Here is a 111866-nt window from a genome sequence, read left to right on the forward strand (position 1 = left end):
TCACCCCGCCGTTTCCGTTTCGCCCTTTCAGGCTGTCCGGATCAGCGGCGCGAGATAAAACTCTACACGGGTTCAGCCACGACGCAAAATCGGCCAGTTTCCATGCTTTCCTGCGCAGAATCCCCGGAATCATGCGGATTCCCTGCGGTCCAAGGTGAATATCGGCTAAAAACAACGGAAAATTGTTGTTATGAAGCAGGTCACCCCAATGAAAAGGGGCCATAACTTGCCTTGGCAAAGTTATGACCCCTTCACGGTGCTTGGAGACTACTTGGACTGTCCAGCGCGCAAACGCGATACCTCGTAGAGCGAGATGCCAACAGCCATCGAAGCATTCAGCGATTCCATTGCCGAGTCGATTGGAATCGAAACGATGGCGTCGCAGTTTTCGCGGACCAGCCGGGACAGGCCCTTGCCTTCGGAACCAACCACGATGCACAGCGGGCCGGTAGCCAATTCGAAGTTCGGAAGCTCCATGTCGCCACCGGCGTCGAGGCCGATCACGAAAATGCCAGCAGCCTTGATTTCTTTCAGTGCGCTGGTCAGGTTGCTGCACTTGGCTACTGGTACGCGTACAGCTGCACCGGCGCTGGTCTTCCATGCCGAAGCGGTCATGCCGACGCTGCGGCGCTCTGGAATGATCACGCCGTCTGCGCCGAAGGCCGAGGCCGAACGGACAATCGCACCCAGGTTACGCGGGTCGGTGATGCCATCCAGTGCCAGGAACAGCGGCTGGGTCCGGGTGTATCCCTTGTCGAAGTCCTTGATGGCCTTGGTAGCCAGCTGGACTGCATCCTTGTATTCGTATGGCGGGATCTGCAGGGCCATGCCCTGGTGGATCGCGTCATCGGTCATGCGGTCGAGCTCGGGCTTGGATGCTTCCATCAGCGGGATGCCCAGCTCGGCAGCCAGCTTCAGGGATTCGCGGACGCGGTCATCGACGTCGATGCGGATGGCAACGTGCAGCGCCTTGGCAGGGATGCCGGCGCGCAGCGCCTCAACGACGGAGTTGCGGCCGGTGACGAACTCGGCGTTGACCTTGATGCGGTCGGTTCGACGGCCGGTGCTGCGCTTGGCGGCCGAGCGCTCAGAGAGCTGCTTGGCACGGTAAGCCTTGTGGTACGGGCGGTCCTCCGCTTTGGGGGTCGGGCCCTTGCCCTCGAGGGAACGACGTCCCTTGCCACCACTACCCTTGGTTGGGCCCTTTTTGTTCATTGGTTCATGTCCTTTAGTTTTGAGTTCGTTGGTGCCGCGCGTGTTCGCGACTAGTTGTCCAGAGTCCAGCGAGCGCCATCGGCCGAGTCCGCCACGGTAATGCCAGCGGATGCCAGCGCATCGCGGATGGCGTCGGAGCGTGCCCAGTCCTTGGCAGCGCGTGCTTCGGCGCGTTCAGCCAACTGGGCCTGGATCAGCTGATCCAGGGCTGCGTGCTCTGCAGAAGATTTCGAGCTTTCATTGCTGCCGGCATCATCCAGGCCCAATACCTGGGTCATGGCCAAGACCTGGCCCAAGGCCTTGGCAGTGGCAGCGTCGTCACGGCTATCCAAGGATGCATTGCCCAGCCGCACGGTTTCATGCAGCGCGGCCAGCGCCATTGGAACGTTCAGGTCATCATCCATCGCGGTGCCGAAAGCTTCCGGAACCCCGGTGGCCACGATCGACTCGGCGACGGCACCCAGGCGGTAGCGCGCGTTGGAGATGAAGGTGTCGATGCGTTCGACCGCTGCCCCCGCTTCGGTCAGCGAGTCCGGGCGGTAGTCGAGCATCGAACGGTACTGCGCCTGGCCCAGGAAGTAGCGCACCACGCGGGCGTCGGCCAGCGCGAGCATTTCTTCCGGGGAAATGGTGTTCCCAATGGACTTGGACATCTTCTCACCCTCATAGGTGACCATGCCGTTGTGCATCCAGAAGTTTGCAAAGCCGTGGCCAGCCGCGTTGGACTGGGCCATTTCGTTCTCGTGGTGCGGGAAGCGCAGATCCAGTCCGCCGCCATGGATGTCGAATTCGCTGCCCAGGTACTTGCCAGCCATCGCCGAGCATTCCAGGTGCCAGCCTGGGCGGCCGCGTCCCCAGGGGCTTGGCCAGGAAGCGGTCAGCGGATCGGTTCCCTTGTAGCCCTTCCACAGCGCGAAGTCGCGTGGATCCTTCTTGCCGCGCGGATCCGAATCCGGCGCGTCCTGCATATCGTCGATCTTCTGGCGGGTCAGTGCGCCGTACTGCTCATAGGAGCGCACGTCGAAATAGACATCTCCGGAGCTGTCGGCCGCCGGGTAGGCATGGCCGCGTTCGATCAGCTGTGCAATCAGGTCATGCATTTCGGTGATGTGGCCGGTCGCGCGGGGCTCGTAAGTCGGGCGTTGGACACCCAGAGCCTCGTAGGCCCGTGCGAATTCCTGCTCGAAGCGGTACGCCAGGGCGAACCATTCTTCGCGCGGCTTGTAATGGGCATCCGCCTCGAAGTCCTCGGCGAAGGATTTCGCCGACTTCTCCAGGATCTTGTCATCGATGTCGGTCACGTTGCGGACGGTGGTGACGGTAAAGCCGCGGTATTCGAGCCAGCGCACCAACAGGTCGAAGACAATGGCGCTGCGGACGTGGCCCACGTGCGGCATGCCCTGCACGGTGGCGCCACAGTAGTACAGCTTGACTTCGCCTTCCGCCAATGGCTGGAAGTCGCGTACGGATGCTGTTTTGGTGTCATAGAATCGCAGGCTCACGCCTTTAAGGTTATCCGATGGATGCACCCTTTGTACTTCACTTGTGACACTCTCGATGATCGAAGCCCCGCGGTTGCGCCAAGGGGCCTAGCCCGATACCGGGTAGACCAGTGCGGTGGCATAGGCTGTCACGCCCTTGCCTTCCCCCTCGTAGCCCAGCCCGTCGCTGGTGGTCGCAATGACGCTGACTGGGGCGCCGATAGCCTCGCTCAGCACTTTGCTGGCTTCTTCGCGGCGCGCGGCAAAGCGCGGGCGGCGGCCAACGAACTGCACCGCGACATTGCCGATTTCGAATCCCGCCTCCCGCACCAGGCGGGCGGCTTCTGCAATCAGGCTCACACCGCTGGCCCCGGCGAATTCCGGTCGGTCCACCCCGAAGTGCGTGCCCAGATCGCCAATGCCCGCCGCGGAGAACAGCGCATCGCAGGCCGCGTGCGCTACCGCGTCGCCATCGGAGTGGCCCGAAAGCCCGGTGTCTTCCGGGAAGTGCAGTCCTGCCAGCCACATTTCGCGAGTCGGGTCTTCGCTGACCGCGTGAACATCGATGCCGTTGCCGACTCGTGGCAGGATCATGGTTTCTTCCTTTGCGCTTGGGGTGGCCGCGGGCTGGTTCGCCGCGAGCTTGCCTGCCGCGTCGAGATCTCCGGAATAGGTGACCTTCATGGCTTGCTGCGATCCCGGCACCACATGGACTTCGGCTCCGAAAGCCCGCACGATCGACGCGTCGTCGGTAACCTTCTCCAGTTCTGCCTCGGTGCAGCCATCCAGTTGGGCGTGGGCATCGCGCAACAGCTGCGCGTCAAAGCCCTGCGGGGTTTGCACCGCGCGCAGGATGGAACGTGCCGGGGTTTCCTTGATGATTTCGTGCTCGCCGGCGGCATCGAGCTCCACCACGCAGATGGTGTCGGTGACGTTCAGCGCCGGGATGACGGCGTTGCACTGCTCGTCGGCCAGAGCTCCAAGCACTTGTTCATGCAGCTTCGCCGGGGCAAAAGCACGGGCGGCGTCATGGACCAGAATGTTGGTGGCGGCGGAACTGGCTACAGCCAAGCCGGCACGGACCGACGCGGCGCGGCTGGCGCCACCGGGCACGGTGTGCACCTTGTCCCCGTACTGCGCCATGGCCGCGGCCAGGCGTTCGTCCTGCGGCGGGGTAACCACGATGATTTCGGTGATCTGCGGAATTCCCAGCGCCCGGTCCACGGCATGTTCAGCCAGGGATTTTCCGGCCACCTGGACCATCGCCTTGGGAAGGCCAGCGCCGAGGCGGGTTCCCATTCCAGCAGCCACGAGGATCAGGCTTGAGTTATGCACTTCGCTTTGCTTCACAGCGCCCAGCTTATCGTGCCGCGCGGTTCAGCCTTGGCCGCTTTAACGCCAAAAGCCGTGAAACGCTTGGGAGCGTTTCACGGCGATGCGTTACCGGAACGGGGCTAGGCCGAAGCCAGAACCTCGTCCAAGAGGCCTTCTGCCTTGGCCTCGTCCAGATCCTTGGCCAAGGCCAATTCACTGATCAATACCTGGCGAGCTTTTGCCAGCATGCGCTTTTCGCCTGCCGACAGACCACGGTCATTTTCTCGGCGCCACAAGTCGCGGACTACTTCTGCAACCTTGATGACATCGCCGGAAGCGAGCTTCTCGACATTTGCCTTGTAGCGGCGCGACCAGTTGGTCGGCTCTTCGGTAAATTCAGCACGAAGGACATCGAACACATGGTCCAAGCCTTCCTGACCTACCACGTCACGTACGCCAACAAGATCAACGTTCTCAGCAGGAACCTCGATGGTCAGGTCGCCCTGAGCCACCTTGAGCTTGAGATACATTTTCTCTTCGCCCTTGATCTTGCGCATCTTGATCTCTTCGATCATCGCGGCACCGTGGTGCGGGTAGACAACAGTCTCGCCAACCTCAAAAACCATGTGGATAAACCCCTTTCCCACGCCCTAGTCTACCATGTTTGCTATTCCGGATCCTGCGCCTGTGCCCCATATAACCGCGAATTCACGCGGAAATGCCTCTTCCACTTGCAAGAGAAACATGCTATGAAGAAGGTAGGGCAGTCGACTGCGCACCAACCCCCTTCCCCGCATCGGTTGTCTACAACTTGTCGAAATGCGTGTGTTGCACGTCGCTAAATCGCGTCTTTGCGTGAAAAACAGCTAGGCTTAGAGGTAATCGTGGTCCAATTTTCGATTGCGCCTGCCCTAGGTGCATTCGATTAAGCAGACCACGAACCGAAGCAACTCATTTTTCTCACCGAGGAGTTAGTGTCGTGATCACCGCACGCATGACCGCTGGACGTCGCATTGCCGCGTCCCTCGCTGTGGCTGCCCTGGCATTCGGTGTCACCAGCTGTGGCGCCATCAACGAGCAGGCCACCAACACCGACTACGCCGCCAGCGATGGCGTCAACGTCGATGTCGCAGACGCAAAGGTCCGCAACCTGATGTTCGTCACCAACAGCGACGACACTGAAGCCCGCCTGATCGGCTCCGTAGTCAACGCCGGCGATTCCGCGCTGACCCTGTCGGTCAAGGCTGACAACGCAGCACCTGTCTCCATCCAGGTTCCTGCAGACGGCACCATCAAGCTTGAAGAAGACAAGAACCAGCAGATCATCAAGAACATGGGCATTGCAGCTGGCGAACACGCCGACTCGGTCTTCACCGTTGCCGGTGAGAACGTGGAATTCAGCGTTCCAGTTGTCGATGGCACCCTGGCTGAATACCGCGACTTCGTACCAGGCGGTGCTGATCAGTCGGTTACCGAGCACCTGATTCCAGAAGAGACCCACTCCACTTCGGGCCACTAAGCTTCGCGCAAGACAAAACAAGAGCCTCTGGCAGAATCGAAAGATTCTGCCCGAGGCTCTTGCCGTATCCGGGCTCTTTGGCTTTAGACCACGAACTTGTAGCCCAGCCCGCGCACGGTCACCAGGCGTTCGGGCACCGCCGGGTCGACCTCGATCTTGGAGCGCAGGCGCTTGACGTGCACATCCAAAGTCTTGGTGTCCCCCACGTAGTCGCTGCCCCAGACGCGGTCAATCAGCTGGCCCCGGGTGAGCACTCGACCGGCGTTGCGCAACAGCATTTCCAGCAGCTCGAATTCCTTCAGCGGCATGGATACCTCGGTGTTGTCGACCGAGACCACGTGGCGTTCCACGTCCATTCGCACCGGACCGGCGGTGACCACATTGCTGATCAGTTCTTCGCCTTCGCCCTGGCGGCGCAGCACAGCACGGATGCGGGCCAGCAATTCGCGGGAGGAGTACGGCTTGGTGACGTAGTCGTCGGCGCCGAGCTCCAGGCCGACGACCTTATCGATCTCCGAGTCCTTTGCGGTGAGCATGATGACCGGGACCTGGCTGTTCAGGCGGATCTGGCGGATCACCTCGGTTCCGGGCTGGCCCGGGAGCATCAGATCCAGCAGCACCAGGTCTGCGCCATGGCGTTCGAACTCGGTCACGGCCTTCAGGCCGTCGTCGGCGATCCGGACTTCGAAACCTTCGCGTTCCAGCAGGTAGGACAGCGGGTCAGAGAGCGATTCCTCGTCCTCAACGATCAATATGCGGGTCATCGGCGTCCTCCTTCACGATCGGACGCATTCGTCTCGATCGTTCGTTCCTTCATCGTCTGGCCGGCAAGCACATTGCTGGTCGCCGGTTCTTCGTCCGCTAGGGGAAGTCTTAGGGTAAATGTGGATCCGTGGCCCGGCTGCGACCACAGCGACACTTCGCCGCCGTGGTTGGCCAGCACGTGCTTGACGATGCTCAGCCCCAGGCCGGTGCCCCCGGTCTGCCTCGAACGTGCGGAGTCCACGCGGTAGAAGCGCTCGAAAACGCGTTCCTGCTCTTCGGCCGAAATCCCGGGTCCCTGGTCGGTGACCGAGATCTGCGCATAGCCATCACGCTGCCGGATGCCCACGCCTACCGTGGTGTTCTCCGGGGAGTAGCGGATGGCATTATCGATCAGGTTGCGGATCGCAGTCATCAGCAGGTCCGCATCGCCCAGGATCGGCTCCTCGAGATGTCCGCCTACGGTGATGGCGATGCCCTTTTCCTCGGCAATCAGGTGGCTGCGGTCAACTGCCTCGGCCACGACGCTGTCGATATTCACTTCTTGGCCCTGCACGATGGCATCGGATGCCTGCAGGCGGGAGAGCTCGATAATGTCCTGGACCAGGGCGGCCAGGCGCCGCGATTCCTTGTCCATCCGGGTGGAGAAGCGGCGTACCGCCTTGGGGTCATCGGCAGCCTCGGTAATGGCCTCGGCCAGCAGGCCGATCGCGCCGACCGGAGTCTTCAGCTCGTGGGAAACGTTGGCCACGAAGTCGTTGCGCATCGCTTCGGTACGGGTGATTTCGGTACGGTCGTCGGCCAGCAGGAGAATGTACTCGTCGCCCAGCGGTGCCACGCGCACATGGACAATTAGCTGCCCGGCACCCAGCGTGGAGCGTTGCAGCTCGTACTGGCTTTCGGCAATCACGCCGTCGGCGCGAACCTGCCGCACCAGCGAGAGCAGTTCGTTGTGGACGAGCGTGTGTCCTCGCACCAGTCCGTAGGCATAGGAAGCGGGGTTGGCCCGGACCACCCCGTCGACGTCATCAAGGATCACGAAGGCGCGTCCAATGACCGACAGGACGGCGGCGGCTCCCTCGGGGAGCACGGGTTCGTCGACCTGCGGCAGCTTCGAGGAGCGGTTCTGGGAAAGCCGGAAGGCGATGACGCCAACGATCCCCAGAGCCAGGCCGAGGACGCCGGCTATAAGAGTCGAGATCACTTCGTTCACATCTTTAGACTAGCTTCACCTTTGGGTGGCACCGGCCCTAAATGACGTGATTTAGTCGATTTCGGCGCGCTGTTCACCAAACGTTCACCTTTCGTGGCATATTCGTTAATCACCCGCTGACAAGCTGGAGCAAGACCCTCCACCATGCCACAAAACTGTTTCGGGGCGGTTGGCTGCCACGGCAGTCCACCATCCGGCATGGATACCGACACTCGAAAGGAACTGCTGTGCGTAAGGTATTTCAAGCAGACCTGCAGCAAATTGGCGAAGAACTCATTGAGATGGCCAACCAGGTCGCAACCGCAATGGATCGAGCTTGGGATTCGCTAGCCAACGTCGACGTCGACCTGGCCCAGGAAGTCATCGCAGCGGACGCGAAGATCGACTTCCTGCAGAACCAGCTCGATGAGCGCGCTATCGATACTTTGGCTTTGCAGGGACCGGTAGCCAGCGATCTGCGCATGATCGTCGGTTCGCTGCGCATGAGTGCTTCGCTGGAGCGCATGGGCGACTTGGCACGCCACTTGGCGCAGCTGGCCCGCCTGCGCTTCCCCAACCCGGCAATCCCAGCCAGGATTTCCGACACCTTTGCCCAGATGGCAAAGATCGATATTGACATCGCCAAGGCCGTTGCGCGTTTGCTCGACACCCGCGATCTGCAGATCGCTACCGAAATTATCGAGCTGAACCACCAGCTGGATCGCTTGCACTCCAGCGTCTTCACCCTGGTCGCGGCCGACGACTGGGATGCCAATGCACCCACCACCGTGGACGTATCGCTGACCAGCCGCTACCTTGAGCGCTTCGGCGATCATGGTGTGTCCGTAGCTCGCAAGGTCACCTATCTGGTGACCGGCGAATGGGACCCCACCGAGATCTAGGTCCGCGGACCTAAGCTATAAGGCTGCGCCTTGGCGCCTGCCATCCGGTACCACCGGATGGCAGACGCCATTTTTGCTCTCCAGCTCATTCAGCACTGAAACTGGGTGTCCGGGGTCCGGGAAGCCTTCGCATCGCGGCGCGAACTGGGTACCGTGCCGTGGCCCGCGGCCCCGTTGGCATGGCAGTGCTGCGCCTCGTCCGGCCATGCAGCTCCACGCGCTCCCGGTGAGCGCACATCCAGCCATTGCCCCGGCAGGATGCCAGCGGACGCACGACGCAGCGCTGGGCACCCCAGGGACCGCCGTTGGAGTCCGGTCCCATCCGGGGAATCCAGCCCGTTAAACCAGCAGAGGGCAGTCCACCGATCGGTGGACTGCCCTCGCAGGTTGTTGGCGCGCAAGTGGCGCCAGCGTCTAGCGGGCTTCTAGCCTTCGCACTCGACGCAGAAGCCTACATTGCCCTCTTCGCGCACCAGCTGCGAACGGTGGCGAATCAAGAAGCACGAGCCGCAAATGAACTCGTCGTCTTTCTGCGGAATGACCGTAACGGTCAATTCCTCGTTGGATAGATCCGCACCTGGCAGATCCATGCCATCGGTGTGGTCGGTCTCGTCGAGCTCGCGCACCACCGACTTGGCGTCCGGTGCGTTTGCGGACTTCACCGCATCCAGAGAAGCCTTACGTGCCTCAGCAACGTCTGGGCGGACTTCATCGTAATCAGTTGCCACGAATTGCATTCCTAACGTGAGCCATTGAGCCTATTCGAAATAGGAGATTACAGCATACTAATGCCAAAAATACAATCGTGCGCAGTTGTTTCGCTCACAGCCGGATGCTTGGCGTTACCTCGGCGTTAACAAGCGGACGGCGGCATCGCGAACTACTGGCGAGTAGCCAGCAGCCCCGATGCCGCCGAAAAGCGTGTCCTACTTGCGGCCTTGGTTGGCAACGGCCTTGATGGCGTCCGCAGCGGCTGCTGGATCCAGGTAGGTTCCGCCCTTGGTGATTGGCTGGAAGTTGTCATCCAGCTCATAGACCAGCGGGATGCCGGTTGGGATGTTCAGGCCAGCAATGTCTTCATCGCTGATGCCATCCAGGTGCTTGACCAGCGCACGCAGCGAGTTGCCGTGGGCGGTGACCATGACGGTCTTGCCTGCCGACAGGTCGGCCTTGATGTTGTTCTCCCAGTAGGGAAGCATGCGATCCAGCACGTCCTTGAGGCACTCGGTGCGTGGGGCGGAGTCGCCCAATGCCGCATAGCGCTCGTCGTTGATCTGGCTGAACTCCGAGGAATCATCCAGTGCTGGTGGCGGGGTGTCGTAGCTGCGACGCCATTCCATGAACTGCTCTTCGCCGAACTCGGCCAAGGTCTGCGCCTTGTCCTTGCCCTGCAGCGCACCGTAGTGGCGCTCGTTCAGGCGCCAGTCGCGGTTCACCGGGATCCACGAACGGCCAGCGGCTTCCAGGGCCAGGTTCGCGGTAACAATGGCGCGGGTCAGCAAGGAGGTGTGAAGCACCTCCGGCTTGTAGCCAGCTTCGGTCAGCAGCTGGCCGCCGCGGGCAGCTTCAGCACGGCCCTTCTCGGTCAGCGATACGTCGTACCAACCGGTGAACAGGTTCTTTTCGTTCCATTCGCTCTGTCCGTGGCGAAGCAAAATCAAAGTGTGGCTCATGTAATCCATCCTAACCAATGCGCAAGCCTGCTCGTGCGAAAGTTAAGGCCCGTGATTAAAGTGCGAAGACCTGCAGTCCGCCAAGATGCGGATGCAGGTCTTCGGGAAAACTTGGTGCCTTGGCACGCCTAGTAGTTGTACCAGCCGCCGCCCTTGCCGCTGACGGCAGGCTTGACATCCGCGAGGTACACGCAGGCGATGCAGGCGCCGATCAGCTGCAGGAAGCCGATTCCGCCCTGGCTGAAGATGCCAAGCAGTGCCACGGCGGTGCTGGCGACGGTCAGTCCAAGCCAGAACCCCTTGGTGCGCTTGCCTTCCTGGGCGAAGCGATCTGCGCCATGACGCAGGCAATCAACCAAAGCCCAGACGGCGAGCGCAACGATGACAATGCTCAAAGCGATCATCATGTAGTACTCGATTATTTGGGCCATGCGCAACATGTTCATGCTTGTACTCTACCTTTTTCGCGCAAATGATGGGCGCTGTGCCACGCGCGGAAATCAGCGCCCGCGGGCATCAAAGCCGGTCCAGCGCTTGCTGCAGATCGGCCCAGAGGTCTTCCACCTCTTCAATGCCTACTGACAGTCGGATCAGGCTGGCCGGGACGCTGGCCGGCTCCGAAGCGTGGCGGGCCCGGCGCTCAGCCAGGGACTCCACGCCTCCAAGCGAGGTGGCGCCGGTGATGAGCTGGAAGGCTTCCAGTACCCGGTCCGCTTCTTCGGCGGTGCTTCCCGCTTCAAAGGCGATCACCGACCCGAACCCGCCCATGAGGTCCGCGGCGCGCGCGTGGCCCGGGTCGTTGGGCAGTCCCGGGTAGCGTACGGCCTGCACCTTGGGATGTGCCGCGAGGCGTTCTGCCAGCACCTGGCTGTTTGACTGCGAACGCTGAAGGCGCACGGCCATGGTGCGCACCCCGCGTAATGCGAGGAAGGTATCCATCGGGCCGGCGATCGCGCCATGCAAGGTCCGGTACCCATGCAGGCGGCTGTGGAGCTGCTCGTCGCTGGTGACCAGCGCGCCCATGATCACGTCCGAGTGGCCCGACAGGTACTTGGTCACCGAGTGAACTACAAGGTCGGCACCGTGGACCAGCGGCTGCTGGAGCAGTGGGGTGGCAAAGGTGTTATCCACGATGCTCACGACGTTCTTCGCTTTGGCGGCAGCCAGCAGGGTCGGCAGGTCGGCGACTTCCAGCATCGGGTTGGTTGGCGATTCCACCCAGAGCACATCGGCCCCCTCCAAGGCAGCGAGCACTTCTTCGGTGTTGGCAATATCCACCGGGCGAATGCGCAGCCGTCCCGCCTCTTGCAGCTCTGCGCTCAACGCCAGCGAACCGTTATAGGAATGCTGCGGCATCACCAGCACGCCGGCCTCTGGCACGATGCTCAGTGCGGCGGCAATAGCTGCCATGCCCGAGGAGAACACCAGGGCAGGCAGCGTTGCCGCTTCGAGCTGGCCCAGTACTTCTTCAAACGGATCCCAGGTCGGATTGGAGAAGCGCGCATATACGCGTTCACCCGGCACCGCCTGGCCTCTGGAGTGGTAGGTCGAGGTGAAGGTCACCGGGTGGTTGACTGGAGCATCGTAGCCATGGGCCGGACGCCCACCGGCAACGAGCAAAGTTTTCGGATCCCAGGCCGGATTGGCGCCTGATTCTGCGGTGCGGGGGTTCATGGAAAAAACTCTACGCTTCCTTTGACGCTGCCAGCCGGTGGATTTCACTACATTTCATCTGACTGATCCACCACACTGGGTGCATTTTCGTTGCACATCCTGCCGTTGCAACGCACATCTTTAAATGTCCTTGGATAGGCTAGTGGGGTGAGTATCGAATCGAGTACCCCAACCCGTGGCTTGTTCATCGTTTTTGAAGGCGGTGACGGCGCTGGGAAGTCCACGCAGGTCGCCCTGGCCCAGCAGTGGCTGGAGTCCCGTGGCGCCAAGGTCACCACTACCCGTGAGCCAGGCGGAACCCAGGTCAGCGAAGAGCTGCGTTCCTTGGTGCTCGAACACGGCCACGGCGAGATCGATGCCCGTACCGAGGCCCTGATTTACTCGGCGGCGCGTGCCGCCCATGTCCAGCAGGTCATCTCCCCCGCGCTGGATGCCGGAACCCACATCATCTGCGACCGATTCGTTGATTCCTCGCTGGCTTACCAGGGCATGGGCCGCGCCCTCGGCTTTGATGCCGTCGCATCGATCAATGACTTCGCGACCGGCGGACTGAAGCCGGATGCCACCATCATTCTTGATATCTCCGCCGCACAGGGACGTGCCCGGCGCATTGCGGCCAGCGGCGGCGTGGAGGATTCGGATCGCTTGGAATCCGAGCCGGATGATTTCCATGAACGCATCCGCAACGCCTTCCTCGACTTGGCGGCCCGTGATCCGCAGCGCTATCTGGTCCTGGATGCCACCGCCAGCGTGGAGCAGCTGCACCAGTCGGTTGCGCAGCATTTGGCAGGCTTGCTGTGACCCGGCCGGTCTTCGCAGAACTTGCCGGGCAGGAACGTGTCATTGCCACGTTGACCGCTGAGGTTGATCGCGGCAACCCGACCCATGCCTGGCTGGTGACCGGTCCCCCGGGATCGGGCCGTACCACCGCGGCGCGGGCTTTCGCGGCAGCTTTGCAGTGCACCCAGGCCCCGGCCGGCTGCGGGCAGTGCGCCAACTGCAAAATGGTCATGAATTCGGAGCACCCGGATGTGTCCTTCGTATCCACCGACAAATTCGAGTACCAGATCGCTGACGTCCGCCATCTGATTACCCGTGCACAGGAAAGTGCTGGCACCGGCCGCTGGCGCATCATCATCATCGAAGATGCCGACCGCATGTCCGAGCGCAGCACCAACGTGCTGCTCAAGGCCATTGAAGAACCGCCCGCCAAGATGATCTGGATCCTGAGCGCCCCGTCTCCTGCAGATGTCCTGGTGACCATTCGATCACGGTGCCGCGCGATAAATCTCTCCGTGCCGTCCACCCAGGATGTTGCGGATCTTCTGGTGCGCCGTGACGGGCTGGAACCGGAACAGGCGCTGTTCGCTGCCCGTGTCTCGCAGTCCCACATTGGCGTAGCCCGTTTGCTGGCCCGTGACGAGCAAGCACGCATCCAGCGTGAAAAAGTCGTTACCCTGCCGTTGCGCACCACCACCTTGCCGCAGGCGATGGCCGCTGCCGCAGAAATTTCCAAACTGGCCAGCGAGCGTGCCGAGAACATTACCGGCACCGATCTGCAGAACAAGATTGCCCAGCTGCGCCACGCCAACGGCTTGGGCCCAGAGGAGAACATCCCCGCTGGATTGCGTGGACAGTTCAAGGCGCTGGAGGATGATGCCAAGCGATTCGCTCGGCGTGCGGCTTTCGATGCCTTGGACCGTACCCTGACAGACCTGACCACATTCTTCCGCGATGTTTTGAGCATCCAGCTGAATACCGGAATTGAGCTGATCAACGAGCACCTGCGCGAGAAGCTCGAACGTTTCGCAGCGGAACAGTCCAGCGAGAAGTCCTTGGCCCAGCTTGATGCCATCAATGAAACGCGCAGCCGCTTGGCTGCCAACGTCAACCAGCTCATGGCCCTGGAAGCACTCATGACCCGTTTGCTGCCGCAGCCGGGACGCCGTTAACCCATCACAAGGAGACACTAAAAGTGCCTGCACGCTCACCGATGATGCGCTTGGCCGCAGTGGGGACCGCTCTGGCTTTGACCCTGGCCGGCTGCTCTTCCACTACAGCGGATTCGCAGTCCGGCGCATCGGATGCGTCGCAGTCCGCGCCCAACGCCAGTACGCCGCAAGGATTGGAATCCTTCTACAGCCAAGACCTCGATTGGGAAGAATGCGGCAGCATCATCGAATGCGCCACCATAGAGGTTCCGCTGGACTATGCCGATCCCGAAGGCGAGAGCATTGATCTGGCGTTGAACCGCCGCGCAGTGGACGGAGCGACAGGCAATCTGCTGGTAAACCCCGGCGGCCCAGGCGGATCCGGCCTGGATCTGGTGGCGTCCTCGGTACCAGGCATGTTCAGCGCTGACCTGCAGCGCGCCTACAACGTCATCGGATTCGATCCGCGAGGCGTGGGAGAAAGCTCCCCGGTCACCTGCCAAAGCGGTGCCGAGACCGATGAGGGACGCCAGGAAAACCTGCGGGCTTGGGTTCCTGAAGACCAGGACGAAATTGTCGAGGATACCGAGGACTACGCAGCTGACTGCGCGTCCAATACCGGCAATCTCCTAGGCCACGTCGATACCGTTTCGGCAGCGAAGGACATGGACGTGATCCGTGCTGTGCTCGGTGATGCACAGCTGGACTACCTCGGTTTCTCCTATGGAACCTTCCTCGGAGCAACCTACGCTGATTTGTTCCCTCGGAATGTGGGTCGCTTCGTACTCGATGGCGCCATGGATCCAACCAGCACAGCTTCGGACCTCACCTTGGCCCAGGCCGTTGGCTTCGAGAAGGAGATCGACGCGTGGCTCGCCAATTGCCTTGAAAGCGGTGAGTGCCCGTTCACTGGAACCGTTGAAGAGGCCAAGGTGCAGCTGCAGCAGTTCTTTGCGCAGGTGGAGAACGAACCAATGACTGCCAGCGACGGGCGTGCAGTGCCGATCATCGACTTCATCAACGGCTTCATCTTGCCGCTGTATGACGATTCCAGCTGGCCCATTTTGACCGATGCGACGAACGCTGCCGTCAACGACGCGGATGTGGATATGATCCTCGGCTTCGCGGATCTCTCGGCGGACCGCGAGGGCGACGGCACGTATGCATCGAATTCCACCGATGCTTTCACCGCCATCAATTGCCTGGACCGTCCAATGGACGCCAGTCCAGAAGCGATGCAGGCCGAAGCAACAGAGTTGATGCGTGCGGCCCCGACCTTGGGCAAGTATCTCGCCTACGGCGGCATCACCTGCGAGGCCTGGGACCACGACGCCACTGGCAAGCCTGAGGTCCTCGACGCGGAAGGCTCGAATGAGATCCTCGTCATTGGCACCGTCGGCGATCCAGCTACCCCCTACGCATGGTCTGAGGCATTGGCGCAGCAGCTGGATAACGCGACCCTGCTGACCTATGAAGGCCATGGCCACACCGCATATGGACGCTCCAATGAATGCATTACCAAAGCGGTGGATGAGTACCTGATTGACGGCAAAGTCCCCGAAGCCGGCACCCGGTGCTGATTGGGCTTGATGATGTCGTCGCCGTTTTGACGTTCAGACAATTCCTCGGATAAAGTGACGTGGTGCCTGTTTGCAGGTACAGGCCTCCTTAGCTCAGGGGTAGAGCAGCTCCCTCGTAAAGAGCAGGTCGCCGGTTCAAATCCGGCAGGGGGCTCGTTGTGAAGAAAACCCCGGAATCGCGCTTGCCGCATGATTCCGGGGTTTTCGCAATTTTCAATGGATTTTCATGACTGGTCCCGGGGTCTTCGATTCCCACGCAGTCCATTCTTATCCCGCATCTTGCCCAACGGCGCTTTTGGATATTCAATTAGGCCAGAGCCGGCAAACGATTCTTCACTCCGCGATCAGCAGATCATCGATCCTGGTTCGCGACCGGCAATAGCGGTATAAGCCTTCGACAGCAATTTCCAAGGAATTCCAAACTGATGCAATCCTTGCAGTACTCCCCTGAACCGCCATCGCTAGGCGGCAACGCGATCATGCGCCAACGGTGGAGCGAAGTAGCGTTCCTGCATTGGCGGGTTAGCCCGGATGAGGTGGCGCCGTACATGCCCGAAGGATGCCGGCCAGATATTGTCGCCGGCAGCGCTTGGGTGGGCCTCGTCGCTTTCCAGATGTCGCGCAGTGCGTTCTTCTCCGGTCCTGCGATTCCGTGGTTGGGTGACTTCCCGGAGATCAATGTGCGCCTCTATTCCGTTGACAATCAAGGACGCCGCGCAGTGGTATTCCTGAGCCTTGAAGCATCACGCCTGCTACCTGTGCTCATGGCGCGGGCAGTCTTCGGGTTGAAGTACCAGTGGTCGTCCATGAAAATCCTGAAGAAGGCCGGCACGATCAGCTATGCAACACGGCGCATCGGAAATCCGAGCGCACGTTCCCGCATCGTCGTGCGTCCGGTAGAAGCTTCTGCCAGTGCCGATCCAATTACCCCGGGTTCGCAGACCGCCATCGCGCTATCGGCACAGTGGGCGTTCCACCAGCGGCATCTTGGGCGCACCTTGCACTGCCGGAACCACCATGAACCGTGGCCGCTGCAACCTGCACAACTCGTTGAATTCGACGATGGCCTTCTGCGTGCCGCCGGTTTCGCCACTCTCGCTGATCGAGCTCCCGACTCGGTTCTGTACGCCGAAGGCGTCGATACGCTGTTCGCTGCACCAACCGTACTGGACTGCTAGAGGCCAGGCACAAGGCAGTTGCGGCAGAAGGCTCCCGGTTTCGGAAGAAACCGGGAGCCTTCTGTTCTGCCTAGCTTTTTTACTCGAAGTCGGCGGTTGCCGGGTCAGCCGAGATACGGCCTTCCGCTCCGCGGTCCAGGGTAGCGATGGCAGCCAGATCTTCCTCGTCCAGCTGCACGTTCAGCGATTCGAAGTTCTCGACGATGCGCGATTCGGTGGTCGACTTCGGGATGACCACGTTGCCTACCGCCAGGTGCCACGCGATGACTACCTGCGCCACCGATGCTTCATGCTTCTTGGCGATCTCCACCAGCACTGGGTCGCTGAGCAGTTCGCCGCCGTGGCCCAGCGGGGACCAGGACTGGTGCAGGATGCCGTGCTCGGCCTCGTAGGCGCGCAGCTCGCCCTGCGGGAAGTACGGATGGGTTTCGACCTGGTTGATCACCGGGCGGACGCCGGTTTCGGTGTAGAGCTCTTCCAGTGCTTCCTTGGTGAAGTTGCAAACGCCGATGGACTTGGCCTTGCCGTCCTTCTGCAGCTGGATCAGTGCCTTCCACGTATCCACGTAGGTGCCGCGCTTGGGCTGCAGCCAGTGGATCAGGTACAGGTCGACGTATTCCAGTCCGAGCCGTTCCAGCGAGGCATCCGCTGCGGCGAGGGTCTTCTCGAAACCCTGGTCCGAGTTCCAGACCTTGGTGGTGATGAAGAGGTCTTCGCGCGGCACGGTGCTGGCTGCAACTGCGCGGCCGACACCAGCTTCGTTGCCATAGATGCGTGCGGTGTCGATGTGGCGGTAGCCGGCGTCGATGGCCTGGCCAACGACTGCTTCCGCGTCCTCGTCGGCGACCTTCCAGACGCCGTAGCCAAGCTGGTCGATGGTGTTTCCGTCAAGGAACTTCAGTTCAGGAATTGTATGGGTCATGCAACTAATTTAGTCCACTGATGCGCCCTGTGCGGTGGAACACCACGCGAGCGATCGGGAAAACCCAATTATTCGCTGGAAGCGAGCAATTGCACGGCCCGGCTGACGTCTTCTTTCACCAGCATGGCACGATGGCGCACGGCTTCGATATCGATCGGCTTGCCGGCTTCGGCCTGCATGCGCATCATCGCTACGACCTGTGCGGTCGTCGCCAAATCGTTGGCGGCCTTAGTCAGCGAACGATGCGCCGCAGAGGTCAGCTGCGGGATCGTGTCGTCATTGCTCGGGGTGATCCGATGCGCCGCACAGCAAAGCTGGCGCACGGTCGGCAACAGCACAGCCATCTCATTGGCTTCTCGGACCAGCTGGTTGTAAACCTGGTCATCGTTGATGCCCTCTACCACCTGGAAGACCCGGTCCAATGACCGCTGGAAACGGTCATGGGCGCGACGCCAGACGCCCTCGCCAAGTTCGCGAGCAGCAGCACGCTCAGCGCGCAGTCGTGAAAAGAACGCCATTACACTTCTCTGCCGGTGGTTTCCGATGAATTACTGGTTCTAGCCTACCGGGATCACCGCAGTGTTCCCGGCAGCGGGGTCGACATAAAACGAAACCGGCCGCGAGCCCCATCCGCTTTCGCCAATGGTTCTCACGGCCGGTACCAGTCGCGTTCAGCAGCAACGCCCTTCAGGATTCTTTTCCTGCCAGTCGGTGTAGTCCTTCCAGAATTCGCGCTCGGTCATTGGCTTGGAGCCAGGATGATTGCGTTCATGGTGTTCCAGGTAGTGCTGGTACTTGTCGGCCCCGAGCACCCCGTCGACAAACTTCTTGGCTTGCCCCAGGCGTTCCAACAGCGTCGCCATGGCTAGTGGCCGCCTCGCTGGACTTGGGCTTCGGCAGGGATTTGCTTCCAAGCCTTCTCAAGTTCCTTTTCGGCAGGCGACGAGATCAAGCCGGCGGGCGCGTACATCTTCGATGGCACGGCAGGATCCTCGGTGCTGTTGCCACCACCGCTCTGCTTGGCCTTGGCGGTTGCGACAACAGCCGATACCAGCACGATGGCGGTCAGCACCAGGAAGACCACGGACAGCCAGCCCTGGACACCGGTGTTGCGGACCACGGCCTCCATGGCTTCGACGCTGCCCGCCGAGCCGAGGGAAGTCTCGCCATTGGCCAGAGCTTCCTTGTAGGCGTTGTGGTTGGCGAAGTAGCCCACTTTGGTGTCTGCGGAGAAGATCTTCTGCCAGCTCGCGACGAAGGTGATCACCACGGTGAAGGCCAGCGGCAGAGCCACGACCCACAGGTACTTGAAGTTGTTCTGCTTGGCTATGATGGTCATCACCACGGCCAGCGCTATCGCAGCCAGCAGCTGATTGGCGATGCCGAACAGCGGGAAGAAGGTGTTGATGCCGCCCAGGGGATCTGTCACGCCGAGGATCAGGATGTAGCCCCAGCCGGCAACCATGATCAACGTGCACAGCCACACGCCCGGACGCCACGAGGTGTCCTTGAACTTCGGGAAGAAGTTGCCGATGGTGTCCTGCAGCATGAAGCGCGCAACACGGGTACCGGCGTCAACCGCGGTCAGGATGAACAGTGCCTCGAACATGATCGCGAAGTGGTACCAGAAGCCCATCATCGCGGTGCCGCCGAACCACTGGTGCATGATGTGCGCAATGCCCACAGCCAGGGTCGGAGCGCCACCGGTACGCGAGACAACCGAGCTCTCGCCCACGTTATTGGCAAGTTCGGTCAGCTGGTTTGGATCCAGGCTAACGCCGGCCAAACCCAGCGAGTTCACGAATGCCGCCGCGGTTTCCACCGTGCCACCGGTAGCGGCAGCCGAGGAGTTCATCGCGAAGTAGATGCCGCGGTCGATGGAAATCGCTGCAACCAGCGCCATGATGGCCACCATGGATTCCATGAGCATGCCGCCGTAGCCCAGGAAGCGGGTTTGCTTTTCCTTCTCGACCAGCTTCGGGGTGGTGCCCGAGGCGATCAGTGCGTGGAAGCCCGACAGCGCACCGCAGGCAATGGTCACGAACAGGAATGGGAAGATGTGCCCGGCAACGACCGGGCCATCGGCACGGCCAGCGAACTCGGAGAAGGCCGGAACATCGATTTCCGGGCGGACGACGATGATCGCCACGGCCAGCAGGCCGATGACGCCGATCTTCATGAAAGTCGACAGGTAGTCGCGAGGAGCCAGCAGCAGCCATACCGGGAGCACCGCGGCGATGATGCCGTAGATGATGATGGCCCAGGCGATGGTGGTGCGATCCAGGTGGAAGAACTCGGCACCCCACGCAGACTCGGCAATCCAGCGGCCGGAGATGATCGCGAACATCAGCAGCACGAAGCCGATGATGGAGATTTCCAGGACCTTGCCCGGGCGGATGAACCGCAGGTAGATGCCCATGAACAAGGCGATAGGGATGGTCAGGCCCACCGAGTAGACACCCCACGCGGACTCGCCCAGTGCATTGACGACCACCAGCGCCAAGATGGCGGTAATGATGATCATGATAGCAAGGGTGGCGATCAGGGCAGCGGTGCCGCCGATCAGGCCCAGCTCTTCGCGGGCCATCTGGCCCAGCGAGCGTCCGCCACGGCGCATGGAGAAGAACATGACGAGATAGTCCTGGACCGCTCCGGCCAGCACCACGCCCACGATAATCCAGATGGTGCCAGGCAAATAGCCCATCTGCGCTGCGAGGATCGGTCCAACCAGCGGACCGGCGCCTGCGATGGCGGCGAAGTGGTGGCCGAAGAGCACGCGGCGATCGGTGGGAACGAAGTCACGGCCGTTATTGACCGATTCGGCCGGGGTGGCCCGGAAATCATCGGGTTTGGCGATCTTGCGCTCGATGAACTTCGAATAGAAGCGGTAGGCAATCAGGTAGGTCGCAACAGCGGCGAAGACGAACCAGATGGCATTGATGGTTTCCCCGCGCGAGAAGGCGAGAATCGACCATGCGATTCCGCCAACCAGCGCGATGGCAACCCAGATGGCGATCTTGGCGGGGGTCCAACGCTTTTCTTCGCGTTCGGCAACCTCAGGATCGACACCCGCTGGTGGCAAGGTATTTTGGGTACTCAAATCGAGCAACCTCCTAGGAACAGTGCAAGTGATGTGCGCGACCAGCGGTTATTAGGCTAGTCACGCATTAATGACTACTGAGTCACCTTACAACTGGTTTCCCGCTGCTTTAAACCTCTATGACAACTTTTCCCGTATGTTCACCGGAATCGAAGTATTCGTGGGCAGCGGCCAGCTCCGGGAATCCAAAGGCCTTGGTGACGTTCAGTGCCAGTTTCCCCTGTTCCAGCAGCGGCATCACGCGGGTAATGGTCTGGCGAACGATCTCCGCCTTCTCATGCAGCGGGCGGGAACGCAAAGTTGTGCCGATGATCCGCGCCCGCTTGCTCATCAGCAGCCCCAAGTTCAGTTCTCCCTTGGCTCCGCCTTGCAGTCCGATGACTACCATCCGTCCGCCGACGGCGAGCGCCTTGACGTTCTCCCCCAGGTATTTGGCGCCCACGACATCCAGGATCAGATCCACGCCCCTGGCGTCGGTCAGTTCCTTGACGCGTGCAGAAAAGTCCTCTTCCCGGTAGTTGATCCCCTCGTCGGCGCCGAGGGTACGGCAGTAGTCCAATTTCTCTGCCGAGGAAGCGGTGACGATGACGCGGGCGCCAGCGGCTTTGGCGAGCTGTATGGCCATGGAGCCGATGCCGCCGGCTCCGCCATGGATCAACAACGCCTGGTCTTGGCCCAGTCCGCCTTCGATGAAGAGGTTGGAGACCACGGTGGCGGCGACTTCCGGCAACCCGGCGGCTTCGATGCTCGAAACTGTTTCAGGGATTTCGATGAGCAGTTCTGCCGGAACATTGACGTACTGCGCATACCCGCCAGCAGCGAGCAGGGCGGCAACTCGCGCTCCCGGTTTCCATCCGCTGACGCCATCGCCGATCTCCACGATGCTGCCCGAGACTTCCAGCCCGGGGATATCGCTGGCTCCGGGAGGTGGCGGATACACTCCCTTGCGCTGCTGCACATCCGCGCGGTTCAGTCCGAAGGCCTCGACCTTGACCAGCACTTCCCCAGCTGCGGGGACCGGCATTGGCCGTTGGACCAGTTCAAGGACTTCTGGCCCACCGGCACCGTTGTAGATATAGGCGTTCATAACGTCGTTCATGGCCTTCAGTTCCTTTCAACAGGGGTTCATGCCGTATACTTTTTCGGGTTGGATGGTTGTCCGAGCGGCCGAAGGAGCTGGTCTTGAAAACCAGTAGGCGGCAACCCCGTCTCATGGGTTCAAATCCCATACCATCCGCGCTTTTCGAGTTTGGCGGGCTGATCCTTGGATCAGCCCGCCAAACTGCTTAATACTGCTCCGCGCTTAATCTTTCGTTGGCGATCAGCCCCGCCAGGCGAGCCACTTCGTTCACTACGTTGGCTGCGTCTTGCAAGGTTCGGGCCGCGGGGTGGCGCAGGTCGCCCGCTTGCGCGGCAATAGCGGTCCCCCACTGCGCTGATGACAATTGCAATCCCAGCACGAATAGCCCGCGGTGCGCCAGCCCATCGCTGTTGACCAGGCGGTATGGTTCACCGACCACGTCGAAACCGGATCCAGGCAGGCTTTCGCCTTCCGTGTTCTTCCAAGTGTGCACGCGCGCTACGTGATCTCCCAAGAGCTGCTTTATCAGTGCCGCGTTATTTTGCAGCACGCGGTTACTCGGCATCATCGCTTCGCACATGGTCTTCGCAGTGTGCACCTCCGCATCTACCCAGGGCGAGGAGGCGGTGAACTGCTCGGAAGCCTCGTCGAAGCCGAACTCCGGGTCCGGGCCAAGGAAGGTTACGATCCCGGCGCGCGAAAGCGCCAGCAGCTGTTCAATGCGTTCCAGCGGCGGGCCTGAGGACAGTCCTTCGACCAGTGGCTCGAAGTGCGCTTGGATTTCTTCAATGCGCGACTGCTCGTCGATCACGCCGGAAGCAATCAGCTCCTTGACCAGCATGCGTCCGGCATTCATCGTCATGATGGCGCATGACAACGGGTCTTCTAGCCCGCCGGTGCTGTGCCGGGCGTTGCCCACGAGGTAGTCGCGTACTGCCTGCTGGTATTGCTCATCGGAGCTGAACCCGAGTTCTTCAAATGGCCTTGCCAGCTTTGGCACATCGAGCCACTGCAACTGCGGGAACTGCCCGACGAACTTGCGCAGTTCGCTAAGCCACACTTGGCTTCCTTCATGGTGCTCCGCAGAGAGGATCGCTTCGAGCTGATCAACGAATTCTCGCTCATCGAGGCCTTCCGGGGCACCATGCGCGCGAGCGCAGGTGCTGTAGTAGGCGAACAAGATGTCCCGGTGCAGTTTGGGCCAAATATGGCGTGAGAACACCAAGGAGGAGGCAGGGTTGGTGGCGCGTGCTTCGGCAAGGCGCCCGATGAGTTCCGGAGCGTCGAAGTAGCGTAGTTCAATTTCATCAGGAATGAACTGCTCCACTACTGGCTTGCCCCAGTAGGGGGTACCTCGGCGCGAAGCTACGATCAGTGCCGGCTCCCGGCCTGAGCCGATGTACTGCAGGCGATGCCCCGGCTCGGTGCCGGCTTCACGGAAAATCCCGCCGCGGCCTGCCGTCAGCTCGGCCATGCCGTCAAAGAAATTCAAGCCCAACCCGCGGATCAACGCAGGCTGGCCCTCCTTGAACTGGGAGTAGTCGAGGTCCGCTGGAACATTCGGTGGCAGGTAGGTGGCCCCGGCTTGGGAGGCAGCTTCCTTGAGCTGCTTCTGCCATGGGTTCAGTTCTGCCGGCTGGTGGCCCAAGGCCAGCACCACAGCGTCAGCGGCCAGCTGACGGGTTTCGGCACCCTCCAGGTTACTGCGGAAATCGATCTGATAGGCGTTGCCGACGGGGCGGACCGCAACGACTTCTGCGGCTACATGTTCGATGCTGAAATTCTCGTGGGTGGCAAGTATCGCTGCGCTGCGCTCATACACGTGCTCGAGGTACTCGCCATAGATTGCGCGTGACGGATAGGAGCCGGGTTCAATTTGCCCGATCAGCTTGGCATGCTCATCGGTGAGCTTGCGTCCATCGCCGCGCAGTGCGACGAACTGGCGAAAGCTCAACCCCGGTTCATCGCCCAACCGTTCGGGGGCCACTGTCGGAAATGATGACGGGGTGTTCATCAGGAAATGCTCCGACTGTTCCGGGTTCCACACGTGGCCGGAGCCCGGAGGGAACGGATCAAAGACCGTAACTTTCAGAACGGTGCCTTGGGCCGGGAGTTTCAACGCCAAGTTAGCGAGTCTTTCAACCACGCTCGTGCCGCGTGGGCCTGCCCCGACAAGGGCCAGGCTGAACTCGTTCTTAGGTGTTGCTATCTCGCTGTTCACTCCTCTAGGTTATTACCTTTGGAACAGGGCATGGGCCAGACGCATAGACTATGGCCATGACTGAGCATGATTCTGAGGTTGCAAGCGCTGATCCGTATTCCTGGCTTGAAGGAATTCACGACGAAACGGCACTCGAATGGGTGCGGGATCAGACCCAGCGTACCGAGTCCGAGCTGTACGACGACTCGTTCCATGCCACTGCGGAGCGGATCAAAACGGTCTTGGATGCCCAAGACCGCATTCCCATGGTGACCAAGCGTGGCGATCATTACTACAACTTCTGGCGCGATTCAGCCCATCGTCTTGGACTTTGGCGTCGCACCACTTGGAATTCCTACCTCAGCGACGACCCGCAGTGGGAAATCCTATTGGATCTTGACCTGCATGCGCAGCTGGAAGGCCGCGAATGGCATTTCGCTGGTTCAGCACTTCTGCGTCCAGCGGCCGGCGGCGCCTACCAGCGGGCGCTGCTTCGCTTGAGTCCTGACGGCGGCGACCAGGTGCGCATTCGCGAATTCGATCTGGCCTCCAAGAGCTTCGTTGCCGGCGGTTTCGACCTTCCCGTTGCGAAGACCCAAGCCTCGTGGATTGACCACGATACGTTGCTTGTCGGTTCCGCCAGCAGCGAGCAGTTCACGACCCGTTCGACCTACGCGAATACGTTGCGAAGGCTCAGCCGCGGCATGGAGATCGAAGAAGCGCCAATTCTCTTCCAAGTCGATAGAGAACATGTCGCAGCCTTCGGCTACTTCGATTCGTCTCCGGGATTCGAACGCGTGGTCACCACTGATGCCATCGACTTCTACAATTCCAATGCCGGTGTCCTCATCGACGGGGAACACCATCTGATCGATGTTCCAACCGATGTGCAGGTCAGCCTGCACCGGCAGTGGGTCCTCTTTGCTCCCCAAACCAATTGGGAACACCAGGGCCAGAAGATCGCTGCGGGTTCATTGGCTATCGCCCGGCTGGATAGATTCCTCGAGTCCGGCAGCATCGAGAAGGTTCTCTTCGTCCCGGATGCGCACACTGCGCTGGAATCACTGAGCTTTACCGCCAATTATCTGCTGCTCACCGTATTGCATGATGTGGCTTCGCAAGTGCGCATTATTGATCTCGCAGATCATTTCAGCCAGTCGGACATGCCGCTGATGGATCCAATGCTCAGCGTCTCGGTGGGAGCCGTTGATGATGAGGACCCGGAGCATGGCGATGACTATTGGATGACCATCACCGGATTCATTACCCCTACTACCTTGTTGCGCGGCACAGTTGGTTCGGCAGCAAAGGTCGTGAAGAAATCGCCGGATCGCTTTGAGGCCGGTGGTTTTGAAGTCACCCAGCATTTTGCGTCCACTGCGGACGGCACCAGGGTTCCATATTTCCAGGTCGCGGCATCCGACCTGGTCCACGATGGGAAGAACCCGGTGCTGATGGACGGCTACGGCGGTTTCCAGCACAGCATGACTCCTGGCTATGCAGCCGCCATGGGCACCGGTTGGTTATCGCGGCGTACCGTTGAGGGCCGCAAACCGGTATACGTCATGGCCAACATTCGCGGTGGTGGCGAGTACGGGCCAGATTGGCATCGTGCTGCCCTGCGTGAAAAGCGCCATCGTGCCTACGAGGATTTCGCGGCCATCCCCCAGGACCTGGTGGCTCGCCGGGTGACGTCCCGCGCGCATTTGGCCGCAACAGGGCGTTCTAACGGCGGGTTGCTCATGGGCAATATGATCTCTGGCTATCCGCACTTGTTCGGAGCAATTTCCTGCGGCGTCCCGCTATTGGACATGCAGCGCTACACGCAGCTAGCTGCCGGCCATTCCTGGATTGCCGAGTACGGCGACCCGCAGGTTCCCGGGGACTGGGACTTCCTGCGGACTTTCTCCCCCGTGCATCGACTCACCGACCAGCCTCATCCAGCCAATGACTATCCGGCCTCGTTGATTTGGACCACGACTTCTGATGACCGTGTCGGCCCTTCGCAGGCACGCATCATGGCAGCCAAAATGATGGATCTGGGCATTGCCAATGTGCGGTACCACGAGCCACAGGGCGGTGGCCATGCCGGGTCAACGGATAACGAGTCAACCGCCAAAATGCTGGCGACCAGCTACGAATTCCTGTGGCGACAGGTGCGTTAGCTCTCTCGTTTTGGAACACGCGCCCATCTTCGGGTAGGCTAGATTCTGCTGGAAACAGCGGATGGACACGTGCCAGAGCGGCCGAATGGACTTCACTGCTAATGAAGGGTCGGGCTAAAACTCGACCGGGGGTTCAAATCCCCCCGTGTCCGCCAAGAACCCCCTACTCAGGTAGGGGGTTTTTCGTTCATATGGCACTTTTTCGACGAGAACGTTCCGAATACGGAAAATCCCCCGGATTCACCGATTTTTCGGTGAATCCGGGGGATTTTCAAAACTCCAGGACAGCAGTTTCTCCGCTACTGGTCGTCGCGCTTCACGAAGGTCCGCAGCATGTTCTGCACGATATCCTCTGGCAACGAGGTGTGGCGAACAATGATTTCCGACATCCGGTCCAGATCGGTATCGGCGATTGCGCCGAAGAGCGCTTCGCGGTCAGCTTCTGGAAGTTCGGCAGCATCGAAATGCACTGGACCATCCGGGCCCTGGCCTTCAAAGCGGAAGTCTGCAATATTGCCGTTGGCGCTCGCGCCAGACATGGGAGACGTCGCGATCATGCGTTCCAGGTCTTCGACCGGCAGATCCGTATAGCCGTGCAGGATCTTTGCCGCTTCTTCAAAATTGGAATCCCGCAGCATGGAGAATAGCTGGTCGTATTCATTTGCCGGCAGTTGTTCGCTGGAAAATTCGCGGTTCTCGCCATCAAGTTCGAACGCCATCTTGAAGTGCGTAGCACTTGGTTCCTGAAGGGAACTGAACTGCTCGCTCCATTCCTGGGGTACAACCCAAGTGTCATCGGCAGGTGCTGGTGTGGCATCCTCTGCGGCAGTGGCGGCCGCTTCACGATCTTCGCGCTCAACTTGAGCTTCGAGTTTGTCGCTCAAAGCCTTGATCTCGGCATCATCATTCGGCAATTCCTTGGCAGGGGCTGTCTGCGGGTACTTGTCGAGGCTGCGTACTGCAATCACGCAATCCTTGACCGAGTCGCCAGTAGCAGCGCGGAAATCCTTGACCGCGCCCATGACGTCGCCCTTGGCCAGATTGCGGTACACCGAATTGCGTGAAGCATCATCCAGCCTCGCGTTTGCCGCCTGCGCTGCTTCACGGGAAATCGCCTGCGCGATTTGCGCAGTGTTCTTCTTGCGCAGCGCTTGCAGACCGAAGTAGCCCAGGGCAATCACTGCGATGAGGACAACGAGCCAGATGAGAAATTCCATACTTCCAGACTACTTTGTTTAACTGTGCGATTACCCGGCTACGCCCAAAGTGAAAGGCATGACACCCGGTGCGCCGGCGATGCGCAGGGCCCGCCCAGCCATCGCCATGGACCACCGGGAATCAACCAGATCATCAACTAGCAGCACCGGCCCTGGAGCGTCGGCAATGAGCTGTTCGAGCTGCGTTGGAAGTTCAAAAGCATCGGCAACCGCAGCCACACGGAAAGCGGAATTCCCGCCCGGGCCATTCTGTGGTCCAGCACCGCGATATTCGAGCTGCCCCAGGTAGCGCAACCGTCCCACCTCAGCTAGGCCCTGAGCAAGGGAGGTGATCAGCTGGGGACGCTTATTCGATGGCATGGCTACAACGCCCACTGGACGTTCCTCCCAATTCCATTCGGCAAGCACCTTGATGCACGCATCGAACATCGCCTTGTCGATAGGGGAATCGGTGGGGTCGGCAAAGAGCTGGCGCAATCGGTTGCCCCACCCCAGGTCGGTCAGGCGAGCCAGCGCCCGGCCCGTGGCCACCTGCTCGTCAATAGCGATTTTGCCCTTGAGCGTGTACCCCAGCCGGTCCAGTCCCGAAGGGTACAGCTTGCGCGGTTCAATTGGAACTCCCACCCGTCCAAGTGCCGCCTGCGCGCTGTCCTTCGAATCGTCAGGAATATGGTCGTCAAACCAAACGCCAGCGCAGTTGTCGCACCGGCCGCAGGGAGCAGACTGGGGATCATCCAAGGCGTCGGTCAGAAACTGCATGCGGCATCCGCGAGTGTTCTCGTAACTGACCATGAGGTTTTGTTCATGGATTCGGCTCTGCGCCACTCGCTTGTACCGATCGGCATCATAGGTCCATGGCATGTCGGTGCGCATCCAGCCGCCGGCAACACGCTCCACCGCACCATCCACGGCCAGCACCTTCAGCAACAGCTCAAGTGGCGACCGGCGAAGGTTCACGGCGCTTTCCAGCGCCGGGACGCTCATCGCACCGTCGGTCTTGGCCAAGGCCTCGAGCACCTGGGTGGCGCGCACCTGGTCCGGCATGGAGCTGGTGGCGAAGTATTCCCAAATTTCCGAGTCGTCAGGCCCGGGCAACAGCAGGACATCTGCGTTGATGCTCCCACGCCCGGCACGGCCCACCTGCTGGTAGTAAGCCACGGGCGAGCTGGGGGCACCGACGTGCAACACGAAACCGAGGTCCGGCTTGTCAAAGCCCATGCCCAAGGCGCTCGTGGCGATCAGCGCTTTAACTTCGTTATTCTTCAACGCTTGTTCAAGGCGTTCGCGTTCTTCCAAATCGGTGCGCCCGGTGTAGGCAGCAACTTCGTGCCCGGCATCCTTGAGCAGGCGAGCAATATCCTCGGCCGCAGACACCGTCAGGGTATAGATAATGCCCGAGCCCTTGAAGTCCTCGATGTGGCTGAGCAACCAGGCCAACTGCATGCGCGGCGAAGCCAGACGCAGGACACCTAGGCGCAGCGAGTCGCGAGCCAGGGTGCCGCGTAGCGTGAAGACCTCCTCGGTGCCGCCGGCCAGCTGTTCGGCAACGTCCTGGACTACTCGGCTGTTCGCTGTTGCAGTGGTCGCCAAAACCGGGAGGCCCTGAGGCAATCGGGCGATCAGGTCCCGGATGCGGCGGTAATCCGGGCGGAAATCGTGGCCCCAGTCCGAAATGCAGTGCGCCTCGTCGATGACCAGCAGGCCCAAGCGCTGCATCAGCATCGGCAGCTGCTGCTCGCGGAAGGATGGATTGTTCAAACGCTCCGGGGACACCAGCAGCACATCGAGCTCATTGCGTTGCAGCTTTTCGAGGATTTCACGCCATTCGAGCACATTGGCCGAATTGATGGCCGCAGCGCGGACTCCAGCACGCTCCGCGGCCGCAACCTGGTCGCGCATCAATGCCAGCAGCGGGGAAACGATCAGTGTTGGCCCGTAGCCCTGTTCTCGCAGCAGCAGGGAAGCGATGAAGTACACGGCGGACTTGCCCCAGCCGGTACGCTGGACGACCAGTGCGCGGCGCCGCTCGGCCACCAGTGCGCTGATCGCTTCATACTGGCCATCATGGAACTGCGCGTCCGGGTTTTGCACCAGTGCGCGCAGTTTCTGCAGTGCCAGCGTTTTCAGATCCACTTGCGTTGAGCCATCCATGCCTCCAGTATTTCAGTTCCTGCCCACGATTTAGCCCGTGGCGTCCGCTAATTGTGGATGAGCTCTCGCAAGCTGCGGTGCCGGCAGGGGAAAATAGCTGAAATGTTAGGCATTTCCCATCCGCAATCGCCTAGTTCTCAATGATTTGAATCAGTCAAACCGGTAGGCTGAAAGGCGTGAGTGAAGAAATTGATCTTAATCAGAGCTTTAAGGCCTACGACGTACGCGGCGTAGTCGGCGAGAACCTGGATGCCGAAGCAATTGAAGCCATCGGCGCGGCCTTTGTCGACGTCCTGTCCCTGTCCGGCAAGGAAGTACTGGTTGGCGGTGACATGCGCCCGTCTTCCGCAGAATTCGCCCAAGCCTTCGCTCGTGGCGCCACCTACCGCGGCGCCAACGTGATCATGCTCGGATTGATCTCCACCGATGAGCTGTACTTCGCATCGGGCAAGCTCAATGCCGCCGGTGTTGTCTTCACCGCCAGCCACAATCCCGCCCAGTACAACGGCATTAAGATGTCCAAGTCTGGCGCCCGCCCGATTTCTTCGGCTACCGGTCTTTTCGACATTCGCGACCTGGCCCAGCAGTACCTTGACGAGGGACTGCCGGTCTCCGGTGACGCCCCGCAGGGCAGCATCAGCGAGCGCGACGTGCTGGCCGACTATGCAGCATACCTGCGAGAATTGGTGGACTTGTCGGGCATTCGTCCGCTGAAGATCGTGGTGGATGCCGGTAACGGCATGGGCGGCATGACTACCCCTGCAGTTCTTGGGGGTACGGTGCTCGCTGAGCTGCCGCTCGAAATTGTTCCGCTGTATTTCGAGCTGGATGGCACTTTCCCCAACCACCCGGCCAATCCGCTGGAACCGGAAAACCTCAAGGACCTGCAATCCGCAGTACTGGAGCACGGGGCCGATCTCGGCCTGGCTTTCGACGGCGATGCCGACCGCTGCTTCGTGATCGACGAGCGCGGACTGCCGCTGTCCCCTTCGGCTATCACCGCACTGGTCGCGGTGCGCGAAATCGCCCGTGTGCAGGCAGCTGGCGAAGAGTCCCCGGTGATCATCCACAACTTGATCACTTCCAAGGCGGTGCCTGAATTCGTCGCCAAGTCCGGTGGCGTCCCGGTGATGACCCGCGTAGGCCACTCCTTCATCAAGGCTGAAATGGCTTCGCAGGGCGCGGTCTTCGGCGGCGAGCATTCCGCCCACTACTACTTCCGCGACTTCTACAATGCCGATACCGGCATGCTCGCTGCCATGCATGTGCTGGCCGCCTTGGGCGAGCAGGAACTGCCGCTCTCCGAGCTGGGTGCCGAATACGAACCCTACGCTGCCACCGGTGAAATCAATTCAGAGGTCGAGGACAAGGCAGGTGCCACTGCCCGGGTCGTGTCGCATTTCCAAGACCAGCCAGTAGAAGTGATCACCATGGACGGCACGACCATTTCAGCGGCCGATGGCAGCTGGTGGATCAATCTGCGCCCATCGAACACCGAACCATTCCTGCGTTTCAACGGCGAAGGCCGGACCGCAGACATCATTGAGCCCATCCGCGATGCCGTTCTGGCTATCGTGCGTGAAAAGAACGTCACCAACTAGCAAAGGGAAGACATGAACCTCGAAGAACTGGATGAGGGCGTCAAGGACGCGCTGAACAAGGTCTTGGGCACCGCCCTGGGCGTGGCCCGCGAACAGCTCGAAGAGCAGGGCGTGTTCCTGCCTTTTGCGATCGCGCTGGAGCCGAAGGAAGAGGAAGACGAGCCGGAGCTGCGCTTGATCGCTGTTCCGCCAACGGATGATCCTGAGGATCCGGAAGCCGACATCGACACCGAAGCCATGGTTGCGGACCTGATGCAGGTGCTGAACCAGCAGGGCACCCACTTCCAGGCGATCGCCGTCGCCTCGGATGTGCTGCTCCAGGAAAATGACCAGGATGCCATCCACATTGTGGCCGAGCACCGTGTCGGTGCGGCCTTGGCCATCGTGCAGCCGTACACCATGCCTGCAGAGCCAGGCGGCGAATGGACCTTCGACGAGCCAGCGGCAGAGTCGGCGGAAGCCATCTGGGCCAACGCGCTCTAGACCGCAGTTGGTGATTCCGGGGTCGGCATAGTCACTATGCTGACCCCGGAATGCTTTTCCCACGTAAAGTAGGAATCATGAAACTCAGTGCCTTCACCGACGTATGCTTGCGAACCGTCATGGTCCTTGCAACGCCCGGCACCGGGCAACTGACCAGCCGCCAGATCGCCGAGTCCGTGGGGGTTCCCTACAACCACGTTGCCAAAGCCGTCCTGGAACTGCGCACGCTGGGAATCCTGCAGGTCACACGCGGCCGCAATGGCGGCGCGCAGCTGAGCGATGGAGCACTGGATTTTTCCCTCGGCTCACTGCTGCGCAAGTTGGACAAGCGCACCGATATTGTGGATTGCTCCGATCATGACGCGCAATCCAACTGCCCGCTTTCGGGCAACTGCCGCTTGCGGGCAGTCTTCCGGCAGGCCCGCGAAGCTTTCTACGCTTCACTGGACCCGCTGACCATCCAGGACATCTGCCCGGCATCATCCGCGATGCCCTTCACGGCGCTCCCCTTCCCGACGGTGCGCGCCCTTTCCTGATTCCCCTGCGGCCCCCCCCCCGGGGGTCGCATCGCCGATTTCTGTTACGAATACCGGCCGGTGGATTTGCAATCCTTTTCTACTAGGCGTAGAACTGAATCATAAATCTTGTATCTTGAATACAAGTTATCGCCTACTCCAAGGAGACCCGATGCTGTCCACGAAGTCCTTCCCGGTCATTGAAGCCACGTTGCCAATCATCGCTGAGCGCATTTCCAGCATTACCCCGAACTTCTACAACCGCCTGTTCACCGCACACCCGGAACTGCTCGACGGAATCTTCTCCCGTTCGAACCAGAAGAACGGCACCCAGCAGCAGGCCTTGGCGGGATCCATCGCAGTCTTCGCAACCTACTTGGTCAAGTACCCGGGCACCAGCCCGGAAACCATGCTCGCGCGCGTAGCCCACAAGCACGCTTCCCTCGGTGTCGCCGAGGAGCAGTACCCCATCGTCTACAAGCACCTCTTCGACGCCATCGCCGAAGACCTGGGCGAGGCGCTGACTCCGCAGATCGCCGAGGCCTGGACCGAGGTCTACTGGCTGATGGCCCACGCGCTGGTCAAGATCGAGAAAGGCTTGTACGCGCAGCAGGCCAACGCCGAGATCTACACCCCGTGGAAGCTTGTCGAGCGCATCGAAACCGGCGTTGATTCGGTCTGCTTCAGCTTCGAGCCAGCTGACCGGAGCCCTGCCACCGTCGCCAAGCCGGGCCAATTCGTTTCGGTCCGCATGCCGATGGCCGACGGCCTGCGCCAGGTCCGCCAGTACACCTTGAGCGGCGACATCGAGCGAACCGACCGCCGCACCGTCACGGTCAAACTGGATGTGAACGGCGAATTCTCCCCGGTGATCCACCATGGCCTGAAACTCGGCGACGTGGTGGAACTATCGAATCCGTATGGCGACCTGGTCATCGATGACGATGGCTCGCCGCTGGTGATCGCCACCGCCGGAATCGGCTGCACCCCGAGTGGAGCCGCGTTGCAGACCCTGGCCGCACGCGGCTCCACCCGCAAGGTCACCGTGCTGCACGCAGACCAAACGGCCACCGCCTGGCCATTGCGCGAGCAGATGCTCGAATCCATCGGCAAGCTGCCAGAAGCCACCATCAGCACCTGGTTCGAACGCGGGGAATTGCCGGAGGGGCTGAACGCCACGTCCGGCTACATGGATCTCGCCGGCGCACTGACCGGGAATGCCCAGGTCTACTTGTGCGGCCCGCTGCCATTCATGCATGCAATGCGCAACCAGGCGCTGGAAGCCGGCATCCCGGCCGAGCGTATCCACTACGAAGTCTTCGGCCCGGATGTATGGCTCGCTGCCTAGCTTCCTGGTGACAGAGCCGTGCTGCAGGTGGATCCATGTGGAATCCGCCTGCAGCACTTTTTTTGCCTTTATTTTCCGGTATCCGCGGGAGAATCCGGCTTGCCACCCTGTTTCGGTGCCTTCTTCTTCAAATCGAACTTTTTCGGGTCCAGCTTTCGAGGATCGATTTTCCCGGCGAACCTGCCAGGCTTCTTCTGCCCGGCTTCTTGAGCTGGCGGCGTGGGCTCCCCGGCTTCCAGGTCCTGATTCGCCGGCGCTTCAGCGGCTTGTTCCACCGGTGTTGCTTTCGCGCCGGGTGCCGGCTTCGCAGTCTGCGGGTCAACCAGGATCTGGTGCAGGCCCGCATCGGAAATCCACTTGCGCAGCACCGAGTTGAACAGGATCGGGTTCTCGATATTCCATTGGTGGTGCATGCCCGGAACCACGCGCGTGATCACCTGCGGGAGCCTTGCGCGCAGCGCGTCAAAGGATTTCTGCACAACTTTCGGCTCCTTGGCTCCAGCGAGGGCCAGTACCGGGCCCCGGTAGGAGCCGAGCTTCTGCGGCAATCCCCCCGGATCCATCTCGTCCATGATGGCCCGCATGTTCTCGGCTTTGAGCTTCACGCCGTGCTCGGTGAACAGCTCGCGCTCATCATCCACCATTCCGTAGGCACCAGCCTGGAAACGCCAGAACCACTCGCTGCCAATGAGCTTGAGCTGCATCCGCTGGAAAGCCCGGGCCGCCTGGCCCACACCGGTCACCGGAGTGCCGGTAATCAGCACGGAGTCAACGAGCTCCGGATGCCGGGCGGCCACGTGCAAAGCAATCACTCCGCCCAGGGAAATGCCAACCAGATGCACGCCGCCTTCGGAAACCTCGTCGGCGATCAAGGCTGCGACATCATCGGCGGCGGATTCCAGGCCATCCCAGGTCTCCTCGAACCGGGCGCCAAAGGCCGGCAGGTGCAGCGTCAGGATGTTGCAGTCGCCAAAGGCCAGAACCTGCGGGTCCCAGCTCCAGTTGCCGACGTTTCCGCCGTGGAGGAAGACCAGGGTCTTCATCGACCGTTGCCCATCATGATGCCGCCCGGGATGCACTTCCGGATAATCGGTGGCATCGCGCCCGGCACCGCTTGCAGGGGTCTTGTTCTGGTCTTTGGCTGCAGTCATGGCAAGTACTCCAATACCGCGTCGAGCCATTCCAGCTCCGCGGCTTGTTGTCGGATTGCATGGTCAAGTGTGGCAGCCATCAGGAAGCTGCGACGGTCCGCAGCGGCTCGCATGTCAATGCCTTCGCGCTGGGAGAGGTAGTCATCGAGGATGAACTGCGTGGCTTGGCGGCGTTCCTCCAGCAAGCTCTGGATATCATCGCGTTCGAGTTCGGCGGCGAAGAACACCTGCCCCATGAAGGGATCACGCTCGGGAGACTGCACCGCACCAGCAGAAAGCCACTGGGCCAGTGCCGCACGTCCCGTTTCCGTGATGTGGTGTTCCTGGCGGTCAGGGTAATTCGACTGCGCGACGGTGCGCACGGTGGCATACCCCTTGTCCACCAGCTGCGCCAAAGTGCGATAGATCTGCGCCTTGTCTGCGTTCCAGAAGTGGTTAATAGAGGAGTCAAAGTGCTTCTTGAGCTCGTAGCCAGTCATGGGCGACAAGCACAGCAGCCCGAGAATCAATCGTGCCAAAACCATAGAGCAATCTTTTCATAAATAGTTGATTTTGCACCCACTTTGCCCCGGCGTGTGGAAACTGTACCCGGATTGTGACAATTCCTCCGTGGCGCACGAGAACGCCCCGGTGACTGGAATTCCAGTCACCGGGGCGTTCTCATGTGCGGATCTGCTGGAGATCCTAGTCAACTACGCGTTCAGGCGATCCTTCAAGCCGTCGAGCTCTGCACGCAGCGAAGCCGGCAGCGCATCGCCGAACTTGGCGTACCACTCTTCGATGGCCTCGACTTCGGTAGCCCATTCATCCTTGTTGACAGCTACTGCCGCTTCGACGTCGGCTGGGGTGAACCCTTCAAGGCCGGCCAAATCCAGGGACTCGCCGGTCGGGACGTTTCCGATGATGGTTTCCCGGGCGTCCGCGGTGCCTTCGATACGCTCGACAGCCCACTTGAGCACACGCGAATTGTCGCCGAACCCTGGCCACGCGAAGCCACCGTCAGCCGTGCGGCGGAACCAGTTGACCAGGAAGATCTTCGGCATCTGCTCTGGGTTGAGCTTGTTCGAGATCTTGTCCCAGTGGTTCAGGTAGTCGCCTGCGTTGTAGCCGATGAATGGCAGCATCGCCATCGGGTCACGGCGAATCACTCCGGTCGCACCTGCAGCGGCTGCGGTGGTCTCGGAGGAAAGGGTCGAACCCATGAAGATGCCGTTGGTCCAGCTGCGGGCTTCGGTCACCAGCGGAATGGTGGTCTTGCGGCGGCCGCCGAAGAGGATCGCATCGATCTTCACGCCGTTAGGCGAGTAGTAGTCCTCGGAAAGCATGTCGACCTGGTCGATCGGGGTGCAGAAGCGCGAATTAGGGTGCGCTGCCGGACGACCGGATTCAGGAGTCCAGTCGTTGCCCAACCAGTCGGTCAGGTGCGCAGGAGCCTCGTCGGTCATGCCCTCCCACCAGACGCCGCCGTCATCGGTCAGCGCAACATTGGTGAAGATGTTGTTGCCCTTGGAGATGGCGCGCATCGCGTTCGGGTTGGTGGACCAGCCGGTGCCTGGCGCCACGCCGAACAGGCCGTATTCGGGGTTAACGCCGCGCAGCTCGCCGTCCTTGCCGATGCGCATCCAGTTGATGTCATCGCCCAGGGTCTCAGTCTTCCAGCCTTCAATGGTTGGATCCAGCAGCGCCAGGTTGGTCTTGCCGCAGGCCGACGGGAATGCCGCGGCAATATGGTACGACTTGTTCTGCGGGCTGGTCAGCTTCAGGATGAGCATGTGCTCTGCGAGCCAGCCTTCATCGCGGGCCATCGCCGAGGCGATGCGCAGCGAGTAGCACTTCTTGCCCAGCAGCGCGTTGCCGCCGTAGCCCGAACCGTAGGACATGATGGCGCGCTCTTCGGGGAAGTGCACGATCCACTTGTCTTCGTTGCATGGCCAGGCAACATCTTCCTGGCCCGGCTCCAGGGGTGCACCTACCGAGTGCAGCGCTGGAACGAAGAATGCGTCCTCGGCTTCCATCTTGCGCAGTACTTCATTGCCGATCTTGGCCATGATGCGCATCGAGGCAACGACGTAGGCGGAATCGGTGATTTCCACGCCGTAGGCAGGCACTTCCGCGTTCAGCGGGCCCATGACGAATGGGATGACGTACATGGTGCGTCCGCGCATCGAGCCATCGAACAGGCCGCTGAGCATGGACTTCATCTTGGTTGGGTCTTCCCAATTATTGGTGAAGCCTGCATCTTCTTCCTTTTCGGAGCAGATGAAGGTGCGCTCTTCGACTCGGGCCACATCCTTGGGGTCCGAGAAACCAGCGTAGGAGTTAGGGAAGTTCGGATCGGTCAGCTTGACCAAGGTGCCGGCTTCAACCAGCTCGGCAGTCAGGCGATCATTTTCTTCAGCTGACCCATCAACCCAATAAACACGATCCGGCTTCGTCAGTGCGGCAACTTCCTCAACCCAGGATGCCAACTTCTCGTGCGAAGTAGGTGCTGCGCTGATAACGTTCTGATCCGAGCTCGTGCTCATTATCCATTCCCTCCATTGGGCTGAACTTGCAATAAATCAAGGCTATTAGGTGCTCAACTCCAGCGCCGTGTGATCGAAACCTCATGAAAGTGAAACCCGGAGGACCAGAAGGAAAAAATTCCCGAAATTCCGGGGGTTGGTCTAAACGAATTGACTCGATTATGTGACGAAGGTCACGTAGACCGGTACCCTTTCAACGTCTTCACATAACCTTATGTTCATCTGGACCCACTAGCTTTGCCCGTCGATTTGTACAGCGCGAAATCGACCTGTATAGTTATTCGAGGTTCGTGAGAACAAGCCACACAAAAGAATATGCGCCCATAGCTCAGCTGGATAGAGCGTCTGTCTACGGAACAGAAGGTCAGGGGTTCGAATCCCTTTGGGCGCACCAAATGAAAAATTCCCACTCGCTCGAGTGGGAATTTTTTGTTTCCCCCAAAGGATTGCCCGATGACACAGCTTGCTCTAGGCGGCCAGCTCAGCCTGCGCCTGCTGGAAGTCGCCGACGCAAAGCAAGTCGCTGAGTCCTACCAGCGCAATCGACAGCACCTGGAGCCCTGGGAGCCGGCTCGCCCCGCAGAATTCTTCACCGAGACGCGGCAAGCGGCACACCTCGCAGCCGCCTCAGAAGCTCGCCGAAGCGGATTGGCCTTTCCCTTCGGGCTCTTCGAACGGGATGCGCTCATCGGACGCTTTAATATCAGCGGAGTGGCCCGTGGCGCATTCCAAAGCGCCAGCCTGGGCTACTGGATCGATCATGAACACACCGGGCGGGGCTTGGCTTCCCGAGCCGTGGCCACCTTGCGCACGGTGGCGCTCAACGATCTGGGCTTGCACCGGCTGGAAGCCAGTACGCTCCCCCACAATTACGGCTCGCAGCGCGTTCTTGAAAAGAACGGCTTCGTCCGAATTGGCATGGCGCCGAACTATCTGGAGATCGAAGGACGCTGGCAGAACCACAACCTCTACCAAGCGATCTTGCACGATCATTCGGCTTCCAATCCCAGTGATTCCGTAGTCGACTAGTTATTTTGTGAATCACGGCACTTTTTGCTGTTTTGGTTCTTGCTCCCCGGAAATCTCGTGTAAAGTTATTCAAGTCGTCAAGACGGCTAATAAATGAATATGCGCCCATAGCTCAGCTGGATAGAGCGTCTGTCTACGGAACAGAAGGTCAGGGGTTCGAATCCCTTTGGGCGCACCAACTGAAAATTCCCACTCGATCGAGTGGGAATTTTTTTGTTAAATCCCGGCGGGGAACGGCAGCGGTGCCGCAACAGACTAGTGCGAAGCGCGCAACACCAATTTCGTGTCCATGATGCTCCACTCGGGTACCTGTTCTCCGTTGATGCGTTTGATCAACAGTTCCGCCATGATTTCGCCCTGGCGCTCCGGGTTCTGCGCAATGGTCGTCAACGGCGGTGTCGAGCTTCGCGCGAAAGAGTCATCATCAACGGACGTTACCGAAATGTCCTCCGGCACTTTCACACCAGCTTCCCCTAGGGCCTGCAAAGCGCCGAAGCCCATCTGGGCACTGGCGGCAAACAGGCCGTCTACCGCAACATCCGCGTCCAGCAGCTGCTGCATGATGCGCCGTCCGCTAGCCGGGGTGAAGTCGCCGATCTCAATAGCCGCAGGCTCCAGGCCCGCGCGTTCAACTGCCTGCTTGAATCCCACCAAACGGTCCAGTCCCGCGCCCATGTCCTGTGGCCCGGCAATAATTGCCAGCTTGGTGCGCCCCTGGCCAAGGATGACCTCAGTCGCTTGCCTGGCGGCGGCGATGTTGTCGATGTCGACAACATAAATGTCCTTTTGATCAGTGCTCATGGTGCGTCCGCCATAAACCATGGGCAACACAGTTCCGAGATCCGCATAGGAACGGTCATCCGCGTGGTGCGAAAGCACCAGCGCGCCATCCACATTGCTGCCTTGCAAGTAACGGGTGGTTTTCACCGGATCCGCTTCGGTAGACAGCAGCAAGGTGAGCATGAATTCGGTATCGGCCAGGTACTGGGCAGCGCCCTGGACGACCTTGGCGAAGTACGGGTCTGCGAAGAACTTCGCGGTGTTCTCGGGAACCACCAAGGCGATGGAATTGGTCCGGCCCTGCGCCAGCGAACGGGCGGCACGGTTAGGCACGTAGTTCAATTCGCGGATCGCCAATTCAACAGCCTTGCGAGCCCCCGGCTTCACCCGATCCGAGCCATTCACTACACGGGAGACCGTAGCCCGTGAGACACCTGCGCGTTCTGCCACCAACTCGAGGGTCGGTTTCGGGCTCCGCGCTTCGTGCATGATCATGATCTTTATCCAGGTGCCTTGCAGTAGTCCGTCGGTGAAACACGATGATGGTCCGCAGCACCATCGGCAGGCTGCGGACCATCATGCTCAGGTGTTATGCCATTGTACGGTTTGCGGCAATCAACCCTGCGTAGGCCTTGCCACTATTCTTAATCGTTCGCACCTGGGTCTGGTAATCGACGTGGATAATGCCAAAGCGCTTCGCGTAGCCCCAAGCCCATTCGAAATTGTCCAGCAAAGACCAGACAAAGTAGCCGCGGACATCCACGCCGTCTGCTATCGCGCGGGCCACAGCATCAAGGTGGTTGAGGATGTATTCCTCGCGTTCGGGATCTTCAACGGTTCCGGCTTCCGTCACCGTATCGGTGTAGGAAGCGCCATTCTCCGTGATGTACAGCGACGGAAGGTTAGCGTAGTCCCGGTTCAACCGGTTCAACAGCACGCGCAGCCCTTCGGGATTCACTTCCCAGCCCATGGCCGTGCGCGGCAGGTCGCGTGCCGGGAAGGTCACATACTCGCTGCCGACAAATGGCGAAGACTTCGGCGAATCGGTAGGCACCACGGGCTGCGGCTGGCCGGCGGGCAGCGGATGGCCTGAAACGTTGTCATCGTGGTAGTGGTTCACGCCCAAGAAGTCGATTGGCTGCGAGATGATCTCCAGGTCTCCTGCTTCAATGACTTCAGCCAGCCCCAAACCCCGGACGTCTTCAAGCAGGTCGTCGGGGTAGGAACCGCGCAGGACAGGGTCCAGGTACATGCGGTTCCACAATGCGTCGACGCGGCGCGCTGCTTCCAGATCCACCGGATCGCCGGGATTATTCGGGACCGCGTTGGTCAGGTTCAGCGTGATGCCGATATGCTCCGCGCCCAGTTCGCGCAGTCGGGCGGTGGCCAACCCGTGGGCCAGATGCTGGTGGTGCACCGCTGCCAGCGCGGCTTGAGGTTCTTGGCGTCCCGGGGCATGCTCGCCGGCGGCGTAGCCAATCAGCGAAGAGCACAGCGGTTCGTTGAATGTCGTCCAGTGCTTCACGCGGTCACCGAGCTTTTCATGCACAGCCTCCGCGTATTCGAGGAATTTGTAGGAGGTCTCGCGGTTGGTCCAGCCACCGCGCTCTTCCAATGCCTGCGGCAGATCCCAGTGGTAGAGCGTCAGCCACGGCAGGATGCCATTCTCCAGCAGCTCGTCGACCAGCCGGGAGTAGAAATCCAGGCCTTCGGGGTTCACGGTGCGGCCCCCGGGGACCACGCGAGCCCAGCTGGTGGAGAACCGGTAGGAGTCCAGGCCCAGTTCGCGCATGAGCTGCACATCTTCGCGGTAGCGGTGGTAGTGGTCCACTGCGACTTCGAGGTTCTCACCTCCTGCGATGGCCCCTTGCTTCCGGGCGAAGGCGTCCCAGACCGAATCTTCCTTGCCGTAGGAATGGCCAGCGCCTTCGATCTGGGCTGCTGCCGTAGCCGAGCCCCACAGGAATTCCTTAGGCCACGCGAATTTTTGGGATAGGTGGTTCATCATTAGCCCTTTACAGCTCCTGCCATAATTCCGGATACAAGTTGTTTGCCTGCAAGTATGAAGAGCACCAGCAGCGGGATCGTGGCCAGCAGGGCCCCGGTCATCACGATGGTGTAGTCAACGTATCGGGCAGACTGCAGTTGGCTCAACGCCACCTGCAAGGTTGGGTTCTGCGGTGCCACCAGCATGGGCCACAGGTAGTCGGTCCAGGCGGTCATGAAGGTGAACAGCGACAGGATCGCCATCGCCGGGCGAGCCGCTGGAACCCCGACATGCCAGAAGGTGCCGATCATGGAGGCGCCATCCACGCGGGCGGCCTCGATCAGTTCATCGGGGATGTTCTCCACCAGGTACTGGCGCATGAAGAATACGCCGAAGGCAGTGACCAGGGTCGGGATGATGATGGCTCCCAGCGAGCCGGTCCAGCCGAATTGCTTCATCATCATGAACATCGGGATGATGCCCAGCTGGGTGGGCACGGCCAAGGTCGCGATCACGAAGACCAGCAGGCCCTGGCGTCCGCGGAAGCGCAATTTGGCGAAAGCGTAGCCTGCCAGGGTGGAGAAGGAAACCACCGAGAAGGTGATTACCGAGGAGACGATGATGCTGTTGCCCAGGGCCGCCCAGAAATCGACGGAGTCCAGGACTTCGGCGACATTGGTCCAGAACTGGCCGCCAGGCAGCAGCGGCGGGTACGCCGAGGCGAACACCGCACCGGTGGAGGAACCGATGACGAACGAATACCACAGCGGGTAGGTGCTGCCAATGAGGAAGGCCAGCAGGATTCCGTAGGTGAGGAAGCCAGGACGGCGGTCCATGGAGAAGTTCTTGCCGCGGCGCTGGGGCGCACGGACCTGGCGCGCGGGGCGTTCCACTGTTGCATTACTCATTTGCTGCACTTCCGCTCTGCGTTCCGTTGGCCGGCTTTGCTGCTTTGGCTTGGGCTCGGGCAGCTGCCCGACGTGCCGCTCGGGTTCGGCCAGTGTTGCCGGCGCCCTTCTTGTCGGCCGAGGAAGCGATGGATCCGGAGATCAGGAAATTGATCACGCCGATCACGATGATGATCAGGAAGAGGATCCAGGCCACGGCCGAGGCGCGTCCGAAGTCCCCGCGATTGAAGGCCAGGTCCCAGAGGTAGAGCACCGTGGTCTGGTACTGGCGGTCCGGGCCGCCTGGAACCGAGCTGCTGGGGTTGAACAGCTTGGGTTCGGTGAAGATCTGCAGGCCGCCGATGGTGGCAGTGATGATCACGAAGATCATCGTGGGGCGGATGCTGGGCAAGGTAATCGAGAAGAAGCGGCGGATCACGCCGGCGCCGTCGATGGCCGCCGATTCATGCAGTTCGCGTGGCACCGCCTGCATGGCTGCCAGCAGGATCAGCGCGTTGTAGCCGGTCCAGCGCCAGTTCACCATGGTCGCAATAGCCATATGCGACGGGAAGACCTCGGTCTTCCACGCGATCGGGTCGATATTCACGGCGGCCAGCAGGTTGTTCAGCACGCCATACTGCTCGTCGAATGCCGAGGAGAAAATCAGTGTGACAGCCACCGGCGTGACCACGTAGGGAACCAGCACGCTCATGCGCCAGAAGGTCTTGGCGCGGATGTTCTGGTCCAGCATGGCCGCGATGAACGTCGCGATCACCAATTGCGGGATGGCCGAAAGCAGGAAGATGCTGAAGGTGTTGAACAGGGAATTCCAGAACAGCGGAGAGGTCAGTTCGGCTTTGTAGTTTTCCAGGCCGATCCAGGCTCCTGCTCCGCCGAGCAGATCCCAGTCATTGATCGAGACGACGAACGTGTAGATCAGGGGGAACAGGCCCACCAGGCCGAAGAGGATGAAGAATGGCGAGATGTAGAGGTATGGGGAGTACTTGAAATCCCACCGCCCGCGAAGGTGCCGGCGGCGCGTCCTGCGCTCGTCCCTGGTCTCGGCCGGCGTATCCCCGGCCGGAGCATTGTTCCCCTTGTTCCAACGCTGGGGCTGCGGACTGGGCGCGCTGGCGTCCCGGTCTTGTTCCGGGGCATCGTGTGTTGTGGTGCTCATCAGTGGCATCTTTCCTGCTGCAGTAGCTGTCCAGGCATGGGCCGCAACCTCGTTGCGTGCCGCGGCCCTTGCCTGGATTCGAAGCGGGCTACGGGATTACTTGATTTCCAGTTCCTGCAGGGTCGAGAGGGCCTTGTTCCAGGCGGTCTCGCTGTCGCTGCCAGCATCGATCGCCTTGATAGCCGGGCCGAAGACCTGCTCCTGGATCACCGAATCCTGCGGGCCCTTGTACTGGGCCTGGACGCCGTTGGCGCGGTTGCCCAGGATTTCGCCCACCGGTGCGTTATTGAAGAATTCGCTCATCTCATTCGCGCCGGTCACTGCCTCGGACTTCTGCGCTTCCAGGTTCGAAGGGAACGTGCCGGCTTCCTCGAATGAGGTCGCCTGCGACGATGCGCTGGTCAGGTACTGGGCGAGCTTCGCAGCCTCGGCCGGGTGCTCGGAGGTGGTCGGCACGGTCAGGAACGAGCCGCCCCAGTTGGCCGCGCCGCCCGGGAAGACATCTGCGAAGTCCCAGCCTGCGCTGGAGTCTCCGCCGGCACCCTCAACCTGGCCCTTGACCGTGCCAAGCATCCAGCCCGGGCAAGGCATGACGGCGAAGGAACCGTCAACGAAGGCCTGGCCCTTGCCCCAGTCCCACTGGGTCTGGTTGGCCGACAGCCCCTTGGACGCAGCATCGGAGAGCAGGTCCCAGCGCTCGCGCAGTTCGGCGTTGCCCTCGATATTCAGTGATCCGTCAGCCTTGTAGTAGCCCTCGTCGAGCTGATTGACCATGGAATTCCAGACGAAACCGGACTGGTCGTAGAAGGCCTTGTCGGTCTTCTTCACATACTCGTTGCCTGCCTTGAAGAAGTCTTCCCAGGTTGCGTCGTCGCCACCGAGCAACTCGGCAACTTCTTCGCGCTCGCTGGGCATGCCAGCGTCCTTGAACAGCTTGGCATTGAAGCAGATGCCCATCGGCCCAATGTCCGTACCGTAGCCAATGACGCGGCCTTCTGGGTCGGTGGCCTGCTTGACCTTCCAGTCAACCCAGTCCCCCGCTACCTCATTGGCACCGAACTCGCGCAGATCGGTGAAGGAATCTGCAACCGACATCACCTGGCCCAGCCAGCCTTCTTCCACTGCTTGGACATCTGGCAGGCCGGCACCCGCAGCCTGCTTGGTCTTCCAGTCGGTCAACGCGTTGCCACCGGTGTCGATGTTGGTGGCCTCGATGGTGATTCCAGGGTTTTCCTTCTGGTACTTCTCGTACAGCGGGTCCAGTCCCTGGGTGCCGAAGGTCGTCACGGTCAGCGTGACCGGGTTATCAGCCGAGGCCGGCTGGGCATCCTTGCTTGCGTCGGCTGCGCAGCCGGTTGCTACCAGGGCGATGCTTCCGGCAACGGCCGTGGCCAGTGCCAGTGGGGATTTGCGTGAGGGTTTCACGGTGACTCCATTTCGGATATGAATCGTGCGAGCGGGCGAGCGCCAACAAGTTTGAGAGCGCTCTCAAAATACGGCAAAAAAGAAAATTCCTGCGATTTCCTGGATGCCTGAAACGATGAAAGCGACTCTGCCAAACATTTTGTGAGCGCTCTCACAAATCTTCTCCAACAATTCTCCACGATGGAAGTTTTCTGTCAAGCCTTTTCCCCCAAAGAATTCTCCGCCCCGCAGCCAGCACCCCTTTGGGTTCCCCAAAGCGGGTTAAAAGAAGGTGGCCAGGCGTTCTTCAGGGAAGAAGAGCGCCCGGCCACCGCGCAGGCGGGAAAAGTCAGTTTTTCTTATCCAGCTGCAGTCCGACGAGCACCGGGTCGTGATCCGAGGAACGGTACTGGTCAGCCGCGAACAGGTTAGTGATGTTGTTGTTGTAGCGGCTGTATTCGTAGCCCACGGATTCAAGGGCGTTGATGTTCCAGATGTCTTCTCCAGTCACCTTGCCCGCCAGCTTCTCCGAAGCGAAGATGTGGTCCAGCGAGCCCACCAAGCCGTCGTAGAGGTAGCTCTGGGAATCGGCTGCGGCGCGCAGGTCCACGTACCCGGCTTCAACCAGAACCTGCATCGGATCTTCAGCCGAATAGGAGTTGAAATCCCCCGCCAGCAGCACCTGGTCGGTATTGCGCGATTTCTTCAGCTCGTCCGCGAAGCCAACCAGCGCTTCCGCTTGGCCGACACGGGCTTCGTTCCAAGCGCCCTGGCCATCGCCGCTGTCGGCATTGCCCGATCCATCAGCAGGATCCGAGCCCTTGGACTTGAAGTGGTTGGCAACGACCAGGAAGCGGGTGTTCTGGTTTCCGCCAACACGCTGGAAAGCCTGGGCCAATGGATCCCGGGCGTTCACGAATGCTGGATCGTCGAGGATGACCGACTCGTCGATGGGCTTCACGGCCTTGTCGCGGTAGATGATCGCGGTGCGGATAACATCTTCGTCAGCGGGCACAACGGACGGGGTCGGGACATAGCTCCAAACCTTCTGGCCAGCTTCCTGGTTCAACTCGTTGACCAAGTGAGCCAGGGCGGCATCGCGGTTCTGTCCGAAGCGTGCCGAGTTCTCGATTTCTTCCAGGACCACCACGTCTGCGGTGAACTTGCCCAGTGCGGCAACGATCTTGGACTGCTGGCGCTCAAAGCTTTCAGCGGTCGCCGCGCCGCGCGCATCGCAACCACCGCGGACATTGATTGGATTGCCCTCGCGGTCGGTGTAGTACGAGCACCCATCGAGCATGTCGCCGGTAGTGGTGAAGTAGTTCAGCACGTTGAAGCTGCCAACGCTGACATTGCCGCCCACCTCTTGCGGAGCGTCGTTGTCGACCTGCTCGAAGTTCACGGCGATATCGGCATCATCGGCGCCGACCACCTGGCCCTGCGGCTGCAAACGCCACATATCGTAGCGGTAGTCCAAAATGACCGGTGCGATGAAGGATGCGTCAGCGCCCACGGTGACGCGCTGCTGCGCGTCGATGTACGGCAGGGCGATCTGCTTGTTCTTGCTGGTGGAGAAGTTCAGCGTGGCCCCGTCATCGACCACGATCGAGCGCTGCTCGTTTTCCGCCGCGAGAGCCTTGGCCTGGGCACTGCCCGGCTTGAAGACATCGGTTGGCTGGCGCAGCAGCCGTTCGCCGGGCAGGATCTCGCTGGTGCCCATGGCCAGGCTCAGCTCGCCGTACTGGTTCAGCGAGTAATTGTCCGAGACGGTGAACTCGCCCTGCGGCTCGATCAGCATGGATTCAAAGCGCTCGCGCTCGGCATCGCTGCTCGGCAGTGAAATCGCCAGCGGCTTGACGCCCTGCGCCGGTTCATCGAGCACCTCGACGCTGCCGGCCTTGAGCTGGGTCAAGCCATAGTATTCGGACACTTCGCCAGAAACCTGGACATGGTCGCCGACGCTCACCGAGGAAACCTCGTCCGGCGCGTACACGAAGATCGCCGAGCTCGCCTGGCCCGAGGCATCTACGCCGCTGCCAGCGCTCTGCAGATAGAAGCCGCGGAATCCGCCGTCGGCGTAGGCTCCGGTGACAACACCGCGCACAGTTGCGTCCTGGCCAGCCATGGGTGAGCTGTCGCCGGTCCCCTGGATCTGTTCGATGGGGGTGATTTCGGCAGTATCGGCGTGCGCCGCCGAGAAGCTCGAAACCGCAAGCGCGGTTCCCAGCACCGCGGCAGCGATGCGAGTGGGACGTCTATTGATCATGTTTTTCCCTAGGTAGATATTCAAGCAGCGGCGGCCCTGCCGCGTGCATGGGCCTGGTTCCAAGGTAAGCAAAGCCCGATTAACTGCACCTGAACTCTGCCCCGCTTTTCGTGACGTACCCAACAACCATCAAAGGTCATCAAACGCTTTACGTCCAGTAGTGATTAAAGGAACCTTTTCACTAATTGAACTGACCGGTCAGTTCAATTAGTCTTTAACTGTGCTTACCGCAGATTCCATTACCGTCAAGGGACGCCACGACCAGCTCGTGGGGCCCACCTCCGTGCAACTGCAAAGAGGTGAACTGCAGCTGCTGGTATCCGAGCCGCAGATTTCCCGGACCGCGCTGGCCCTTGTACTGAGCGGACGCATGGCACCCAGCTCCGGGACGGTGGTGTGGAATGCGGATCCGAAGCTGCGAACCCTGCGCAAGCACAGCGCTCTGGTCGATTCGCCGGGGATCAATGAACCCGAATCCCACTTGAAGGTTTGCGATCTTGTCGCAGAAGATCTGGGGCTGATCCCGGGGCCAAGCTGGCGCAAGCCCGGCGCCAGGAAGTGGATGGCGCAGCATGGATTCGACGATATCGCCAGCTGCTGGAGCGATGCCATCGATCCGGGCCGCCTCTTCGAGCTCCAGCTCCTGCTGGCTGCCGAGAATCCCCGTCTTGAATTGCTCATCGTCGATTCACCGGACCGGCACGATCTGGAAGACGAGCATTGGCTCGAGACCCTGGAGAACTTCGCTTCCTCGCATCGGGAATTCGCAGTCCTGGCTATCGTCAGCCGGCTGCCCCAGTGCTGGCAGCCGCAAACCGGGCAGGCCGCCGACCCGGAACCAGCAGTGCTCCCGCTGCCCGATCCATCCACCGGGTTCATCCAAGGCGAACTCGATCTGGGCCTGGATCACCTGGCCATGGCCGAGGGCATCGCGGACAACCACGATTTCTTCCTCCCAGCCGACGAACTTGCTGACGCTGTTCAGTGCGAAGCAAAGGAATAGCCCATGACAACTTTGCGACTTGCCCTCTCCGAGCTCAAGCGGATGAGCCGCGGCACCTTGCCCAAACTGGCGCTCATCGCGGTCACCTGCGTTCCGCTGCTCTATGGCGCGCTCTACCTCTACGCCAACTGGGACCCCCAGGGAAACCTCGACAAGGTCACGGCCGCCGTGGTCAATCTGGATGAAGGCGCTGAACAGGACGGCGAGAAAACCCGAGTCGGCGACGACGTCGTCGAGGAATTGGAAGACGACGGCACCTTCAGCTGGGCGCACGTGGATTCGAAGGCGGAAGCCGAGCAGGCCGTGGCCACCGGCCAGTACGCCTTTGCGCTGATCCTGCCCGAGGACTTTTCCTCGGCCCTGGTCTCGCCGGGCGATTTCGATGATGCCGAACAGGCCAATATCGAGCTGCTGACCAACGATGCCAATAACTTCATGGTGTCCAACTTCGCCAAAACGTTGGCTACCACGGTGCGCACCTCGGTCGCCCAGGAAGTGGGAACCGAAACGGCTTCGGCGATGATCGCCGGATTCGTGGACATCCACGATTCGATGGGCGAAGCCGCAGACGGCGCCGGGAAGCTCTACGATGGCACCCTGCGACTGGGCGATGGCGTGGTCACCTTGGCCGATGGCACCACCAAGCTCGTCGATGGCAGCACCGAGCTGAACTCGGGCACCAAGACCCTGAAGAATGGCACCGCCGACCTGTCGGGAGGGTTGGGCCAACTGGTCGACGGCCAAACCCGGCTGCGCGACGGCAGCGCCGAACTGGCCGACGGCACCGCGCAGCTGGCCGACGGCAGCAAAGAGCTGAGCGACGGTCTGCACACCTTGAAGACGCAGACCAAAGCGCTGCCCGGTTCCGTCTCGAAGCTGGATCAAGGCGCCGCCAGCGCGAAAGAAGCCGCCGACCAGCTTGCTGCCGGTTCACAGCAGGTCGCAGACGGCAACCAGCAGCTGGCCAGCACGGCAGATGACGCCATCGCGGTAATCGACCAGCTGCAGGCCAACACGAAAACGCAGCTGGATAGCGTCAAGGAAGATACGCAGCAGCGCCTGGACGAGTTGGTCAGCAGTGGCGTGCTCACCCAGGACCAGGCTGATTCCATCCAGAGCACGGTCAGCCAAAGCGTGCAGAATTCTACGCTCGGCAATGCCTTGGATACCAAAGTGACCCAGGTCAATACCGAGTTATCTACCCTGCAAACGCAACTGCACACCCTCGCCGACGGATCGGCGCAGGTAGCCGAAGGAAACCAGCAGCTGGCCACCGGCCTGGGCACCCTCGCGGATGGCACCAAGGCGTTGGATGACGCCATGCCTGCACTCGCGAAGGGCATCGGCTCGGCAGCCCAAGGCTCGGCGAAGCTCGCCTCCGGCGCCGCCGAAGCCCACACCGGGGCAAAGACCCTGGCCGAGGGCCAGCAGTCCGCATTGAATGGCGCCACCGACGCGGCTGACGGCGCAAGCCAACTGGATCAGGGTGCCGGCACGCTGCTCGCCGGCACCGGAGCCCTGCACAACGGACTGGTGCAGCTCTCCGATGGAGTCGGCGAGCTCTCGGACGGCACCGAAGAACTGCAAGACGGTTCAGATGAATTGGCCGCCGGCCTGGAGGACGGCACCGGGAAGGTGCCGAACCCCGATAAGTCCACCAGCGGGCAACTGGCCGAAGTCATGGGCAATCCGGTAGCTGTCTCCAATAGCAAGCAGGCCGAAGCGCAGGCTTATGGCGAAGGCCTTGCCCCCTTCTTCATGACCCTGGCGACCTTTATCGGCGTGCTGATCCTGACCCAGGTGATGCGCCCGATGACCAAGCGCGCGCTGGCTTCCAACGGCAGCAACTGGAAAATTTCCATCGGCGGCTGGTTGCCCTTCGCCGCCATCGCAGTGCTGCAAACCAGCCTGCTCTACGCGGTGGTGCGATTCGGGCTGGGACTGCATGCCGCCCACCCGTGGCTGATCTGGGCTTTGCTGGCCGGTTCTGCCTTATGTTTCAGTGCGCTGATCCAGGGGTGCTTCGCGCTGCTGGGCACCGCTGGAAAGTTCGCGGTGCTGGTACTGATGGTCCTGCAGCTGGTCACCTCCGGCGGCACCTTCCCCTGGGAGACCTTGCCTGATTCGCTGCACCTGCTGCACCGGATACTGCCCATGAGCAATGTGGTGATCGGCATGCGCCACCTGATGTACGGCGCGGATCTGGGAGTGCTGCCATCGGTTGCCGGTTCGTTGCTGCTCTACACCGCCATTGGACTAGTCTTGAGTATGCTTGCGGTACGCAAGAACAAGACCTGGAGCTTGAAAACACTGCAACCGGAGCTGAAAGAATGACAACGCCAACGGGCCAACGCCGCCGTGTGCGGGCCACGGATTCGAAGGAGAAGCTCTTCGAAGCGGCCATGCAGCTGCTCGGTTCGCGCTCCCCCGAGTCCGTCTCGGTGGACGAGATCGCGGCCGCGGCCGGCGTTTCCAAGGGCACGGTCTACTACAATTTCGGTTCCAAAGACGAGCTGGTCAGCCAGATCCTCAGCTACGGCGCGCACAAGCTCATGGGCGAACTGGCACGTGCGGCCTCCGGGGAAGACCCTTACCTTGCGCTGAGGCAGATGCTGGAATTCTCCATGGACTTCGTCGCCAGCTACCCCTCCTTTGCCCACCTGTGGATGCAGGAGCAGCTGAGCGCGGACACCGCCAATGCGTTCGCCAGCACCCCGCTGCACACGCAGGTGACCGGGCTGATCATCGAGGTTCTCGAACGCCTGGTCGTGCTCGAGCCCGACCAGAAGCTCTCGGTAGCCACCAGTATTTTCGGTGCGGCCTTGTTTACTGCTCGGATGCGCGCCTCGGGGCAGACCGGCCTGGATCGCGGGCAAACGGTGCGCGCCGTGCTGCTCACCGTGGATGGGCTTCGCGCTACCCGTCCGGCGGCCGGCTCCTAGGCCTGCGCGTCCCAGCTGGCGGTTTCCCTGATGCCAGGCAGTCCGGCGCTGAAGAGCAGCACCCCGGGATAGCCGTTGAGCAGTTCGGCCACGTCGCCGTAGGCTCCATCGGGCAAGCGGGTCAGCAGCGAATCGACCACCAGCAAGGGCGGTTCGCGCAACAGCGCCCGTGCCACCAGCAACGATGCTTGCTGCCCGGAACTAAGCGGTTCGCCGCCCCGGCGCAAGCGGGCTTCCGCTCCACCGGGCAAATCGGCCATCTTCAAACCGCAGGTTTCAGCCAGCGCCACGGCCTTGCGCAGCGAAGCGCCCGGATGGCGATACCGCAGCGCACGGGCGACGCTTCCGCGCTCGGGAACCATGGATTCCAACGCGGAGCCCACGAGCTTGCGGCGGCCGGCAGCAGGCAGATCCTCGCTACGCCCCTCGGCGATCCACACCCCGGCCTGCGGGTCGGCGCCGTGCACCAGGGCGCCGGTAGCAATGGCCGAAAGCAGCGCCGCGCATTGGCCCTGGCTTCCACGCAGCGCAATTCGCTCCCCGGGCTGTGCCCGCAGGGTGGAAAACTGGTCGGCCATCCCTGCGGGCACCTGGATGCGCACCGAGGAAGGCTGGAGCATCAGCTCCTTGGCATCGCGGGTGCTTGCCGAAGATTCTTCGCGGGCCCGCCAGCGTTCCTGCTCGGCCAGCAGCGGCGCGATGATTCGCCGGCCCGCCTTGTAATTCTGCCGGTACTCCACCACGCGGCCCCACTCGCCCAGGGTTCCTGCGCAAATTCCCATCAGCGTCAGGGCGGTCGCCACGGCGGCTGGCGGAAGCTGCGCCATCGAGGCCGCCGCCACAACCAGCGCGGTACCCAGCAGCGGAATGGCCAGCGCCCCGCCACGCAGGGCGGCGGCGAACCGGGCGCGATGCACCGAAGCATCGATCACCTTCTGCGAGGAGTCCTGCACCCTTTGCACTTCACGTTCCACGCCGCCGCCGGCCGCAATAGCTGTCCGCGCCGCGACGGTATCGGCAATGCGCGAGGCCAGGCTCCCACGGTGCCGGCGCAAGGTCCTGGCGCTCAGGAAAGTACCCCCGGCCAAGGCCGCCAGCAGGACGCCCTCGAGCACCAGGGTCGCGGCCAAGCTCAGGGCCAGGAGCGGATGCAGGAACCACAGGCCCGCACCGCTGACAATCAGCAATGGCAAACCGGCGACCAGCGGGACCATGCCCTGCACAATCCAGTTGCGGATCGAGGACAGGTCGTTGGTGGAACGGGCGATGGTGATGCCCATGGACGGACCGCGTGCACTGCGCAAAGCGTGCGTGACCAGCCCGCGGCGCAGCTGGGCCACATAATGCTGGCCGAGCTTCTCGGCCAGCACCCGTTCAGCGTACTTGGCCAGGAAGAAGCATCCCACCAAGCCCAGGACCGCGCCAAGAGCTGCCCAGCTGATGCGGGCCGAAAGCTGTCCGATCAGCCAGCCGATGGCAATCGAGAGCAAGCCGGCGAGAATGCCCAGGCTGAGCAATCCGGCCAGCAGCATCCGCCGCCCCGGCGCTACCAGCGCCGGCAGGCGCCCAGGCTGCGCCGGCTGCTCAACGGCGATCTTCTGGTCCAGCATCTTGGCTCCTAGCGGGTTGGCAGCAGGGCGGCGGCAACCTCTGCCTGGCACAGGTCGAAGGTCCCGATGACCGGGGTGGACAGCTGCGCCTGGGCTTCCATCGCGGCCAGCGGGGAGGCCGTGAGCACCCCGGAAACCGCGGCAACATCCAGGCCTGCTTCGCGCAGGATCCGCTCTCCGGCCTGGGCACCCAAAGCGTCCTGGGCGCTGAACAGCACGCGGTCTACATGCTCGGCGAAAATCGGGTCGCGCAGCAAGCGGGAAGTTTCGCCCTGGAACAGCCCGTCGGCGATCTCGATGACCACTGCGTCTGCGCCGGTGGCGCTTTGCTCGCGGATCATCGCCACCAGCAGGTCGCGCACGGTTTCGTAGTCCAAGCGGTAGGTGGTTGGGAAGCCGAAGTCGGTGAAGTCGCAGACGCTGAAGGCGCCGGCATCGGTGAACAGGTTCGGATCATTGCCGGCACCCGTGCCGGTGGCCTTGCCTGCGGCAACTTCCATGCCGAAGTTGACCAGTCCGTTGACCAGGCATCCCAGGGTGGTGGACTTGCCGGAGTTCATCGAGGTGCCCAGCACTGCGATCACCGGCGGGCGCGGCGCGGCAACCTGCGCTGCGCGCGGCGATGCGTTCTCGATGCCCAGTGGAGCGAAGTCCACCAGATTCACGACCTTGCCGTGGCGCATCAGCAGGCCTGCGGGCTGCAGCTGTGTCGCCATATCGATCGAGGCGTGCTGTTCGATGACTTCGCTGGCGACACCGCCGCCTGCAACCAGCTGGCATGGACCCAGGTTATCCGGCACATGGGCCAGGAACTGGTCTGGTGCGTAGCGGTGGCCGTAGGCGACCATGATTTCCTGTCCGACGAACATCAGCTGGCGTCGGGAAACCGGGGACTGCAGGCGCGTGTGCTTGCCTAGCTCGGTCACAGTCGCGATGACGACGTCGCCGGCACGCGGCACCATGTTTGCGCGGCGCACGATCTCGAAATCCTGCGGATTGCGCTGCAGCTCGGCTGCAACGAAGCGGGTGGTGTAGGCAGCGCGGATGGTGCGGGCGCGCTGTGCATCGATCTGCTGCTGCACTTCATTGCGCGCTGCGGGGGTCTGCGTTGGAAGTGATTCTGCGATGATGGCCATCTGCCTATTCCTCTTTCAGTGTTTCCGGCCCGCCGTTGCGGTTTGCCGGTGCTGGCCGTGCTGCCAACGATTCCCAGTGAAACGAGCAATGGTTAACTGAAAGTGAACGGTTCATGAGGCGGCGAGGTGTATTCGATGAGAGGCCTATCATCTGCTTCTCATAAAGGCAGATCACCGCTTATTTACAGGCTGACTAGTGCATTAGAAAAAACTTGATGAGACTTCTCTCATGCGGGCCGCGGTGCGGTGAAATGCGTGACGCGCGCATCACGGGCATCCAGGTGCGAGTACGGATGCTTGGTTTCCAGCACCGTGGTTCCAAGGGTCGGATAGTTCATCGCCAGCTCGTAAACGGCTTCTTCATCCGAGTCCATTGCCGCCAAGCGCAGCGCCAATTCCTGGAGCACCGGCTGGTGCCCGATCACCAGCAGGTTGCTGACCGTATCGGGAACTTCATTGATGATGGAGCACAGCTGCGAGACTCCTGCGGTGAAAATGCGCGAATCGACATAGGGGGTCGGGCCCTTCTCGCCGAGTTCGGAAAGCACCCAGGCGCAGGTGGAGCGCGCACGCAGCGCGTCGGAGCAGATGATGTAGTCCGGTATCAGGCCATTCTCCACAAGCCAGGCTCCGGCGGCCGGGGCTTCGCGGTGCCCGCGGGCCGCCAGCGGCCGGTCGTGATCCGCGACGCCCAGCGGGTAGTCGGCTTTGGCGTGGCGCATCAGCATGAGCTTGCGGGAATGCATGGTGTTCATTGTTCCAGCTTAAGACAGCAGTGGCGGGCAAACCGAACCCGGTTTGCCCGCCACTGCTGCCAGCTGATGCTAGATGGAGTATTCCGGAGCTGCCCAGACAACAACTTCTGGGTGCTCGTAGAAGCGGTAGCCCTGGCCACGTACGGTGCGCACGGTATTGGCCAGGCGTCCCAGCTTGGAACGCAGACGACGGATATGCACGTCGATGGTGCGTTCGTTAGGGACTTCTTCGGCATTGCGCCACAGGTTTTCCAGCAGCTCTTCGCGGCCTACGGTGCGGGTGCCGTTTTCCACGAGGAAGTTCAGCAGCTCGAATTCCTTGAAGGTCAGGTTCAGGGTTTCGCCATCCAGGTAGACTTCGCGGCGCGAGAGGTCGATCAGCACGCCAGATGGGCGCGGGGTGGATGGACGGGCTTCAGCGCGTGGCCGGCGGGAAATCGTCGGATCGCCCAAAGCCTGGCGAACTACATCGATGGGCTCACCCTGGGCGCTAGTTGGAGCCAGTGCCACGGCGGCATGGGTCTGCGCTTGCGGCGACAAGGTGGCCAGGAAGGCGCGGACCTGGGTGGCCAGCTTGCCCAGCGAGGTGCCCTGCGCCTGGGCGGCAGTTTCATCCAGGCCCACGTAGAGCACGAAGCCGCGTGCGGAGGTGTCGGCGCTTGGCTGGCCTGTTGACTGCACTGGAGTGCTAGCCGGCTGATGCGATGCATCACGTGTTTCATGAACATTGGAAACCGCGCGCAGCGGACGGTAACCCGCTGGTGCATAGCTGCCAGAAGCTGAACGCTGCGCAGCTGCTGCGCGGTTCTGCGCATTGCGAATTGAAACGTGGACGTATCCGGAACCAGCCGACATAATCTTTTCCTCTTTTAGTGCGAAGGCCAAGTGGTTTGGCGCTCATGCTTCGGGTTTTGCTTGCGCTGTTCGCGGCCTTCGTCCACGTTCAGCAGTTGGGTTTCCCGTCAATAACTCCCAAAATCGGATTACAAATCACTCATAATTCGGCTTGGAGGCCATGGACGCCGAGCATTCGTTGAGGACGATCTTGGGCAACTCGATGTTGGAATCCGAGGTGCTTTTACCGTCCTGCGCCGTACTCACACCTCTAGTTTCCTCGTAACATTGGCAACTTGCAAGTAACAATGAACACCTGCGTCCACATAGTGAGACGAATGTTTCCAAACGTGACGCACAACACTTTAGACAATTCTAGGCTACCTAAGCGCTTAACTAAACAATATGGTCAACATATCAATAGAACTTCGTCATTATGTCCGGTCCATTCATAGGCCTGAATATTCATTCATCACTATGGTCCGTCCACGCTTCAATCATTCGTCGTTCTTGGGGGTTGACCAAATTAACCACTATCGGTTCGGGTTTTCCCCGCATAAAATCGACTTATAGTCATAGCTGGCACACAGCAAAAACATATTCTCGGCCCATGGCAATAGGACAAGCTGATTAACATGAATGAATCACGATTCTCCCCTTCGCAATTGCCCCGGCTGACTCACCCTGATGGCACGGCAATCAAAGTTCTCGTGGTCGATGATGAACCTTCATTGGCGGAATTGGTCGCCATGGGAACCCGCATGCTCGGCTGGGAAGCCACGATGGCCCACGATGGGCCCGAAGCAGTAGCCACCGCTCGCTCCCTAGCGCCGGACGTACTGGTTCTCGACTGGATGCTGCCTGGGTTCGACGGCCCCGAGGTGTTGCGCAAGGTGCGCACCCACTTCCCTGAAATCCCCGTACTTTTCCTCACTGCCAAGGACGCGGTTGAAGACCGTATCGAGGGCCTGGGGGCCGGTGCAGACGACTACGTCGCCAAGCCCTTCAGCCTCGAAGAGGTCCTGATCCGATTGCATCGGCTCGTGGAACGTTCCGGTGCCGCCACTGCGGATTCCGCTGAATTGGTGGTCGGCGACCTGGTGCTGAACATGGACTCGCACGATGTATCCCGCGCAGGCCGCGAAATTTCGCTGACCGCCACCGAATTCGATCTGCTCAGCTACCTGATGAGCAATGCCCGCCGCGTGGTATCCAAGTCGCAGATCCTGGACAACGTGTGGCACTACGATTTCGACGGACAGGCGAACATCGTCGAACTGTACATCTCGTACCTGCGCAAGAAGATTGACGTTGACGAGGAGCCGATGATCCACACCGTGCGTGGCGTTGGCTACGTCCTGAAGCCGGCTGCATGAGTTTCTTTTCCCCGAATACCAGGGTGAGCTCGCCGCACGCGCTGCAGCGCAAACTGCTGCTCATCCTGCTGACCTCGGTCACCGCCGTATCTGTCTTGCTCGGCCTGCTCTATAACGCGGGCATGCGCCAGACCTTGCTGGACCAGCTCAATAGCCAGCTGCGGCTCACCACCGAACGCGCGCTGAATTATTCGCAGGGTGCACCAGCGGTGAACTCCCGGCTTGACGCCCCCGGCCAGTCCGCCGGCACGCTGACCGCTCGGTTCGTCGACAAATACGTCTTCAACGGCGGCGTGCTGGACGAACGCACCGGCGTGCTGAAGCAGCTGAGCCAGGAAGATGCCATCCCGATGGTGGATCTGGAGCTGAGCACGTTGCGTGCCGGCGGGCAGTTCAAGCCGGTACGTGCCCACCTGACTGTGGGCGACTATTACCTCGTCGCAGTCAAGGACTCTGGATCCAACGGCATCCTGATTGTCGGATTGCCCCTGCACAGCACCGATCTGGCGTTGCGCGGCATGGCCTGGCTGACGCTGTTCATCGCCTTGATCCTGATCGCCGGTGCGGGCCTGGCCGGTTCGTGGCTGATCTCCCGCTCGCTTGCCTCGCTGAAGCGCGTGGCCACCGTGGCTGCTTCGGTTGCCGCCGAAGAGCTTGATTCAGGAAAGGTGGACCTGACCCAGCGCGTCCCGGCGCAAGATGCAGTCCCCGGTACCGAGGTGGGCAATGTCGGCAATGCGCTGAACGCGATGATCAGCAACGTCTCCACCGCACTGACCGCCCGCGAGAAGTCCCAGGCCCAGATGCGCCAATTTGTCGCCGATGCCTCGCACGAACTGCGCACTCCGCTCTCGGCGATCCGCGGCTACACCGAGCTGCTCTCGGCCACTGAGCATTTCTCCCCGGACGGGCAGCGCTCGGTGGACCGCGTTCTGCAGCAAAGCAGCCGAATGAGCTCACTGGTTGAGAATCTGCTGCTCCTGGCTCGGCTGGATGAGGAGAATGCGTTCAAGCGCAGCGAAATTGACCTGTGCTCGCTGACATCGGATATCACCGAGGACTTCAAGCTCACCGCGAGCGACCACCATTGGGAGTTCGACTGCCAGGCGCCGCAGACCATTGTCAATGGCGACTCGGCCTCGCTTCGCCGGGTGATCACCAACCTCTTGGCCAACGCCCGCAAGCACACGACGGCCGGAAACACCGTCACTGTTTCGGTGGACCAAGACGAAGACACCGATGAAGCCATCATCCGGGTTCACGACACCGGTGAGGGCATTGCCCCGGAATTCCTGCCTCGGGTCTTCGAACGTTTCACCCGCGCCGACAAGGCGCGTTCTGGCTCCGATGGCACGACCGGGCTGGGCCTGCCGATCGCCAAGAGCATCGTCGAAGCCCACGGGGGCACCGTCACGGTCACCTCCCAGCCAGGAGATACCGTCTTCGAGGTCCGGCTTCCGTTGGACACGCCCGAAACCGGTGAAGAAACGCCGAAGGCTGCGGTGTAGTCACCGCAGCCTTCGGGCACATCGCTTAGCTGGAACTAGGCAATGGGCGGGGTCACGCCATACAGGCGGTCGCCGGCATCGCCCAGGCCTGGGATGATGTAGGACTTCTCGTCCAGCTTTTCGTCCATCGCTGCCAGCACGATGTGCACGCGATGATCGCCACCGTGGATTTCCTTCAGACGCTCGATGCCCTCAGGGGCAGCGATCAGGCAAATGCAGGTAACGGATTCTGCGCCGCGTTCGAAGATGAACTTGATGGCCTCGGCCAGGGTGCCGCCGGTGGCCAGCATCGGATCCAGCACGAAGACCTGGCGGCCGGCCAAGTCATTAGGCACGCGGTCAGCGTAGGTAATGATGTCCAGGGTCTCCTCGTTGCGGGCCATGCCCAGGAAGCCGACCTCAGCGGTCGGAACCAGGCGGGTCATGCCTTCGAGCATGCCCAGGCCGGCGCGCAGGATGGGGACAACCAGCGGGGTCGGCTTGGCAATGGAGGTACCGGTGGTGGTGGCGACCGGGGTCTGCACCTCAACATTTTCGGTTTTCACCTCGCGGGTTGCCTCATAAGCCAGCAGGGTGACCAGTTCGTCGGTCAGCTGGCGGAAAATCGAGGATGGGGTGTTCTTATCACGAAGAACCGAAACCTTGTGTGCCACCAGTGGGTGGTCGACTACCTGTACGCGCATAAGTAGAAATCTATCAGCACCGACTCAGGCAAATCGAGAGATATCCCCGATTTCCCGCCGTTAAAGCACTTTGGTGTGCCCAAGGAAACAGCAAACTTCAGTGCAGTGCGCAGTGCACCACACTCCGAGCGCCCGGCTACCGTCCCAAAACACGTAAAGTGAAAGCACTATGGTGCACGAATTTGATGCTTGGATGGACCTCGCCTTGGCTGAAGCGCGCGAAGCGCTGGCCACTGATGACGTACCCATCGGCGCCGTCATCCTCTCCCCCGAAGGCGAAGTCCTGGCCACCGGACGCAACGAGCGCGAGGCCATCAAGGACCCCACGGCGCATGCCGAGGTGGTCGCCATTCGCAATGCGGTCAAGGCCTTGGAAGCCAAGGGACAAGATGATGGCTGGCGCTTATCCGACTGCACCCTGGTGGTGACCCTTGAGCCCTGCGCCATGTGCGCCGGGGCAATAGTCCTTTCGCGCATTCCCAAATTGGTCTTCGGGGCCTGGGACGAGAAGGCCGGCGCGTGCGGCTCGGTCTTCGATATCGTCCGTGAACCGCGATTGAACCATTGGGTCGAGGTGTACTCGCGGGTCAAGGAAGAAGAATGCGGTGACCTGTTGCGTGAATTCTTCCGGAGCAAGCGCGGCTAGAAACCGACGTTGATGTGTTTCGGAACACTTCAGGCCAAAAACAGCGCTCTCGTTTTTGTTTTCGCCTGATGTTCGTTATAGAGTTATCAGGTCTGGTGACGTGTCCGAGCGGCCGAAGGTGCAACACTCGAAATGTTGTGTACGGTAACCCCGTACCGTGGGTTCAAATCCCACCGTCACCGCCAATGAAAACCCCTGGTCAGCCAGGGGTTTTCTTCTTTTAAAGATCTGACATGGTGCACTTATGGTGCATATTTCACCGGAGGGTAGTTACGACATGCCCATCCTTCGTTGTGAACACGGCTACCACCACCATGCAGGCCCGCACGCCTGCGACTGGGTGAACCACAACGAAGAATGACCATACTGGGCATCGCGCAAGCAGGACGAAAAAGATCTCTAGCCTCCCGCCGGCTGCCGCACCTGCTGCGCGCGCTTGCCCTCAGGAAGCCGGGCACAGAGAAAGGTCCCCCTGCTGCTGTATGCGGCAAGGGGATCTCTTCGGGTTAGGCTCAGCGGATCTGGACATTGCTCGTCTCGGCTCATTCGACGAACGAGCCGGCGTTACCTACTATCGTGAAGTGCTGGTCTTCGAGTGGTGGCGGTAGTTGGTGAATGCCAGGATCAGTGCTGCGAGCAGCAGCACTCCGCCGACAGCCCATCCAACCACGGCGTAGTCAGTAAGCTGAGGGACGCGAGGCAGATTGATCGCGGCTACCGCAAGGAACAGAAGCACCACCACGGTACTCTTCCTGGCGGCAGACGAATTGCTAGGTTGCTTTGTCATTTGCCGTTTCCTTTCTCGTGCCTAGCTGGCACCGCTCAGGCACTGTCCTACGGATGCGCCAGCGACAGCGGTGAACCCAGCCACGCAGATGATGCAGCCTGTTCCAACGGTAACAGCACAGAATGCCGCACAGGTGGAGATGATCACGAGCGCCGCCATGGTGGAGATGCCCAGCGCGTTGAGGCACTTGATCACACCCTCGTTACCAGCGGCCGCAACGCCCACCGACGAGCCTTCAGGAGACATGGCGCTCAAAGCCTTCGCAGCCTGAGCTTCAGCTTCGGGAGTGGCTTCAACAGTCCACTGCTTAAGGAGACTCCCATCGACCCACTGCTTCACCTCGGCAGTGCTGTCGCTGGTGTACGTAGCTTGAACCTGCGCAAAGCTCTGGACAACGTCTCCCGCGGCGTCGACGACGGCAACGGCGAACGAACCCTCGTCGTGGCCGTCGCCAGACGTAGCCACTGCCACCATCAACGAACTGGAGCCATTGATCCGGGCGACGTTTGCCTGCTTGATATCGACTTCTGCGCCGTTTCGCAGCTGAGCGTCGAAACTCGGCTCAGCTATTGCGATCGCTCGCTCAACAGTTGAATCCGAAAGCGGCCGGTTGGTTGAGAACGAGCTTTCGGAAGCGTTGACCGGACTAGCAACCGCGAAGAGCATCGCCCAGCCTGCAACCATCGCGATGATTGCTTTCGAAATCTTTTTCATGTTGACCACTTCCTATTTCTGGGCCTGGTCGATGCAATAGCCGACCTGGCCGCCCCAGACGCCCGCAGCTGCCGCGATGCAGCCCACGCAGCCGAGCCCAACGGTTCCTACGCAGACCGCCGCGCAGGCGATAGTGATGGCGGTAATAACCCAGCCAGGGATGCCCGCGTTGGCAAGGCAGTTGTTGAGCTTGTCCCAGAAACCGGCATATGTGGTGACGTTGTTTGCCGCGTCAGCAGTGGTCAATTGCTTGTCCATGGTCAGATTTCCGTCAACCCACATGCGGGCATGACCAGATGCATCGTCGCCAACGAAAGCCATCTCTGTGCGCTGCGCAACGTTGCCTGAGTTGTCCAGGAGTGCACCGACTGTGGCGAGCTGGACGCCGTCGCCGACGAGCGGGTAGCTCACATACGATGTCCCGTCTGACATCGACCATGCTTGGACGCCGGAACGGTCAACTTTCAGACCTGAGAGCGACTCTGTTGGAAGATCGGCATTCTTGGCCAACTGGAGGGCCTCCGACTTCGACAGAATCTCTGCGTTCTCGCCGAAGCTGGCGATGCTGGTCACAGCCGGAGACGAAGCGGCCGCCGCTGGCTTAGTCAAAGCCGTACTCAGGCTCAGGACCAGGGAAGCGATTGCCACGAAGGCGATCGCGAGGTACGTGACCCCGGAGCTGGATTGTTGTCTTGATGTTGGGATTGGAATGCAGTGGTCTTCATTTGACCTGACCGCAATCGAGTGAAGTTTGAGCTTCACGACTATCACCTTTTGAATGAATCGAAATCTACATCTTCGTAAAGATCGGCGCATCATCTGCCGTGCCAAGCGGGGGTCGACCGAAATCGAGCCTCCGCAACAAAAGTCCTCGGTCTGGATCGAATTGCCTCAGATACGAGCACGTTTAATAATCACCATTAAATAAGAACGGCGTAAATACTACTTAAGTAGGAGGGGCGAACCCGGGCAACGCCAAGACCGGATGGTTCACCGGAGCCGTGAAGCGAGCCCAGGCGTCCGACAAGTCGTTCCGCAGGGTCACGCCCCACGACCTACGGCACACGGCGGCATCGCTGGCAATCAGCGCCGGGGCCAACGTCAAGGTGGTACAGCGCATGCTCGGCCACAAGTCGGCCAAGGTCACGTTGGACACCTACGCGGCACTGTTCCCCGACGACCTCGACAACGTGGTCGAAGCCCTCAGCAAGCAGCGCGCCGAACAGCTCTAACGGTGGTGCACTGTGGTGCATTTTGGTGCAGGAATACCTGTGGGACGTGGTGCGCACCTGTGAGCCAATGAGCCCAGATGCCAGTAAACACAAGGGATATTCGGGAGCTAGCAGTAATGGCGCGGATAGGATAATGGGTTCAAATCCCACCGTCACCGCGTTGAATAGCCCCGGAATCCTTGTGATTCCGGGGTTTTTCTTATCTCAAATCGGCTTGTTGCCTTAAACTCCGGATCTGTTGCATTAAAGATAGAACAACCGGGTTAAAGGTAGAAGTGGCGACGGTACAACGACGAGAGCTAAAGCACGGTTACAGTTATCGAGTCGTTTGGCGGGAACCGGATGGAACTCTCCAACAACGTACATACAACAATGACGAAGACAAGGCGAAAGATCGCAGTCGCAGTTTCGCTTGCACTTACGGATCACCAAACTGACGGCATCCATGACCGTCGTTCTCATACTAGCTGAATCCAAACAGCTAGTGTCCGCGTTCCAAGCTGGCGGTGGTCCCGGAGCCTACTACAACACCGGAACCACCGATAGGGGTTCCCAGCTACAGTTGCTGCCAACAAACGGTAAGCAAGAAGGCAAACAAACGGTGCAACCGATCACAGCGGACCCTTCCCGGTGCATTGGGTCAGGCCGCCTATCAATCACCCTAGCGTCGAGCGAGGTGTAGGCAAAGAGGCTGGTCTGATTCATTGGGAATCCACAACAGATTCAAATCCCGACCCGTACTGGGGAGTGCGGCCTTGTTGCTCGTGAGAATCCACCCGCGTGTTGTCACTTAAACTAATCCAGCCCTCGCTGATTCGATCATCAACGAGGGCTGGTTGCGAGTTTTGCGCTGGGCGATGGATCCCCATCCATCTCCCCAAAGACTTCCGATTCCCCAAAAACGTTAGTCCGGCGTGAAACCTATGCACAGAATACTTCGTCAAGCCCATAACGCCTAGAGAATTTTTGGAATTGGGAAAAGTTTTTATTTTATCCCCGCCCACTTCACCTTTCACTCTCCTGCAACTACAGTAGCTATTGGCCTAGGCCAATTACGAAAAGTCACCAGTCAGGCATTGAGTTCGTTTCCCCAAGAGCGGCCTCACGCTGGTGAAACCCGTCAGCGTCCCCCAAGTGCTGGCGGGTTGCCTGCCTTAATACGGAAAACCGCCCCATTTTTGTAGACTGCTCCCCGGAAGTAGTACTGGTTTCCCTATCCAAATTCTGGGGAGCAGTCCACAATGGTTCCCGGGGGTTCGCTCTACCTAGAGCTAGTTCGCGAAGGTATCGGTGAGCTTGCCCTTGGCATCCCACAGCGCCAGCGAGTCGCCACCGTTGTTCAGGATTCCCGGTCCGTCCACGTAGTAGGCTTCTTCGCTGTTGGTACCCGGACCCGAGTACACGCGCAGCTGATCTCCTGTCTCCAGCTCGTATCCTTCTCCAATTTCCAGGATGTTGTTAGCGGCATCGCGAATGATGTAGCCGCTGACATCGATGGTGCGCTTTCCGGTGTTCTCCAGGATCACGTGCTCGCCATTTTCCGGGGCGATGTCATCTCCCGGCACGTCATTGATCGCGTTGGCAATCACCACGCCATTGTTGGCAGGGAAATCTTTCTGGCCAGCGATGTGGCGGTTCACCTGTGCTGGGAAGTCGCCGGTGATTCGCTCAACACCCAGGGCCAGTGCAGCATCGGCTGCTTCGACGGCGTTGACGGTGTAGACGCCCAGGCCCAAGCCTGTGTCCTTCACGCGCTGCGCACCGGCGGCGTCAAGGGTGCGGTAGCTAGTGCCGAAAGAATCCGCGTAGGTCGCGTAGGTTGCCAGTTCCGCGGCAGAAGGCACGGTTCCGGTCAGCTGCTGCAGTGGTACTTCAGGTGCCAGTTGGGCAAAGATCTGGTTGGATGCTGCGTCGAAGCTAAGGACCTCGATCTTGTTGGCCTCTGCCAGTGCCTTCCATTCAGGATCCTCAGCCAGCGCGTCGGCTACCAGCTTCTCCACGCCAGGGGACTTGGCTGGATCCTTGATTTCGATGAATACTCCCGTGCCACCGGTCAGTGCACCTGGAACCTCATCGAAATGGGGAATTTTCGTTCCCTCGAACTCGTCTGAGAAGTAGGAACCGGCATCGAGCTGCTGCAGTTCTTCCCAGGTAAATGACGTGATGGGGTCATTGACGCGGTCAGGGAAGACCTCTGCCACGTTCGTGGTGCGGGAGGGCGTACCGTCGTGGAAGATGAACGGTACTCCGTCCTTGGACAGCTGCACATCAATTTCGATGAATTCGGCGCCGGACTGGCTGCCTGCCTTGATGGCAGCCAAGGTGTTCTCCGGTGCCACGCCTGCTGCTCCGCGGTGGCCGATGATCAGTGGATCAGATCCAGTCGGTTCGATCTGAGCAGCCACGGCGGGAGCTGCCAGGGTGACGGCCAAAGCCAGAGTTGCCGTGCCAAGGGTGATATTGCGCAGTTTCATGGAGCACTTCCGTCGGTGTCATTGGTGTACACCGGCCATGTTTCCGCGCGCTGATGACTGCGACCCCACACTGAGCTGAATCAGAGATTAAGCTTTTCTACTCAATCTCATGCGTGCTGAACTGGGTTTCCAGATTCGTCCCGTTCAATTCAAGGTAGATTTGCCCCTCGGTCACCGAGACGGACATGGTGTTGCGGCGGGTCAATGCTTGGGCCGCTGCATCAATGAATTTGGGGTCGAAGGAGCGCACCATGATCTCCTGCGACTGGTGGATCGTTTTGCCGCGCCAAGAAGCCAGAAGCTTGGCAGGATCGCGGTGCGTGTAGACGGCGGTGCGGTCTGCCCGCTTGCTGCCCAAATGCAGGCGTTGGGCATCGGGGGCGCCCACTTCAATCCACGCGGTGATGAGTCCGGTCAGGTCCTTGACCAAAATGGCTGGCTCTTCCCCGGTGGAAACGCCTCCGGCCGAGAAGGCGATGCCTTCTTCATATTCGAGGCAGTAGGCCAGCACACGGGTGACCATGTAGGCATCGGTTTCTGACGGATGCTGCGCAACACGGAGCGAAAGATCCTCGTAAACCCCGCGATCTACATCAGCAAGTTGAACTTCAAAGGTGTGTATAGTCGCGCCGATAGCCATAGTTCTCGAGTTTACCGTTAACGCCACGGCTCCATCGACGAGAGGTACGTGGGCTAAGCCTTCGCCTCGCGATTTCGAACCACGAAGAATCCCGCCAGCGATGACAAGCTGGCCACGGCCGCAAAGATGCCAACCATCGGATTTCCGCTAAAGGAAAGTACCGAAAACGCAGCAAAAAGAATGGCAGAAACAACGAACAGGGTCTTCATAACTAAATCCTATTTGATACAGCTCACGGATAAAAGATTTATTCAGCGGGTGACAGCTTTCCGCTCACCCCCTTGGCCACGGGCAAAAGAGTTCAACAGTATTGGGCATGCAGCTACCGGAACTACGCTCAGTATCATCTGGCAGCCCACTTTGCACTATCCACCGTCGAGGATCGAAAGGCCCCGTACGAGGTGCGCGCATACCGCGTGGTGCGCTTATCCCAAGCACACGGACCGGCTGCCGACGCCACGGTTCCCCCTTGGGCTTCACGTCCCGCCGGCATGGTCTTCTTTAAAGCCCACCGGCCACCTGCTGGAGATCCGGCGCCGGAGAGTTGCTGGATAGTCTTTCGCCCGTGGCAACGCTGGGCGCACGTGTACGATTCTGGGGTGAAGACTGTGCATTGGCCGCTGGCCGGATTCAAGTGGGACGCCGTATCCGCTGCGGTGCTCATCGGCTTGTCATTCGTCCCCGGGGTGGCACGGCAGGGCCTTGAGCTGGCGGACTCCCCCGATCACCCGCTGAATCTGCTTGGCATAGCGCTCATCGTGCTCCAGGGCGGCTCGGTGGCGGTACTGCGCCGCTGGCCGCATTGGTCTTTGGCCCTCGCCTTTTCGTCGTTTGCCGCTTACCAATTGCTCGGGTTCCCCACCACGTTCGCGGCGCTCGGCCTGCTGGTGGCCCTGGTAGGCGCCGGCGCGCTGGCGCAACGGCACCGGCCGCTGACCGTATCGCTGCTCCTAGCCGGCTACGTCCTGCTTGTCGCGGCCCTGATTCGGATTGACCCCACGCTCACGGTACCCGACGCCTTCGCCTTCGGAGCGATGCTGGCGGCGCTGTGGATCTTCGGTTCCTGGCTTCGCTCGCAGTCCGCGATGCGCCGGCGCCACGCCGAAATGCTGGAAAGGGAGATCATCCTGGCCGAGCGGACGCGCATCGCGCACGAGCTGCACGATGTGGTCACGCACCATGTCACGGCGATGGTGGTGCAGGCCGAGGCCGGAGGGTTCCACCCGCAGCTCGATGCCAAGACGCAGCAGCTGCTGACTTCCATCGCCGACGGGGGCCGGAAAACGCTGGCGGACTTGCGCAGCCTGCTCGGGGCACTGGACGGGAAAGCGGAAAAGTCGCGGGTACCCGCCGAGCAGCAGGCCGCCGAGGTCATCGCCCGGGCACGGGCTTCCGGCCAGAATGTGGAATTCGCGGAGCAAGGCGAGCCCTACCCGCTCACCGGGGCTACGGGACTGGTGGTTGTCCGGGTAGTCCAGGAAAGCCTGACCAACGCGCTGAAGCATGCGCTCGATGGCGCCGCAACGGTAGGCATCAGCTACGGCAAGGATGAGATCATGGTCGAGGTGGCCAGTTCCGGCCGCCGTGCCAGGGGCTCGGCATCGAACTCTGGAGGCCGGGGGATCATCGGGATGCGAGAACGCGTGGAACTGGCCGGTGGCCAATTGCAGGTCGAACAGCTCGCTGAGCAGTTCGTGGTCAAAGCGAGGATCCCTCGATGACCTCCACTCCAGCGAACACGCCAATCCGCGTGGTCATCTGCGATGACCACGAACTTGTGCGCACCGGATTTTCCACCATCATCAACGCCCAACCCGATCTCGTGGTTGTCGGCGAGGCGGCGGACGGAGAGGAAGCGGTACGAGTCACCCGCCGTGAGCGCCCGGATGTCGTGGTGATGGATATCCGCATGCCGCTGCTGGACGGAATCGAAGCGACCCGGAGAATTGCCGGGCCGCAGGCCTCCGACGCGGCGCGAGTCCTGGTGGTGACGACCTTTTCCCTGGACGGCCTGGTGTATGACGCACTGCGCGCCGGCGCGAGCGGCTTCCTGCTCAAGGATGCCCGGCCCGCGGAACTGGCCGCGGCCATCCGGAGCATTGCCGCCGGTGACTCGCTTATCGCCCCGGCGCTGACCCGCTCCTTGATCGGACGCTTCGGCGACCGGCTGCGGCCCTCGGCAAAGGACGCCGCCATCTTCGAGGCGCTGACCGCGCGCGAACGCGAAGTGCTGCAGCTGATCGCCGAAGGCCTGTCCAACGCGGAGATCGCAGCGCAACTGGTGATCAGTCCCGAAACGGTGAAAACCTATGTGTCTCGCATCTTGTCGAAGCTGCAGGTGCGCGACCGGGTGCAAGCTGTCGTGCTCGTCCACAAAACGGGATTCGCCGACTGGTCCTGACGCGCCGGTCCCCCGAACGGGGGATCCCAAGTGCCTGCCCGCGGGTGATTTGCCCCGCACCCCAACGCCGTAGCGTCTTGTTCACACCCACTATCGGGTAGCGAACAAGGAGCAAGAATGACAGAAGCTACGCAGAAATCGCCCTCCCTCAGGCATAAAACCTGGATCTCCACAACCCTGATGGTCACTGGAATGGCCATCGCAATGCTGATGGCCAATGCCCTGGCCGCGTGGCCGCGCAATCCGGTGGCAGCCTTGATCATCGGACCCATCCTGGCCGTGGCAATGATCGGCCTGTTCAGCATTGCGGGACAACGAGTCGAACGCCTCAAGGCAGAAGAATTCCCGAGGCGCAACGCCGTCCGCCATGTGCTGGTCGGAACGGGGCTCGGGGTGCTGATGTCCGGGGCCACAGTGGGTCTCCTTGCCCTCTTCGGCGCGTACACGATCACCGGCTGGGGCTCCGTTTCCGGAATGCTGGCCGTCGCCGGAATGATGTGCGCGGTTGCGGTGTCGGAGGAAGTATTCTTCCGCGGCGTGGTCTTCCGCCTGCTGCGTGGCCGTTGGGGTACCACGGTGGCGCTGAGCGTCTCGTCAATCCTCTTCGGGCTCGTCCACCTGGTGAATCCGGACGCGTCGCTGTGGGGTGCCTTCGCCATCATGATCGAAGCTGGAATCATGCTCGGCGCCGCCTACCTTGCCACCGGATCGCTTTGGCTGGCGATCGGCGTGCACTTCGGCTGGAACTTCGCGACCACCGGCCTTTTCGGCTCGGTCACCTCGGGATCCGAGGCGCGCGATTCGCTGGTCACCGCAGTGATCAGCGGACCGGACTGGCTGTCCGGAGGAGCCTTTGGACCCGAAGCCAGCATCGTGGCAATCGTGGTCTGCTCGGTGGCAACCCTCGTGTTCTTCGCAGTCGCCCGTCGCCGTGCCGCAACCGTCTGAAGATTCCCGGCCTGCACCCCAATGCGCGTCACGCATTCGGGCTGCAGCCGAGAATCCACCCGTACAGCTCAAGCTGGCTCGGGACAGCCTGAGGGCTACTTGCGCTCGGGATTTTGCGGATCAAACACCGTTTGCGACAGCGGCGCATAGGCGTACCAACCAGGATGCTCCCCACGCAGAGCCCTTTCCCGGGCTTCGGCAACGTCCGCTTGGAACTGGTTGTTTTCCACGACAAAAGCCTCGAAAGCTTCGGCAGCCTGCGGATTCTGAGCTGTACCGCTCGCCTGGAAGCTGCGCGCAGGGCAGTCATCGTCTTGAGCGCTCAAATCGATGATGAACTTGTTGCCGAGTTCATCGGCTACACGCTGTGCCAGCAGTAATCCTTGGGCATAGAACTCGCGACCGAGCTCCGCTGAGTTCCATTCGTAGTCACGGTCCAGGCCTTCATAGAAGAGCTCTTCCCATCCGGCAAGATCGGCTGCCAGTTCGGGCGACAGCCCTGCCGCGTCATAGGGAACCGGGTCTGGAAACCATAAAACTGTATCCGCATGGTCCGGAAACATTCGGACCGTGCGGGACTCGGATTCGTCCATGGAACTGTTCATGGATAGATCATACCGATGACGATGCGGCGTTCCTGCTCAGCTGAGGACAGGGTTCGACTCGTCGCTGAGTTTCCCGAGCATGGCACCGAGCCCGGCTGCCAGGACGTGCGCCTGTGCCAGTGGTAGCCACCAGCATTCCCAGGACTCGGGTGTGCCGCCATGCGAGGGATCTTGTTCACCGGCTATCCAACGCCGTGAAAGATCTTGCCGGGGAACACTGAGTTCGAAGAAGTGCCGGTTAGCAATTTCGTCTCTCATGGGCCGTAAGTCATAGGCCATCGTTCCAAGGTCTCGTGTAACGAAGCCTTCTATTCCAGTCTCCTCGAAGAGCTCACGTACGGCCGCTCGACCGGGGGTTTCACCCGGCTGGAGGGTTCCAGCCGGCACTTGGACTCCGGTGACATGCATAGGGTGCTGCAAATGCGTGAAGACCAGCAGGTGATCGTCTTGGACGACGTAGCAAACTGCTTTTTCTATCACGCTCGGCATTGCTTGATAATACCAACAGCAGCGGCTGGCCTGGCCGGGAGCACAGTCCGTTCCTCATCGGTTTCGCGCCAGGAGCCATGCATTCGGCATCGGGCATTGCCGCTAGCGCTAGGTCGATGTTGGGTTTGAGCTGCACGTGGTTCCCCACCATTGCAGCCGCTCAATCGACGAACTGAAGTGCCGGGGAGTCACAGGTCCCTTATTTCAAAATGTCCAGCAGGGTTCTGGTTCGGGGATCTCCGCCGCAAGCCTGCCGGACGACAGAATCAACACGCCGGAAGAACTAGGCGTTCTCGGCTAGCTTTTTCATCTGCAAGCGTTGTTCTTCCCACTGGTCGGCAGTGAGCTCTGGCAAGTTAGGTGCCGATGGCCGTAGACCGACGAAACCGTCCAGCTGCTCCCGGACGATATCCAAGTGCCCGGCATGCCGGTGCGACTCTGCGATCATATGCACCAGGAGCCGTTCCACCGTGGTGTGCCGATGCTTTCCCCACCATGGCACTACAGCCGGTGAACCCAGCTCCAGCTCGTCAAGCACTCCATCGGCTGCGGCAATCGCTTCCTTGTAGAACATGACTGCATCATTCAGAGTCATCCCCGGTGGCGGGAGGAAGTCTGCTTGCGCGTCATCGGAATCGGAGATGCTCCGGATAATCGGATTCTGAATTTCGCGGCCCAGGCATTCGATGAAATACCCGGATTCGGTGACGGCCAGGTGGAGCAGCAGCCCCATGGCGTGGGTACCTGTCGAGGTCATGGGCGTTCGCGCTTGGGCATCGCTCAGGCCTTCGCATTTCCACAAGATGGCTTCGCGGGCATCGTTGAGATATTCGCGCAGCAGCGCGCCGCGGTCACTTTTATCAATTGGCATGAGCCGAGTCTAATGCCGCGATGGAAACAGGAAAATAGGCCGCTGCAGGACGGTGCACAGCAGTGACCGCTCGCTCTGAAGCCTAGGTAACAAGCCCGAGCATCAAGGTGACGTTCGCAGGACGGTTTCAGGGAAATCCGGCTACTTGCAAGATCGAAAGGTGGGGACATTACGCCATTATTCAGTCCGGCCTCGGGTGCAGGTCCAAGGAGAGCCGTGGTTTCCCCCGTAACGGCGGCTACAGGTTGCACGCGCAAACGCAGAATACGAATAGGAGTACATCCCGTATGTGCAGCATTCGCAGCTCCCGGGACAGGATGGATATCGCCTTGCCGGGTCAGTTGCCGTCAGCTGGCCCAATCACCGGTGCCAAGCCTCCTTGGCCGTTGGGCCGCTTCCGCGCCAGCGTTGTTCAGCACGCGCACCCCACCACGTGGCCCCCAGGAGTACAGCGGCGCCCGCATATCCGAGTGCGCCTATCGGATCTGAGGCCAGGAGCACTCCTGCCAGCAGTGCCCATCCTGGTTCTGTGCCAAGAAGCATGCCCGCACGTGACGCCGAGGTGTGCTTAGTGGCCCACAGCTGCCCAAGAAAAGCAAAGATGGTGCAGCCCAGGCACAGATAGGCGATGGTGAGCCAATTTTCGATGCTGAAACCCGGAAGATGCTCCAGCAACGAATTGCCACCCCACGCGGCGAATATCGCAGCTCCGAACACTATCTCGACCGTGGTTAGTCCCAGCACATCAGCGTTCCTGCCAATGGTAAACCGTGCCTCGGCAACTCCGAGCAGGGCCCGGGTTACCGCCGCAAGGAGCATCAAGCCATCGCCCAGATTGGCCCCGGAGAATCCCTGCCCACCCACGAGCAGCGTAATCCCGAGTAGTGCAAGAATAACGCTGGAGACCAGAGATGGGGAAAGCCGTCTTCTCGTGAGTGCGGATTCGAGCAACGGTGTGAAGAGAATGGAAAGGGCAATGATAAGTCCGGCATTGGTGGCACTTGTGAGCGTGACACCAATGGTTTCCAAAGCGATAGTCGCCGCTCGCATGGTCCCGAGCAGGACTCCGGGCAAAGTCGAGTCCCGGAGCCGCATGTTGGAGCGGGCGAGATTCACGCAGAGCAAGATTGCCGCTGCGGGCAGGAAACGTGCGCACATCACCGCGGCAGCAGACGAGGCCATCGCGAGATCTTGGGTTGCCAGGTAGCTGCCACCCCACATTATTGCGATGATCATCAGGATTATATCGGGAAGAAAGCGATGGGCTACACGAGGATTTTCTGGCATGCTTTCACTTTAGGAAGGCAAACCATGCAGAACAACGGCCAGTGTCTTCACGATCCCGTAAGCTAAGCTTCATGGAAGTGCATCACCTGCGAACCCTGCGCGAGCTCAGGGACCGGGGCTCAGTAACTGCAGTAGCCCAGGCTCTGCACCTTTCGCCGTCTGCCGTATCCCAGCAGCTTGCCGCGCTCCAACGCGGGATGCCAGTTGCCCTGACCGAGCCGCGCGGCCGCGTGCTGGTGCTCACCCCCGCCGGGGAGCGGTTGGCCGACGCCGGCGGAGAAGTATTGGAGTCTCTCGCACGCGCAGAGAATTCCGTCTCCGAATACCTGCTGGCCCGTCAAGAGCCCGTTTCGGTCACCGCTTTCCACAGTGCCGGACTGGCCTGGTTTCCGCCGCTCATCGCCAGCAGCCTGAGTGATCCAGACGGCCCCATGGTGCATTGCCGGGAGGAAGACGTGTCTATCAACGGGTTCGTCGATCTGGTCGGGAACTATGATCTGGTCATCGCCCACCGCCCGCTGGCCTCAGCTGCATGGCCGGGCAACAGGGTGCACGTCACGCCCGTCCTGCAAGAGCCGATCGACGTGGCACTCCACCGGGAACACTCGTTAGCGCACCAGGAAACGGTGCGCTTGGCCGATTTGGTGGGCGAAACCTGGGTCGCAGCACACGAGGGATTCGCACTGGAACCGTTGCTGGTCCAAGCGATGTTTGCCAGTGCCGGAAACCCGATTCAGATCGCGCATCGCGTCAATGAGTTCAACCTGGTGGCGGCGATCATCGCCGAAACCCGCATGCTTGGGTTGCTGCCTCGATATACGGGGCTGACCCCATATTTCCGCGAGCACGTAGTGCTGCGTCCCCTGGCAGACCTCTCCCTCGGCCGCCATATCGACATCTTGACCAGGCCCGAAGCACGGACTCGGGTGAGCACACGCACCGTGATTGACCGGATCATCAAGATTGCCGACCGGACCCGCCGCCACGCGGAAGAAGCGTTGCCGAAAGGCCACTAGCGTTGCTGCAAGCAAATGGCGCATTCTGGTCGTCTGCTCGTCCTGCGAGAAAATCGCGACCAGGAATCGGGCGATTACTGAATCCCGGGTATTCAAATTATCGAAGCTTCCTTGATTCCCTGCCTAAGTCAGGGCTCGGCGAAAAGGCGCACGCCCCGAAGCACTCCCAGGATCTGTAATTAGCGGTCAGTCCGGCAACAAATCGAAAAGGGCCACTCTTCAATTCGCTCCAACCTTGCGCACCATTTCACTGGTATTGCACTGCGGTCTCAAAGGATTCATGGCTTACGTTGTTCCTTCAGGATGCTCATCAGCCCAGCGGTGGGCACGCGAGACCAGTTGCTCGGACAAGCCAGGCAAGTCTCCCTTGCCGCTGCCCAGCGCAAGTCCGAGCAGGAAAGTGCTCAAAGGCGCTGCCGGCCGGGCTACTTCGTGAGATACATGTTTGGCTGCATCAAGCACGGTAGCGATATCCACTTCGCCGGAGTCCAAGCCCAATTCCTTGGCGGCTGCTTCCAGCCAATCGTTCAGTGCTTCGGGTGGCAAATGCTGTGCCATGGCTTTCCTTCCGTTCTGGCGGGCGCTTTCCAGTGCCTGCGGGGTATCAATGTCGCTGCTGGTTTCATCATCCACCGGTACCCGCGCCAGCTGCAGCTGATTCAAGGCTCGGCGCACCGGGGCATTGACCAGGTTCCCGCCCAGCTCTGCGCAGACCGAAGCCAGTGCCGAGGTGCGATAGATTCCAGCCAGCCATTGGGTGTGGCCTTGCGCGTCAACCAGCAGCAAGCCATCGGCTGCGCGTTGCCCAAAGTCGTTGATCAACGCAGTGGCCACCGCGACCGGCCGTTGCAGGTCGCAGGCCAGAACCATGGTCCATTCACTGCCTGCGCTGGCAGCTAGTTCTGCAAGCCCGGCAGCGATGCCTGCCAAGGGACCAGCGAATGGCGGATCCTCCCGGAGAACGGAATCGGCCTTGGCACCAGCGGAATCCGGGCCGACCACAACGACGCGTAGTGCGCCGGTTGTGCGGGCCGCGGCGACCACGCGGTCAACCAGGCGCTGTCCGTGCAGCTCTATTTCGGCTTTGCCTTCGCCGCCCAGCCGAGAGCCCCTGCCGCCGGCGAGCACCAGGGCATTGAAGTTGGCGAGCTGCCGCGTGCTCATGGGATCATCCCCAGTACCTCGACTTCATCGCCGGGGTGGATCTGGTTGACGCCAGCCGGGACCAGCGCGTAGCCCTGGGCAGCGCCGAACCCGCCCACCGAGTGGGAAATGCTGCTGGCGTGAACCGCCGGGGCGCACCGCAGTTGCTCACCATGCTCGAGGACTACCGGGATGACCTGCATGCGTGCGGCGGCGGCTTTCCATCCCACCGCGGCGATGGCGCGCAAAGTCGGGCGCAGTACCTCGCGGTGGCCTTGCATGGCCCGCAGGCACGGGCGCACGAACAGCTCGAAGCTGACCGCTGCGCTGACCGGGTTGCCGGGCAAGGCGAAGACCATCGCACCGGCCTCCAAACGGCCCGCGCATTGCGGCTGGCCGGGGCGGATCTTCACCCGGGCCGCCTGCACTGCCGGTTCGGCTTCCAGCACCTGGCGCATCACATCGTAGGCGCCGGGACCTACTCCCCCAGTGCTCAGGATGGCATCATGCGTGGAGCCGAGCACGTCCAGCTGTTCGCGGACCGCTTGAGTGTCATCCACGCAGTGCACCACGGTAGCTGCCTGGATGCCGGATTCAGCCAAGAGCCCTGCCATGAGCAGCGAATTGGTTTCCGGGATTTGCCCGCGCGAGAGCCTTTCACCGGGCGCAAGCAATTCCGCCCCGGTGACCAGCACGGCCACCTTGGGCTGTGTGCGCACCGACAGCTTGCTGGCACCGGCTGCCGCCAAGGCGGAAAGACGGGCCGCGGTGAGCTGCTCGCCGGCATAGGCCACCAGGTCACCGGCGGCCTTGTCCTCGCCGCTGCGGCGGATGTCCTTGCCTGCTGGCACCGGCACATGGATCTGCACGGTGGCGGCATCCCAGCCCTCTGCTGCCGCTGACGTATCCTCGATGCGCACCACGGCGTCAGCATCCGTCGGGATCGGGGCACCGGTCATGATCTTCACGCACTGGCCCGGTTCCAGCTTCGGGTCCCAGCCGCTGCCCGCGGGCACTTCGCCGATGACTTCCAGAGCAATTGGCGCCACAGCGGTGTCATCCGAACGCACCGCATAGCCGTCCATCGCCGAGTTGTCCCACAACGGCAACGGGTGCGTGGAGGTGGCATCCTCGGCCAGCACCGCGCCGTGCAGCGCAGCGAAACCGCCAGCCACCTCGATCTCCTGCGGGGCCAACGGCACCACCTGCGACAGCAGCCGCGTACGGTGCGCTTCAAGTTCCACGGGTTCATTGCCGGTGATCATGATTGCTCTTCCTGGATGTTCCTCGGGTGCTGCGCTGGCAGGGTGGCCACCACTGCGCGCACAAAGCGGTTGGCCGGGTCGGCGAAGACCTGCTCGACGGTTCCCTGCGCAATGATGCTTCCCCGTTCCAGCACCAGCAGGTCATCGGCGAGCGCCAAGGTGTCGGCGGCCGAATGCGAGACGACGATGGCGCTGGTCGCGGTGCGTTCCAGCTCTTCGCGCACCAATGCGCGCATGTCCATGGCGGCTTCGACATCCAGCGAGGCGAAGGGCTCGTCGATCAGCAGGATCTTGGGCTGGGCGGCCAAGGCCCGGGCCAGCGCAATGCGTTGGCGCTGCCCGCCGGAGAGGGCCTCGGGCCGGTGGGTGGCGATTTCTTCCAGTCCCAGCCGCCCGATCCATTCGGCGGCCACGGCCTTGGCGGCAGCCTTGTCCAGTCCCCCGGCGCGGGCGCCAAAGGCGATATTCTTCAGCGCATCCAGGTGCGGGAACAGGTGCGGGTCTTGGCCCAGCAGGCCCACCTCGCGCAGGTGCGGCGGGCGGTGCTGCTTCGCGTCAGCCAGCAGCGAACCGGAAAGCTCGATGCGCCCCTCGGCAATCTTCTGGATCCCGGCAATCGCATGCACAATGGTCGACTTGCCCGAGCCGCTAGGGCCCATCATCGCCAGCGTGCTGCCGGCAGGCACTTCGAATTCAACGGCCACGTCGAATCCGGTGCGCGGCACTCGCAGCGCAACCTTCAATGTCATTTCAAGGCCCCCGGACGCCAGGCGCGCACCAGCAGCAGCACCACTACCGCGGTGGCCAGAAGCAGGATCGATAGGGCTACTGCCGAGTCGCGTCCAGTTCCAGCCCCGTTGAACGCGGTGTAGATGGCCAGCGGCATGGTCTGGGTAACCCCCGGCGCGTTGCCGGCGAATAGCGCGGTGGCCCCGAATTCGCCGATGGCCCGCGCGAAGCACAGGATCACGCCGGCCACCAGTCCGGGGGCGGCCAGCGGCAAGGTGATGCGGGTGAGCACCATCCAGCGCCCGGCGCCCAGGGTGGCGGCGGCTTGTTCGTACCCGGCGCCGGCGGCCCGCAGCGATCCTTCCACGGAGAGCACCAGGAAGGGCAGGGCCACGAAGCTCTGGGCAATGACCACCGCGGCGGTGGAAAAGGGCAGGGTAATCCCCCACAGGGAATCGATGAACTGGCCGATGGGGCTGGTGCGCCCGAAGAGGAAGAGCAGGGCCACGCCGCCGACCATGGGCGGCAGCACCAGCGGCACGGCGATCAAGGCCCGCAACAGCTGGGCAACCCGGGCCGAACTGCGGGCCATCAGCACCGCCAGCGGCACGCCGAGCAGCACGCACAGGGCGGTGGCAGCCACCCCGGTGCGCAAGCTCAGCCAGAGCGCCGAGAGGGCTTGGGGGCTGGTGGCATCGGCCACCAGCGTGGACCAGCTGGCACGGGTGAGAAGCGCCAGCAGCGGCAGCACCAGCAATCCCACGCCCAGCAAGGCCGGGGCAATGGCGAAGCCTGGAACCCGTACCCCGGTATCGCTAGCCATTGGCCTGCGCAGCCCCGGTGCCGAAACCGTGCTCTGCCAGGATTTCCTGGCCGCGCTCGCTGATCACGAAGTCCACGAACGCCTGCGCGCCGGGGTTCTGGCCCAGCGTGGCGATCGGATAGGTGTTCACGACCTCGTCGGCTCCTTCCGGAACGATCGCGGCGACGTTTTCGTCACCCAGCACATCGGTGGCGTAGACCAGTCCGGCATCCGCTTCCCCGGCGGCCACCTTCTGCAGCACCGCGGTGACGTTCTGCTCCTCGCTGGCCGGGACCACTTCGACGCCCTGGGCCTGGAGCAGCTGGCGTGAGGCCGAGCCGCACGGCACCTGCTGCGCGCACAGCACCGTGGTGGCCGCGGCAAGGTCTTCCAGCGAATCGATATCCGCCGGGTTCTCCTGCGGTACCGCGATCACCATGGTGTTGCTGGCGAAGATCACCGGCTCGTGGCCGAACCCGGCTTCGGTCACCTCCAGCATGTTGCGTTCATCGGCCGAGGCGAAGACATCCACGTGTGCGCCTTCAAGGATCTGCGTGGCCAGGGTCGAAGAGCCGTCATAGGAGATGCTGGCGATCTGCACCTCCGGGTGCTCAGCGGAGAATTCCCCGGAGATCTGCTCGAAGGCGCTTTGCAAGGAGGCCGCCGCTGAAATGGTGATGGGTTCGGACGCGGCCTGATCGGAAGAGCCGCTGGCCGAACAGCCCGCCAAAGCCAGCACGGCCGCCGCGAGCCCGGCAAGGGCTCGGAACCGTGAAAACGGGCGGTGCTGCATGGGATCTCCTTGAAATCGGGGGCTGGTGCCAATGCTACCGTCGCGCCAACCGGGGCCGATCCATTTTGCGTACTTGATTTGTTACTTTCAGGTTAACCGTCTTCCACGCAACGGTGCCGGGGGGCTACTGTGGAGTGTATGAAAGCACAAGCGGCCGGCACCCTGGGCGATGCCCGTGGACGGCCCCTGCATGACCTGCGGATTTCGGTGACAGACCGCTGCAATTTCCGCTGCGTCTACTGCATGCCCAAGGAGATCTTCGGCCGCGACTTCGTTTTCCGCGAGCGCTCCGAGCTGCTCAGCTTCGAGGAGATCCAGCGGCTGGCCCGCGTCAGCGTTTCGCTGGGGGTCACCAAGCTGCGGTTGACCGGCGGCGAGCCGCTGCTGCGCCGCGGCATCGTGGACCTGGTGGGCATGCTCGCCAAGCTGCGCACCCCCGAGGGCCAGCCGGTGGATCTGGCAATGACCACCAACGGGTCGGCGCTGCCGGTGCTTGCACCTGCGTTGAAGGAAGCCGGGCTGAACCGCGTGACCATCTCCCTGGATTCCTTGGATGACGAGAAGTTCAAGGCCATCAACGACGTGGACTTCCCGGTCTCCCGGGTACTGCACGCCATCGACGTGGCCCGTGAAGTGGGCCTGGGCCCGGTGAAGATCAATACCGTGGTCAAGCGCGGGGTCAATGACTCGGAGATCCTGTCGCTGGCCGAGCACTTCCGCGGCACTGGGGCGATCCTGCGCTTCATCGAATACATGGATGTGGGCACCACCAACGGCTGGAAGCTGGATGAGGTGCTGCCCTCCTCCGAGGTCGTGGCCATGGTCAATAAGCGCTGGGCGCTGGAACCGGTGACTAAAACCGAACCGGGTGAAACGGCCAACCGCTGGCGCTACAAAGACGGAGCCGGGGAGATCGGTGTGATCTCCAGCGTCACCAACGCCTTCTGCGGCAATTGCTCGCGCGCCCGGGTCTCGGCCGAAGGCCAGCTGTACACCTGCCTGTTTGCCGGCTCGGGCTATGACCTGCGCCAGCTGATGCGCGACGGGATCAGCGACGAGGATCTTGCCAAGGCGCTGACCGGGCATTGGCGCAAGCGCGACGACAATTATTCCGAGCTGCGTGCGGCGCTGACCCCGGGCAACCGCAAGCGCATCGAAATGTCCTACATCGGGGGCTAGGGGTTCTTGTTGCTTCTTAGACGCCGTGCGACGGTTATGGCCTCTTCTGCGACAATCTCATAATTTTGCCGACTCCCAGACAACGGAATTGAGTCTTCTCCATACTTGTCATAGGCGAGTTCAAGTAATTCGCTGGTGTCGCTGAGTCTTAAAGCGTTGACCAGGTGCCCTAAATCAAGAATGTCTTTGTCGCGCTCCGCCGCCAGCTTCATGGCGGTCAAAGTCGGCAAATCAGCAACTTCGACTGCGGAAAGAATAGAGTCCGGCGCGGGAGCCCAAGAGGCATTGTCGGGGATGAAAGCGGCTGCACTAGAGTTCAACCACTTTTTAGGCAAACCGTGTTCGGCCGCCATCGCCTCTATGATTTTTTCGACTTCTGTCCGATGCGAGTAGTAAGCATCGATATCTTCCGTAGCACGATCAATCAGGCCGTGAAGAAGCATAGCCGAGCCCCCGACGACTCTAATTCTCACGTTGAGTCCCTGTTCGTTCAGGCGCCGTTCGAGTTCTGCGAGCAGGTCAACGACTCTGTTTCTTCCCAAGCCCGTTCTACTCATGCTGTTCCCAAGCTCCGTTGTCGAATCCACACATTCAGTTCTTGAAGTGCTGGAGGCGTCTCAGCGCGAATTAGCTCCTTCATCTTCTCCCCTACCGGATACAACTTTTCCGAGAGGAACACGGGTTCCGTTGGTCGCACAATGTCCGAGGTCCACTGCGGGACTGGCGTATTGGTCTGGCCCGCAATCCACTTAGTTATGGCCGCCAGAGCCACTTGGTATTGCGAGTCCTCCAATTCAGGCGACTGTGCCAAGAGTGGACGCCCGGCTTCAAGAGATTCAGTCGAATATTCACTGATGAGACGCAGTGCGAACTCGAAATTTTTGGCTTCCAGGGTCTGTCGGAAGTCCTCAGCTATTTCAGCGCCCCTGTCATTAATAATGCGTAGCCCAGGCTCCTCAAACCCAAGTCTCTTCAGAACCCTAAGCACTAATCCCAGAGCCACCGTTTCTTTCCCTGCTTCCAAGTCAACGATGAACTTACGCGAAACCCCTACCGAATTTGCCAAGGCAGCTTGGGTCAGCCCTAGGAAACCACGTTGGGTCCGGATCTTATCCGCCAGGCTTCCGACAGTGAACGATGGGGTTTTCATATTCAAATGATGTCACCGTACGGTGACTTTGTCTAGAAGTTTGATTGCCGCCTGTTGTTATCCCATGGTCTCCTGCCCATCCAGGGATTCGCGGATGATGTCCGCATGCCCTGAATGCTGGGTGGTCTCGGCGATGATGTGCAGCAAGGTGCGGCGCACCGACCAGTGGATATCGACAAACCATGGGGCCGAAGGCAACTCGTGCACGGTGTCCAGATCCAGCTCAGCCAGCAGCGCATCGGTGCGGTCGGCAATCAAAGCGTAGTTTTCCAGCACCGCGTCGAGAGTATCTCCTGGCTGCATATGGAATTCGTTATGGAATGCTTCGATCGCTTCGGGTGGCATCTGGCTGAAATCCGCACCGTCCCACGCCATGGCTGCCCGGCCTTTGACCATGAATTCCTGCCACTGTTTTTCGACTGCGCTGACATGTTTGATCAACCCGCCGAGGGTCAGCTCGCTCACGGTGGTTCGCTGCTCCGCCTGCTCATCGCTCAAGCCTTGGACCGTAAAACGCAAAAAATGCCTCGCGTTGGCCAGGGTCTGGAACAGGTCGGCGCGTTCTCCGGTGAGCTTGGTGTTGGTGATAGCCATGGTGCTCATGATTGCCTCCTGGCATAAGCTGCAGCCGGTATTTCCAGCTGGTAGTAACCAGAATAGAAGTGAAAAGTGCCAGTTTTTGTCCTAAATCAAGGCAGACTTATCGTATGAGTACCAGTACCAGATTCTTGCGCTTACTCTCGCTACTGCAGACCCATCGCTATTGGTCCGGAGACGAGCTCGCAGAACGCCTTGACGTCAGCCTGCGCACCGTTCGCCGGGACATCGACCGGTTGCGTGACTTGGGCTACCCAGTGCAGGCCGATCGCGGTGTGGGAGGTGGTTATCAGTTAGCCTCCGGCACCGCGTTGCCTCCCCTGGTGCTCGACGATGAGGAAGCGGTGGCACTGGTGGCGTCGCTGCAATCCACCGTGCATGGCGGGTCCTCCGCTCTGGCTGAAGCGGCGCTGCGAGCATTGGGGAAAGTGGTACCCGTGCTGCCGGCCAGGCTGCGTAAACGGGCACAGGCCTTGACCGCGAGCACTGTCCCACTCAATTCCCAGTCCTCCGCAACAGATCCGGTGGATCCAGCGGTACTGGTGGCATTGGCCCAGGCGTGCCGTGATCATGAACGAATCGCCTTCGACTACAAGGATGCCAAGTCAGCAGAAACCTCGCGCCGGGTAGAACCGGTCCAATTAGTGAATGTGGGCAACCGCTACTATCTCGTGGCCTTTGATCTGGACCGCGATGATTGGCGCAGTTTCCGGGTGGATCGCGCACTGAACCCCTCGCCCAGGGCATTGCGGTTTGCGCCGCGTGAAGTGCCAGGTGGCGACGCAGCGGCCTTTGTGCGCGCAGGATTGCGCGGCAGCGGGCAACCAGAAGTGAGCGCCCGGATTCAAGCCAGCGCCGAAAAGCTGGAGCCTCTCATTGGCCGCTGGTTCCAGATCCAGCAAATCGATGAGAACAGTTGCCTCGTGCGCACCGAGAATATGGATCTGCGCTGGGCGGCGTTCGGCCTTGCGATGAGTGAGGCCAAGGTCAGCGAGGTGTATCCGAAGGAACTGCGGAAACTGCTCGACTCATGGTCGTTGAACTTGTTCCACCCTCCGATAGGCAAAGGCGATTAACTGGCTCTCCCCAGTGCCCATTACTTAGCACTCTGACGTGTCGATCTTTTCTCATCGCCCGCCACTGATAGGTGAAATCGAAAGACCAGAACGGCTCTCGGACCACGTTTCACCAGGTGTGATAGCGAAAGTTTCCCCCTCCCCGCTAGTTGGCGAAGTGATCACCCAGGTAGTCACTGGCAAGCAACGCTTGCGCCGGCTCCCCTCGTGGATGACGGCGTACTCGGTGACGGCGCCGTCCTTGCGTGTCTCGGCCTCCTAGGAAAGAGATCATGCACAGCCTGCCCGGTGGGCTGCACCGGACCAGCTAATGGATGCTGCCTGCCAAAGCGGCGATTTTCAAGGCCCGCATCCGGTTTGGATCTGAATTGATGATTGAGTTGTTCAACCAGGTCGCAAACCGTTCGGCTCCTTGGCCAGCGCGGACCGGACCGCCACGGATAGTGCCGACGCGCCCGCCAACTGGCAGGCCTCTGGGCGATCGTGGCGAATGCCAGTTCCAAAGGCGAATAACCCCAGGCAAGGATCCTGGGCTTGAGGGGAATGCGGCACCGGCAGCCAAATTCTGGCAACAGGATAACGCGTTCAATTGGTGAAGGGCATGCCCCGGTGCGCCGAGAACCGACAAGGTGGAATTTGGAACGACCACTGAGAAATCTGCCGCGAGCTCCGAAGGCAGTTCACGACTTGTGGTGTTCGGGGGAACGATCCATGGAAGTCGCCATCAGTTGCCCCAATTGGACTACGGCAGATCTGATCCCGGCGGGATCGCCCATGGTAAGAAATTGGAGCATAAGTCCGTCTAGGGAGGCGAAGATGGCTTTGCACAGGTCTTCGCCGGCTTCGATACCGCGGCTTTGCAGAGCTGCATGCACCGACGACACGTAATTCGCGTACAACCGGCGCGAGGTCTCTTGCAGCTCAGGCCTACGCCTGGCTTCCAGCAACATTTCAAACTGGAACATGTGCACTTCGGGCTCGGCCGTGACCGAAGCGATCAGGGCATCGGCATAGTGTTCATTGAGGTCCGCAAAGAGGGCCAGCTCGGTATTTTCTATGGAGCGCTGAATTGCCCATTCCATGGTGGCTGTCAGCAGCGTTTCAATTGACCCGAAATGGTGGGAAATCAAGTTGTGGTTCACGCCAGCTTCCCCCGCGACCGCCCGGTAAGTGACGCCGCGGAGTCCTTTTGCTGCGACTATCCGCATGACGGCCGACATAAGCGCCTCGCGCCCCTCCCCATACGAAGGGCGTTCCGTTTCATTGCTCATGGAACGAGTCTATGCGCCAGCACTGCGGATTCCTCGTTGTGAAAACCCAAGGAAAACTCCTTGACGTCCAAACTGTACATATGTACAGTTTGAATCGTGAGCCACACCACGACAAAAGATCAGTCACGCGAACTGCCCGAAAGTCCACCACTGCGCTAGCCCTCTTTTGAGGGCGGGGCATTATCGAAAGATATCGAGCATGAATCAGCCATCAGAACAACCGGCCCCGCCCCTCACCGGCCAGCAAAGCCCCGGGACCGACGAGGGACTGCGGTCCAACCGACTCGGAGTGCTTGCCGTTGCGTTCTTCGTGATTGCTGCCGCCGCGCCAATCGCGGCCGTGGTCGGTGCGAGTCCCGTGATTTTCTCAGCCAGCGGCGCCGGAACACCTGTTATCTATGCCATCGCTGCGTTGCTGATCGGCCTCTTCTCGGTGGGATACCTGCGAATGAGCCGGGAAATCACCAGCGCTGCTGGCTTCGTCGCGTATATCGCCAAAGGCCTGGGATCAAGATGGGCTACCGGAGCGGCAGGCATCGCCCTTGTCACCTACGCGGCCCTGCAATCCGGCCTCTGGTCCCAATTCGGCGTATTCGCACAGGAGCTCGTCGCCAGGCTGACCGGGGTTGAAGTACCCGTCTACGTGTTGATCGTGGCCGTTCTCGCGTTGACCACCCTCCTCACCATGAGGGGCGTGGGTGCAAGCCTCAAGGTTCTGGGTGTGCTGATCGTCGGCGAGATCCTGGTGGTCGCGGCCCTCGTGGTGTCACTGATCGTGCACCAGGGGTTTGGCATCTTCACCTTCGAGGGGTTCACCGCCCAAAACGTCTTTGGTCCCGGACTGGGTATCTCGCTCCTGTTCGCCTTTACCTGTTTCACCAGCTTCGAGGCAACAGTCGTCTTCTCCGAAGAGGCCGTCAACCCGCGCAAGACCATCCCACGCGCGCTCTGCCTCGTCATCGCGTTCGTCGGGATCTTCTACGCGATCTCCACCTGGGCGATCAGCGGGGCCATCGGCACCGACAGCATCCAGTCCGAGGCGACCAATAACCCGGCAGGCCTCGTCTTCGACCTCGCCGCGGTGAACGCCGGACAGTGGCTGAGCACCGCAATGCAGGTCATGGTCGTCACCAGCTTCATCGCCATGCTGCTGGGACTGTCCAACATGTTTTCCAGGTACCTTTTCGCACTGGGCCGCTCCGGAACCCTCCCAGCCCAACTGGCCACCACCAGCGGCAGAGGCACTCCAGCCCTAGCCGCCCTCGTTAACGGCATCGGGATCTTCCTGGTGGTCACGGTATTCCTTGCCTTCGGAGCCGACCCCATCACCACCGTCTTCGCCTGGCTCGTTGCACTGGGCACCGCTGGATTCATCACGATCCTGGTCCTCACCTCCATCGCCATCATCGTGTTCTTCGCCCGCCAGAAGACCCGGGACAACCGGTGGGTCACGACCATAGCCCCCGTACTGTCCTGCATCGCCTTCATCCTGATCGGGTACCTAACGATCTCCAACTACGACGTCCTCCTTGGAGGCGCCGGAGGCGTCGCGAAGTGGCTCCTGCTTCTCATCCCGGCAGCGTTCGCCGCAGGCCTTGCCATCGCGGCGCGAAAGCCGGCCATCAACTACGACTCCGTCGGCGTCTAATACCAAACCACCAACCACCGAAAGAAACAGGTAATCATGAACACCAACCCAGCTGTGAACCCCAGCGCCACCACCGGCACCGAGACCAACGGCTACGTGCCGCAAGATGAATGGCCGGCAGTGACGGCCATGCTTGCCGGCTTCGGCGACCCGTCGTTGCCTGCCAGCCATAAACTCGACGAAACCTCGATCGTGATCACTTTCGACAACGGCTGGACGATCACCCACGCATTTGCCCAGGGCCTCGTGACTTGGACCATTACCGGGGGCGACAACGCGGGCGCGACCGGCACCCACCCGTACCGGGCCGTGGAAGTTCGGGAGGAAATCTTCTATGTGGATTTCCTCAAGGGCGAAGGCACCGCAACCCGCGACGTCACCATGATCATTAACCGCGCCGACGGCCGCGTCACAGTCGCAGATTCCTCGTTCGTGAACCGCAACGGCGATGTCCGCATGAACACCGAATTCCTGTCCGGGCGAATCTTCGGCACCGGCGAGATCGAGCCCCGCTCCGAGAGCGAAGAGCTTATCGGCAAGCGCATCTTCTACCGCTACAGCCCCACCGAGCAGTATGAGCACATCTACCTCAGCTCCGGCACCTTTGTCTGGCACTGCATCCAAGGCGCAGAACGTGGACTAGGCGATGTCGATCCCATCCGGGTCTTCGAACTGGCCGACGGCGTCGTCCTGCTCTACTGGAGCGAAACAGTCATGCCCGTCGAATCGTTCGTCGTCATCGATCTCGCCAACGAGCGATCCATCGGTCGCATGTTCTGCTGGGATGGACCAACACTTGCACCGATGCATCTGCCCTTCGACAGCAAGTTCACCGTGCTGAATGACACGCAGTACCCCTCCGAATAAGAACAAGGTCCTTCCTGCTGCTCGAGAAACGACAAATTGCCTGCTCCGGCATCGCGATTCCGTCTCGAGCCCACCAACCACGAAAGACTCGACATGACGATCCATCCAAATACCCGACCCGCCATTTCCAAGGACCTTCTCTCCGCAATCCACGCCGTCCCCGGAGGGCGCGAGATCACGGACCCCGCAACTGGGGCTCTCGTTGGCCTGGCCCCGGAACATACCACCGCCGATCTTGAAACTGCCATCACCGCTGCCCGCGCCGCGCAGCCCGGATGGGCAGCGCGTTCCCACGCCGAACGCAGCGAGCTGCTGAACCTGGCTGCCGACGCAGTGGAAGCCAACGCCGAAGCGCTGGCGGTGCTGCTCTCACGGGAACAGGGCAAGCCGCTTAACGGCCCTAACGCCCGCTTAGAAGTCGGCGCCTGCGCCGCCTGGCTGCGCACTACCGCAGGAATCGATCTTGAACCAGAGGTGCTAGTCGATGATGAGAGCGGAACGGCCGAACTGCATTACCGCCCCATGGGTGTTGTCGGTGCCATCGGCCCATGGAACTGGCCCATGATGATCTCGGTCTGGCAACTGGCACCGGCCCTGCGGATGGGTAATACCGTGGTACTCAAACCCTCGGAATACACGCCGCTATCGGTACTCGCCCTGGTGCACGTAATCAATTCGGTACTGCCTCAGGATCTCTTGCACGTGGTTTCCGGTGGCCGCGATGTGGGCGAGGCGATCAGCAAGCATCCAGGCATTAACAAGATCATGTTCACTGGATCGACCGCTACGGGCAAAGCCATCATCCGCTCTTCTGCCGATACCGTGAAGAGGCTAACTATGGAACTCGGCGGCAACGACGCCGGAATCGTACTGCCCGATGCAGACCCCGAGAAGATCGCCGAGAATCTGTTCTGGGGGGCATTTATCAACACCGGCCAGACGTGCGCCGCCCTGAAACGGCTCTATGTCCACGAGAACATCTACGAGGAAGTCTGCCAGGCGCTCATCAAGGTTGCGAAAGCGATGCCCATGGGCAACGGACTGGACGAAAAAAATGTCCTGGGCCCGCTGCAGAACAAGGCGCAATTCGACATCGTCGCTTCCTTGGTCCAAGCAGCCAAGGATTCTGGCGCGCGCGTCCTGCTAGGCGGAAACCCTGTGGCAAACCAGCCGGGCCATTTCTACCCAACGACCCTTGTCGCTGACATCGGCAACGACAATGCCCTAGTCACCGAGGAACAATTCGGTCCGGCCTTGCCGATCATCAAGTACTCGACCCTTGATGAGGCCATCGCCATGGCCAACGGCCTGGACGTCGGCCTCGGCGCGTCCGTGTGGTCCTCGGACATCGACGCGGCCCGGAATGTCGCCGCCCGCATCCAGGCCGGAACAGTGTGGATCAACAAGCACGGCGCCGTGGACCCTCGGGTCCCTTTCGGCGGCGCCAAGATGTCAGGCTATGGACTGGAATTCGGCGTCGAGGGCCTCAAGCACCTCGGGCAGCCCCAGGCCATCAGCTACTAACCCCAACAGCGGGGGCCACCTACCCAGTGGCCCCCGCACACCTGGGACCGTACCGGTGATGGCGTCGACAGCTCCTTATCCCCGCATCACCGGTAGCGGTTCCCTCCCACAGTAAGGACACCGAATGAACAAGAAGCCCGTAGCCATCGTCACCGGCGGAGGAACAGGCATCGGCGCCGCGACGGTGTCTGCACTCCGGGACCAGGGATGGAACGTTGTCGTTTGCGGACGGCGGTCCGAAACACTTGAGAAGGTCGCCCTATCCACCGGAGCAATCCCCGTGGTTGGCGACGCCGCCTCCGCAGCGGATGTGGACCGGCTGCTCAAGACCACCGTTGAACGGTTCGGATCCGTCGACGGCCTAGTGCTGAATGCCGGTATTGTGCGCCCCGGCAAGGTCGGGGAGTTAGCAACCGACGATTGGGACGCGATGGTCCGCACCAATCTGACCGGTCCCTTTCTCCTGGCCAAGGCGGCCATGCCGCATCTGATAGCCGCCGGAGGATCGATCGTAGGGATCGCCTCAGCATCCGCGCTCCGGGCCACCGCTGGCATTCCCGTATACAACGCCACCAAAGCCGGAATGGCAATGCTGATGGAGTCAATTGCCGTCGACTACGGGTCCTTCGGGATCCGCGCCAACACCGTTTGCCCGGGATGGACCAGGACTGAAATGGCCGACATGGAAATGGACGAATACGGTGCCGAACTCGGCCTTGAACGAGAGCAAGCCTACTCGGTGGCCACATCATTCGTGCCCAGCCAGCGTCCAGCCGAAGCGGCGGAAATCGGGAACGTGGTCTCGTGGCTGCTCTCCAAGCACGCCTCGTACATCAATGCGGCGGTGATCCCCGTAGACGGCGGGATGATTGCTGTCGACCCAGGGTCTCTAGCGCTGGATCCCCGGGCAACGATGTCCGCCAACCAGTCCTCCCAGTTTCCTGCCCACCCTTGAAACGGCCCTGGGCCGCTGAAGCTTACCGCACCACGCCAGCTGTGAACTGCAGTGCTTTTCCCGCTGATTCGCACCATTAGTTCGTGGGGTTGTGTTCAGGGGAATCAGTACGGTTGGTACGCCGCGCGTCCCCGACGAGCATGCACCAGGATCCCAGCGCGGTTGATGGACTCCGCGCAATGCTCAATCATGCCCTGCGTCAAATGATTGGGGTTTCAGTGATGGTCCGTTTCGACCCAAGTGTCATCGTGGTCCCGAGTCCCAGGAAGAAGTTGACCTTCACACGAATTTGCAGACCGCATCAGGGAAGCGTCTGAGCAACGACCGCCAATGACAACCGCGAACACCACCAAAGAGATATTGGCGATGATCATTAGCTTCTTGTCCTCGTTCACAGCGCCGTTGCTTTAGCATCCGATCTGGTACCGCTAAGTCGGCCTGCCACCCAGTGGACCGCAGGATTGCCAGGTCAGCTCACCACGCCTCTCGAACGATGACGGACAGACACGCTAGGCTACCGCAGAAATATCGCACTACCCAGACTGGCAATTTGCACTCAGGTTGGCCTCCAGCAGGGCACCGACGCATTCGATGGCTTCGCGCACCGCGTCGGGTTCAGCGACGGTGAGCTGCTGGAACACCAGCCCGTCGAGGGCGGCAAAGACGGCGCGTGCCAGCGGCCGGGTATTGGCGTGTCCGTGACGTTTCAGCGCCCGTTCGAGCGCCGCAATATACCCCTCGTAGAGCGTCACAGCGGCATCTCGGAGGTCGGGGCGGCGGCGTGCCTCGAGCACGAATTCGTACTGGAACAACTGCAGGTGCGGCTCGCTGCCGACCAGCTCAACGAGCGCACGGGCAAAGCCCCCATCGATCGTTTCAGCGGCCGAGAGGTCGCTGAGCCGGATGGCGCGTGACGTTGCCCAGGCCACAGCCTCATGGAGCAACGCGTCCTTCGTCCCGAAATGATGGCTGATTAGGGTGTTGTTGACCAGCGCAACCTCGCTGACCGCCCGGAACGTCAGGCCGCTGAGGCCACGTTCCGCGACCACAGTGACGGTGGCCGCGAGGAGCGCTTCCCTACCCTCGCCGTATTTGCTAATTCGCGTCGCTTTCACATACCGAGTCTAATCCACGGATGTGTCCCTTGACACAATGAACTAAGCAGATGCATAGTTTTAAATATGTGAGGACGAACACGTCTCCGCATCCGCGTGACCCGTACGCCGCGCGGTCCCAACTTGTGATCGAAAGGCCCCTCATGCCTGCATCGCTCGACCCCCACAACTCCGCTCCAGCGCTGCACCGCACCTTGCGGTGGCAAGACGCATTCGCCCTGGCGATGGCTGTCTCCGGAGGCCTCTTCGTATCCTTCGGCGCAACCATGGCCGCCATCGGCGCCCTTTCCGCACTCTTCATCTGGGCAATGGCCGCAGGCATCGGATGGGCACAAAACCACCTCTTCGCCGAAATGGCTTCCATGTTCCCCGACAAACCAGGTGGGGTGCCGATCTACGCGCATGAAGCCTGGAAAGGACGTTTCGCCCCCGCCGGTGCATTAGCGTCCTTTGGCTACTGGTTCGGCTGGTCGGCCGTCATCTCGATTGTCAGCCTCACCGCCGGCGCGATTATCCAGGCCCGCTGGTTCCCAGGGGCGTTGTGGGCCCTCGATCTGGGGATCCTGCAGGTCGGTCCTGCCCAGCTGATCGGGATCGGGCTGATCCTGGCGCTGATGGTGCCGAATCTTTTCGGCGCCCAGCCGGCAGCCTGGGTGAACAAGTTCTTCGGTGCCCTGTTGCTGATCCCGCTGCTCACCTTCGTGGTTGCCCCATTTGTCAGCGGCCAATGGGACGCAAGCAACCTGACCTGGGGCCTGGGGCAGGCCGGGGCCGACCATTGGGGTGGTTGGCAGGATGCAGCAGTTTGGCTTTACTTGATCGGCTGGACCGCCTATGGGACCGAAATGTGCGCCGCTTTTACTCCGGAATACCGCAGCACCAAGGACGCCCGCCGAGCCTTATCCAGCTCCGGCGCCTACACCTTCATGATGTTCGCCCTGGTACCGATTGGCGTTGGCGGACTTGTGACGCAAGCCGATGCCGCCGCCGACCCCTCAGCGGTATTTGTCAGCGGCTTCGCCGCGATGCTGCCCGCCGGCTTCGCCGGAGACATTGCACTGCTCATCACCATCGGGGCACTGCTCATGGGAGTGAACGCCAGTATGGCCGACGGATCGCGTGCACTCTACGGTGCGGCAGTCGACGGGCTTGTTCCCCGCCAGTTCGAGAAACTCAACCGACACAAGGTACCGGCCCGCGCCACCGTCACCGCTGTGGTCATGAACATCCTGCTTGTCCTCTTTGTATCCAACCCCATCTCCATTCTCGTGGCGGCCAACATCGGCTATCTCCTGGCCATCCTGCTTGCCGTCTCGGGCTTCCTCCTTCTCCGTCTGGACCGGCCCAACGCCTTCCGAAGCTTCAAGCTCGGCCGATGGGCTATCCCTCTGTCCATCATTCTCACCGTATATGGCGCAGCTGTCCTGGTGGTCGGAGCCTCCTCATCCCACATTTCCGGATATGGAGGGCCCGTTGAACTGGGCATCGGAATCGGCATTCTCCTGCTTTCCCTGATCCTGTTTGTGATCAGACGCCGCATCCAGGACAGGCTCCCTCTGCTGCGCGAACCACGGCCCAGCGAAGAACTCGAATTCCACAACACCCAATCCTAAAAACGTCGTTTTCCGACCGATCGAAAGAAGAGAAGCATCATGTCGCAGATATTCCATGCCAAGCACACCCCCACCGCATTCGAGCCGTTCGAGCTCGGCACCGTTCAATGGCTGCGCCGCAACGGAGACAACGGGAATCAGGCTCTCGCCTCCGGTATCTGGAGTGTCTCCCCCGAGGAAGCCCCCGAACCCTTCGACCTGCCCATCGGCGAAGACGAAACCATCTACATCGTCTCCGGCCACATTCGCATCGAGGTCCAAGGCGGGGACACAATCGACCTCACCGCCGACTCCATGGCCTCGCTGTCCAAGGGCGCAATGACCCGCTGGACCATCATCGAGCCCACCATCGAATTCTTCGTCTACAGCTAAGGAACACCACCATGGACAACTCTGACGTCCTCATCATCGGTGCAGGTTTCGCCGGACTGACCGCAGCCCGCGAACTTTCTCGCCACGGATACAAAACCACCATCCTCGAAGCCCGCGACCGCATCGCCGGACGCACCCACCTCGAGGAACATCTGGGCAGAAACCTGGAACTCGGTGGCACTTGGGTCCATTGGACCCAGCCTTACGTCTGGGCCGAAATGGGCCGATACGGGATCCACCCCGTCTCCGGCCCCGACTTCACCCAGGCTTACTGGAGCACGGGGAACCAACAGCACACGGGGCATCCCGATGAACTAATGGACCTGCTCGATGCGCCCAATCAAGCGTTGCTGGCCGACTCGCGCAAATACTTTCCGCTGCCTTGGTCTCCGTTGTCCAACCCCGAGATCACCAACATCGACGGCGTCACGCTCTCCGAAGCCATCGACCACTTGGACCTGCCCGCGGACCAACGACAGCTGCTGCGCTCATTCTGGACCCTGAACTTCAACGGCGCCTTGGACCAAGCCGCCTACACGCAAGCGTTGCGCTGGTGCGCCGCGGCCAGCGGTTCCTGGCAGTTGATGTTCGAGACCTGCGCAACCTTCAAGATCGAGGGCGGAACCCGTCGACTCGCCGAGGCCATCCTGGCCGATTCCAACGCCGAGCTATTGCTAGAACATCCAGTTGCATCCATCCATCGGGACGCCGACGGGGTCGTCGTCCGAACCATCAGCGGCCACCGGTTCACCGCCCGCCAACTCATCCTGGCGGTACCTCTGAGCACCCTGAACGACATCGACATCCAGCCCGAACTCTCCGCGACGAAGCGGGAGGCCGCGACCCGCAGCCATGCCGGACGCGGCGCCAAGCTCTGGGTCAAGGTCAAGGGACAGCAGGAACGCTTCGTCGCCATGGGCCCCGAGGACGCACCCCTGAATTTTGTCCAGGTCGAGTACATCGATGCAAACACCACCACACTGGTCTGCTTCGGCCCCGTTGCCGCGGCGGTCGACGTCACCGACACAGCAGCCGCCCAGCGCATTCTCGATGAACTCGTCCCGGGCCTGGAAGTACTGGAAATCGCAGGCCACAACTGGGTCGATGACAAATATGCCCGCTCCACCTGGTCCATGCACTACACCGGCTACCTCACCGAATCCCTCGCCGAACTCCAGCGCCCCGAGGGACGAATCCGCATCGCCGGTTCGGACATCGCCAACGGCTGGGGAGGATTCATTGACGGTGCCATCGAAAGCGGCCTCGACGCAGCCCGAACCGTGGCTGAGCAACTCGAAAATCAACTAAGGAGCAGTGCTGTCTTGACCGTCTAGAATCTTTCGCCTGAATGCCGGTCCCTGCTAAACGGTTCGCCTCGCTTTCTCTCAGGAGAGGGGTGAGGAACACGCTATGAGCCTTCCATCCACCGCGACCACAGGGGCGACCTTATTGGGCTTCCTCCCCGTAATTCAGCCCTTCACGGGAGGACGGGAGATCAAGAACCCCGCGGCCGTTGCCCTCGTCGGGCTGGCCTCGGAACACATCATCGCGGATCAGCCGGTAGCAAAACTGGCTGGAATTTCGGGGGCTCCCTGCTCCTGCAGCCGTCTGTCATCTAATTTGGCAGGTGAAAGTTCAGCAGTGAGGCGTCTTGCAGCCAATGGGTGCAAGACGCCTCAACGATTGCCACTCCTCCGGCTGAGAATCCCTGATATAAGGGCACACTGACGATGAGCGAGGCGAGTGTCACGGATGTTCAGCTGAAAAGTGCGAACACTTCTGGATTCGTGGACGAAGAATTTAGGCTTCTCATCGGGAAAGTTGTGAGATGCAACAAAAAGCATCGTGACAGCTTGACGGCGGCACAACCGCGAAGCGTATAGTCGCTGGCGTGCTAAATAGATTCAAATCGCTCGTAGTAAAAGCTTTGATCAGTGCTTACTTAAAGATTGAGTCATCGGCATAGTCATCTCTAAGCAACTCGAGGTCCACTGCCCGTCCGTCGACGACGCCTACGAAAGGCTGATTAATGACCACTGCCGACTTTACCGCTGATGCACAAACCATACTTCCCGAACTGATTAAACTGCGCCGCGCGCTGCATGCGGACCCCGAACTCGGTCTCGATCTGCCCCGCACCCAGCAGAAGGTGCTCGACGCCCTCGAAGGGCTGCCGTTGGAAATCACCACCGGCACGCGCACCAGCTCGGTCACCGCAGTGCTTCGAGGAGAACGGCCCGGCCCGACCGTCCTGCTTCGTGGCGACATGGACGCATTGCCGATTCTCGAAGAAACCCATCTGGACTTCGCCTCCTCCAATGGCAACATGCACGCCTGCGGCCACGATCTGCATACCGCCGGACTAGTTGGGGCAGCCAAGTTGCTGTCGGCTCACCAAAGTGAACTTCATGGCTCGGTCATCTTCATGTTCCAGCCAGGAGAAGAGGGCTACGGTGGCGCCAAGATCATGCTCGAAGAAGGACTGCTTTCTGCAGCCGGCGAACCTCCTGTCGCCGCCTACGCGGTCCATGTGGGCCCCGGTCCACGCGGAGTCTTCGCAACACGAGGCGGCCCGGTGGCTGCCGGATCGAACCAACTGAGCGTCACATTACATGGACGTGGCGGACATGGCTCGCAACCCCACCAGACCTTGGATCCAGTTCCTGCAGCGGCCGAACTCATCCTGGCGTTGCAGAGCTTCGTGACTCGACGATTCAATGCCTTCGACCCGGTAGTCCTCTCGACCACCCGGCTTTCCACCGGAGATGGTGCTATCAACGTCATCCCTGAAAGCGTCGAGCTGGCGGCGACTATCCGCACCATGTCCCACGAATCGCTGGCTGTTTTGGAGGAAGGCCTGCCACGTGTCATCAATGGTGTGGCAGCAGCCCATGAGCTCACCGCAGACGTGAGTTTTGAAATGATCTACCCGGTGACCGTGAACGATCCGATTGAGACCGAAGCGGCACTGGAAACGATGCGCGAAATCTACGGTGTACAGCGCGTGGCGATCATGCCATCACCAATGATGGGATCTGAGGATTTCGCTTTTGTGCTCGATGAAGTTCCCGGCACATTCATCGCGCTGCTGGCCACTCCACCGGAGTTGAACGCGTCGGAAGCAGAGTGGAATCACTCGCCACGTGTCGTCTTTGATGACGCGGTGCTCGCAGATCAGGCCGCAGCCCTGGCAGCCATCGCTTTTCAGCGAACCGCACGCTGAACTTCGGAGCTGCGCGCTAATTTTTGAGAATCACGGTGGTTTGCGTCCCCCGCATACTCAAACCCGGCGCGCAGCGCCGTTCTGATTGACGCCGCATTATCAACGTGCACGCGTCATTGAGGAATCAGGCCGGCATCCATCGCGTGCTTCTGAGCAAAAGCGACAGATTGAAAACCGAGTCCACTTCGACGATTGGCAGGTGCTACTAGCGCGCCGAGGTGGTCCAGCTTTCCTTCCCACACGTCATAGCCAGCACCCGCCACAGGAAGCGAATCACGTTCTGATTCACTGAGCAATATGAAGGTATTCTCCATCTCACTCAAGCCGACTTCCGCGGTGTCCTCGTCTGGACAGGCTGTTTCTAGATCAACAGCGTGCGCTCGTGCACGGCTCAGCTCGGCGTTTGGGTTTGGCAATGATGGAGCTGAATCACTGAAGTACAGCTTCGCCTCCCCGAGAGCCCGCCCACCATAGGGAGTGCTGAGTTCCAAAAGTTTCGCGTGGCTGGCCAGTTCCGAATCGGGTAGCTCTCGGCCAGCTTCTAACGCCCATGAAGGACCAACCAAAACCCCGGTGCCAAATAATGAAACGAACATGAGTGCCGAGCTATCGTTCTTCTCGCGATAAACACGGTCCTCACCCCCTGGTGACTGCACGTGCCTTGACTTCAGGGGCGTACTGCTTGGGCATACTTTCCGTTCTCTCAATAGAAAACGGCATAAAACCCGGGACCACTCAACATGCATTAGATGCACGAAGCCTGTGTTCGCAAGAGCGCCCAGCGGCAAGAGCAGTCGCGGCCCTTGAGAGCGGCGAAACGCGCAAAGTCCGCCTTACGTACCGATACGGTGGATGTGCTGATGGACGGGAGTTCTCGCCGGTACTTCGATTCCCGTGGTCTATAAGCCGACAATGTACGTTATGTAAAGTAGAAAAGATCTTATTTGCTTTCAACGCATATCGTGAGGATTTGCGTAAGAGCCAATGCCTTTCAACTCTGCTTGAATTGAAGTTGGTTGGGTCCCTTTAAGCAGTCCAGCAGCTATGTGATAGCTAACTGATTCCCTCTAACCCATTCATCCCAAAACCGGGACGGCGTCAACCCATCCAAAGACCCATGGGGACCTCATGATTGTAAATGTCTTTCCATTCATCAGCCAAATACTTCGCATCCGCCATAGTGTCCATGATTTCCCCGGAAAGTTGTTCACGACGGAACTGCGCATTGAACGACTCAATAAAACCGTTCTGCCAAGGCGAACCAGGATCGATAAACGCAATGGACACCCCTACACTGTTGCACCAATCCACCAGCGCGCCAGCCGTGAACTCAGGACCGTTATCACACCGCACGAACATCGGCTGGATCCCGGTTTCAGCAATGATGCCCTCTAATACAGCCACCACATCAGCAGCCTTAAAAGCACGGCGGGGAATGATCGCCAAAGCGGTCCGCGTGTACTCATCGATGATATTAAAGAACCGGATATGACGGCCACAAGAGGCGACATCCGATTGGAAATCAAAGCTCAGTACATGCATCGGATACTCGGCGGTCAAACGCTTCTGATCCCCCGCATCTGGGCGGCGCGACTCTTCTTACGACATCTGGGCTTACAGACCAGGCCTTCTTCTCGCCATAGTCGTCGGATGAGCTTGCTGTTCAAGACAGTGTCTTTCCACCGTTCGGTGGCCAGCAAGTGCCAGCGGGCCTTGCGCCACCCCCAGGCCGGATGCTTAGACGCGATGGCCCTCAGGTCGGCTCGTAGCTGCGCTTCGTCAAAGCTCATCGGTGATTTCTTCTTACGAAGTGCAGAGCGGTTCTGGCCCAGAACTTGGCAGGCGAAGCGTTCGGACGCCGGCGAATTCATCCATTGCCATCCGTATGGCGCGGCGGCGTGGTTCGGGGCCTAGAATTTTCCCTTGGCTACCTCGGTGAGGATGTCGTTGGCGAGCATTTGATCAGCGAGCAGCTTCTTGAGGCGCGCGTATTCCTTCTCTAACTCCTTGGTACGTTTGCTGGCTTCAGCGTTTTTCTCTGAACCGTATTGGTTGAGCCAGCGGTACCAAGTAGCTTCGGTGATCTGAAGTTCTTTGATGACCTCGATCATCTTGTGGCCTTCGTTGAGCATCTTTTGTCCTTGACGGACTTTAGCGATGACCTGGTCTGGTGTGTCTGCGTGCCATTTTTCTGTGATTCCTCCTGTGTCCATTGTTGGACACGAGTACTCACATAGTCACTGGACTACTTTCCGGGGACCCAACCGGCGGCGGAAACTGGCTTCCCTGTCGCTCCCCGACCAGAAGTAAGAGGAACTATTACTCGTTCTATTGTAGTATTCTCAAGTGGCGCAGTGCCGTGTACCTTTGACCTACCTTAGACTTGGTGCATGGAATTTTATGAAACTACTCACGGCGAGCCTCGCGATAGTCTAGATGATCCGATTTACAGAATTCAGTTTTGGGAGCGCCTCGACCCCTCGTGCGGCTGGAATCTTCAGTCCTGGCTTCTTGGTGAAGCCCAAGACGTGACTGAAGTCCTAAAGTGGGCGACTCTAAACGCTCGTGGCCGCCTATTCGAAGTTTTTGTTGAGACAGAAGTTGAAGAATATAGAGGTTACCAGATTCCGCGTACTTGTGGTTATATAAAAATATATGGAATAAATCCCAATGAGTCATAGTTATCGAATGCAAAATATGCGCCTGAGAATTTTATTCTCAGGCGCATATTTTGTTCAGATTATTGTTCTTGGGGCACAAACGTTAGCTCAATGGATTCCGCAGGTATACCCACTGGTGCGATTGACGCTTTTAGTCCACATGCCACGCCGGTAGTTTTTCCGTAAGCGCTGTATTTGGCAGGTCCATCTAATTTATAGCCCGGTGGTGCTACTAGAACTCCTTGAGCCCAGCCGCGGAAATCAGCTGGTCCTTCTTTGCAAGAAACAGCTCGATTGGCCCTAATCGTTGGTTTGTTAGTCTTGGAAACAGCTGGAGCACCCCATTGCTTATAATTTGGTTTCGTTCTAACTAAAGAATAATGGAGCGTCAATTTACTTGCATTAACTTTTTTATTTGTAGCTGCGTTTTTACACGTAATAACAGCCACACCGTTAATGGTTCCCGCAACATGATGTGAACCGTGAACGTATTGAATATCTAAACTGCATCGAATTATCGGTTTTAGAACCCTCGTGGCGGCAGTCTCACTAGGAGTGATCGTTTCTTCGACGACTGTAATCATGGATTCGTCTCCAGTGAAAGTACTGTTGCCAAATTGATCTTCAACTGGGGCAAGGAAGCCCTCTTTGTTTCCTTCGACAGTTCGCTCGAAGAACTCTCGAGTGTTTGTGGTCTCTGCCGAAGAATCTTCGACGGAAGCATTGGCTGGAACAGCTGTTGAAAAAAGCAATGCCAACATTCCGACCGAAGTGAATATTTTAGTCCTTATGGACGCCATCCTCGCCTCGCAATTCAGAAGGTAGTAATAAGTCAGACCTTAAGATTAAGGTGCTCTGCGTAACATTAGTCGAACTTGTCGAAGATACAAATTTTATACTTTTCGATTTAGCAACACTGTATGAAGGCCCTTTTTACAAGGAGACTACTATTTATGTCGGAGCATGATCATAAGAATCTTCTAAAGAGAAATTATCGAATTTTCCACGAATGAGCATTTGAGGTTAAGTAGAGGACTTGTTCAATCTCTGTGGAGTAGTTCTTACTACCGCGGGGTCCGTTGGTTGGCGGCAGTGAAGTCGATCAGCGAGGTAAACCGTGCCCGCCTCGTCTCATCGAGTACCTGCCGGTGCGTATCGATACTCCACTCCGTGGGGTCCTCCAACAAGACGATCTTCGGAATAGACATTGTCTCGTTTCGGCATGGTCTCCGCTGCTTGAGCACCCACCGATGCAATCTCCATCATGGGAGCGGAGTCTGCCGTTGGTCTCCTGAAACTCCGGAACTCCAACCGAAAGCTTTCGCCAACTGACCGTCGGACGGTCCACTCCCCCTAGCAGCTAGTGCTGCTCCATGTGTGGCATGGGTGCCGGCTTCGTATCTCTCCCGTGATTTGGAGCGTGCGTGGATGGTGGTGCATTGTCAGTGGCTTAAGTCTGATCTTTCATGCATGGTCGGGCCAGCCATACAAACTAAGCTACTCCTGGAATGTGCGACAGCGAAGAAGGAAACTACGTACCTGTGTGAGTCAGCGGAGCATAGGTTGGTTCACTACCGCGAACACAGCTGGTTACTTGGATCGGAGTTGATTGCATTTTAAATTATGGCTCCGAGAGTGCAATGGATGCTTGACTCGATCACCATGTCGGCGGATTTCGTGCGTAACGGGCGCCTAGACGCTATTGGTCCTAATGCTTTGGTTCGTGCTCTGCACGCGCCAATGTTCGAGAGCTTTACGGCAACGAATGGGTGGGCGAATTTTGCTCGCTACCATTTTTTGGACGAGTCTTCGAAAGATTTCTTTGTGGAGTGGGAGGCAGGAGATGCGGCTACAGTCGCGTTATTAGGAGCGGAGGCTGGACGGGTACCTTACGACAAGGCATTGCAAGAATTGATCGGTGAGCTTACGACTAAAAGTAAGGAATTTGGTGGCTTCTGGGCTGCTCACGCGGTACGGATTCGTCATGAAGGTCTAAAGCGTTTTGCGCACACTATCGTCGGCGAGATTGAGCTCACCGACCAGTCGGCGGACTTGCAGATCGGGAATCGCAGTTCTCACGATATGTCTTTCTACACGGCGGAACCTGGCAGTGCCAGTGAAGAGCAACTGCGCGTGCTAGCGAGCTGGGATCTTCCGAGCGCGCAGTCAACGCCTTCGAGTGGTTCCCCAACTCATCAGGTATAGCGGGGTTCTCATAGCGCGTGGCCTGAAGAAATTGGTTCGATACCTTACATAGAAGTGGCTGCAATAAATGGGATTCAAAAACACTCATTTTTGACACACTGATCACTTGGTCGTTGTGAAAATTCCTGACAGCTGAAAATTCAACAGATTTCGAGGAGCATTTAGTCGCATAACTCAGTGCCATAACTATGCGTCGATACATCGCCTATCCCACGAGTATGGATACATTTAGGCCCATGGGACACCTCCTCGGATACGCCAGAGTCTCCACCGGCGACCAAGACGCACAACTTCAACTCGACGCACTGACCAAAGCGGGGTGCCATCGCATATTCACCGACACGGCATCCGGCTCACTCGAGTCTCGGCCCGAGCTCGATAAGCTCCTGGATCAGATCCGCCCCGGCGACACTCTAGTGGCCTGGCGCCTCGACCGCCTCGGTCGCTCCATCCGCCATCTGATCAACCACATGGACGCGCTGCAGCAACAAGGCATCGATTTCAAATCCCTGCAAGAGAACATCGACACTAGTTCTTCAGGCGGCCGGCTTGTGTTCAACATCTTCGCGTCCCTGGCGGAATTCGAACGCGACCTCATCCGCGAGCGCACCAACGCCGGCCTAGCAACGGCGCGGGCACGTGGCCGCACAGGAGGGCGCCCCTCATCTCTCTCCCCCGACAAGCTTCGCGCTGCGAAGAGGATGTACGAACAGCGCGACATGACCGTGGCACAAATTGGCGAAGTTCTCGGCGTCAGTCGCAGTACCGTTTACAGGGCGTTGCAGAAGTCCAGCCTGAAGCAAACGAAGACAGGCACAATTGGTACATGAGTTCACCGCTAAATGATCAGATTGCAGGAGCTATTGGGCAGTTCTTCTTGGCTGGGGATGGCCCTTCGCATTCCGTTTTGACACGAGTTTTCAAGACCGCGGGCATGTCAGATCATGACCCCTACGATCCGGAAACCCAGACACCGAATAAACAACAACGTGTACTTGCTGTAGCTAGTGTCGGATCCCGCAAATCCGAAACAGCACGAAAACTCGTTGATAGCTTGCTCAATGCACTCAGACTCCATGGCTCATTTAGCCTTTCTGAAGACCAGCAGAGAGTTGATACTCTGCGATCCGCACTTACCCACAGTGGATGGGGTTTAACGACTGATGGACGCCTAGAACAGCTAGGAAAGATTGATTTCGAAACTGGTGGCCGTGCAGCCCTCGACGAGCAGCTTAATCGATTGCGCAGAAATGTGGACGACCCGGCAGCTGTCTTGGGCGGAGCAAAGGAGCTCTTGGAGGCAATAGCCAAGTTTGTTCTCGAAGAAGGCGGTCTCCCCCTGGATCCGAGGGTCCCATTCCCTGGTCTCATTGAAATATCGTTCGAGCGTCTAGGTTTGCTCCCCGCCGTAGTTAACAACTCTGTCGAGGGGTCAAAACAAATCCATGACATCTACAGGTCAGCTAAGAAGATAATTATCGCCGTCAACGAATTAAGAAACCTGCAAGGGACTGGGCACGGCAGAACGCTCCCGACAGGAGTAACTGTGGAAGCAGCTCGTTACGTTATTCGAGAAGCAACGCACGTTGCCGAGCTCATGTTAACAACCCATGATCGACAAATGGGCCGTTAAGCACTTTTATCGGTTCTGATCATGCGCGAAGTATGAAAATACTGAATGCAGATATCCTACAACTGAATGGTTGCAGGAAGTCTCAACGGGCACCACTCCCCCGCGAAAAATCCACGGATGCTCAATGGTTCAAAATTCTCGCAACTATTTTATGCAACTGATATCACAGATATGATGTATCCACCATTAGTTGCGAAACACTTTCGACGGACTGATGGCCAGGCTGATCGGGTACGCCCGCCCAAGGGGTGGTTCTCCAGCTCCTTAACAAGTTTCAGCACCCCCACCCCCGGGTGCGTACTGATCGTAGAATCTGGCAGCTGGGTCAGGATAACCATGCTTTTATGATGGCTCCGCTCATTGTCGCGCTCGGGTCAATATCGAAGAACGTGTCAGTTGCCGAAATTCTCAGCACTTTTGTCCGCAGGGTTGAGCACCTCCCGAGAACATGACCCGAAAAGAAACAACGTTAAGCGCAAGAATCGGTGGTTGAGAACTCCTTACGTGTTCATCAACCACCGATTACTTGTATCCGAACTAGATTGCAGTTTTCACCGTATCCGACTTGCTGTGGACTACAGCTAGAGCAATCCACAAAAGCACGGGTGCTCCAGTGACTGCAGCCGTGACGGCGAAAGGCAACACGGTGCTTGCAGTCAAAACGAATGCCGTACCCAGCACTGAGAGCACACTTGCTGCAAGTCCGACAATGAATCCTGCTTTCCTAGCTTCGCGGCTTACCTCCGCTACAGCCAAGACACCGGAAACAACAGCGGCCAGGGCCGCTATTAAGGAAACCGCGGTCAACCCATTAGCCCCGGTAAAAATTGATCCGACGGTAAAACACGCCGCCACAGTGATTTTCAGCCCTGTAGACATCCCGAACATTCCTCCATTTTGCATTGAGATCACCTTCCAAAAGAGAGCGGATTACTTTCCCCAAGGGGTCGCGCACCAAGCACCAGCTGCCGCGAGCGAGGCGGCCAGACCAACAACGCCCCCCCTTTATTGCCTGCTTACCCAAGAATTTCACCATAGTTTCACCAGCCTTTTTCCAATCCTTGCGGTTGAGGTATCCCAGAATCGTTCCTTCAGAAGCGCCGAAGAGGGTTGCGAACCCGGTGAAGTTCAGGACGCACTGGCCGTAATTTGCTGCTGAGGCAACTGGGATATTACCGATGTGAGTTTGCGGAACCTGGGCGCGGAACTGGGCAATGATCTGCCCGCCTTCTACTTCCCCAAAATGCTCGATAATGCTCTTTTCATCAACACGGAATGATCCATCTTCATTCTGGGTGATTCCGTGGGTGAAAAGCGCTTCAAGGTCCTTAGCCAACTTTTCCACTTCGGCATTCGACACCGAATCTTCGGCAATTGCCGTAGCCGCTGGATTGAGCTGGGCAGGCGTTGACGCGGACGCGGGAAGTGCTGTGAAGGTCAATCCACAAGTAAGGACGGCCGCAATCGAAGCATTCACAAACTTATTCTTCATTTTTGCTCTCCAAATGAGCATGAACTGCCCCAGCTGATTTCTGGAACATCTGTCCTCAAAACGTATCTAACTCAATTAGCTTAAGTCAACACTAATAGAGTGCACTATTGAAATCAGTGGTCATACTTAAGTGGTATGGCGACCTCGTTGAAAATGTGCTATCGCGCCATGCGATCACGTTCACTCTTGAACCCTAAGCCGCGTCTCATCTTGTTGAGTGGAAGGTCCACTGATGGTGATCGCGGTCCCGCAGGTATTCGGCCAACGCAGCCTACGATGTAATCCAGCTCGGGTGCCTTGCTTTCATTACGTTGTTGGCGGAGAGGCGAGATTCTGTCTGGCGTTTATATTTCATTTCTATGCACGCGTTCAACGAAACTTCGCTAGGAGGTGAAGCAATCCACACAGCTCGCGTTAGAGGCAACTACACGTACGGACAGGCATTCGTTGTGGCTGGGAACAGTCTCATGCCTGCGAGTGACGAACTTGTGAACACTCACCTGTTGGCCACTTTAGGTAACGCTCAAGAATGTCATGTTGCAGGAGGCGAAGATCCCTTTTCTTGCCGGACTGGCCTCGAAATTTCTAGCGAAGTACCACGTGGACTGCATCAGTCTGAGTGCTATCAGTGCTATTTCTTGTTGGGTCTACTGGGAAACTGCTTATCTGCACTTGTCGGATATACAAATCTTGCCTCAGTGTTTATCGCCACGACCATATGCGACCGGATCACTCGCCGAAAGTCAGATCTGACTCCGCATAGTCGCGCCCAGACAGTGTACGCGTGGCACGTCTGTGGGTTTTCGACTACTGCGTTAGGTTAGCCAGCGTTTGCGGTTCCGCATAGCAAGGTAGAAGGCGTCTTCGTGTTCGATGTCTACAACAAGCAGATTCGACAGTGCGCGTGGGTTGCTTTCAACCGAGCCCCGGCTAAACGCTAGAGGACGTCCACGCAATGATTGCCGAGTTTGAAGCCGACTTGCTCAGCATGCGTACACGCGAAAGAATGAGGGTGACTAGGGTGCTTACACAATCTGCCTGACTGGCTCTTACCGATGCCCCGATACAAAACAACTAGCATTCAAAACCTTCTAACAGTGCTTCGGCAGATATATTCTCGAGCCAAAAATACGCATGACTCGCAAGCAAGACGTCGTTTATTGTCTGCACTGTTCGCGGAGCATCACGAAGAGAAAGGACCGCACTCGCGACATTCGATATCGCGGAGTTCAGGCTGGTCCTGTCGAACTCAACGCCGAGCAAAGCCAACAGAAAGTCGTGCGTCAGTTTGCGTAGCTCTTGTTTGGAAAGCATCTTCTGCGTCGAAAATTCCAGAGCGTGTTGCATCGACAAAGTCGCGTTTTCCACATCCGGATGCGGCAGACATTGTTGTCGAAGCCTGGACACCAGGAATTCATCGCGAGGAATTTCTCCCGGCATGATTTCCCTATAGTCGGTCTTGCTCCCTACTCCAGGAGGATAGTCAGCCGCAGGCAAGCCCGGCTTTCCATTAGTTGCATAGGTGAAGCAGTATCGACCCTACAGCCCAACCCATTCTGAACTGCCGGAAGAGAAGTGCTGCTTCTTCCAGATCGGGACCTCGGCCTTGATGCGTTCCACCAGGTTCTCAATGGCATCGAATGCTTCCTTCCGGTGCGCTGCTGCCGAAGCAGCGACCAGCGCGGCGTCGCCAATCTTCAACGGACCCACGCGGTGCACAGCGGAAAGCTTCAGCCCGGTGCGTTCTTCTTCCTCGGCAAGGATTTTCTCCAGGAAATCCTGCGCCTGCGGGTGATGCGAGTAGTCCAAGGAGTTCACCGACTGGCCGCCGTCGTGATTACGAATGATTCCGTGGAAGAGCACCACTGCGCCTGCAGTATCGGACTGCACGGCATCGCGCACTGCGGCCTCGTCGATAGGTTCTTCGGTGATCAAGGCGTAGCTCATGAGCGGGCTCCTTCGGTGTGTGCATGATCGGCCAGCAGCTGCGGGGCCACTTCAGCCAGTGCGGGAAGCCCGCCTTCAAGGTAGTTTGTTCTGATGCCTCGCCCGGCGAGCAAGGCGGCCGCGCGTTGCGAGCGAGGACCGCGTGCGCAATAGACCGTTACCTGTGCCGGGATCTGCTTCAGATCTGCGCCGGCTTCAATAGCTGCTTCCAGCCCAGGAAGGGGCAGATGCAAGGAACCGGCGATGTGCTGTTGTGCGCGTTCGTCATCATTGCGCACATCCAACAAGACAGGAGCAGCGGAACCAGCCAGCGACTCGGCGAGCGCCTTGGCATCGATGCTTTGGACCTCGGGCAGAGAACCGGAGCAGAAGAGCACGTAGTCAATCAGCTCGGTGACTTCAGCGCCTCGGGGGTCTCTAGAGAATTCGAGGGTGCGGGTGCTAGCAGCCAGCGCATCATAGATCAGCACCTTTCCCACCAGCGGGGCACCGATTCCGGCGATCAGTTTCAAGGCTTCGGTGGACAGGAGCGAGCCGACGGTTCCGCACAATCCGGGCAGCACGCCCCCGGCCGCGCAATCCGGCACGGAGCCCGGGGCAGGCGGGACCGGGAACAGGTCGCGGTAACCCGGACCATGCTCATGCCAGGCCACGGAAACTTGTCCATGATGCTGCAGGATCGATCCCCAGATTAGCGGGATGCCCGTGAGCTGCGCGGCGTCATTGGACAGGTATCGGGTCGGGAAGTTGTCGCTGCCATCGATGACCAAGTCATAATTCGCAAAGATCTCTAGTGCGTTGGAAGAATCCAGGCGCAGATTATGCTCGATGATCTTCACATTGGGGTCCAGCGCCGTGGCGGCCTGCGCCAGGGAAGCGGTCTTGGCCAGGCCGATATTTGCGGTGGTGTGGGTGACTTGGCGGTGCAGGTTGGATAGCTCCACCACGTCATCATCCACAATGCCGATGGTGCCTACTCCCGCTCCGACCAGATACGGGACGCTGGCGCTGCCCAGCCCTCCGGCGCCGATAACCAGTACCCGGGCGGCAGCCAGCCTGCGCTGCGCAGTGTCATCAAATCCGGGCAACGAGAGTTGGCGTGCAGCTCGTGCAGCCTGTTCCCCGCTCAGTGGCGGCCCGGGGGCCACAAGCGCGGGAAAATCGCGTTCGCTTTTCATCGTGCTCCTTATCGCCTAGGCGCGATAGCATGAAGTCATGTCGAAGATTACGATACGCTACTTCGCTGCCGCGGCGGCAGCAGCGGGCTGCGAGCAGGAGAGCTGGGAACGCCCCGATACACTCGCCAGGCTGCGTAGCGAACTGATCGATTCCTACGGACCTGAAATGGCCCAGGTTTTGCGCGCCGGAAGTTTCCTGATCAACGGCGTGGTGCGCCGCGATGCCGGCGAGCTGGGCACTGCCGACGACCTGACCGTGGATGTCCTGCCGCCGTTCGCAGGCGGATAGTCCATGTCCTGCACTCTGGAAAGCCATCGCGCGGAAATTGAAGAGCTGCTGTCCCCGGTCTTCGTCTGTCTGGACAGCGAAGTGCTGCCCGTCGATAGCCCTGAGGCCAGCGATCGAATCCTCAGCGAGGACCAGTACGCCCTTTTGCCCATCCCTGCGTTCACCAACTCGCAGATGGATGGCTACGCTGCGCGCAGTGCGGACTTGGCAACAGCCTCGCCTAACTCCCCCATCTTTTTGCCATTGGGTTTCACCGCTGCCGCCGGCGACCGGCAAATACCCCTGGCTGAAGGCACAATCAGTCCGGTGATGACCGGTGCGATGATCCCTCTGGGTGCTGACACTGTCATCCCCATCGAGGAAAGTGGCTCTGGCGCTTTCCCGGAATTGGTTCGTGCCGGCTTTGGCACCCCCAGCGGCCACGCAGAATTCTCGGCCCCCAGCGCCGTGGGCCGCTTCATCCGCCCCGCCGGCGTTGATCTCGAAACCGGCGCCTTGGTGGCCAAGGCCGGAACCCGGCTGACCCCGACCATGATTGCCGCACTGGTTTCCAGCGGGCTGCGGGAAGTACCGGTGCGCCGGGCCTTGAAGGTGGCCGTGTGCACTACAGGGGACGAGCTCAGCGATGGGCAGCGTTCCCAGGGCCAGATCCCGGACTCGAATTCCCCCATGCTCGCAGCCTGGCTGCGCCGCTACCAAGTGCAGGTGCGCACCTTGCAGCTGCCCGATGATCCGCAGCGCTTCGCCCTGGCCATCGATGCCTTGCAGGAACAGGTTGACCTGATCGTAACCGTGGGCGGTATCAGCGCTGGAGCCTATGAGGTGGTCCGCCAAGCGCTGTCGCCGCTAGGCGGGGTGTTCCATCATGTGGCCATCCAGCCCGGCGGTCCGCAAGGCTTCGCCCGACTGGCCAAGGCAGCGGTGCTGTGCTTCCCGGGCAACCCGGTCAGTGCCCTGCTATCGGCAGAACTGTTCCTGGCCCCGCTGCTGCGACAGCTAAAGGCCCTGCCAGAGCCCTTGCCCCGGCACTACCCGCTGGCAGCCGATGCCAGTTCCCCCGAGCACAAGCACCAGGTGCGCCGAGCGCTGATCCGCGATGGCCAGGTCACCATCCTGGATCCGGGCTCGCATCTGGTCCACGATCTGGCCCGCGCCGATGCGCTGGTGCATATCCCGGTAGGCGTCAGCCAGTTGGCTGCCGGCCAAAGCATCGAAACTTGGAGCATGAATGTCTGAGAAACTCACCCACCTGCGCGAAGACGGCAGCGCCCATATGGTCGATGTCAGCGACAAGGCCGTCACCAAGCGCGTGGCCACCGCAGAAGCCATCTTCGCCACCCGCCCGGATGTTGTCCCGATGCTGATGACCGGGCAGTTGCCCAAGGGCGAGGCGTTGGGCACCGCAAGGGTCGCTGGCATCATGGCGGCCAAGCGCACCTGGGAACTGATTCCGCTGTGCCACCCGCTGCCGATTTCCAAGGTGTCCATTGATTTCACCGCCGAGGAATCCGCGGTGCGCGTCACCGCCCAGGTGACCACCAAGGGCGTCACCGGGGTGGAGATGGAAGCGTTGACCGCGGCCAGCGTTGCGGCTCTGACCCTCTACGACATGGTCAAGGCCGTGGACAAGCACGCCGAGGTCCGCTCGGTGAAGGTTTTGGCGAAGTCCGGCGGCAAGAGCGGTGACTGGGTTCGTGGAGACTAGCCGCACGGCGGCCGTGGTGGTCGCTTCGACCACCGCCGCAGCAGGCGCCGCCGAAGACAAGACCGGCCCGCTGATCACCCGGTGGCTGTCCGAGCGCGGCTTCGAGACCGGCGAGCCGACGGTGGTGGCCGACGGACAGCCGGTGCGTTTTGCCGTGGACGACCTGCTGGCCAATGACGCGCAGGTCGTGATCGTGACCGGCGGGACCGGGGTCTCACCCGATGACCAGTCCCCCGAAATGGTTGCCCCGCTGCTGGATGTCCAGCTGCCCGGAATCATCGAGGCCATCCGCCGGCGCGGAGAAGCGACCACCGCACTGTCCATCATTACCCGCGGGGTTGCAGGATTCTCCGGTAACAGCTTCGTCATCACGTTGCCCGGGTCCACCGGCGGAGTGAAAGACGGGCTGGCCGTCCTGGATCCGATCCTGGAGCACCTGCTGGTCCAGCGCAGCGGCGGCACCGGGCACGGCCCGCGGTAAGTTCTCTAGCACCATCATTGATCAGAAAGGCCACCAGGTTGAGCATCGAACCCGGAATCTACCAGCACTTCAAGGGCCAGCGCTACGAGGTGCTGGCCGTGGGGAAGCACAGCGAAACCGAAGAGCCGCTGGTCTTCTACCGCAAGCTCTACGACGACTACAGCTTCTGGGCTCGGCCGCTGGAGATGTTTGCGGAACACGTTGAACGCGATGGCTACAACGGCCCGCGTTTCGCCAGGATCGCCTAGGGCAAGTTGCAGATTTCCCTGGACCTACTGCGAGTCGGCAACGTTATAGCGTTCCAAGGCTTCGGCAAAGGCCGAGATCTGCTCTTCGCTCCAGCCCTCTAGACGATCGGTTACCGCAGCGCGGTGCACGGCGGCGGAAGCCTGAAGCCGCTCGCGGCCCACGCCGGTCAGTTCCACTACGCGGCCGCGCCCGGATTCCGCATCGTCATAGGCGATATATCCCAAGTCCAGCAGCGTGCCTACCTGCCGGGAGACTGTCGAGCGGTTCAGCGAGAACGCCTCGGCAATGTCGGTGGCCCGGGTTCCGGGAGTATCGGCAATGAAGCGCAGCAGGGAATGCTCCACGAGTGTCAGCGGCTCGGCCAGCTGGCGTGAGCGCGTATTGGCACGTCGGGTAATCATTTGCATGTGATGGAAGATCGATTGGATATCGGCTTCCCGCTGTTCCTTGCCCATGTTCCGAGTCTAGTACGCAGGGCTTTGCCGGGCACTCAATGTTGCATCATGCAACTTTAAGCGTATTCTTTAATGCTGATGACTCTCACCGACAACGCCCCGCGCCAATCCCCCGCTTCCAAGCATGCCGATAATCCGGCCAAGAAGAAGTCCCCCGCAGCCAAGCCGGCACCACTGGGCTGGGGAAAGCTCGTGTTGACCATGCTGATCCCGTTCTTCCTGTGCGCCATCATGGGATTGTTCTATCTGGGGGCCTTCCACGCGCCCAGTCCGCACAACGTGCAGGTGGCGGTGGTGGGCGATTCAGCGCAATCCAAGGTTTTCGCCCAGACCCTGCAGGATGGGTCCGACGGTGCATTGAATGTGCGCACCGTCGCCGATGCGGACCAGGCCCGGAAACTGGTAGAGCAGCGCGAGCTCGTGGCCGCCTACGAAACCAGCGGCGGCACGGCAACGCTCTACAGCTCTAGCGCCGCGTCGGAAACCTCGGCGAATATCGCCCAGAAAGTCTTCTTGGACGTGGCCTACGAACAAGGCCAGCCATTGCGTATCGAAGATGTCGTGCCCACCGGCGAGCAGGACACCACCGGGCAGGGGCTGTTCTTCCTGCTGGTCGCCTTGAGCATTGGCGGCTACGCCAGCGCCGTGCCGCTGGCCGGGTTCATGGGCAAGGTCAAGCTGCCCGTGCGCTCCGCCATGGCGGCGGTTGCCGCAGCGGTGGTTGCCACAATCGCGGTGCTGATCGCGGGCCCGATCTACCGGATCATCGAGGATCATTACGCGGGCATCTGGCTGATTTCCTGGGTTTACGCCGCCGGCATCACCCTGCTGGGCCTGGGCCTGCATCCACTGCTGCGCCACTGGACCACCCCGACGCTGACCTTGTGCTTCGTCGCACTGAATTTCACCAGTTCCGGCGGGATCTTCCAGCCGCAAATGCAGCCGGGATTCTACGGTGCACTCAATACCTTCTGGAATGGCGCCGGGTGGCTGCACGCAGTGCAGACCCTCGTCTACTTCCCCGGGCAGTCCATCGGCATGGATCTCCTGCGGCTAATCCTCTGGCTGATCCCCGGCATCCTGCTGGTCATCCTGACCCACGCGTGGAGCGTGCGCAAAACCCGCGTGGCCGATGAAAATGCCAGGATCCGGGACGTCGAGGAAACCGTCGCCGCGTAGCGGCACGCGCCGCGGGGATTGCTCCCTGCCAGATGCCGCTCCTAGCTGCGCAAGAGCCAGGAGCGCGCGGAGCCCAAGGCTCGGCGCAGTCCGCTCACCGCGTCATCCATGAGCGCGGTTCCCACATCCTGGAAGGGCCCCATACCACCGCGGTAGAGTTCCAAGGCCTTCCGGGCAGCCTCTCGCAGCTGCTCTCGGCTTTCAATATTCTCGAAAAGGCCTTCGAGCCAGCGTGCCGCATGGGCGCGTTGCGCGTCATAGTCCTGGGCCGCTGCGAGATGCAGCTTCTCGATCGCCGCGCGGATTCTGCTCAGTGACTGCTCGACATTGTCCATGACACAAGGTTATCCCGGCCGTCGGGCACTGCTGCCCGCCAGCCGCGCTTCAGGACTTGCCCAGCGGTATCAGGTCAAGTTGCGCGGTGATATGGCTGCGGACGTCGTTCAGTTCATCCATGTTGATCCCGTGGGCCAACCCCGGGTAGGTGCGGGCGGTCAGGGTCGAATGCTCGGGCAGGAACTTGGTGGTGCGTTCAATGGCGACCGGGGCAATGACCCGGTCTTCGGTGCCACGGCCCCAGAACACTGCTGGACGCTGCGCGGCGATGATTTCATCGGCTGACTGGGTGCCGCCTAAGACGAATCCGCCCAGGATCGTGGTGGCCAGCACCCGCTCGGGCCGGGTGCGCAGCAGCTGGCTGGCCATCAGCCCGCCCTGGGAGAAACCGACTGGAATGATCTTGGTGGCGGTGTCTACATTTGCATCGATCCAGGCCCAGATCGCCGCGGTGGCCGCTTGCACCGGCGCCGCGTCGGGGACGCCCGGAGTGGTGATCTGGAACCAGGCGGCCCCGCCGTGGCCCAATTCCAGCGGAGCGCGCAGCGAAGCCCAAGGCAGATCCAATCCCAGCGGTTCGGCGAGCGAGCCCGGGTCGTGTTCATTGGAGCCGAAGCCATGCAGGAAGACCAGCACGGCACCGGATTCCGGGGTGCTGCTCCAATTGGCGGAACGCACATCGCTCAACAGGTTGCTCATAGCAGGCCAACTCCTCATAAGTTGTTTGCGGGCGGTTCCCGATGGTGGAATCACAGCCTTCCGGCGGCGTTCCCAACAAGGTTCAATAAGCCAAGCATACCGTAATTGATTGAAGATACAAGTAAATTTCATTGCCGCGATCCGTCACAGTACCCCCGGCGCCACCCGCCCAGGAAATATGAAGCGAAGCGCACCCGAGTCCCGCTTGCCCTCCTGCCGGCCACCACATGCGAGCCTCAAAAACCAGCTAGTCACCTCGGATAACTCCGGCCTAAAACAGGCTTCAAGCTATTGCGAAGGCTTGCGGGCATTCCAGGGAAAATTCGCGCAATCTGGAGGGAACGCATCCCACTTCACGCAAAACCTTGTCACCAGAAAACCCTAGACAGAAACCAAAATCACTGTGATCATTTCGAGTTACTACCGGCCAGTAGCAAGTGTCTCCCATCTTTTACTCGAAGGACCACCATGCAACGACGCATACTTTCCGTTCTGGGCGCGCTGTGCCTGGCCGCTGCAACACTCACCGCCCCGGCCATCGCGCCGAGCGCGGCAAGCACCGCACAAGCCGAAACAGTTTTGTCCCTGAACATCAGCCCATCCGGGGCTAATAATTGGGATTGCTCACCCGATGCCGAACATCCCTATCCCGTAGTCCTCGTCCACGGCACCTTTGCCACCATGGACGTCAACTGGATCTCACTGTCCCCCAAGCTCAAGCGCAACGGCTATTGCGTTTTCGCGCTGAATTACGGCTTGGAAAACGGCATCTCGGGTGCGGCGCATGTCCCGGACTCGGCAGCCGAACTGCGCGACTTCATTGACCGTGTCCGCCAGGCCACCGGCGCCAAGAAGGTGGACATCGTCGGGCACAGCCAGGGCGGAATGATGCCCCGCTGGTACATGGGGCACATGGGCGGAGCAAAACATGTCAACGAATTGGTGGCCATCGCCCCATCGAGCCACGGGACCCAGGGCATTCTGGTGCCGAGCGCCACCGGAGTCAGAATTGCCGGCAGCTATGCTGGCTGGATCTGCGATGCCTGCGCCGACCAGGTGGCGGGCAGCGAGTTCATGACCGAGCTGAATTCGATCGGCGACACCGTCGCAGGCCCGGATTACACGGTCATTTCCACCAAGTACGACGAGGTCGTCATGCCCTACAAGTCCCAGTTCCTGCAGGGAGACAGCGAGCACGTGACCAACGTGCTGCTTCAGGACAAGTGCCCACTGGACGTCTCGGGGCACGCCGGCGTGGCAGTTGATCCAGTCGTCCACCGCTGGGTGCTCAACGCCCTGTCCACGGACGGACCGGCAGATCCGAGCTACCGCCCTTCTTGCTACCTGTAAGCGGGCACGGGCATCCCGGCATCGGTACCGATGCCGGGATGCCCGCACCCTTTGCTTTGCCCTAGGCAGTGCGCCTGCTAGCTATTAGATTGGTGGCCATGGACGTTCTTTCCAGCAGGGTGCTGCTGCGGCCAATTGACCTGGCCGCAACCCAGCAGTTCTATCGAGATGTGCTGCAACTAGCCGTTGCCCGGGAATTCGGTCCGGGATAGCAGCCGGGAATGGTGTTCTTCCTGGGCACTGGCCTGCTAGAAGTCTCCGGGCACCGGCCGCCAGGGAAGCCGTCCACGCTGGTGCTGTGGCTGCAGGTGCGCGACGT

General features: G+C 60.4%; 108 protein-coding genes, 6 tRNA genes and 2 pseudogenes (1 of these 116 running past the window's edge). 52 read left to right on the forward strand and 64 right to left on the reverse strand.

Annotated elements, in window-relative coordinates; genetic code table 11:
- The 5 genes from ACIOTL_RS12400 to ACIOTL_RS12420 all read right to left on the reverse strand — a co-directional run.
- Positions 1 to 223, reverse strand: a 223-nt coding sequence (locus tag ACIOTL_RS12400) for a hypothetical protein (protein ID WP_400291624.1), incomplete at its 3' end; no start/stop codon positions are given.
- 44 nt (positions 224 to 267) lie between these two features.
- A complete protein-coding gene (rlmB, locus tag ACIOTL_RS12405; RefSeq protein WP_105658780.1) occupies positions 268 to 1215 on the reverse strand; it encodes a 23S rRNA (guanosine(2251)-2'-O)-methyltransferase RlmB in 948 nt (315 codons plus the stop codon).
- 50 nt (positions 1216 to 1265) lie between these two features.
- Positions 1266 to 2717, reverse strand: a complete 1452-nt coding sequence (cysS, locus tag ACIOTL_RS12410) for a cysteine--tRNA ligase (protein WP_400342908.1) — start codon at positions 2715 to 2717, stop codon at positions 1266 to 1268.
- A gap of 87 nt (positions 2718 to 2804) precedes the next feature.
- The gene (ispD, locus tag ACIOTL_RS12415) at positions 2805 to 4031 is read right to left on the reverse strand and encodes a 2-C-methyl-D-erythritol 4-phosphate cytidylyltransferase (RefSeq protein WP_388024203.1); all 1227 of its coding nucleotides are present in this window, start codon (positions 4029 to 4031) and stop codon (positions 2805 to 2807) included.
- Positions 4032 to 4150: 119 nt separating this feature from the next.
- Entirely contained in the window at positions 4151 to 4636 is a 486-nt protein-coding gene (locus ACIOTL_RS12420) for a CarD family transcriptional regulator (protein ID WP_038993823.1), read from the reverse strand.
- Positions 4637 to 4989: 353 nt separating this feature from the next.
- On the opposite strand from ACIOTL_RS12420, the gene ACIOTL_RS12425 reads away from it, so the two are divergent.
- Positions 4990 to 5529, forward strand: coding sequence for a hypothetical protein (locus ACIOTL_RS12425; RefSeq protein ID WP_105658783.1), 540 nt, complete (start codon positions 4990 to 4992; stop codon positions 5527 to 5529).
- A gap of 83 nt (positions 5530 to 5612) precedes the next feature.
- Here ACIOTL_RS12425 and ACIOTL_RS12430 read toward each other — a convergent pair whose 3' ends face one another.
- Positions 5613 to 6293, reverse strand: a complete 681-nt coding sequence (locus ACIOTL_RS12430) for a response regulator transcription factor (protein WP_105658784.1) — start codon at positions 6291 to 6293, stop codon at positions 5613 to 5615.
- A complete protein-coding gene (locus ACIOTL_RS12435; protein ID WP_388024205.1) occupies positions 6290 to 7504 on the reverse strand; it encodes a cell wall metabolism sensor histidine kinase WalK in 1215 nt (404 codons plus the stop codon). Before ACIOTL_RS12435 ends, ACIOTL_RS12430 begins: the two co-directional genes overlap by 4 nt.
- Before the next feature lie 227 nt (positions 7505 to 7731).
- Between ACIOTL_RS12435 and phoU the strand changes: the two genes are divergently transcribed.
- The gene (gene phoU, locus ACIOTL_RS12440) at positions 7732 to 8385 is read left to right on the forward strand and encodes a phosphate signaling complex protein PhoU (protein ID WP_133835063.1); all 654 of its coding nucleotides are present in this window, start codon (positions 7732 to 7734) and stop codon (positions 8383 to 8385) included.
- Between the two features lie 425 nt (positions 8386 to 8810).
- Here phoU and ACIOTL_RS12445 read toward each other — a convergent pair whose 3' ends face one another.
- From ACIOTL_RS12445 to ACIOTL_RS12460, 4 genes are all read right to left on the reverse strand, one after another.
- Positions 8811 to 9113: a DUF4193 domain-containing protein gene (locus tag ACIOTL_RS12445; protein WP_038993831.1), complete on the reverse strand. Its 303-nt coding sequence runs from the start codon at positions 9111 to 9113 to the stop codon at positions 8811 to 8813.
- Positions 9114 to 9311: 198 nt separating this feature from the next.
- Positions 9312 to 10058, reverse strand: coding sequence for a phosphoglyceromutase (locus ACIOTL_RS12450; protein ID WP_105658786.1), 747 nt, complete (start codon positions 10056 to 10058; stop codon positions 9312 to 9314).
- 128 nt (positions 10059 to 10186) lie between these two features.
- Positions 10187 to 10489, reverse strand: a complete 303-nt coding sequence (locus ACIOTL_RS12455; RefSeq protein WP_332499012.1) for a DUF2516 family protein — start codon at positions 10487 to 10489, stop codon at positions 10187 to 10189.
- 85 nt (positions 10490 to 10574) lie between these two features.
- Positions 10575 to 11732: a trans-sulfuration enzyme family protein gene (locus ACIOTL_RS12460; RefSeq protein WP_388024207.1), complete on the reverse strand. Its 1158-nt coding sequence runs from the start codon at positions 11730 to 11732 to the stop codon at positions 10575 to 10577.
- A 147-nt stretch (positions 11733 to 11879) separates the two neighbouring features.
- Between ACIOTL_RS12460 and tmk the strand changes: the two genes are divergently transcribed.
- The 5 genes from tmk (at position 11880) to ACIOTL_RS12485 (ending at position 16421) form a co-directional block, all read left to right on the forward strand.
- Entirely contained in the window at positions 11880 to 12533 is a 654-nt protein-coding gene (tmk, locus tag ACIOTL_RS12465) for a dTMP kinase (protein ID WP_388024209.1), read from the forward strand.
- Complete coding sequence (locus ACIOTL_RS12470; protein ID WP_133835066.1) at positions 12530 to 13684, forward strand: DNA polymerase III subunit delta'; 1155 nt, start codon at positions 12530 to 12532, stop codon at positions 13682 to 13684. The genes tmk and ACIOTL_RS12470 overlap by 4 nt, the downstream gene beginning before the upstream one ends.
- Before the next feature lie 23 nt (positions 13685 to 13707).
- Complete coding sequence (locus ACIOTL_RS12475; protein ID WP_400342911.1) at positions 13708 to 15243, forward strand: alpha/beta hydrolase; 1536 nt, start codon at positions 13708 to 13710, stop codon at positions 15241 to 15243.
- An 82-nt stretch (positions 15244 to 15325) separates the two neighbouring features.
- Positions 15326 to 15397: transfer RNA gene (locus ACIOTL_RS12480), tRNA-Thr, on the forward strand.
- Between the two features lie 271 nt (positions 15398 to 15668).
- Positions 15669 to 16421: a YqjF family protein gene (locus ACIOTL_RS12485; RefSeq protein WP_105658792.1), complete on the forward strand. Its 753-nt coding sequence runs from the start codon at positions 15669 to 15671 to the stop codon at positions 16419 to 16421.
- Positions 16422 to 16500: 79 nt separating this feature from the next.
- On the opposite strand, the gene ACIOTL_RS12490 is transcribed toward ACIOTL_RS12485, so the two are convergent.
- The 5 genes from ACIOTL_RS12490 to ACIOTL_RS12510 form a co-directional block, all read right to left on the reverse strand.
- Entirely contained in the window at positions 16501 to 17343 is an 843-nt protein-coding gene (locus tag ACIOTL_RS12490) for an aldo/keto reductase (protein WP_400342914.1), read from the reverse strand.
- A gap of 68 nt (positions 17344 to 17411) precedes the next feature.
- Positions 17412 to 17861 carry a hypothetical protein gene (locus tag ACIOTL_RS12495; protein WP_105662501.1) on the reverse strand — a complete coding sequence of 150 codons (450 nt, stop codon included), beginning with the start codon at positions 17859 to 17861 and terminating at the stop codon, positions 17412 to 17414.
- A gap of 153 nt (positions 17862 to 18014) precedes the next feature.
- Positions 18015 to 18206, reverse strand: coding sequence for a YbdD/YjiX family protein (locus ACIOTL_RS12500; RefSeq protein WP_105658795.1), 192 nt, complete (start codon positions 18204 to 18206; stop codon positions 18015 to 18017).
- A gap of 2 nt (positions 18207 to 18208) precedes the next feature.
- Complete coding sequence (locus ACIOTL_RS12505) at positions 18209 to 20443, reverse strand: carbon starvation CstA family protein (protein WP_388024215.1); 2235 nt, start codon at positions 20441 to 20443, stop codon at positions 18209 to 18211.
- A 109-nt stretch (positions 20444 to 20552) separates the two neighbouring features.
- Positions 20553 to 21530 (reverse strand): NAD(P)H-quinone oxidoreductase, encoded by a 978-nt coding sequence (locus ACIOTL_RS12510; RefSeq protein ID WP_400291626.1) that lies wholly within the window; start codon positions 21528 to 21530, stop codon positions 20553 to 20555.
- A 62-nt stretch (positions 21531 to 21592) separates the two neighbouring features.
- Here ACIOTL_RS12510 and ACIOTL_RS12515 point away from each other — a divergent pair.
- Positions 21593 to 21680 (forward strand) — tRNA-Ser (locus ACIOTL_RS12515).
- 49 nt (positions 21681 to 21729) lie between these two features.
- Here the strand turns inward: ACIOTL_RS12515 and ACIOTL_RS12520 are convergent.
- Positions 21730 to 23745, reverse strand: coding sequence for an FAD/NAD(P)-binding protein (locus ACIOTL_RS12520; RefSeq protein ID WP_388024217.1), 2016 nt, complete (start codon positions 23743 to 23745; stop codon positions 21730 to 21732).
- A gap of 56 nt (positions 23746 to 23801) precedes the next feature.
- Here ACIOTL_RS12520 and ACIOTL_RS12525 point away from each other — a divergent pair, with 56 nt between their 5' ends.
- Together ACIOTL_RS12525 and ACIOTL_RS12530 are read left to right on the forward strand one after the other, a co-directional pair.
- Positions 23802 to 25889 carry a prolyl oligopeptidase family protein gene (locus ACIOTL_RS12525; RefSeq protein WP_400342916.1) on the forward strand — a complete coding sequence of 696 codons (2088 nt, stop codon included), beginning with the start codon at positions 23802 to 23804 and terminating at the stop codon, positions 25887 to 25889.
- Positions 25890 to 25952: 63 nt separating this feature from the next.
- Positions 25953 to 26044 (forward strand) — tRNA-Ser (locus ACIOTL_RS12530).
- A 144-nt stretch (positions 26045 to 26188) separates the two neighbouring features.
- Here the strand turns inward: ACIOTL_RS12530 and ACIOTL_RS12535 are convergent.
- Complete coding sequence (locus tag ACIOTL_RS12535; RefSeq protein WP_400342918.1) at positions 26189 to 27106, reverse strand: hypothetical protein; 918 nt, start codon at positions 27104 to 27106, stop codon at positions 26189 to 26191.
- 30 nt (positions 27107 to 27136) lie between these two features.
- Positions 27137 to 29257, reverse strand: coding sequence for a RecQ family ATP-dependent DNA helicase (locus tag ACIOTL_RS12540; RefSeq protein ID WP_359199470.1), 2121 nt, complete (start codon positions 29255 to 29257; stop codon positions 27137 to 27139).
- Between the two features lie 167 nt (positions 29258 to 29424).
- Between ACIOTL_RS12540 and ACIOTL_RS12545 the strand changes: the two genes are divergently transcribed.
- The 4 genes from ACIOTL_RS12545 to ACIOTL_RS12560 all read left to right on the forward strand — a co-directional run bounded on the left by ACIOTL_RS12545 (position 29425) and on the right by ACIOTL_RS12560 (position 33204).
- Positions 29425 to 30858, forward strand: coding sequence for a phosphomannomutase/phosphoglucomutase (locus tag ACIOTL_RS12545; RefSeq protein ID WP_400343227.1), 1434 nt, complete (start codon positions 29425 to 29427; stop codon positions 30856 to 30858).
- Positions 30859 to 30870: 12 nt separating this feature from the next.
- Positions 30871 to 31341 (forward strand): hypothetical protein, encoded by a 471-nt coding sequence (locus tag ACIOTL_RS12550; protein WP_400342920.1) that lies wholly within the window; start codon positions 30871 to 30873, stop codon positions 31339 to 31341.
- 77 nt (positions 31342 to 31418) lie between these two features.
- Positions 31419 to 31877 (forward strand): Rrf2 family transcriptional regulator, encoded by a 459-nt coding sequence (locus ACIOTL_RS12555; RefSeq protein ID WP_332594999.1) that lies wholly within the window; start codon positions 31419 to 31421, stop codon positions 31875 to 31877.
- 151 nt (positions 31878 to 32028) lie between these two features.
- The gene (locus ACIOTL_RS12560) at positions 32029 to 33204 is read left to right on the forward strand and encodes a globin domain-containing protein (protein ID WP_400342922.1); all 1176 of its coding nucleotides are present in this window, start codon (positions 32029 to 32031) and stop codon (positions 33202 to 33204) included.
- 68 nt (positions 33205 to 33272) lie between these two features.
- On the opposite strand, the gene ACIOTL_RS12565 is transcribed toward ACIOTL_RS12560, so the two are convergent.
- The 3 genes from ACIOTL_RS12565 to ACIOTL_RS12575 all read right to left on the reverse strand — a co-directional run bounded on the left by ACIOTL_RS12565 (position 33273) and on the right by ACIOTL_RS12575 (position 36880).
- On the reverse strand, positions 33273 to 34355 hold the full coding sequence (locus tag ACIOTL_RS12565; RefSeq protein ID WP_400342924.1) for an alpha/beta fold hydrolase: 1083 nt from the start codon (positions 34353 to 34355) through the stop codon (positions 33273 to 33275).
- Positions 34352 to 34879 (reverse strand): PadR family transcriptional regulator, encoded by a 528-nt coding sequence (locus ACIOTL_RS12570; RefSeq protein WP_105658806.1) that lies wholly within the window; start codon positions 34877 to 34879, stop codon positions 34352 to 34354. The genes ACIOTL_RS12565 and ACIOTL_RS12570 overlap by 4 nt, the downstream gene beginning before the upstream one ends.
- Before the next feature lie 168 nt (positions 34880 to 35047).
- Entirely contained in the window at positions 35048 to 36880 is a 1833-nt protein-coding gene (locus tag ACIOTL_RS12575; RefSeq protein ID WP_105658807.1) for a phosphoenolpyruvate carboxykinase (GTP), read from the reverse strand.
- A gap of 317 nt (positions 36881 to 37197) precedes the next feature.
- Between ACIOTL_RS12575 and ACIOTL_RS12580 the strand changes: the two genes are divergently transcribed.
- The 3 genes from ACIOTL_RS12580 to ACIOTL_RS12590 all read left to right on the forward strand — a co-directional run bounded on the left by ACIOTL_RS12580 (position 37198) and on the right by ACIOTL_RS12590 (position 38087).
- Positions 37198 to 37274, forward strand: a tRNA-Arg gene (locus ACIOTL_RS12580).
- A gap of 59 nt (positions 37275 to 37333) precedes the next feature.
- The gene (locus tag ACIOTL_RS12585; protein WP_388024329.1) at positions 37334 to 37909 is read left to right on the forward strand and encodes a GNAT family N-acetyltransferase; all 576 of its coding nucleotides are present in this window, start codon (positions 37334 to 37336) and stop codon (positions 37907 to 37909) included.
- 101 nt (positions 37910 to 38010) lie between these two features.
- A tRNA-Arg gene (locus ACIOTL_RS12590) sits at positions 38011 to 38087 on the forward strand.
- Between the two features lie 77 nt (positions 38088 to 38164).
- On the opposite strand, the gene ACIOTL_RS12595 is transcribed toward ACIOTL_RS12590, so the two are convergent.
- From ACIOTL_RS12595 to ACIOTL_RS12620, 6 genes are all read right to left on the reverse strand, one after another.
- Positions 38165 to 39178: a LacI family DNA-binding transcriptional regulator gene (locus ACIOTL_RS12595; RefSeq protein ID WP_286134377.1), complete on the reverse strand. Its 1014-nt coding sequence runs from the start codon at positions 39176 to 39178 to the stop codon at positions 38165 to 38167.
- A gap of 100 nt (positions 39179 to 39278) precedes the next feature.
- Entirely contained in the window at positions 39279 to 40697 is a 1419-nt protein-coding gene (locus ACIOTL_RS12600) for a GH1 family beta-glucosidase (RefSeq protein ID WP_332498828.1), read from the reverse strand.
- Positions 40697 to 41584: a carbohydrate ABC transporter permease gene (locus tag ACIOTL_RS12605; RefSeq protein ID WP_041648380.1), complete on the reverse strand. Its 888-nt coding sequence runs from the start codon at positions 41582 to 41584 to the stop codon at positions 40697 to 40699. Before ACIOTL_RS12605 ends, ACIOTL_RS12600 begins: the two co-directional genes overlap by 1 nt.
- Complete coding sequence (locus ACIOTL_RS12610) at positions 41577 to 42740, reverse strand: carbohydrate ABC transporter permease (protein ID WP_400342927.1); 1164 nt, start codon at positions 42738 to 42740, stop codon at positions 41577 to 41579. The genes ACIOTL_RS12605 and ACIOTL_RS12610 overlap by 8 nt, the downstream gene beginning before the upstream one ends.
- A 96-nt stretch (positions 42741 to 42836) precedes the next feature.
- Positions 42837 to 44165 (reverse strand): ABC transporter substrate-binding protein, encoded by a 1329-nt coding sequence (locus ACIOTL_RS12615; RefSeq protein WP_388024335.1) that lies wholly within the window; start codon positions 44163 to 44165, stop codon positions 42837 to 42839.
- A 328-nt stretch (positions 44166 to 44493) separates the two neighbouring features.
- Positions 44494 to 46410 (reverse strand): ExeM/NucH family extracellular endonuclease, encoded by a 1917-nt coding sequence (locus ACIOTL_RS12620; RefSeq protein WP_400342928.1) that lies wholly within the window; start codon positions 46408 to 46410, stop codon positions 44494 to 44496.
- Between the two features lie 220 nt (positions 46411 to 46630).
- Here ACIOTL_RS12620 and ACIOTL_RS12625 point away from each other — a divergent pair, with 220 nt between their 5' ends.
- The 3 genes from ACIOTL_RS12625 to ACIOTL_RS12635 are packed head-to-tail and all read left to right on the forward strand — an operon-like array spanning position 46631 to position 50355.
- Positions 46631 to 47413 (forward strand): ABC transporter ATP-binding protein, encoded by a 783-nt coding sequence (locus tag ACIOTL_RS12625; RefSeq protein ID WP_105658813.1) that lies wholly within the window; start codon positions 46631 to 46633, stop codon positions 47411 to 47413.
- 3 nt (positions 47414 to 47416) lie between these two features.
- A complete protein-coding gene (locus tag ACIOTL_RS12630; RefSeq protein WP_400342930.1) occupies positions 47417 to 49747 on the forward strand; it encodes a YhgE/Pip family protein in 2331 nt (776 codons plus the stop codon).
- On the forward strand, positions 49744 to 50355 hold the full coding sequence (locus tag ACIOTL_RS12635; protein ID WP_400291237.1) for a TetR/AcrR family transcriptional regulator: 612 nt from the start codon (positions 49744 to 49746) through the stop codon (positions 50353 to 50355). The genes ACIOTL_RS12630 and ACIOTL_RS12635 overlap by 4 nt, the downstream gene beginning before the upstream one ends.
- Here ACIOTL_RS12635 and ACIOTL_RS12640 read toward each other — a convergent pair.
- From ACIOTL_RS12640 to ACIOTL_RS12655, 4 genes are all read right to left on the reverse strand, one after another.
- Positions 50352 to 51965 carry an ABC transporter ATP-binding protein gene (locus tag ACIOTL_RS12640; protein WP_105658816.1) on the reverse strand — a complete coding sequence of 538 codons (1614 nt, stop codon included), beginning with the start codon at positions 51963 to 51965 and terminating at the stop codon, positions 50352 to 50354. The two genes, ACIOTL_RS12635 and ACIOTL_RS12640, sit on opposite strands and share 4 nt — an antisense overlap.
- A gap of 8 nt (positions 51966 to 51973) precedes the next feature.
- On the reverse strand, positions 51974 to 53101 hold the full coding sequence (locus tag ACIOTL_RS12645; RefSeq protein ID WP_400342932.1) for a DUF1611 domain-containing protein: 1128 nt from the start codon (positions 53099 to 53101) through the stop codon (positions 51974 to 51976).
- Between the two features lie 227 nt (positions 53102 to 53328).
- Entirely contained in the window at positions 53329 to 53856 is a 528-nt protein-coding gene (locus ACIOTL_RS12650; protein ID WP_105658818.1) for a histidine phosphatase family protein, read from the reverse strand.
- A gap of 69 nt (positions 53857 to 53925) precedes the next feature.
- The gene (locus tag ACIOTL_RS12655; RefSeq protein ID WP_105658819.1) at positions 53926 to 54711 is read right to left on the reverse strand and encodes a winged helix-turn-helix domain-containing protein; all 786 of its coding nucleotides are present in this window, start codon (positions 54709 to 54711) and stop codon (positions 53926 to 53928) included.
- Between the two features lie 614 nt (positions 54712 to 55325).
- Here ACIOTL_RS12655 and ACIOTL_RS12660 point away from each other — a divergent pair.
- Both ACIOTL_RS12660 and ACIOTL_RS12665 read left to right on the forward strand, forming a co-directional pair.
- Positions 55326 to 56066, forward strand: coding sequence for a response regulator transcription factor (locus ACIOTL_RS12660; protein WP_400342934.1), 741 nt, complete (start codon positions 55326 to 55328; stop codon positions 56064 to 56066).
- Positions 56063 to 57574 carry a sensor histidine kinase gene (locus ACIOTL_RS12665; protein ID WP_400342936.1) on the forward strand — a complete coding sequence of 504 codons (1512 nt, stop codon included), beginning with the start codon at positions 56063 to 56065 and terminating at the stop codon, positions 57572 to 57574. Before ACIOTL_RS12660 ends, ACIOTL_RS12665 begins: the two co-directional genes overlap by 4 nt.
- 35 nt (positions 57575 to 57609) lie before the next feature.
- Here the strand turns inward: ACIOTL_RS12665 and upp are convergent, their stop codons facing one another.
- Positions 57610 to 58257: a uracil phosphoribosyltransferase gene (gene upp, locus ACIOTL_RS12670; RefSeq protein WP_332488309.1), complete on the reverse strand. Its 648-nt coding sequence runs from the start codon at positions 58255 to 58257 to the stop codon at positions 57610 to 57612.
- 169 nt (positions 58258 to 58426) lie between these two features.
- Here upp and tadA point away from each other — a divergent pair, with 169 nt between their 5' ends.
- The gene (tadA, locus tag ACIOTL_RS12675; RefSeq protein ID WP_105658823.1) at positions 58427 to 58903 is read left to right on the forward strand and encodes a tRNA adenosine(34) deaminase TadA; all 477 of its coding nucleotides are present in this window, start codon (positions 58427 to 58429) and stop codon (positions 58901 to 58903) included.
- A gap of 94 nt (positions 58904 to 58997) precedes the next feature.
- Positions 58998 to 59088: transfer RNA gene (locus ACIOTL_RS12680), tRNA-Ser, on the forward strand.
- Between the two features lie 386 nt (positions 59089 to 59474).
- Here the strand turns inward: ACIOTL_RS12680 and ACIOTL_RS12685 are convergent.
- The 3 genes from ACIOTL_RS12685 to ACIOTL_RS12695 are packed head-to-tail and all read right to left on the reverse strand — an operon-like array spanning position 59475 to position 61166.
- A complete protein-coding gene (locus ACIOTL_RS12685) occupies positions 59475 to 59690 on the reverse strand; it encodes a hypothetical protein (RefSeq protein WP_133835086.1) in 216 nt (71 codons plus the stop codon).
- Positions 59691 to 59711: 21 nt separating this feature from the next.
- Positions 59712 to 60404: a hypothetical protein gene (locus ACIOTL_RS12690; protein ID WP_332498815.1), complete on the reverse strand. Its 693-nt coding sequence runs from the start codon at positions 60402 to 60404 to the stop codon at positions 59712 to 59714.
- A gap of 12 nt (positions 60405 to 60416) precedes the next feature.
- Positions 60417 to 61166, reverse strand: coding sequence for a hypothetical protein (locus tag ACIOTL_RS12695; RefSeq protein WP_133835084.1), 750 nt, complete (start codon positions 61164 to 61166; stop codon positions 60417 to 60419).
- A gap of 218 nt (positions 61167 to 61384) precedes the next feature.
- Here ACIOTL_RS12695 and ACIOTL_RS12700 point away from each other — a divergent pair.
- Positions 61385 to 61636, forward strand: a pseudogene (locus tag ACIOTL_RS12700) (tyrosine-type recombinase/integrase); the annotation flags it as partial.
- A gap of 1271 nt (positions 61637 to 62907) precedes the next feature.
- Here ACIOTL_RS12700 and ACIOTL_RS12705 read toward each other — a convergent pair.
- The 3 genes from ACIOTL_RS12705 to ACIOTL_RS12715 form a co-directional block, all read right to left on the reverse strand.
- Positions 62908 to 64110 carry a glycerophosphodiester phosphodiesterase family protein gene (locus ACIOTL_RS12705; RefSeq protein WP_400342939.1) on the reverse strand — a complete coding sequence of 401 codons (1203 nt, stop codon included), beginning with the start codon at positions 64108 to 64110 and terminating at the stop codon, positions 62908 to 62910.
- A gap of 97 nt (positions 64111 to 64207) precedes the next feature.
- The gene (locus tag ACIOTL_RS12710) at positions 64208 to 64750 is read right to left on the reverse strand and encodes a YaeQ family protein (protein ID WP_105658829.1); all 543 of its coding nucleotides are present in this window, start codon (positions 64748 to 64750) and stop codon (positions 64208 to 64210) included.
- Positions 64751 to 64803: 53 nt separating this feature from the next.
- Positions 64804 to 64959, reverse strand: coding sequence for a hypothetical protein (locus ACIOTL_RS12715; RefSeq protein ID WP_332489278.1), 156 nt, complete (start codon positions 64957 to 64959; stop codon positions 64804 to 64806).
- Positions 64960 to 65349: 390 nt separating this feature from the next.
- Here ACIOTL_RS12715 and ACIOTL_RS12720 point away from each other — a divergent pair, with 390 nt between their 5' ends.
- The 3 genes from ACIOTL_RS12720 (at position 65350) to ACIOTL_RS12730 (ending at position 68099) form a co-directional block, all read left to right on the forward strand.
- Positions 65350 to 66471 (forward strand): histidine kinase, encoded by a 1122-nt coding sequence (locus ACIOTL_RS12720; RefSeq protein WP_400342941.1) that lies wholly within the window; start codon positions 65350 to 65352, stop codon positions 66469 to 66471.
- Positions 66468 to 67151, forward strand: a complete 684-nt coding sequence (locus tag ACIOTL_RS12725; protein ID WP_388024357.1) for a response regulator — start codon at positions 66468 to 66470, stop codon at positions 67149 to 67151. The genes ACIOTL_RS12720 and ACIOTL_RS12725 overlap by 4 nt, the downstream gene beginning before the upstream one ends.
- A 117-nt stretch (positions 67152 to 67268) precedes the next feature.
- The gene (locus ACIOTL_RS12730; RefSeq protein WP_388024358.1) at positions 67269 to 68099 is read left to right on the forward strand and encodes a CPBP family intramembrane glutamic endopeptidase; all 831 of its coding nucleotides are present in this window, start codon (positions 67269 to 67271) and stop codon (positions 68097 to 68099) included.
- A 95-nt stretch (positions 68100 to 68194) separates the two neighbouring features.
- On the opposite strand, the gene ACIOTL_RS12735 is transcribed toward ACIOTL_RS12730, so the two are convergent.
- The 4 genes from ACIOTL_RS12735 to ACIOTL_RS12750 form a co-directional block, all read right to left on the reverse strand.
- A complete protein-coding gene (locus ACIOTL_RS12735; RefSeq protein ID WP_332727684.1) occupies positions 68195 to 68704 on the reverse strand; it encodes a hypothetical protein in 510 nt (169 codons plus the stop codon).
- 36 nt (positions 68705 to 68740) lie between these two features.
- Positions 68741 to 69193, reverse strand: coding sequence for an NUDIX domain-containing protein (locus ACIOTL_RS12740; RefSeq protein WP_332503186.1), 453 nt, complete (start codon positions 69191 to 69193; stop codon positions 68741 to 68743).
- Between the two features lie 283 nt (positions 69194 to 69476).
- Positions 69477 to 70064: a DinB family protein gene (locus ACIOTL_RS12745; RefSeq protein WP_332489272.1), complete on the reverse strand. Its 588-nt coding sequence runs from the start codon at positions 70062 to 70064 to the stop codon at positions 69477 to 69479.
- Between the two features lie 360 nt (positions 70065 to 70424).
- Entirely contained in the window at positions 70425 to 71351 is a 927-nt protein-coding gene (locus ACIOTL_RS12750) for a DMT family transporter (protein ID WP_400342943.1), read from the reverse strand.
- 71 nt (positions 71352 to 71422) lie between these two features.
- Here ACIOTL_RS12750 and ACIOTL_RS12755 point away from each other — a divergent pair, with 71 nt between their 5' ends.
- Positions 71423 to 72367 (forward strand): LysR family transcriptional regulator, encoded by a 945-nt coding sequence (locus ACIOTL_RS12755; protein ID WP_400342945.1) that lies wholly within the window; start codon positions 71423 to 71425, stop codon positions 72365 to 72367.
- Positions 72368 to 72652: 285 nt separating this feature from the next.
- Here the strand turns inward: ACIOTL_RS12755 and ACIOTL_RS12760 are convergent, their stop codons facing one another.
- From ACIOTL_RS12760 to modA, 5 genes are read right to left on the reverse strand one after another with little or no spacing between them, the layout of a single operon-like run.
- A complete protein-coding gene (locus ACIOTL_RS12760; RefSeq protein ID WP_400342947.1) occupies positions 72653 to 73531 on the reverse strand; it encodes an NTP transferase domain-containing protein in 879 nt (292 codons plus the stop codon).
- On the reverse strand, positions 73528 to 74775 hold the full coding sequence (glp, locus tag ACIOTL_RS12765) for a gephyrin-like molybdotransferase Glp (protein ID WP_400342949.1): 1248 nt from the start codon (positions 74773 to 74775) through the stop codon (positions 73528 to 73530). Before glp ends, ACIOTL_RS12760 begins: the two co-directional genes overlap by 4 nt.
- The gene (locus ACIOTL_RS12770; RefSeq protein ID WP_400342951.1) at positions 74772 to 75524 is read right to left on the reverse strand and encodes an ATP-binding cassette domain-containing protein; all 753 of its coding nucleotides are present in this window, start codon (positions 75522 to 75524) and stop codon (positions 74772 to 74774) included. The genes glp and ACIOTL_RS12770 overlap by 4 nt, the downstream gene beginning before the upstream one ends.
- A complete protein-coding gene (locus ACIOTL_RS12775; protein ID WP_332499125.1) occupies positions 75521 to 76327 on the reverse strand; it encodes an ABC transporter permease in 807 nt (268 codons plus the stop codon). The genes ACIOTL_RS12770 and ACIOTL_RS12775 overlap by 4 nt, the downstream gene beginning before the upstream one ends.
- Positions 76320 to 77099 (reverse strand): molybdate ABC transporter substrate-binding protein, encoded by a 780-nt coding sequence (gene modA / locus ACIOTL_RS12780; protein ID WP_400342953.1) that lies wholly within the window; start codon positions 77097 to 77099, stop codon positions 76320 to 76322. Before modA ends, ACIOTL_RS12775 begins: the two co-directional genes overlap by 8 nt.
- 138 nt (positions 77100 to 77237) lie before the next feature.
- Here modA and moaA point away from each other — a divergent pair, with 138 nt between their 5' ends.
- Positions 77238 to 78278 (forward strand): GTP 3',8-cyclase MoaA, encoded by a 1041-nt coding sequence (gene moaA, locus ACIOTL_RS12785; RefSeq protein ID WP_400342954.1) that lies wholly within the window; start codon positions 77238 to 77240, stop codon positions 78276 to 78278.
- On the opposite strand, the gene ACIOTL_RS12790 is transcribed toward moaA, so the two are convergent.
- The 3 genes from ACIOTL_RS12790 to ACIOTL_RS12800 are packed head-to-tail and all read right to left on the reverse strand — an operon-like array spanning position 78275 to position 80031.
- Entirely contained in the window at positions 78275 to 78835 is a 561-nt protein-coding gene (locus ACIOTL_RS12790; protein WP_133835083.1) for a DUF6036 family nucleotidyltransferase, read from the reverse strand. The genes moaA and ACIOTL_RS12790 overlap by 4 nt on opposite strands.
- Positions 78832 to 79428, reverse strand: coding sequence for a helix-turn-helix transcriptional regulator (locus ACIOTL_RS12795; protein WP_133835082.1), 597 nt, complete (start codon positions 79426 to 79428; stop codon positions 78832 to 78834). The genes ACIOTL_RS12790 and ACIOTL_RS12795 overlap by 4 nt, the downstream gene beginning before the upstream one ends.
- A gap of 57 nt (positions 79429 to 79485) precedes the next feature.
- Positions 79486 to 80031, reverse strand: coding sequence for a DinB family protein (locus ACIOTL_RS12800; RefSeq protein ID WP_400342957.1), 546 nt, complete (start codon positions 80029 to 80031; stop codon positions 79486 to 79488).
- Positions 80032 to 80135: 104 nt separating this feature from the next.
- Between ACIOTL_RS12800 and ACIOTL_RS12805 the strand changes: the two genes are divergently transcribed.
- Positions 80136 to 81101, forward strand: a complete 966-nt coding sequence (locus ACIOTL_RS12805; protein WP_400342958.1) for a helix-turn-helix transcriptional regulator — start codon at positions 80136 to 80138, stop codon at positions 81099 to 81101.
- A 118-nt stretch (positions 81102 to 81219) separates the two neighbouring features.
- Positions 81220 to 81363 (forward strand): transposase domain-containing protein, encoded by a 144-nt coding sequence (locus ACIOTL_RS12810; RefSeq protein WP_388024649.1) that lies wholly within the window; start codon positions 81220 to 81222, stop codon positions 81361 to 81363.
- Positions 81364 to 81781: 418 nt separating this feature from the next.
- Here the strand turns inward: ACIOTL_RS12810 and ACIOTL_RS12815 are convergent, their stop codons facing one another.
- Positions 81782 to 82372: a TetR/AcrR family transcriptional regulator gene (locus ACIOTL_RS12815; protein ID WP_400342960.1), complete on the reverse strand. Its 591-nt coding sequence runs from the start codon at positions 82370 to 82372 to the stop codon at positions 81782 to 81784.
- Between the two features lie 199 nt (positions 82373 to 82571).
- Here ACIOTL_RS12815 and ACIOTL_RS12820 point away from each other — a divergent pair, with 199 nt between their 5' ends.
- The 4 genes from ACIOTL_RS12820 (at position 82572) to ACIOTL_RS12835 (ending at position 87366) form a co-directional block, all read left to right on the forward strand.
- Entirely contained in the window at positions 82572 to 84020 is a 1449-nt protein-coding gene (locus ACIOTL_RS12820) for an APC family permease (RefSeq protein ID WP_400342962.1), read from the forward strand.
- Positions 84021 to 84056: 36 nt separating this feature from the next.
- Positions 84057 to 84887, forward strand: coding sequence for a MoaF C-terminal domain-containing protein (locus ACIOTL_RS12825; protein WP_388024377.1), 831 nt, complete (start codon positions 84057 to 84059; stop codon positions 84885 to 84887).
- Positions 84888 to 84980: 93 nt separating this feature from the next.
- Positions 84981 to 86411, forward strand: coding sequence for an aldehyde dehydrogenase family protein (locus ACIOTL_RS12830; protein WP_400342964.1), 1431 nt, complete (start codon positions 84981 to 84983; stop codon positions 86409 to 86411).
- 124 nt (positions 86412 to 86535) lie between these two features.
- Entirely contained in the window at positions 86536 to 87366 is an 831-nt protein-coding gene (locus ACIOTL_RS12835) for an SDR family NAD(P)-dependent oxidoreductase (protein WP_400342965.1), read from the forward strand.
- Between the two features lie 533 nt (positions 87367 to 87899).
- Here the strand turns inward: ACIOTL_RS12835 and ACIOTL_RS12840 are convergent.
- On the reverse strand, positions 87900 to 88481 hold the full coding sequence (locus ACIOTL_RS12840) for a TetR/AcrR family transcriptional regulator (RefSeq protein ID WP_400342967.1): 582 nt from the start codon (positions 88479 to 88481) through the stop codon (positions 87900 to 87902).
- Positions 88482 to 88624: 143 nt separating this feature from the next.
- Here ACIOTL_RS12840 and ACIOTL_RS12845 point away from each other — a divergent pair, with 143 nt between their 5' ends.
- From ACIOTL_RS12845 to ACIOTL_RS12860, 4 genes are all read left to right on the forward strand, one after another.
- Positions 88625 to 90094, forward strand: coding sequence for an APC family permease (locus ACIOTL_RS12845; protein WP_400342969.1), 1470 nt, complete (start codon positions 88625 to 88627; stop codon positions 90092 to 90094).
- A 39-nt stretch (positions 90095 to 90133) separates the two neighbouring features.
- Positions 90134 to 90466, forward strand: a complete 333-nt coding sequence (locus tag ACIOTL_RS12850) for a cupin domain-containing protein (protein WP_400342971.1) — start codon at positions 90134 to 90136, stop codon at positions 90464 to 90466.
- Between the two features lie 11 nt (positions 90467 to 90477).
- Entirely contained in the window at positions 90478 to 91800 is a 1323-nt protein-coding gene (locus tag ACIOTL_RS12855; protein ID WP_400342973.1) for a flavin monoamine oxidase family protein, read from the forward strand.
- 695 nt (positions 91801 to 92495) lie between these two features.
- A complete protein-coding gene (locus ACIOTL_RS12860; protein ID WP_400342974.1) occupies positions 92496 to 93689 on the forward strand; it encodes a M20 family metallopeptidase in 1194 nt (397 codons plus the stop codon).
- Positions 93690 to 93802: 113 nt separating this feature from the next.
- Here ACIOTL_RS12860 and ACIOTL_RS12865 read toward each other — a convergent pair whose 3' ends face one another.
- Positions 93803 to 94285, reverse strand: a complete 483-nt coding sequence (locus ACIOTL_RS12865; protein ID WP_400342976.1) for a hypothetical protein — start codon at positions 94283 to 94285, stop codon at positions 93803 to 93805.
- Positions 94286 to 94731: 446 nt separating this feature from the next.
- Positions 94732 to 95876, reverse strand: a pseudogene (locus ACIOTL_RS12870) (IS3 family transposase).
- A 203-nt stretch (positions 95877 to 96079) separates the two neighbouring features.
- Here ACIOTL_RS12870 and ACIOTL_RS12875 point away from each other — a divergent pair.
- A complete protein-coding gene (locus ACIOTL_RS12875; protein ID WP_400342978.1) occupies positions 96080 to 96370 on the forward strand; it encodes a hypothetical protein in 291 nt (96 codons plus the stop codon).
- Positions 96371 to 96429: 59 nt separating this feature from the next.
- Here ACIOTL_RS12875 and ACIOTL_RS12880 read toward each other — a convergent pair whose 3' ends face one another.
- Positions 96430 to 97110, reverse strand: coding sequence for a hypothetical protein (locus ACIOTL_RS12880; RefSeq protein ID WP_400342980.1), 681 nt, complete (start codon positions 97108 to 97110; stop codon positions 96430 to 96432).
- A 303-nt stretch (positions 97111 to 97413) separates the two neighbouring features.
- Entirely contained in the window at positions 97414 to 97557 is a 144-nt protein-coding gene (locus tag ACIOTL_RS12885; protein WP_388024391.1) for a hypothetical protein, read from the reverse strand.
- 415 nt (positions 97558 to 97972) lie between these two features.
- On the opposite strand from ACIOTL_RS12885, the gene ACIOTL_RS12890 reads away from it, so the two are divergent.
- The 3 genes from ACIOTL_RS12890 (at position 97973) to ACIOTL_RS12900 (ending at position 100187) form a co-directional block, all read left to right on the forward strand.
- The gene (locus ACIOTL_RS12890; protein ID WP_400342982.1) at positions 97973 to 98554 is read left to right on the forward strand and encodes a hypothetical protein; all 582 of its coding nucleotides are present in this window, start codon (positions 97973 to 97975) and stop codon (positions 98552 to 98554) included.
- 236 nt (positions 98555 to 98790) lie between these two features.
- A complete protein-coding gene (locus ACIOTL_RS12895) occupies positions 98791 to 99384 on the forward strand; it encodes a recombinase family protein (RefSeq protein WP_400342984.1) in 594 nt (197 codons plus the stop codon).
- Entirely contained in the window at positions 99381 to 100187 is an 807-nt protein-coding gene (locus ACIOTL_RS12900) for an abortive infection family protein (RefSeq protein ID WP_400342986.1), read from the forward strand. Before ACIOTL_RS12895 ends, ACIOTL_RS12900 begins: the two co-directional genes overlap by 4 nt.
- Positions 100188 to 100998: 811 nt before the next feature.
- Here the strand turns inward: ACIOTL_RS12900 and ACIOTL_RS12905 are convergent.
- From ACIOTL_RS12905 to ACIOTL_RS12920, 4 genes are all read right to left on the reverse strand, one after another.
- A complete protein-coding gene (locus ACIOTL_RS12905) occupies positions 100999 to 101679 on the reverse strand; it encodes a hypothetical protein (RefSeq protein ID WP_400342987.1) in 681 nt (226 codons plus the stop codon).
- 1074 nt (positions 101680 to 102753) lie between these two features.
- Complete coding sequence (locus ACIOTL_RS12910; RefSeq protein WP_400342989.1) at positions 102754 to 103119, reverse strand: hypothetical protein; 366 nt, start codon at positions 103117 to 103119, stop codon at positions 102754 to 102756.
- 99 nt (positions 103120 to 103218) lie between these two features.
- On the reverse strand, positions 103219 to 103626 hold the full coding sequence (locus ACIOTL_RS12915) for a molybdenum cofactor biosynthesis protein MoaE (protein ID WP_400342991.1): 408 nt from the start codon (positions 103624 to 103626) through the stop codon (positions 103219 to 103221).
- On the reverse strand, positions 103623 to 104804 hold the full coding sequence (locus ACIOTL_RS12920) for a ThiF family adenylyltransferase (protein WP_400342993.1): 1182 nt from the start codon (positions 104802 to 104804) through the stop codon (positions 103623 to 103625). Before ACIOTL_RS12920 ends, ACIOTL_RS12915 begins: the two co-directional genes overlap by 4 nt.
- Positions 104805 to 104841: 37 nt before the next feature.
- Here ACIOTL_RS12920 and ACIOTL_RS12925 point away from each other — a divergent pair, with 37 nt between their 5' ends.
- Genes ACIOTL_RS12925 through ACIOTL_RS12945 form a run of 5 tightly spaced genes read left to right on the forward strand, consistent with a single transcriptional unit; the run spans position 104842 to position 107527 of the window.
- Positions 104842 to 105093 carry a MoaD/ThiS family protein gene (locus ACIOTL_RS12925; RefSeq protein WP_105658553.1) on the forward strand — a complete coding sequence of 84 codons (252 nt, stop codon included), beginning with the start codon at positions 104842 to 104844 and terminating at the stop codon, positions 105091 to 105093.
- 3 nt (positions 105094 to 105096) lie between these two features.
- Positions 105097 to 106329, forward strand: coding sequence for a molybdopterin molybdotransferase MoeA (locus ACIOTL_RS12930; RefSeq protein ID WP_400342995.1), 1233 nt, complete (start codon positions 105097 to 105099; stop codon positions 106327 to 106329).
- On the forward strand, positions 106322 to 106798 hold the full coding sequence (gene moaC, locus ACIOTL_RS12935; protein ID WP_332487502.1) for a cyclic pyranopterin monophosphate synthase MoaC: 477 nt from the start codon (positions 106322 to 106324) through the stop codon (positions 106796 to 106798). Before ACIOTL_RS12930 ends, moaC begins: the two co-directional genes overlap by 8 nt.
- A complete protein-coding gene (locus ACIOTL_RS12940) occupies positions 106788 to 107279 on the forward strand; it encodes a molybdenum cofactor biosynthesis protein B (RefSeq protein ID WP_388024409.1) in 492 nt (163 codons plus the stop codon). The genes moaC and ACIOTL_RS12940 overlap by 11 nt, the downstream gene beginning before the upstream one ends.
- Before the next feature lie 38 nt (positions 107280 to 107317).
- Entirely contained in the window at positions 107318 to 107527 is a 210-nt protein-coding gene (locus ACIOTL_RS12945; protein WP_013347838.1) for a DUF1653 domain-containing protein, read from the forward strand.
- Between the two features lie 24 nt (positions 107528 to 107551).
- On the opposite strand, the gene ACIOTL_RS12950 is transcribed toward ACIOTL_RS12945, so the two are convergent.
- Entirely contained in the window at positions 107552 to 107983 is a 432-nt protein-coding gene (locus ACIOTL_RS12950; RefSeq protein WP_133834408.1) for a MarR family winged helix-turn-helix transcriptional regulator, read from the reverse strand.
- 72 nt (positions 107984 to 108055) lie between these two features.
- Between ACIOTL_RS12950 and ACIOTL_RS12955 the strand changes: the two genes are divergently transcribed.
- A complete protein-coding gene (locus ACIOTL_RS12955; RefSeq protein ID WP_400342997.1) occupies positions 108056 to 109162 on the forward strand; it encodes a hypothetical protein in 1107 nt (368 codons plus the stop codon).
- 41 nt (positions 109163 to 109203) lie between these two features.
- Here ACIOTL_RS12955 and ACIOTL_RS12960 read toward each other — a convergent pair whose 3' ends face one another.
- Both ACIOTL_RS12960 and ACIOTL_RS12965 read right to left on the reverse strand, forming a co-directional pair.
- Positions 109204 to 109497, reverse strand: coding sequence for a DUF6966 domain-containing protein (locus ACIOTL_RS12960; RefSeq protein WP_400342998.1), 294 nt, complete (start codon positions 109495 to 109497; stop codon positions 109204 to 109206).
- Between the two features lie 49 nt (positions 109498 to 109546).
- Positions 109547 to 110197, reverse strand: a complete 651-nt coding sequence (locus ACIOTL_RS12965) for an alpha/beta hydrolase (RefSeq protein WP_400343000.1) — start codon at positions 110195 to 110197, stop codon at positions 109547 to 109549.
- A 468-nt stretch (positions 110198 to 110665) separates the two neighbouring features.
- Here ACIOTL_RS12965 and ACIOTL_RS12970 point away from each other — a divergent pair, with 468 nt between their 5' ends.
- Complete coding sequence (locus ACIOTL_RS12970; RefSeq protein WP_400343001.1) at positions 110666 to 111547, forward strand: lipase family alpha/beta hydrolase; 882 nt, start codon at positions 110666 to 110668, stop codon at positions 111545 to 111547.
- Between the two features lie 221 nt (positions 111548 to 111768).
- Positions 111769 to 111866, forward strand: partial view of a VOC family protein gene (locus ACIOTL_RS12975; protein ID WP_400343003.1) — the start only. 172 nt of this gene lie beyond the right edge of the window; only the first 98 of its 270 coding nucleotides appear in the window; its start codon is at positions 111769 to 111771; its stop codon lies beyond the right edge, outside the window.

It is taken from the genome of Glutamicibacter sp. NPDC087673, assembly GCF_044743255.1.
Taxonomy (GTDB): domain Bacteria; phylum Actinomycetota; class Actinomycetes; order Actinomycetales; family Micrococcaceae; genus Glutamicibacter.

Excerpts from the sequence above, each read along its gene's own strand:
- ACIOTL_RS12485 (WP_105658792.1), top strand. The coding sequence starts at position 15,669 with ATGCAATCCTTGCAGTACTCCCCTGAACCGCCATCGCTAGGCGGCAAC.
- ACIOTL_RS12565 (WP_400342924.1), bottom strand. The coding sequence starts at position 34,355 with ATGACTGCAGCCAAAGACCAGAACAAGACCCCTGCAAGCGGTGCCGGG.
- ACIOTL_RS12790 (WP_133835083.1), bottom strand. The coding sequence starts at position 78,835 with ATGAGTAGAACGGGCTTGGGAAGAAACAGAGTCGTTGACCTGCTCGCA.
- ACIOTL_RS12885 (WP_388024391.1), bottom strand. The coding sequence starts at position 97,557 with ATGTCTATTCCGAAGATCGTCTTGTTGGAGGACCCCACGGAGTGGAGT.
- upp (WP_332488309.1), bottom strand. The coding sequence starts at position 58,257 with ATGCGCGTACAGGTAGTCGACCACCCACTGGTGGCACACAAGGTTTCG.
- ACIOTL_RS12600 (WP_332498828.1), bottom strand. The coding sequence starts at position 40,697 with ATGATGAACCACCTATCCCAAAAATTCGCGTGGCCTAAGGAATTCCTG.
- ACIOTL_RS12750 (WP_400342943.1), bottom strand. The coding sequence starts at position 71,351 with ATGCCAGAAAATCCTCGTGTAGCCCATCGCTTTCTTCCCGATATAATC.
- ACIOTL_RS12950 (WP_133834408.1), bottom strand. The coding sequence starts at position 107,983 with ATGGGCAAGGAACAGCGGGAAGCCGATATCCAATCGATCTTCCATCAC.
- ACIOTL_RS12500 (WP_105658795.1), bottom strand. The coding sequence starts at position 18,206 with ATGGCGACGCTGTTGGAACGCCTGGGGCAAGCCAAGAAGTTTGTCGAC.
- ACIOTL_RS12715 (WP_332489278.1), bottom strand. The coding sequence starts at position 64,959 with ATGAAGACCCTGTTCGTTGTTTCTGCCATTCTTTTTGCTGCGTTTTCG.
- ACIOTL_RS12905 (WP_400342987.1), bottom strand. The coding sequence starts at position 101,679 with ATGAAGAATAAGTTTGTGAATGCTTCGATTGCGGCCGTCCTTACTTGT.
- ACIOTL_RS12960 (WP_400342998.1), bottom strand. The coding sequence starts at position 109,497 with ATGGACAATGTCGAGCAGTCACTGAGCAGAATCCGCGCGGCGATCGAG.
- glp (WP_400342949.1), bottom strand. The coding sequence starts at position 74,775 with ATGATCACCGGCAATGAACCCGTGGAACTTGAAGCGCACCGTACGCGG.
- rlmB (WP_105658780.1), bottom strand. The coding sequence starts at position 1,215 with ATGAACAAAAAGGGCCCAACCAAGGGTAGTGGTGGCAAGGGACGTCGT.
- ACIOTL_RS12875 (WP_400342978.1), top strand. The coding sequence starts at position 96,080 with ATGGAATTTTATGAAACTACTCACGGCGAGCCTCGCGATAGTCTAGAT.
- ACIOTL_RS12640 (WP_105658816.1), bottom strand. The coding sequence starts at position 51,965 with ATGCTGGACCAGAAGATCGCCGTTGAGCAGCCGGCGCAGCCTGGGCGC.
- ACIOTL_RS12630 (WP_400342930.1), top strand. The coding sequence starts at position 47,417 with ATGACAACTTTGCGACTTGCCCTCTCCGAGCTCAAGCGGATGAGCCGC.
- ACIOTL_RS12735 (WP_332727684.1), bottom strand. The coding sequence starts at position 68,704 with ATGAACAGTTCCATGGACGAATCCGAGTCCCGCACGGTCCGAATGTTT.
- ACIOTL_RS12930 (WP_400342995.1), top strand. The coding sequence starts at position 105,097 with ATGTCCTGCACTCTGGAAAGCCATCGCGCGGAAATTGAAGAGCTGCTG.
- ACIOTL_RS12430 (WP_105658784.1), bottom strand. The coding sequence starts at position 6,293 with ATGACCCGCATATTGATCGTTGAGGACGAGGAATCGCTCTCTGACCCG.
- ACIOTL_RS12560 (WP_400342922.1), top strand. The coding sequence starts at position 32,029 with ATGCTGTCCACGAAGTCCTTCCCGGTCATTGAAGCCACGTTGCCAATC.
- ACIOTL_RS12730 (WP_388024358.1), top strand. The coding sequence starts at position 67,269 with ATGACAGAAGCTACGCAGAAATCGCCCTCCCTCAGGCATAAAACCTGG.
- ACIOTL_RS12585 (WP_388024329.1), top strand. The coding sequence starts at position 37,334 with ATGACACAGCTTGCTCTAGGCGGCCAGCTCAGCCTGCGCCTGCTGGAA.
- ACIOTL_RS12535 (WP_400342918.1), bottom strand. The coding sequence starts at position 27,106 with ATGGAATTTCTCATCTGGCTCGTTGTCCTCATCGCAGTGATTGCCCTG.
- ACIOTL_RS12760 (WP_400342947.1), bottom strand. The coding sequence starts at position 73,531 with ATGAGCACGCGGCAGCTCGCCAACTTCAATGCCCTGGTGCTCGCCGGC.
- ACIOTL_RS12725 (WP_388024357.1), top strand. The coding sequence starts at position 66,468 with ATGACCTCCACTCCAGCGAACACGCCAATCCGCGTGGTCATCTGCGAT.
- ACIOTL_RS12855 (WP_400342973.1), top strand. The coding sequence starts at position 90,478 with ATGGACAACTCTGACGTCCTCATCATCGGTGCAGGTTTCGCCGGACTG.
- ACIOTL_RS12800 (WP_400342957.1), bottom strand. The coding sequence starts at position 80,031 with ATGAGCACCATGGCTATCACCAACACCAAGCTCACCGGAGAACGCGCC.
- ACIOTL_RS12820 (WP_400342962.1), top strand. The coding sequence starts at position 82,572 with ATGAATCAGCCATCAGAACAACCGGCCCCGCCCCTCACCGGCCAGCAA.
- ACIOTL_RS12605 (WP_041648380.1), bottom strand. The coding sequence starts at position 41,584 with ATGAGTAATGCAACAGTGGAACGCCCCGCGCGCCAGGTCCGTGCGCCC.
- ACIOTL_RS12495 (WP_105662501.1), bottom strand. The coding sequence starts at position 17,861 with ATGGCGTTCTTTTCACGACTGCGCGCTGAGCGTGCTGCTGCTCGCGAA.
- ACIOTL_RS12460 (WP_388024207.1), bottom strand. The coding sequence starts at position 11,732 with ATGAACCCCCGCACCGCAGAATCAGGCGCCAATCCGGCCTGGGATCCG.
- ACIOTL_RS12650 (WP_105658818.1), bottom strand. The coding sequence starts at position 53,856 with ATGAACACCATGCATTCCCGCAAGCTCATGCTGATGCGCCACGCCAAA.
- ACIOTL_RS12795 (WP_133835082.1), bottom strand. The coding sequence starts at position 79,428 with ATGAAAACCCCATCGTTCACTGTCGGAAGCCTGGCGGATAAGATCCGG.
- ACIOTL_RS12825 (WP_388024377.1), top strand. The coding sequence starts at position 84,057 with ATGAACACCAACCCAGCTGTGAACCCCAGCGCCACCACCGGCACCGAG.
- ACIOTL_RS12540 (WP_359199470.1), bottom strand. The coding sequence starts at position 29,257 with ATGGATGGCTCAACGCAAGTGGATCTGAAAACGCTGGCACTGCAGAAA.
- ACIOTL_RS12755 (WP_400342945.1), top strand. The coding sequence starts at position 71,423 with ATGGAAGTGCATCACCTGCGAACCCTGCGCGAGCTCAGGGACCGGGGC.
- ACIOTL_RS12660 (WP_400342934.1), top strand. The coding sequence starts at position 55,326 with ATGAATGAATCACGATTCTCCCCTTCGCAATTGCCCCGGCTGACTCAC.
- ACIOTL_RS12665 (WP_400342936.1), top strand. The coding sequence starts at position 56,063 with ATGAGTTTCTTTTCCCCGAATACCAGGGTGAGCTCGCCGCACGCGCTG.
- ACIOTL_RS12455 (WP_332499012.1), bottom strand. The coding sequence starts at position 10,489 with ATGGCCCAAATAATCGAGTACTACATGATGATCGCTTTGAGCATTGTC.
- ACIOTL_RS12775 (WP_332499125.1), bottom strand. The coding sequence starts at position 76,327 with ATGGCTAGCGATACCGGGGTACGGGTTCCAGGCTTCGCCATTGCCCCG.
- ACIOTL_RS12830 (WP_400342964.1), top strand. The coding sequence starts at position 84,981 with ATGACGATCCATCCAAATACCCGACCCGCCATTTCCAAGGACCTTCTC.
- ACIOTL_RS12770 (WP_400342951.1), bottom strand. The coding sequence starts at position 75,524 with ATGACATTGAAGGTTGCGCTGCGAGTGCCGCGCACCGGATTCGACGTG.
- ACIOTL_RS12850 (WP_400342971.1), top strand. The coding sequence starts at position 90,134 with ATGTCGCAGATATTCCATGCCAAGCACACCCCCACCGCATTCGAGCCG.
- ACIOTL_RS12890 (WP_400342982.1), top strand. The coding sequence starts at position 97,973 with ATGGCTCCGAGAGTGCAATGGATGCTTGACTCGATCACCATGTCGGCG.
- ACIOTL_RS12645 (WP_400342932.1), bottom strand. The coding sequence starts at position 53,101 with ATGGCCATCATCGCAGAATCACTTCCAACGCAGACCCCCGCAGCGCGC.
- ACIOTL_RS12745 (WP_332489272.1), bottom strand. The coding sequence starts at position 70,064 with ATGCCAATTGATAAAAGTGACCGCGGCGCGCTGCTGCGCGAATATCTC.
- ACIOTL_RS12610 (WP_400342927.1), bottom strand. The coding sequence starts at position 42,740 with ATGAGCACCACAACACACGATGCCCCGGAACAAGACCGGGACGCCAGC.
- ACIOTL_RS12805 (WP_400342958.1), top strand. The coding sequence starts at position 80,136 with ATGAGTACCAGTACCAGATTCTTGCGCTTACTCTCGCTACTGCAGACC.
- ACIOTL_RS12575 (WP_105658807.1), bottom strand. The coding sequence starts at position 36,880 with ATGAGCACGAGCTCGGATCAGAACGTTATCAGCGCAGCACCTACTTCG.
- ACIOTL_RS12925 (WP_105658553.1), top strand. The coding sequence starts at position 104,842 with ATGTCGAAGATTACGATACGCTACTTCGCTGCCGCGGCGGCAGCAGCG.
- ACIOTL_RS12550 (WP_400342920.1), top strand. The coding sequence starts at position 30,871 with ATGAACCTCGAAGAACTGGATGAGGGCGTCAAGGACGCGCTGAACAAG.
- ACIOTL_RS12740 (WP_332503186.1), bottom strand. The coding sequence starts at position 69,193 with ATGCCGAGCGTGATAGAAAAAGCAGTTTGCTACGTCGTCCAAGACGAT.
- ACIOTL_RS12555 (WP_332594999.1), top strand. The coding sequence starts at position 31,419 with ATGAAACTCAGTGCCTTCACCGACGTATGCTTGCGAACCGTCATGGTC.
- ACIOTL_RS12705 (WP_400342939.1), bottom strand. The coding sequence starts at position 64,110 with ATGAAACTGCGCAATATCACCCTTGGCACGGCAACTCTGGCTTTGGCC.
- modA (WP_400342953.1), bottom strand. The coding sequence starts at position 77,099 with ATGCAGCACCGCCCGTTTTCACGGTTCCGAGCCCTTGCCGGGCTCGCG.
- ACIOTL_RS12920 (WP_400342993.1), bottom strand. The coding sequence starts at position 104,804 with ATGAAAAGCGAACGCGATTTTCCCGCGCTTGTGGCCCCCGGGCCGCCA.
- ACIOTL_RS12620 (WP_400342928.1), bottom strand. The coding sequence starts at position 46,410 with ATGATCAATAGACGTCCCACTCGCATCGCTGCCGCGGTGCTGGGAACC.
- moaA (WP_400342954.1), top strand. The coding sequence starts at position 77,238 with ATGAAAGCACAAGCGGCCGGCACCCTGGGCGATGCCCGTGGACGGCCC.
- ACIOTL_RS12900 (WP_400342986.1), top strand. The coding sequence starts at position 99,381 with ATGAGTTCACCGCTAAATGATCAGATTGCAGGAGCTATTGGGCAGTTC.
- ACIOTL_RS12635 (WP_400291237.1), top strand. The coding sequence starts at position 49,744 with ATGACAACGCCAACGGGCCAACGCCGCCGTGTGCGGGCCACGGATTCG.
- ACIOTL_RS12420 (WP_038993823.1), bottom strand. The coding sequence starts at position 4,636 with ATGGTTTTTGAGGTTGGCGAGACTGTTGTCTACCCGCACCACGGTGCC.
- ACIOTL_RS12955 (WP_400342997.1), top strand. The coding sequence starts at position 108,056 with ATGCTGATGACTCTCACCGACAACGCCCCGCGCCAATCCCCCGCTTCC.
- ACIOTL_RS12865 (WP_400342976.1), bottom strand. The coding sequence starts at position 94,285 with ATGTTCGTTTCATTATTTGGCACCGGGGTTTTGGTTGGTCCTTCATGG.
- tadA (WP_105658823.1), top strand. The coding sequence starts at position 58,427 with ATGGTGCACGAATTTGATGCTTGGATGGACCTCGCCTTGGCTGAAGCG.
- ACIOTL_RS12570 (WP_105658806.1), bottom strand. The coding sequence starts at position 34,879 with ATGGTTTTGGCACGATTGATTCTCGGGCTGCTGTGCTTGTCGCCCATG.
- ACIOTL_RS12835 (WP_400342965.1), top strand. The coding sequence starts at position 86,536 with ATGAACAAGAAGCCCGTAGCCATCGTCACCGGCGGAGGAACAGGCATC.
- ACIOTL_RS12710 (WP_105658829.1), bottom strand. The coding sequence starts at position 64,750 with ATGGCTATCGGCGCGACTATACACACCTTTGAAGTTCAACTTGCTGAT.
- ACIOTL_RS12965 (WP_400343000.1), bottom strand. The coding sequence starts at position 110,197 with ATGAGCAACCTGTTGAGCGATGTGCGTTCCGCCAATTGGAGCAGCACC.
- ACIOTL_RS12915 (WP_400342991.1), bottom strand. The coding sequence starts at position 103,626 with ATGAGCTACGCCTTGATCACCGAAGAACCTATCGACGAGGCCGCAGTG.
- ACIOTL_RS12685 (WP_133835086.1), bottom strand. The coding sequence starts at position 59,690 with ATGACAAAGCAACCTAGCAATTCGTCTGCCGCCAGGAAGAGTACCGTG.
- ACIOTL_RS12655 (WP_105658819.1), bottom strand. The coding sequence starts at position 54,711 with ATGTCGGCTGGTTCCGGATACGTCCACGTTTCAATTCGCAATGCGCAG.
- moaC (WP_332487502.1), top strand. The coding sequence starts at position 106,322 with ATGTCTGAGAAACTCACCCACCTGCGCGAAGACGGCAGCGCCCATATG.
- ACIOTL_RS12845 (WP_400342969.1), top strand. The coding sequence starts at position 88,625 with ATGCCTGCATCGCTCGACCCCCACAACTCCGCTCCAGCGCTGCACCGC.
- ACIOTL_RS12895 (WP_400342984.1), top strand. The coding sequence starts at position 98,791 with ATGGGACACCTCCTCGGATACGCCAGAGTCTCCACCGGCGACCAAGAC.
- ACIOTL_RS12510 (WP_400291626.1), bottom strand. The coding sequence starts at position 21,530 with ATGAACGCCTATATCTACAACGGTGCCGGTGGGCCAGAAGTCCTTGAA.
- ACIOTL_RS12690 (WP_332498815.1), bottom strand. The coding sequence starts at position 60,404 with ATGAAAAAGATTTCGAAAGCAATCATCGCGATGGTTGCAGGCTGGGCG.
- ACIOTL_RS12450 (WP_105658786.1), bottom strand. The coding sequence starts at position 10,058 with ATGAGCCACACTTTGATTTTGCTTCGCCACGGACAGAGCGAATGGAAC.
- ACIOTL_RS12595 (WP_286134377.1), bottom strand. The coding sequence starts at position 39,178 with ATGCACGAAGCGCGGAGCCCGAAACCGACCCTCGAGTTGGTGGCAGAA.
- ACIOTL_RS12880 (WP_400342980.1), bottom strand. The coding sequence starts at position 97,110 with ATGTTGGCATTGCTTTTTTCAACAGCTGTTCCAGCCAATGCTTCCGTC.
- ACIOTL_RS12815 (WP_400342960.1), bottom strand. The coding sequence starts at position 82,372 with ATGAGCAATGAAACGGAACGCCCTTCGTATGGGGAGGGGCGCGAGGCG.
- ACIOTL_RS12970 (WP_400343001.1), top strand. The coding sequence starts at position 110,666 with ATGCAACGACGCATACTTTCCGTTCTGGGCGCGCTGTGCCTGGCCGCT.
- ACIOTL_RS12910 (WP_400342989.1), bottom strand. The coding sequence starts at position 103,119 with ATGCCGGGAGAAATTCCTCGCGATGAATTCCTGGTGTCCAGGCTTCGA.
- ACIOTL_RS12525 (WP_400342916.1), top strand. The coding sequence starts at position 23,802 with ATGACTGAGCATGATTCTGAGGTTGCAAGCGCTGATCCGTATTCCTGG.
- ACIOTL_RS12490 (WP_400342914.1), bottom strand. The coding sequence starts at position 17,343 with ATGACCCATACAATTCCTGAACTGAAGTTCCTTGACGGAAACACCATC.
- ACIOTL_RS12860 (WP_400342974.1), top strand. The coding sequence starts at position 92,496 with ATGACCACTGCCGACTTTACCGCTGATGCACAAACCATACTTCCCGAA.